Source organism: Buttiauxella sp. A111, from assembly GCF_014189855.1.
GTDB lineage: Bacteria > Pseudomonadota > Gammaproteobacteria > Enterobacterales > Enterobacteriaceae > Buttiauxella > Buttiauxella selenatireducens.
On sequence record NZ_BJFN01000004.1, the window covers coordinates 346,029 to 460,080 of the forward strand.

The 114,052-nt window shown below is 50.5% G+C and carries 122 protein-coding genes, 1 pseudogene and 1 other annotated feature (2 of these 124 only partly in view); of the genes and pseudogenes, 38 read left to right on the plus strand and 85 right to left on the minus strand.

The window, feature by feature from the left end:
- Positions 1–1,437 carry the 5' portion of a phosphoenolpyruvate synthase gene (gene ppsA / locus BSPA111_RS13825; protein WP_183271731.1) on the minus strand. Its footprint begins 981 nt before the window's first position, so 1,437 of the gene's 2,418 nt are visible here — the first part of the coding sequence; it begins with the start codon at positions 1,435–1,437; the stop codon falls past the left edge of the window.
- Between the two features lie 410 nt (positions 1,438–1,847).
- Here ppsA and BSPA111_RS13830 point away from each other — a divergent pair, with 410 nt between their 5' ends.
- The 8 genes from BSPA111_RS13830 to BSPA111_RS13865 all read left to right on the plus strand — a co-directional run bounded on the left by BSPA111_RS13830 (position 1,848) and on the right by BSPA111_RS13865 (position 10,253).
- Positions 1,848–2,681, plus strand: a complete 834-nt coding sequence (locus BSPA111_RS13830) for a pyruvate, water dikinase regulatory protein (protein ID WP_183271732.1) — start codon at positions 1,848–1,850, stop codon at positions 2,679–2,681.
- A gap of 159 nt (positions 2,682–2,840) precedes the next feature.
- Positions 2,841–3,887: a 3-deoxy-7-phosphoheptulonate synthase gene (locus BSPA111_RS13835; RefSeq protein ID WP_183271733.1), complete on the plus strand. Its 1,047-nt coding sequence runs from the start codon at positions 2,841–2,843 to the stop codon at positions 3,885–3,887.
- Positions 3,888–4,258: 371 nt separating this feature from the next.
- Complete coding sequence (gene hemP / locus BSPA111_RS13840) at positions 4,259–4,423, plus strand: hemin uptake protein HemP (protein WP_183271734.1); 165 nt, start codon at positions 4,259–4,261, stop codon at positions 4,421–4,423.
- 212 nt (positions 4,424–4,635) lie between these two features.
- Positions 4,636–6,612: a TonB-dependent hemoglobin/transferrin/lactoferrin family receptor gene (locus BSPA111_RS13845; RefSeq protein ID WP_183271735.1), complete on the plus strand. Its 1,977-nt coding sequence runs from the start codon at positions 4,636–4,638 to the stop codon at positions 6,610–6,612.
- A gap of 9 nt (positions 6,613–6,621) precedes the next feature.
- Complete coding sequence (locus BSPA111_RS13850) at positions 6,622–7,653, plus strand: hemin-degrading factor (protein ID WP_183271736.1); 1,032 nt, start codon at positions 6,622–6,624, stop codon at positions 7,651–7,653.
- Positions 7,650–8,483 carry a hemin ABC transporter substrate-binding protein gene (locus BSPA111_RS13855; protein WP_183271737.1) on the plus strand — a complete coding sequence of 278 codons (834 nt, stop codon included), beginning with the start codon at positions 7,650–7,652 and terminating at the stop codon, positions 8,481–8,483. Before BSPA111_RS13850 ends, BSPA111_RS13855 begins: the two co-directional genes overlap by 4 nt.
- Before the next feature lie 35 nt (positions 8,484–8,518).
- Positions 8,519–9,481, plus strand: coding sequence for an iron ABC transporter permease (locus BSPA111_RS13860; RefSeq protein WP_183271978.1), 963 nt, complete (start codon positions 8,519–8,521; stop codon positions 9,479–9,481).
- Entirely contained in the window at positions 9,474–10,253 is a 780-nt protein-coding gene (locus tag BSPA111_RS13865; RefSeq protein WP_183271738.1) for a heme ABC transporter ATP-binding protein, read from the plus strand. The genes BSPA111_RS13860 and BSPA111_RS13865 overlap by 8 nt, the downstream gene beginning before the upstream one ends.
- A 130-nt stretch (positions 10,254–10,383) precedes the next feature.
- On the opposite strand, the gene selO is transcribed toward BSPA111_RS13865, so the two are convergent.
- From selO to BSPA111_RS13950, 17 genes are all read right to left on the minus strand, one after another.
- Positions 10,384–11,829 carry a protein adenylyltransferase SelO gene (gene selO, locus BSPA111_RS13870; RefSeq protein WP_183271739.1) on the minus strand — a complete coding sequence of 482 codons (1,446 nt, stop codon included), beginning with the start codon at positions 11,827–11,829 and terminating at the stop codon, positions 10,384–10,386.
- Positions 11,830–11,893: 64 nt separating this feature from the next.
- Complete coding sequence (locus tag BSPA111_RS13875) at positions 11,894–12,625, minus strand: EAL domain-containing protein (protein WP_183271740.1); 732 nt, start codon at positions 12,623–12,625, stop codon at positions 11,894–11,896.
- Positions 12,626–12,792: 167 nt separating this feature from the next.
- Positions 12,793–13,767 carry a LacI family DNA-binding transcriptional regulator gene (locus tag BSPA111_RS13880; RefSeq protein WP_183271741.1) on the minus strand — a complete coding sequence of 325 codons (975 nt, stop codon included), beginning with the start codon at positions 13,765–13,767 and terminating at the stop codon, positions 12,793–12,795.
- A 137-nt stretch (positions 13,768–13,904) separates the two neighbouring features.
- Positions 13,905–14,366, minus strand: coding sequence for an NlpC/P60 family protein (locus tag BSPA111_RS13885; protein ID WP_183271742.1), 462 nt, complete (start codon positions 14,364–14,366; stop codon positions 13,905–13,907).
- Positions 14,367–14,446: 80 nt separating this feature from the next.
- Positions 14,447–15,193: a vitamin B12 ABC transporter ATP-binding protein BtuD gene (btuD, locus tag BSPA111_RS13890; protein ID WP_183271743.1), complete on the minus strand. Its 747-nt coding sequence runs from the start codon at positions 15,191–15,193 to the stop codon at positions 14,447–14,449.
- Complete coding sequence (locus tag BSPA111_RS13895) at positions 15,193–15,744, minus strand: glutathione peroxidase (RefSeq protein WP_183271744.1); 552 nt, start codon at positions 15,742–15,744, stop codon at positions 15,193–15,195. Before BSPA111_RS13895 ends, btuD begins: the two co-directional genes overlap by 1 nt.
- 70 nt (positions 15,745–15,814) lie before the next feature.
- Positions 15,815–16,795, minus strand: a complete 981-nt coding sequence (gene btuC / locus BSPA111_RS13900) for a vitamin B12 ABC transporter permease BtuC (RefSeq protein WP_183271745.1) — start codon at positions 16,793–16,795, stop codon at positions 15,815–15,817.
- A 118-nt stretch (positions 16,796–16,913) separates the two neighbouring features.
- Positions 16,914–17,213, minus strand: a complete 300-nt coding sequence (gene ihfA / locus BSPA111_RS13905; protein ID WP_001229265.1) for an integration host factor subunit alpha — start codon at positions 17,211–17,213, stop codon at positions 16,914–16,916.
- Positions 17,214–17,217: 4 nt separating this feature from the next.
- Positions 17,218–19,605 carry a phenylalanine--tRNA ligase subunit beta gene (pheT, locus tag BSPA111_RS13910; protein ID WP_183271746.1) on the minus strand — a complete coding sequence of 796 codons (2,388 nt, stop codon included), beginning with the start codon at positions 19,603–19,605 and terminating at the stop codon, positions 17,218–17,220.
- A 14-nt stretch (positions 19,606–19,619) separates the two neighbouring features.
- On the minus strand, positions 19,620–20,603 hold the full coding sequence (gene pheS / locus BSPA111_RS13915; protein ID WP_183271747.1) for a phenylalanine--tRNA ligase subunit alpha: 984 nt from the start codon (positions 20,601–20,603) through the stop codon (positions 19,620–19,622).
- A gap of 68 nt (positions 20,604–20,671) precedes the next feature.
- Positions 20,672–20,795, minus strand: a sequence feature (Phe leader region).
- Positions 20,746–20,790: a pheST operon leader peptide PheM gene (pheM, locus tag BSPA111_RS13920; protein WP_001386830.1), complete on the minus strand. Its 45-nt coding sequence runs from the start codon at positions 20,788–20,790 to the stop codon at positions 20,746–20,748. It overlaps the preceding feature by 45 nt.
- Before the next feature lie 118 nt (positions 20,796–20,913).
- Positions 20,914–21,270, minus strand: coding sequence for a 50S ribosomal protein L20 (gene rplT, locus BSPA111_RS13925; protein WP_000124850.1), 357 nt, complete (start codon positions 21,268–21,270; stop codon positions 20,914–20,916).
- Positions 21,271–21,314: 44 nt separating this feature from the next.
- Positions 21,315–21,512: a 50S ribosomal protein L35 gene (gene rpmI, locus BSPA111_RS13930; protein ID WP_005968897.1), complete on the minus strand. Its 198-nt coding sequence runs from the start codon at positions 21,510–21,512 to the stop codon at positions 21,315–21,317.
- A 96-nt stretch (positions 21,513–21,608) separates the two neighbouring features.
- A complete protein-coding gene (gene infC / locus BSPA111_RS13935) occupies positions 21,609–22,151 on the minus strand; it encodes a translation initiation factor IF-3 (protein ID WP_074392078.1) in 543 nt (180 codons plus the stop codon).
- Between the two features lie 4 nt (positions 22,152–22,155).
- Positions 22,156–24,084 (minus strand): threonine--tRNA ligase, encoded by a 1,929-nt coding sequence (gene thrS, locus BSPA111_RS13940; protein ID WP_183271748.1) that lies wholly within the window; start codon positions 24,082–24,084, stop codon positions 22,156–22,158.
- A 465-nt stretch (positions 24,085–24,549) separates the two neighbouring features.
- Complete coding sequence (locus tag BSPA111_RS13945; RefSeq protein ID WP_183271749.1) at positions 24,550–24,780, minus strand: hypothetical protein; 231 nt, start codon at positions 24,778–24,780, stop codon at positions 24,550–24,552.
- A 267-nt stretch (positions 24,781–25,047) separates the two neighbouring features.
- Positions 25,048–25,806, minus strand: coding sequence for a YdiY family protein (locus BSPA111_RS13950; RefSeq protein WP_183271750.1), 759 nt, complete (start codon positions 25,804–25,806; stop codon positions 25,048–25,050).
- A gap of 289 nt (positions 25,807–26,095) precedes the next feature.
- Between BSPA111_RS13950 and pfkB the strand changes: the two genes are divergently transcribed.
- The 3 genes from pfkB to BSPA111_RS13965 all read left to right on the plus strand — a co-directional run bounded on the left by pfkB (position 26,096) and on the right by BSPA111_RS13965 (position 28,379).
- Positions 26,096–27,025 (plus strand): 6-phosphofructokinase II, encoded by a 930-nt coding sequence (gene pfkB / locus BSPA111_RS13955; RefSeq protein WP_183271751.1) that lies wholly within the window; start codon positions 26,096–26,098, stop codon positions 27,023–27,025.
- Positions 27,026–27,124: 99 nt separating this feature from the next.
- On the plus strand, positions 27,125–27,415 hold the full coding sequence (gene ghoS, locus BSPA111_RS13960; RefSeq protein ID WP_183271752.1) for a type V toxin-antitoxin system endoribonuclease antitoxin GhoS: 291 nt from the start codon (positions 27,125–27,127) through the stop codon (positions 27,413–27,415).
- 103 nt (positions 27,416–27,518) lie between these two features.
- The gene (locus BSPA111_RS13965; protein WP_183271753.1) at positions 27,519–28,379 is read left to right on the plus strand and encodes a fructosamine kinase family protein; all 861 of its coding nucleotides are present in this window, start codon (positions 27,519–27,521) and stop codon (positions 28,377–28,379) included.
- 36 nt (positions 28,380–28,415) lie between these two features.
- On the opposite strand, the gene BSPA111_RS13970 is transcribed toward BSPA111_RS13965, so the two are convergent.
- Positions 28,416–28,952: a YniB family protein gene (locus tag BSPA111_RS13970; RefSeq protein WP_183271754.1), complete on the minus strand. Its 537-nt coding sequence runs from the start codon at positions 28,950–28,952 to the stop codon at positions 28,416–28,418.
- 201 nt (positions 28,953–29,153) lie between these two features.
- On the opposite strand from BSPA111_RS13970, the gene hxpB reads away from it, so the two are divergent.
- The 5 genes from hxpB to BSPA111_RS13995 all read left to right on the plus strand — a co-directional run bounded on the left by hxpB (position 29,154) and on the right by BSPA111_RS13995 (position 33,844).
- Positions 29,154–29,822, plus strand: a complete 669-nt coding sequence (gene hxpB / locus BSPA111_RS13975; RefSeq protein ID WP_183271755.1) for a hexitol phosphatase HxpB — start codon at positions 29,154–29,156, stop codon at positions 29,820–29,822.
- 156 nt (positions 29,823–29,978) lie between these two features.
- On the plus strand, positions 29,979–30,740 hold the full coding sequence (gene kduD, locus BSPA111_RS13980; protein ID WP_183271756.1) for a 2-dehydro-3-deoxy-D-gluconate 5-dehydrogenase KduD: 762 nt from the start codon (positions 29,979–29,981) through the stop codon (positions 30,738–30,740).
- Positions 30,741–30,854: 114 nt separating this feature from the next.
- Positions 30,855–31,445, plus strand: a complete 591-nt coding sequence (locus tag BSPA111_RS13985; RefSeq protein ID WP_183271757.1) for a metal-dependent hydrolase — start codon at positions 30,855–30,857, stop codon at positions 31,443–31,445.
- A 188-nt stretch (positions 31,446–31,633) separates the two neighbouring features.
- Positions 31,634–33,025 carry an L-cystine transporter gene (locus BSPA111_RS13990; protein ID WP_183271758.1) on the plus strand — a complete coding sequence of 464 codons (1,392 nt, stop codon included), beginning with the start codon at positions 31,634–31,636 and terminating at the stop codon, positions 33,023–33,025.
- Between the two features lie 132 nt (positions 33,026–33,157).
- Positions 33,158–33,844, plus strand: a complete 687-nt coding sequence (locus BSPA111_RS13995) for a tetratricopeptide repeat protein (RefSeq protein WP_183271759.1) — start codon at positions 33,158–33,160, stop codon at positions 33,842–33,844.
- 41 nt (positions 33,845–33,885) lie between these two features.
- On the opposite strand, the gene cedA is transcribed toward BSPA111_RS13995, so the two are convergent.
- Positions 33,886–34,125 carry a cell division activator CedA gene (gene cedA, locus BSPA111_RS14000; RefSeq protein WP_183271760.1) on the minus strand — a complete coding sequence of 80 codons (240 nt, stop codon included), beginning with the start codon at positions 34,123–34,125 and terminating at the stop codon, positions 33,886–33,888.
- A gap of 157 nt (positions 34,126–34,282) precedes the next feature.
- Here cedA and katE point away from each other — a divergent pair, with 157 nt between their 5' ends.
- Positions 34,283–36,541 (plus strand): catalase HPII, encoded by a 2,259-nt coding sequence (gene katE / locus BSPA111_RS14005; protein WP_183271761.1) that lies wholly within the window; start codon positions 34,283–34,285, stop codon positions 36,539–36,541.
- Between the two features lie 52 nt (positions 36,542–36,593).
- Here the strand turns inward: katE and osmE are convergent, their stop codons facing one another.
- The gene (gene osmE / locus BSPA111_RS14010; protein WP_183271762.1) at positions 36,594–36,932 is read right to left on the minus strand and encodes an osmotically-inducible lipoprotein OsmE; all 339 of its coding nucleotides are present in this window, start codon (positions 36,930–36,932) and stop codon (positions 36,594–36,596) included.
- Positions 36,933–37,196: 264 nt separating this feature from the next.
- Here osmE and nadE point away from each other — a divergent pair, with 264 nt between their 5' ends.
- Positions 37,197–38,024, plus strand: a complete 828-nt coding sequence (gene nadE / locus BSPA111_RS14015; RefSeq protein ID WP_183271763.1) for an ammonia-dependent NAD(+) synthetase — start codon at positions 37,197–37,199, stop codon at positions 38,022–38,024.
- Between the two features lie 104 nt (positions 38,025–38,128).
- Entirely contained in the window at positions 38,129–39,019 is an 891-nt protein-coding gene (gene yddG, locus BSPA111_RS14020) for an aromatic amino acid DMT transporter YddG (protein ID WP_183271764.1), read from the plus strand.
- A gap of 178 nt (positions 39,020–39,197) precedes the next feature.
- Here yddG and hutU read toward each other — a convergent pair whose 3' ends face one another.
- Together hutU and hutH are read right to left on the minus strand one after the other, a co-directional pair.
- Positions 39,198–40,898: a urocanate hydratase gene (gene hutU, locus BSPA111_RS14025; RefSeq protein ID WP_183271765.1), complete on the minus strand. Its 1,701-nt coding sequence runs from the start codon at positions 40,896–40,898 to the stop codon at positions 39,198–39,200.
- A 17-nt stretch (positions 40,899–40,915) separates the two neighbouring features.
- Positions 40,916–42,460 carry a histidine ammonia-lyase gene (gene hutH / locus BSPA111_RS14030; protein ID WP_183271766.1) on the minus strand — a complete coding sequence of 515 codons (1,545 nt, stop codon included), beginning with the start codon at positions 42,458–42,460 and terminating at the stop codon, positions 40,916–40,918.
- A gap of 192 nt (positions 42,461–42,652) precedes the next feature.
- On the opposite strand from hutH, the gene hutC reads away from it, so the two are divergent.
- Positions 42,653–43,405 (plus strand): histidine utilization repressor, encoded by a 753-nt coding sequence (hutC, locus tag BSPA111_RS14035; RefSeq protein ID WP_183271767.1) that lies wholly within the window; start codon positions 42,653–42,655, stop codon positions 43,403–43,405.
- On the opposite strand, the gene ves is transcribed toward hutC, so the two are convergent.
- The gene (gene ves, locus BSPA111_RS14040; protein ID WP_183271768.1) at positions 43,406–43,951 is read right to left on the minus strand and encodes an environmental stress-induced protein Ves; all 546 of its coding nucleotides are present in this window, start codon (positions 43,949–43,951) and stop codon (positions 43,406–43,408) included.
- Positions 43,951–45,315 carry a formimidoylglutamate deiminase gene (locus BSPA111_RS14045; RefSeq protein ID WP_183271769.1) on the minus strand — a complete coding sequence of 455 codons (1,365 nt, stop codon included), beginning with the start codon at positions 45,313–45,315 and terminating at the stop codon, positions 43,951–43,953. Before BSPA111_RS14045 ends, ves begins: the two co-directional genes overlap by 1 nt.
- 216 nt (positions 45,316–45,531) lie before the next feature.
- On the opposite strand from BSPA111_RS14045, the gene hutI reads away from it, so the two are divergent.
- Positions 45,532–46,761, plus strand: coding sequence for an imidazolonepropionase (gene hutI / locus BSPA111_RS14050; RefSeq protein ID WP_183271770.1), 1,230 nt, complete (start codon positions 45,532–45,534; stop codon positions 46,759–46,761).
- Positions 46,745–47,542: an N-formylglutamate deformylase gene (gene hutG, locus BSPA111_RS14055; RefSeq protein WP_183271771.1), complete on the plus strand. Its 798-nt coding sequence runs from the start codon at positions 46,745–46,747 to the stop codon at positions 47,540–47,542. Before hutI ends, hutG begins: the two co-directional genes overlap by 17 nt.
- Positions 47,543–47,765: 223 nt before the next feature.
- On the opposite strand, the gene spy is transcribed toward hutG, so the two are convergent.
- The 6 genes from spy to BSPA111_RS14085 all read right to left on the minus strand — a co-directional run bounded on the left by spy (position 47,766) and on the right by BSPA111_RS14085 (position 54,590).
- Positions 47,766–48,254: an ATP-independent periplasmic protein-refolding chaperone Spy gene (spy, locus tag BSPA111_RS14060; protein WP_183271772.1), complete on the minus strand. Its 489-nt coding sequence runs from the start codon at positions 48,252–48,254 to the stop codon at positions 47,766–47,768.
- Between the two features lie 307 nt (positions 48,255–48,561).
- Positions 48,562–49,527 (minus strand): succinylglutamate desuccinylase, encoded by a 966-nt coding sequence (astE, locus tag BSPA111_RS14065; protein ID WP_183271773.1) that lies wholly within the window; start codon positions 49,525–49,527, stop codon positions 48,562–48,564.
- Between the two features lie 11 nt (positions 49,528–49,538).
- Complete coding sequence (astB, locus tag BSPA111_RS14070) at positions 49,539–50,867, minus strand: N-succinylarginine dihydrolase (RefSeq protein ID WP_183271774.1); 1,329 nt, start codon at positions 50,865–50,867, stop codon at positions 49,539–49,541.
- 2 nt (positions 50,868–50,869) lie between these two features.
- Complete coding sequence (gene astD / locus BSPA111_RS14075) at positions 50,870–52,342, minus strand: succinylglutamate-semialdehyde dehydrogenase (protein ID WP_183271775.1); 1,473 nt, start codon at positions 52,340–52,342, stop codon at positions 50,870–50,872.
- A complete protein-coding gene (gene astA / locus BSPA111_RS14080) occupies positions 52,339–53,373 on the minus strand; it encodes an arginine N-succinyltransferase (RefSeq protein WP_183271776.1) in 1,035 nt (344 codons plus the stop codon). The genes astD and astA overlap by 4 nt, the downstream gene beginning before the upstream one ends.
- Entirely contained in the window at positions 53,370–54,590 is a 1,221-nt protein-coding gene (locus BSPA111_RS14085; protein WP_183271777.1) for an aspartate aminotransferase family protein, read from the minus strand. Before BSPA111_RS14085 ends, astA begins: the two co-directional genes overlap by 4 nt.
- A 424-nt stretch (positions 54,591–55,014) precedes the next feature.
- On the opposite strand from BSPA111_RS14085, the gene xthA reads away from it, so the two are divergent.
- The gene (xthA, locus tag BSPA111_RS14090; protein ID WP_183271778.1) at positions 55,015–55,821 is read left to right on the plus strand and encodes an exodeoxyribonuclease III; all 807 of its coding nucleotides are present in this window, start codon (positions 55,015–55,017) and stop codon (positions 55,819–55,821) included.
- A 49-nt stretch (positions 55,822–55,870) separates the two neighbouring features.
- Entirely contained in the window at positions 55,871–56,284 is a 414-nt protein-coding gene (locus BSPA111_RS14095; protein ID WP_183271979.1) for a pyrimidine (deoxy)nucleoside triphosphate diphosphatase, read from the plus strand.
- On the opposite strand, the gene BSPA111_RS14100 is transcribed toward BSPA111_RS14095, so the two are convergent.
- The 4 genes from BSPA111_RS14100 to BSPA111_RS14115 form a co-directional block, all read right to left on the minus strand.
- Entirely contained in the window at positions 56,244–56,525 is a 282-nt protein-coding gene (locus BSPA111_RS14100) for a YnjH family protein (protein ID WP_373925636.1), read from the minus strand. The two genes, BSPA111_RS14095 and BSPA111_RS14100, sit on opposite strands and share 41 nt — an antisense overlap.
- Positions 56,452–58,440, minus strand: coding sequence for a DNA topoisomerase III (locus BSPA111_RS14105; RefSeq protein ID WP_183271780.1), 1,989 nt, complete (start codon positions 58,438–58,440; stop codon positions 56,452–56,454). The genes BSPA111_RS14100 and BSPA111_RS14105 overlap by 74 nt, the downstream gene beginning before the upstream one ends.
- A gap of 4 nt (positions 58,441–58,444) precedes the next feature.
- The gene (selD, locus tag BSPA111_RS14110; protein ID WP_183271781.1) at positions 58,445–59,488 is read right to left on the minus strand and encodes a selenide, water dikinase SelD; all 1,044 of its coding nucleotides are present in this window, start codon (positions 59,486–59,488) and stop codon (positions 58,445–58,447) included.
- Positions 59,489–59,606: 118 nt separating this feature from the next.
- Positions 59,607–60,158, minus strand: a complete 552-nt coding sequence (locus tag BSPA111_RS14115; RefSeq protein ID WP_183271782.1) for an NAD(P)H nitroreductase — start codon at positions 60,156–60,158, stop codon at positions 59,607–59,609.
- Positions 60,159–60,313: 155 nt separating this feature from the next.
- Between BSPA111_RS14115 and sppA the strand changes: the two genes are divergently transcribed.
- From sppA to BSPA111_RS14135, 4 genes are all read left to right on the plus strand, one after another.
- A complete protein-coding gene (gene sppA, locus BSPA111_RS14120; protein WP_183271783.1) occupies positions 60,314–62,164 on the plus strand; it encodes a signal peptide peptidase SppA in 1,851 nt (616 codons plus the stop codon).
- 217 nt (positions 62,165–62,381) lie between these two features.
- On the plus strand, positions 62,382–63,398 hold the full coding sequence (ansA, locus tag BSPA111_RS14125; protein WP_183271784.1) for an asparaginase: 1,017 nt from the start codon (positions 62,382–62,384) through the stop codon (positions 63,396–63,398).
- A 9-nt stretch (positions 63,399–63,407) separates the two neighbouring features.
- A complete protein-coding gene (pncA, locus tag BSPA111_RS14130) occupies positions 63,408–64,037 on the plus strand; it encodes a bifunctional nicotinamidase/pyrazinamidase (protein WP_183271785.1) in 630 nt (209 codons plus the stop codon).
- A 204-nt stretch (positions 64,038–64,241) separates the two neighbouring features.
- Positions 64,242–65,513, plus strand: a complete 1,272-nt coding sequence (locus tag BSPA111_RS14135; protein WP_183271786.1) for a glycoside hydrolase family 18 protein — start codon at positions 64,242–64,244, stop codon at positions 65,511–65,513.
- A gap of 46 nt (positions 65,514–65,559) precedes the next feature.
- On the opposite strand, the gene BSPA111_RS14140 is transcribed toward BSPA111_RS14135, so the two are convergent.
- On the minus strand, positions 65,560–65,835 hold the full coding sequence (locus BSPA111_RS14140; protein WP_183271980.1) for a YeaC family protein: 276 nt from the start codon (positions 65,833–65,835) through the stop codon (positions 65,560–65,562).
- A 42-nt stretch (positions 65,836–65,877) separates the two neighbouring features.
- Entirely contained in the window at positions 65,878–66,291 is a 414-nt protein-coding gene (gene msrB / locus BSPA111_RS14145; RefSeq protein WP_183271787.1) for a peptide-methionine (R)-S-oxide reductase MsrB, read from the minus strand.
- A 346-nt stretch (positions 66,292–66,637) separates the two neighbouring features.
- On the opposite strand from msrB, the gene gapA reads away from it, so the two are divergent.
- Entirely contained in the window at positions 66,638–67,633 is a 996-nt protein-coding gene (gene gapA, locus BSPA111_RS14150) for a glyceraldehyde-3-phosphate dehydrogenase (protein WP_183271788.1), read from the plus strand.
- Positions 67,634–67,712: 79 nt separating this feature from the next.
- Positions 67,713–68,600: a D-hexose-6-phosphate mutarotase gene (locus BSPA111_RS14155; RefSeq protein ID WP_183271789.1), complete on the plus strand. Its 888-nt coding sequence runs from the start codon at positions 67,713–67,715 to the stop codon at positions 68,598–68,600.
- 70 nt (positions 68,601–68,670) lie between these two features.
- On the opposite strand, the gene BSPA111_RS14160 is transcribed toward BSPA111_RS14155, so the two are convergent.
- Together BSPA111_RS14160 and BSPA111_RS14165 are read right to left on the minus strand one after the other, a co-directional pair.
- Positions 68,671–69,630 (minus strand): bifunctional helix-turn-helix transcriptional regulator/GNAT family N-acetyltransferase, encoded by a 960-nt coding sequence (locus BSPA111_RS14160; protein WP_183271790.1) that lies wholly within the window; start codon positions 69,628–69,630, stop codon positions 68,671–68,673.
- Between the two features lie 289 nt (positions 69,631–69,919).
- Positions 69,920–70,669, minus strand: coding sequence for a MipA/OmpV family protein (locus BSPA111_RS14165; protein WP_183271791.1), 750 nt, complete (start codon positions 70,667–70,669; stop codon positions 69,920–69,922).
- A gap of 484 nt (positions 70,670–71,153) precedes the next feature.
- Between BSPA111_RS14165 and yeaG the strand changes: the two genes are divergently transcribed.
- The 7 genes from yeaG to BSPA111_RS14200 all read left to right on the plus strand — a co-directional run bounded on the left by yeaG (position 71,154) and on the right by BSPA111_RS14200 (position 78,100).
- Positions 71,154–73,088, plus strand: coding sequence for a protein kinase YeaG (gene yeaG / locus BSPA111_RS14170; protein WP_183271792.1), 1,935 nt, complete (start codon positions 71,154–71,156; stop codon positions 73,086–73,088).
- 70 nt (positions 73,089–73,158) lie between these two features.
- Positions 73,159–74,442 carry a YeaH/YhbH family protein gene (locus BSPA111_RS14175; protein ID WP_183271793.1) on the plus strand — a complete coding sequence of 428 codons (1,284 nt, stop codon included), beginning with the start codon at positions 73,159–73,161 and terminating at the stop codon, positions 74,440–74,442.
- 415 nt (positions 74,443–74,857) lie between these two features.
- The gene (locus tag BSPA111_RS14180; protein ID WP_183271794.1) at positions 74,858–75,541 is read left to right on the plus strand and encodes an SOS response-associated peptidase family protein; all 684 of its coding nucleotides are present in this window, start codon (positions 74,858–74,860) and stop codon (positions 75,539–75,541) included.
- A 387-nt stretch (positions 75,542–75,928) separates the two neighbouring features.
- Positions 75,929–76,264 carry a cupin domain-containing protein gene (locus BSPA111_RS14185; RefSeq protein WP_183271795.1) on the plus strand — a complete coding sequence of 112 codons (336 nt, stop codon included), beginning with the start codon at positions 75,929–75,931 and terminating at the stop codon, positions 76,262–76,264.
- A gap of 11 nt (positions 76,265–76,275) precedes the next feature.
- The gene (locus tag BSPA111_RS14190; protein ID WP_183271796.1) at positions 76,276–76,659 is read left to right on the plus strand and encodes a tautomerase family protein; all 384 of its coding nucleotides are present in this window, start codon (positions 76,276–76,278) and stop codon (positions 76,657–76,659) included.
- A 41-nt stretch (positions 76,660–76,700) separates the two neighbouring features.
- Positions 76,701–77,165, plus strand: coding sequence for a cupin domain-containing protein (locus BSPA111_RS14195; protein ID WP_183271797.1), 465 nt, complete (start codon positions 76,701–76,703; stop codon positions 77,163–77,165).
- 572 nt (positions 77,166–77,737) lie between these two features.
- Positions 77,738–78,100 carry a hypothetical protein gene (locus BSPA111_RS14200; protein ID WP_183271798.1) on the plus strand — a complete coding sequence of 121 codons (363 nt, stop codon included), beginning with the start codon at positions 77,738–77,740 and terminating at the stop codon, positions 78,098–78,100.
- 223 nt (positions 78,101–78,323) lie between these two features.
- On the opposite strand, the gene BSPA111_RS14205 is transcribed toward BSPA111_RS14200, so the two are convergent.
- The 30 genes and pseudogenes from BSPA111_RS14205 to BSPA111_RS14350 form a co-directional block, all read right to left on the minus strand.
- Positions 78,324–79,091: a contractile injection system protein, VgrG/Pvc8 family gene (locus BSPA111_RS14205; protein WP_183271981.1), complete on the minus strand. Its 768-nt coding sequence runs from the start codon at positions 79,089–79,091 to the stop codon at positions 78,324–78,326.
- A 19-nt stretch (positions 79,092–79,110) separates the two neighbouring features.
- Positions 79,111–79,678, minus strand: a pseudogene (locus BSPA111_RS14210) (IS3 family transposase); the annotation flags it as partial.
- 74 nt (positions 79,679–79,752) lie between these two features.
- Positions 79,753–80,658, minus strand: a complete 906-nt coding sequence (locus BSPA111_RS14215; protein WP_183271799.1) for a LysR family transcriptional regulator — start codon at positions 80,656–80,658, stop codon at positions 79,753–79,755.
- Between the two features lie 478 nt (positions 80,659–81,136).
- Positions 81,137–81,454, minus strand: coding sequence for a hypothetical protein (locus BSPA111_RS14220; RefSeq protein ID WP_183271800.1), 318 nt, complete (start codon positions 81,452–81,454; stop codon positions 81,137–81,139).
- A gap of 147 nt (positions 81,455–81,601) precedes the next feature.
- Positions 81,602–81,883, minus strand: a complete 282-nt coding sequence (locus BSPA111_RS14225; RefSeq protein WP_183271801.1) for a hypothetical protein — start codon at positions 81,881–81,883, stop codon at positions 81,602–81,604.
- 550 nt (positions 81,884–82,433) lie between these two features.
- Positions 82,434–83,465 carry a contractile injection system protein, VgrG/Pvc8 family gene (locus BSPA111_RS14230; protein WP_183271802.1) on the minus strand — a complete coding sequence of 344 codons (1,032 nt, stop codon included), beginning with the start codon at positions 83,463–83,465 and terminating at the stop codon, positions 82,434–82,436.
- Positions 83,456–83,671: a tail protein X gene (locus BSPA111_RS14235; protein ID WP_183271803.1), complete on the minus strand. Its 216-nt coding sequence runs from the start codon at positions 83,669–83,671 to the stop codon at positions 83,456–83,458. The genes BSPA111_RS14230 and BSPA111_RS14235 overlap by 10 nt, the downstream gene beginning before the upstream one ends.
- Positions 83,668–84,135, minus strand: coding sequence for a phage tail protein (locus BSPA111_RS14240; RefSeq protein ID WP_183271804.1), 468 nt, complete (start codon positions 84,133–84,135; stop codon positions 83,668–83,670). The genes BSPA111_RS14235 and BSPA111_RS14240 overlap by 4 nt, the downstream gene beginning before the upstream one ends.
- Positions 84,135–87,173, minus strand: a complete 3,039-nt coding sequence (locus tag BSPA111_RS14245; RefSeq protein ID WP_183271805.1) for a phage tail tape measure protein — start codon at positions 87,171–87,173, stop codon at positions 84,135–84,137. The genes BSPA111_RS14240 and BSPA111_RS14245 overlap by 1 nt, the downstream gene beginning before the upstream one ends.
- Before the next feature lie 111 nt (positions 87,174–87,284).
- On the minus strand, positions 87,285–87,914 hold the full coding sequence (locus BSPA111_RS14250) for a phage tail assembly protein (protein ID WP_183271806.1): 630 nt from the start codon (positions 87,912–87,914) through the stop codon (positions 87,285–87,287).
- Positions 87,915–87,977: 63 nt separating this feature from the next.
- A complete protein-coding gene (locus BSPA111_RS14255) occupies positions 87,978–88,484 on the minus strand; it encodes a phage major tail tube protein (protein ID WP_183271807.1) in 507 nt (168 codons plus the stop codon).
- Positions 88,484–89,926: a phage tail protein gene (locus BSPA111_RS14260; protein ID WP_183271808.1), complete on the minus strand. Its 1,443-nt coding sequence runs from the start codon at positions 89,924–89,926 to the stop codon at positions 88,484–88,486. Before BSPA111_RS14260 ends, BSPA111_RS14255 begins: the two co-directional genes overlap by 1 nt.
- Positions 89,927–89,936: 10 nt before the next feature.
- Positions 89,937–90,122 carry a hypothetical protein gene (locus BSPA111_RS14265; RefSeq protein ID WP_183271809.1) on the minus strand — a complete coding sequence of 62 codons (186 nt, stop codon included), beginning with the start codon at positions 90,120–90,122 and terminating at the stop codon, positions 89,937–89,939.
- 56 nt (positions 90,123–90,178) lie between these two features.
- Positions 90,179–90,781, minus strand: a complete 603-nt coding sequence (locus tag BSPA111_RS14270; protein ID WP_255459277.1) for a tail fiber assembly protein — start codon at positions 90,779–90,781, stop codon at positions 90,179–90,181.
- A complete protein-coding gene (locus tag BSPA111_RS14275) occupies positions 90,778–91,947 on the minus strand; it encodes a phage tail protein (RefSeq protein WP_255459279.1) in 1,170 nt (389 codons plus the stop codon). The genes BSPA111_RS14270 and BSPA111_RS14275 overlap by 4 nt, the downstream gene beginning before the upstream one ends.
- Complete coding sequence (locus tag BSPA111_RS14280; RefSeq protein ID WP_183271810.1) at positions 91,944–92,561, minus strand: phage tail protein I; 618 nt, start codon at positions 92,559–92,561, stop codon at positions 91,944–91,946. Before BSPA111_RS14280 ends, BSPA111_RS14275 begins: the two co-directional genes overlap by 4 nt.
- On the minus strand, positions 92,551–93,558 hold the full coding sequence (locus BSPA111_RS14285) for a baseplate J/gp47 family protein (RefSeq protein ID WP_183271811.1): 1,008 nt from the start codon (positions 93,556–93,558) through the stop codon (positions 92,551–92,553). The genes BSPA111_RS14280 and BSPA111_RS14285 overlap by 11 nt, the downstream gene beginning before the upstream one ends.
- Complete coding sequence (locus BSPA111_RS14290; protein ID WP_183271812.1) at positions 93,551–93,889, minus strand: hypothetical protein; 339 nt, start codon at positions 93,887–93,889, stop codon at positions 93,551–93,553. The genes BSPA111_RS14285 and BSPA111_RS14290 overlap by 8 nt, the downstream gene beginning before the upstream one ends.
- Complete coding sequence (locus BSPA111_RS14295; RefSeq protein ID WP_183271813.1) at positions 93,890–94,477, minus strand: phage baseplate assembly protein V; 588 nt, start codon at positions 94,475–94,477, stop codon at positions 93,890–93,892.
- Positions 94,474–95,019, minus strand: a complete 546-nt coding sequence (locus BSPA111_RS14300; protein WP_183271814.1) for a hypothetical protein — start codon at positions 95,017–95,019, stop codon at positions 94,474–94,476. The genes BSPA111_RS14295 and BSPA111_RS14300 overlap by 4 nt, the downstream gene beginning before the upstream one ends.
- A 3-nt stretch (positions 95,020–95,022) precedes the next feature.
- The gene (locus tag BSPA111_RS14305; protein ID WP_183271815.1) at positions 95,023–95,634 is read right to left on the minus strand and encodes a hypothetical protein; all 612 of its coding nucleotides are present in this window, start codon (positions 95,632–95,634) and stop codon (positions 95,023–95,025) included.
- Positions 95,631–96,026 (minus strand): hypothetical protein, encoded by a 396-nt coding sequence (locus BSPA111_RS14310; protein ID WP_183271816.1) that lies wholly within the window; start codon positions 96,024–96,026, stop codon positions 95,631–95,633. The genes BSPA111_RS14305 and BSPA111_RS14310 overlap by 4 nt, the downstream gene beginning before the upstream one ends.
- A gap of 2 nt (positions 96,027–96,028) precedes the next feature.
- A complete protein-coding gene (gpFI, locus tag BSPA111_RS14315) occupies positions 96,029–96,442 on the minus strand; it encodes a DNA-packaging protein FI (protein WP_183271817.1) in 414 nt (137 codons plus the stop codon).
- Positions 96,443–96,531: 89 nt separating this feature from the next.
- The gene (locus BSPA111_RS14320; protein WP_183271818.1) at positions 96,532–97,557 is read right to left on the minus strand and encodes a major capsid protein; all 1,026 of its coding nucleotides are present in this window, start codon (positions 97,555–97,557) and stop codon (positions 96,532–96,534) included.
- 42 nt (positions 97,558–97,599) lie between these two features.
- On the minus strand, positions 97,600–97,941 hold the full coding sequence (locus tag BSPA111_RS14325) for a head decoration protein (RefSeq protein ID WP_183271819.1): 342 nt from the start codon (positions 97,939–97,941) through the stop codon (positions 97,600–97,602).
- A 9-nt stretch (positions 97,942–97,950) separates the two neighbouring features.
- On the minus strand, positions 97,951–99,249 hold the full coding sequence (locus tag BSPA111_RS14330) for a S49 family peptidase (RefSeq protein WP_183271820.1): 1,299 nt from the start codon (positions 99,247–99,249) through the stop codon (positions 97,951–97,953).
- Positions 99,233–100,813, minus strand: a complete 1,581-nt coding sequence (locus tag BSPA111_RS14335) for a phage portal protein (protein WP_183271821.1) — start codon at positions 100,811–100,813, stop codon at positions 99,233–99,235. The genes BSPA111_RS14330 and BSPA111_RS14335 overlap by 17 nt, the downstream gene beginning before the upstream one ends.
- The gene (locus tag BSPA111_RS14340; RefSeq protein ID WP_183271822.1) at positions 100,810–101,013 is read right to left on the minus strand and encodes a phage head-tail joining protein; all 204 of its coding nucleotides are present in this window, start codon (positions 101,011–101,013) and stop codon (positions 100,810–100,812) included. Before BSPA111_RS14340 ends, BSPA111_RS14335 begins: the two co-directional genes overlap by 4 nt.
- The gene (locus BSPA111_RS14345) at positions 101,013–102,941 is read right to left on the minus strand and encodes a phage terminase large subunit family protein (RefSeq protein ID WP_183271823.1); all 1,929 of its coding nucleotides are present in this window, start codon (positions 102,939–102,941) and stop codon (positions 101,013–101,015) included. The genes BSPA111_RS14340 and BSPA111_RS14345 overlap by 1 nt, the downstream gene beginning before the upstream one ends.
- Positions 102,913–103,557: a terminase small subunit gene (locus BSPA111_RS14350; protein ID WP_304502625.1), complete on the minus strand. Its 645-nt coding sequence runs from the start codon at positions 103,555–103,557 to the stop codon at positions 102,913–102,915. Before BSPA111_RS14350 ends, BSPA111_RS14345 begins: the two co-directional genes overlap by 29 nt.
- A 109-nt stretch (positions 103,558–103,666) precedes the next feature.
- On the opposite strand from BSPA111_RS14350, the gene BSPA111_RS22680 reads away from it, so the two are divergent.
- Positions 103,667–103,792: a hypothetical protein gene (locus tag BSPA111_RS22680; protein ID WP_255459280.1), complete on the plus strand. Its 126-nt coding sequence runs from the start codon at positions 103,667–103,669 to the stop codon at positions 103,790–103,792.
- Between the two features lie 436 nt (positions 103,793–104,228).
- Here BSPA111_RS22680 and BSPA111_RS14355 read toward each other — a convergent pair whose 3' ends face one another.
- From BSPA111_RS14355 to BSPA111_RS14430, 16 genes are all read right to left on the minus strand, one after another.
- On the minus strand, positions 104,229–104,714 hold the full coding sequence (locus tag BSPA111_RS14355; RefSeq protein ID WP_183271824.1) for a lysis protein: 486 nt from the start codon (positions 104,712–104,714) through the stop codon (positions 104,229–104,231).
- Positions 104,711–105,325: a glycoside hydrolase family 19 protein gene (locus BSPA111_RS14360; RefSeq protein ID WP_183271825.1), complete on the minus strand. Its 615-nt coding sequence runs from the start codon at positions 105,323–105,325 to the stop codon at positions 104,711–104,713. The genes BSPA111_RS14355 and BSPA111_RS14360 overlap by 4 nt, the downstream gene beginning before the upstream one ends.
- A 169-nt stretch (positions 105,326–105,494) precedes the next feature.
- Positions 105,495–105,767: a phage holin family protein gene (locus BSPA111_RS14365; protein ID WP_183271826.1), complete on the minus strand. Its 273-nt coding sequence runs from the start codon at positions 105,765–105,767 to the stop codon at positions 105,495–105,497.
- Entirely contained in the window at positions 105,764–106,156 is a 393-nt protein-coding gene (locus BSPA111_RS14370; RefSeq protein ID WP_183271827.1) for a putative holin, read from the minus strand. Before BSPA111_RS14370 ends, BSPA111_RS14365 begins: the two co-directional genes overlap by 4 nt.
- Before the next feature lie 280 nt (positions 106,157–106,436).
- Positions 106,437–107,471, minus strand: a complete 1,035-nt coding sequence (locus tag BSPA111_RS14375) for a site-specific DNA-methyltransferase (protein ID WP_183271828.1) — start codon at positions 107,469–107,471, stop codon at positions 106,437–106,439.
- 150 nt (positions 107,472–107,621) lie between these two features.
- Positions 107,622–107,822, minus strand: coding sequence for a hypothetical protein (locus tag BSPA111_RS14380; protein WP_183271829.1), 201 nt, complete (start codon positions 107,820–107,822; stop codon positions 107,622–107,624).
- Positions 107,823–109,075: 1,253 nt separating this feature from the next.
- On the minus strand, positions 109,076–109,249 hold the full coding sequence (locus BSPA111_RS14385) for a hypothetical protein (protein ID WP_183271830.1): 174 nt from the start codon (positions 109,247–109,249) through the stop codon (positions 109,076–109,078).
- A 185-nt stretch (positions 109,250–109,434) separates the two neighbouring features.
- The gene (locus BSPA111_RS14390; RefSeq protein ID WP_183271831.1) at positions 109,435–109,974 is read right to left on the minus strand and encodes a hypothetical protein; all 540 of its coding nucleotides are present in this window, start codon (positions 109,972–109,974) and stop codon (positions 109,435–109,437) included.
- A 215-nt stretch (positions 109,975–110,189) separates the two neighbouring features.
- Positions 110,190–110,768 carry a DUF1133 family protein gene (locus BSPA111_RS14395; protein ID WP_183271832.1) on the minus strand — a complete coding sequence of 193 codons (579 nt, stop codon included), beginning with the start codon at positions 110,766–110,768 and terminating at the stop codon, positions 110,190–110,192.
- The gene (locus BSPA111_RS14400) at positions 110,765–111,364 is read right to left on the minus strand and encodes a recombination protein NinG (RefSeq protein WP_183271833.1); all 600 of its coding nucleotides are present in this window, start codon (positions 111,362–111,364) and stop codon (positions 110,765–110,767) included. Before BSPA111_RS14400 ends, BSPA111_RS14395 begins: the two co-directional genes overlap by 4 nt.
- A gap of 7 nt (positions 111,365–111,371) precedes the next feature.
- Positions 111,372–111,827 carry a YbcN family protein gene (locus tag BSPA111_RS14405; RefSeq protein ID WP_183271834.1) on the minus strand — a complete coding sequence of 152 codons (456 nt, stop codon included), beginning with the start codon at positions 111,825–111,827 and terminating at the stop codon, positions 111,372–111,374.
- 134 nt (positions 111,828–111,961) lie between these two features.
- The gene (locus BSPA111_RS14410) at positions 111,962–112,207 is read right to left on the minus strand and encodes a hypothetical protein (protein WP_183271835.1); all 246 of its coding nucleotides are present in this window, start codon (positions 112,205–112,207) and stop codon (positions 111,962–111,964) included.
- A 53-nt stretch (positions 112,208–112,260) separates the two neighbouring features.
- The gene (locus tag BSPA111_RS14415; protein ID WP_183271836.1) at positions 112,261–112,500 is read right to left on the minus strand and encodes a DinI-like family protein; all 240 of its coding nucleotides are present in this window, start codon (positions 112,498–112,500) and stop codon (positions 112,261–112,263) included.
- Between the two features lie 112 nt (positions 112,501–112,612).
- On the minus strand, positions 112,613–112,948 hold the full coding sequence (locus tag BSPA111_RS14420) for a hypothetical protein (protein WP_183271837.1): 336 nt from the start codon (positions 112,946–112,948) through the stop codon (positions 112,613–112,615).
- Positions 112,949–113,095: 147 nt separating this feature from the next.
- A complete protein-coding gene (locus BSPA111_RS14425; protein ID WP_183271838.1) occupies positions 113,096–113,980 on the minus strand; it encodes a DUF4435 domain-containing protein in 885 nt (294 codons plus the stop codon).
- Positions 113,981–113,999: 19 nt separating this feature from the next.
- Positions 114,000–114,052: the end of an AAA family ATPase gene (locus BSPA111_RS14430; protein ID WP_183271839.1), read on the minus strand. The gene runs 1,381 nt beyond the window's last position; the window shows 53 of its 1,434 coding nt (coding positions 1,382–1,434); the start codon falls outside the window, past its right edge — the gene reads right to left on this strand; the stop codon is at positions 114,000–114,002.

A 114,052-nucleotide genomic window follows, 5' to 3' on the forward strand; every position in this document is an offset into this window, starting at 1 on the left:
CAGTTCGGCATAAACGTAGCCGGTATCGCCTTCAGCACAGGAAACCGTCACGTTCTGTCCATCACTCATGCGTTCGGTCGCATCGCCACAACCCACAACAGCAGGAATGCCGAGCTCACGGGCAATAATTGCCGCATGACAGGTACGACCGCCACGGTTAGTGACAATCGCGGCCGCCTTTTTCATGATAGGTTCCCAGTCCGGGTCGGTCATGTCAGTCACCAACACATCACCCGGCTGAATACGGTTCATCTCGCTAATGTCGTGAATAACTTTAACCGGACCGGCACCGATGCGATGACCGATAGCACGCCCTTCGGCAATGATTTTGCCGTGGTCATGCAACTGGTAACGCTCCATAACCTGGCCCTGGGAACGCACAGTTTCCGGGCGTGCCTGCACAATAAATAGCTTGCCGGTATGCCCATCTTTTGCCCATTCGATATCCATCGGACGGCCATAGTGTTTCTCGATTTGTACCGCTTGTTTCGCCAGTTCCTGCACTTCTTCAGGCGTAATAGAGAATTTATCGCGATCCACTTGTGGCACGTCTTCGATACGAACCTGCTTGCCATGCTCCTGGCTTGGAGCATAAACCATGCGGATCTTTTTCGAACCCATATTACGGCGCACAATCGACGGTTTACCGGCAGCAAGCGTAGGCTTGTGCACGTAGAACTCGTCCGGGTTAACCGCACCCTGTACAACCATTTCACCAAGCCCGTAAGCGGACGTGATAAACACCACCTGGTCGAAACCAGATTCGGTATCGATGGAGAACAACACGCCGGAGGATGCGAGGTCAGAACGCACCATACGCTGGACGCCAGCAGAGAGCGCAACGCCACGGTGGTCGTAACCCTGATGAACGCGATAAGAGATAGCGCGGTCATTAAACAGAGAAGCAAAGACGTGTTTCACGGCAACCAACACCGCGTCATAACCTTGTACGTTGAGGAAAGTTTCTTGTTGTCCGGCAAACGAGGCATCTGGCATATCTTCTGCGGTCGCGGAGGAGCGTACGGCAAAAGAGGCGTCAGCATCGTCAGAGGAAAGCTGTTCGTAGGCATCGTGGATGGCTTTTTCCAGCTCCGGCTGGAATGGCGTATCGATTATCCATTGACGGATTTGCGCACCGGCTTTTGCAAGCGCAGTCACATCATCAATATCCGTTTTATCCAGCAACTCATAGATACGCTGGTTTACACCACTTTGGTCAAGAAATAAGTTAAACGCTTCGGACGTGGTGGCAAAACCATTCGGTACGGAAACACCCATACCTGAAAGGTTTGTAATCATTTCACCCAGAGAGGCATTTTTGCCCCCGACCTTCTCTACATCATTCATGCCGAGTTGGTTGTACCAAAGCACCAGCGGTGACGAGTTGGACATCGAAACAATCCTTTTGTGATATATGAATGGGTACCAGAAACACATTACATCCCCATTAGATTGGCATAATTGCAGGCAGGAATGAAACCGGTGAATCGTTCAAGCAAAATAAAAATTTGAAATTTTCAGATTTATTTACTTTTCGCTTAAGCTATTGATTCTTCATTTAATCCCTATCTTAATAATGATTTAAGCAGTTAAAAAAATTGAACCGACCATTTCATTAAAAATAAAAACAATGTTTCACTTTTAAAAATCAAATGAGATTGATCCAGGATGGAAGGTTTTAATTTATGCTTCAGCCAGAGTCGTCACTTTCATAGCCAAAATAATTCGAGATGCGTGAAGGCGGCAAGTTTGTGACCCCCCAGAAGCTTACATAAGTAAGTGACTGAGGTGAGCAAACGTAGCCAACGCACATGCAGCTTGAATTATGAAGGGTACAGGATTGAAAAATGGATAACGCAGTAGACAGGCAAGTTTTTTATATTTCCGATGGCACCGCCATCACCGCTGAAGTACTCGGGCACGCGGTGATGTCGCAGTTTCCGGTCGCGATTAACAGCATTACGCTGCCGTTTGTGGAAAACGAAAGTCGCGCTAATGCCGTCAGGGAGCAGATTAATGCGATTTATCAGCAAACGGGTGTGCGACCGTTGGTGTTCTACTCCATCGTATTGCCAGAAATTCGCGACATTATTTTGCAAAGTGAAGGTTTTTGTCAGGATATCGTGCAGGCACTGGTCGCCCCTTTACAGCAAGAATTGAAACTTGATCCGACGCCCATTGCCCATCGTACCCATGGCTTAAATCCTGGTAATTTAATTAAATATGATGCGCGTATTGCGGCAATTGATTACACACTTGCTCACGATGACGGCATTTCGATGCGAAATCTCGATCAGGCGCAGGTTATCTTATTGGGCGTCTCACGCTGTGGAAAAACACCGACCAGTTTGTATCTCGCGATGCAGTTTGGTATTCGGGCTGCAAACTATCCGTTTATCGCCGACGATATGGATAACATTCAACTCCCTGCGGTACTTAAACCGCTGCAGCACAAGTTGTTTGGCCTGACTATTAACCCAGAACGCCTCGCAGCGATCCGTGAAGAGCGTCGGGAAAACAGCCGCTACGCGTCGATGCGCCAGTGCCGCCTTGAAGTGGCTGAAGTTGAAGCACTGTTTCGTAAAAATCAGATCCGCTATCTCAACAGTACCAATTACTCGGTTGAAGAGATGGCAACCAAGATCCTCGATATCATGGGTTTGAATCGCCGCATGTACTAACAAACTAGTGCAAGGGTGCGATTTTGTATGGTAGGCTGTACAGAATTTGGTGGTCACGATTCAGTTTTACGGTTGAATTCAACATAAATTGGTTTATCGTGACTGCCATCACTTCCCGGTACTTTTGCCGAGCTGAAGACAAAATTTCTGAGACATCCAATGAATAAAACAGATGAACTGCGCACCGCGCGCATCGACAGTCTGGTTACGCCTGCGGAACTGGCACAGCGTTTGGCTGTATCTGAACAGGTCGCACAAAACGTAACAGCCTCCCGTCGTCGTATCGAAAAGATCCTCAATGGCGAAGATAGCCGTCTGCTGGTGATTGTCGGTCCTTGCTCTATCCATGACCTGGATGCGGCAATGGATTATGCCCACCGTTTGCAAGCGGCGCGCGAACAACATCAGCATCGCCTTGAAATCGTGATGCGTACGTATTTTGAAAAACCGCGCACCGTTGTGGGCTGGAAAGGCTTAATTTCCGACCCTGATTTGAACGGTAGCTATCGCGTGAACCATGGCATTGAGCAGGCTCGTCGTTTGCTTTTGCAGGTGAACGAATTGGGTGTACCGACTGCCACCGAATTTTTGGATATGGTGATCGGGCAGTATATTGCCGATTTAATTAGCTGGGGCGCGATTGGCGCGCGTACCACGGAAAGCCAAATCCATCGTGAAATGGCCTCCGCGCTGTCTTGCCCGGTAGGTTTCAAAAATGGTACTGATGGCAATACTCGCATTGCCGTTGATGCGATTCGTGCAGCCCGCGCCAGCCATATGTTCCTTTCGCCTGATAAACACGGCCAGATGACTATTTATCAAACCAGTGGCAACCCGTACGGCCATATCATCATGCGCGGTGGCAAACAGCCAAACTACCATGCGGCCGATATTGCTGCGGCGTGCGATAGCCTGCATGAGTTTGATTTACCTGAGCAACTGGTCATCGATTTTAGCCACGGTAACTGCCAGAAACAGCACCGCCGTCAACTGGAAGTGTGTGAAGACGTCTGTAACCAGATCCGTAATGGTTCGCGCGCCATTGCCGGTGTGATGGCTGAGAGCTTCATCCAGGAAGGCACGCAGAAAATTGTTGCAGGGAAACCGCTGGTCTACGGCCAGTCTATTACCGACCCTTGCCTGAACTGGGATGACACGAAAACGCTGCTCGATATGCTGGCAGACGCAACAAACAGTCGTTTTTGATTAATGCTTTACACCTTCTCCGTCAGGGGAAGGTGATCCCCCTCTTCCCCCCCGTTAGCCCAAAATTGATCCATACCCTTCATACTTCAAGCTGCTTATGCGTTGGCTGCACCCGCTCACCCCAGTCACTTACTCAAGTAAGCTCCTGGGGATTGATGAGCCTCATCCATGAGGCTCACCCTACGGGCCAGCGCAAGCGCTGTTCAAATCTGTTCCAGACAGATTTGTCACGTTTTTGCCGCCTTTAAGCAACTCGAATTATTTTGGGTATATTCACAAATTTCTTACAAATAACACTTGATGATGAAACATAGTTTATTGATAATGATTATCATTGTTACATTGATTGTCATTTGTATACCGAGTGAAACATGGAAAAAAACTTCACCACTACGAATCCGCAATCTGCGGCCATTCCCCGTCAGATAGACAGCAAACTGTTACTCGGCCCTGACGGACGCGTGGTGATTGTCCACGAAGGCCAGCAATACCAATTACGTCAGACCCAGGCTGGAAAGCTAATTCTGACCAAATAACCCGTCGCCCTTCAAACTGCAGGGGTGTTGGCTGCTCTCGTTCACCCGAATCACTTACTTGAGTAAGCTCATCGGGATTCTCTCGATTGCCGCCTACCTGCATCTTGAAGTCGCTCGGGTTACATAAACCAAAACCAATATTACGCAAGCCACCCAGGTTAAGTTTCATCCCAGGCAGCCAGCGCTTTTAATTTTCCTATGGAGATTTGCGCATGCCTGCTTTACACACAGTCGGATTCCGTCTGTCATTACTGACTGTCGCGATTTTTACTGCCCTACCTGCCAGTGCGAAAGACGATCAGGTTACCGTGGTGGCTACCGGTAACGAACGCAGCACTTTTGAAGCCCCAATGATGGTCACCGTCATTGATGCCAATACCCCTGAAGCTCAAACCTCCTCTTCCGCCGCCGATATGTTACGTAAAGTTCCGGGAATAACAGTTTCCGGCACCGGGCGTACTAATGGGCAGGATGTCAGCATGCGTGGCTACGATCGCCGTGGTGTTTTAATGCTGGTTGATGGGGTTCGCCAGGGGACAGATACCGGACACCTCAACAGCACGTTTCTTGATCCCGCGTTGATCAAACGTATCGAAGTGGTGCGCGGCCCTGCCGCCCTGTTGTACGGCAGCGGTGCACTGGGCGGGGTGATTTCTTATGAAACGGCTGATGCCAGCGATTTACTCTATGAAGGCCAAAACAGCGGTTACCGCGTGTTTGCCACCGGCGGCACCGGCGACCACAGCGTAGGCATGGGTGCCAGCGCATTTGGCCGCACTGATGATTTCGATGGACTGGTCTCCTGGTCAAGCCGCGATCGTGGTGACATTCGCCAGAGTGACGGTGAAACGGCACCAAACGATGAAAGCATTAACAACTTCTTGACCAAAGGTACCTGGTTCATCGACCCGGCACAGTCTCTGGCTGGCTCTTTGCGTTATTACAATAACGCGGCTCAGGAACCTAAAAATCCTCAGACCACAACGGCTGATCCCAGCAATCCGATGGTTGACCGTTCAACCATTCAGCGCGATGCACAGCTTAACTATCATATTGGGCCTGAGCAAAGCGACTGGCTGAATGCCGATGCCACCGCCTACTGGTCTGAAGCACGCATCAATGCTCAGGGCCAAACCGACGGTGCAGAATTCCGTAAACAAACCACCAGTGGCGCAAAATTAGAAAACCGTAGCCGCCTGTTTAACGACAGCTTTGCGGCGCATTTGCTGACATACGGTGGGGAATACTATCGTCAGGATCAAAAGCCCGGCGGTAATACAACAGGCTTCCCACAGGCCAATATCGATTTTGGCTCTGGCTGGCTACAAGATGAAATCACGCTGCGTGACCTACCGGTATCCATTTTAGCCGGTACCCGTTATGACAATTACAGCGGTAGCAGCGACGGCTATGAAGATGTTAATGCCGACCAATGGTCATCGCGTGGTGCACTTTCCATCACGCCAACCGACTGGCTGATGCTGTTCGGCTCTTACGCTCAGGCATTCCGCGCCCCTACCATGGGCGAGATGTATAACGATGCTAAACACTTTTCTATCGGCACGCGTTACACCAACTATTGGGTGCCAAATCCTAATCTGCGTCCTGAAACCAATGCCACGCAAGAAGCCGGCTTTGGTTTGCGCTTCGACGATTTAATGTTGGCTGACGATGGCATCGAATTTAAAGCGAGCTATTTCGATACCAAGGCAAAAGACTACATCTCCACCACTGTCGACTTCGCCAAAGCAACGACCATGTCTTACAACGTGCCAAACGCCAAAATCTGGGGTTGGGATATGACGGCGAAATATACCAGCGCATGGTTCAGCCTGGACCTGGCTTATAACCGTACCCGTGGTAAAGACGAAGATACCGGCGAGTGGATTTCCAGCCTGAACCCGGACACTGTGACCAGTGTTCTGGACATTCCGGTTGCACAAAGCGGCTTCTCCGTGGGCTGGGTCGGTACTTTTGCTGACAAATCCACGCATATCAGCAGCAGCTACAGCGAACAAGCCGGTTACGGCGTGAACGATTTCTATATCAGCTATCAAGGCCAACAACAGTTGCGCGGGCTGACCACCTCCCTGGTGCTGGGTAATGCCTTTGACAAGGAATACTGGTCGCCACAAGGGATCCCTCAAGATGGCCGTAACGGCAAAATCTTTGTTAGTTATCAATGGTAAGGAACCGAAATGACTCAGCGTTATGAAAACTGGTTACAGCTCAAGCAAGAACACCCAAAAAAGTATGCTCGCGACATCGCAAAACTGATGAACATTAGCGAAGCTGAATTGACTCATGCCCGTGTAGGACATGATGCTTGGCGCTTAAAAGGCGAGGTCCGCGACATTCTGGCCTCTCTTGAAAGCGTGGACGAAATCAAATCCATTTGCCGCAATGAATATGCGGTACATGAACATGTTGGTCGTTTTGAAAACCAGCAACTGCACGGCCACGCAGGCCTGGTTCTGAACCCACGCGCACTGGATTTGCGTCTGTTCCTGAACCAATGGGCTTTCGCGTTCCACGTCCGTGAAGAAACCGCCCGCGGTGAACGCCAGAGCGTGCAATTCTTTGACCATCAGGGTGATGCGCTGTTGAAGGTTTACACCACTGATAACACCGATTTCGCCGCCTGGGGCGATATGCTGGCAAAGTTTATCTATGCCGATAACCCCGCGCTTGAGCTGCAAGCTGCGCTTGAAAACGTGATGGCACCTGCGGTTGATGGCCGTCAGGTTGAAGAAGAGTGGCGCGCTATCCGTGATGTGCACCAGTTCTTTGGGCTACTCAAACGCCACCAGCTCACACGTCAACAAGCTTTCCGTCTGGTTGCTGACGATCTCGCCTGCCAGGTGGATAACGACGCGCTGGCGCAACTGCTGGCGCTTGCAAAGCAAGACAAAAACGAAATCATGGTGTTTGTTGGCAACCAGGGTTGCGTGCAGATTTTCACCGGTGTCGTTGAAAAAGTCGTGCCGATGGATAACTGGATTAACATCTTCAACCCGCAATTCACGCTGCACTTAATGGCCGATACCATTGCGGAAAGCTGGGTGACGCGCAAACCAAGTGGTGATGGCTTCGTGACCAGCCTTGAGTTGTTTGCCGCTGACGGTACACAAATCGCGCAGCTTTACGGCCAACGTACCGAAGGTGAACCGGAGCAACAACAGTGGCGCACTCAGCTTGAAGCACTGGTAAGCAAAGGCATCGCTGCATGAAACGCCGGTTATTTGCCCTTTTTGCCTTAACTGCATTTGCCTTGCCTGGGATTGCCGCCGCCAAAGATCAACGAGTGGTGGCAATTGGAGGTGACGTCACTGAAATCGCCTTTGCATTAGGCGCGAGCGACCAGTTGGTCGCTCGTGACAGCACCAGTCTGCATCCGGAGGCGGCGACAAAACTTCCGGATGTGGGTTACATGCGTCAGCTTAATGCCGAAGGGATCCTGGCGATGCGCCCAACGCTTGTGCTGGCGAGCGCTCAGGCCAAGCCATCGCTGGCACTTGAGCAAGTCGCCAGTAGCCATGTCAAAGTGGTGACTATTCCGGCGAATAATTCGCTGGAAGGCATCAATGAGAAGATTGATGCGGTTGCTCAGGCTATGGGTAAAACGACGCAGGGCGAGGCTTTACGCCAACAAGTGCATAACAAGCTGGCGTCGATTCCTGAAAAACCGTTACCTATAAAAGTCCTGTTCATCATGAGCCATGGTGGCATGACCGCGATGGCAGCGGGGCAAGAAACGGCAGCAGATGCTGCTATTCATGCTGCGGGTTTGCAAAATGCGATGCAAGGATTCAAACGTTATCAGCCTATGTCCCAGGAAGGTGTGATTGCCAGTCAACCGCAGTTGGTGCTGATCACCGCCGATGGCGTGAAAACGTTAGGGGGTGAAGATAATGTCTGGAAACTGCCAGGTCTGACTCAGACACCTGCCGGAAAAGGCCACCAGTTGTTGATCGTCGACGACATGGCGCTGCTGGGTTTTGGTTTGCAAACTCCGGATGCCATCCTTGCATTACGTAAAAAAGCGGAGCAATTGCCTTGATACACCGTCCCCTGCCTCAACGCGCCCTGTTAATCATGTTGCTGGCGCTATTGGCTCTGTCTTTGGTTGCGGCCAATTTAGGTGCCATGCGTCTTTCCATCGCAGTGCTGTGGCAAGCGCAGGATGAAGCGCTGCGCCATATCTGGCTCAATATTCGCCTTCCTCGCGTGTTGCTTGCAACGCTGGTTGGCGGCGCACTGGCACTTTCAGGCTGCGTGATGCAGGGGCTGTTTCGCAATCCGCTTGCCGATCCGGGCTTGCTCGGCATCAGCAGCGGGGCTGCACTGGCGGTAGGATTTTCAGTGGTTCTACCGCTGGCACTTCCGGTTGTGCTGGCATTGTATGTTCCGATGTTGGCGGCGTTTCTGGGCAGTCTTGCCGTCACGCTGGTGATTTTCTTCCTGAGTCGTCAGGGCAACAATAGTCTTTCTCGCCTACTGTTGGTGGGCATTGCCATTAATGCCCTGTGCGGTGCGGCGGTCGGCGTCTTGTCATGGATCAGTAATGATGCTCAATTGCGCCAGCTTTCACTTTGGGGCATGGGCAGCCTTGGGCAAGCGCAATGGTCAACCTTGCTCGCCACCGCCTCGTTCGTTATCCCTGCTTCACTGGTTATCGCGTTTCTGTCCAAACGCCTTAATTTGTTGCAGCTTGGCGACGAAGAAGCGCATTACCTGGGCGTGGACGTTAAAACAACCCAGCGTCAGTTATTGATTTTAAGTGCGCTGTTAGTGGCAGCCGCGGTTGCCGTGAGCGGTGTGATTGGTTTTGTTGGCCTGGTAGTTCCGCACCTGGTGCGAATGTGGCTCGGGGCCGATCACCGCTGGCTTATTCCGGGCTCAATTCTTGCTGGAGCTATGTTGCTTCTGGTTGCTGATACGCTCGCACGCACGTTGGTTGCGCCCGCAGAAATGCCGGTGGGTTTGCTGACCAGTTTGCTCGGCGGCCCGTGGTTCTTAGCCCTGATATTCCGCCAAAAGAGGGAAACTGATGGCTGATTTTTTGCAGACGCGCAATGTCACTTTGCGTCCTGGTGCACGGACGTTACTGGATGACATTAATCTGACGCTTGCGACGGGTGAAGTTGTCGCGCTGATTGGCCCAAACGGTGCTGGAAAATCCACACTACTACGCGTGCTCACGGGTTTTCAGCCGCCGGATAGTGGTGAGATTAGCCTTTCCGGGCGTCCGCTAAACTCATGGTCTAACGATGCGTTATCCCGAAAACGCGCGGTCATGCGTCAGCGCAGCGGTATGGCATTTAGCTGGGCCGTCGAGGATGTCATTGCCATGGGACGCGCACCGTGGCCAGAAAAAGAGACAAAAACGGTCGTGCGGGAGGTTATGGCACTGACTGGATGCGATTCACTTGCCGGGCGCGATTTTTGCCAGCTTTCAGGGGGTGAACAACAGCGAGTACAGCTCGCCCGCGCGCTGGCACAGCTGTGGTTCGACGGGCAACCGCACGGTTGGCTGTTTTTAGATGAACCCACTTCCGCACTGGATTTGTATCATCAGCAACATCTTCTGCGTTTACTTCGTCGTTTATCGCTGATGGGAACACTTTCGGTGTGTGTCGTGTTGCACGATTTGAACCTGGCGGCGCTTTGGGCAGACCGTATTGTATTGTTGCACGAAGGGCGACTGGTGGCGCAAGGGTCGCCGCAACAGGTGATGGATGAATCGACGTTGCAACACTGGTATCAGGCCGATCTACGGGTTTTCCATCATCCGGAGCACCCAGTACCACAGGTTTGGCTGAAGCAGTAGTAGTACCTTAACCCAAAATAATTCGAGTTGCAGGAAGGCGGCAAGTTTGTGAATCCCCAGGAGCTTACACAAGTAAGTGACTGGGGTGAACAAACGCAGCCAACGCATCTGCAACTTGAAGTATGACGGGTTAACTCGAGCAGCTTACCTCTAAACGCCTCCCCCAATCTGGCGGACGTTGCGTCACATCCCCATCATGTTCGGCAAACGGCTGCTTAAGCGTTTCATGCAATTGCGCCAAAACACTCACATCGCCCTGTTCTGCGGCATCAATAGCACGCTGAGCCAGCCAGTTGCGCAAAACCACTGACGGGTTGGCCGCTTTCATCGCCTGCTGACGTTGTTCATCGCTTATCTGCTCGGTTTGCAAACGAGCACGATAACGGGTGAACCAGCTATCAAACCCGGCTCGGTCAATGAATTCATCACGCAGTGGCGAGCTTGCTGAGCCTTGCTCAGTCAGGCTTAACATTCTGAATGTACGGGTGTAATCACTGCCCTCTTTGGCCATCAGTCCGAACAATTCGGTGAGGATTTCGTTATCCGCCGTTTGCTCCGTCAACAACCCCAGTTTACCGCGCATCAACTCCCCGAAGGATTTCATCAATGCAAACTGATAGTGATCGAGCAATTCATTGAGCCATTCAACTGAAATAAACGGTGACAGTGTTTGCGCCAACCGCTGCAGGTTCCAGAGCCCAACAGCAGGCTGATTATCAAAGGCATAACGCCCCTGATGATCGGAATGGTTGCAGATAAAATCAGGCTGATAATCGTCGAGGAAGCCGTACGGGCCGTAATCCATCGTTAAACCAAGAATCGACATATTATCGGTATTCATCACACCATGCGCGAACCCCACCGTTTGCCAGTGCGCAATCATCTGCGCAGTACGCTCGATGACATCACGGAACCAAAGCTGATATTTGTCAGACTCATCGACAAGATGCGGCCAGTGATGGGCTATCACATAATCCGCCAGTTGCTGTACTTTCTGGGGTTCACGGCGATAGTAGAAATGTTCGAAGTGCCCAAAGCGCACATGACTTTGCGCCACCCGGATCAACATCGCACCTTGCTCGGTGGTTTCTCGTTGCACTGGCGTGTCGCTGGTCACAATGCTCAGCGCTCGGGTGGTTGGAATGTTCAGACCATGCATCGCTTCACTGGCAAGAAATTCGCGTATTGTGGAACGTAGCACTGCGCGGCCATCACCCATGCGCGAATAAGGCGTTAAACCCGCCCCTTTCAGGTGCCAGTCAAATTTACGCCCATCTGCCAGCTGTTGTTCACCGAGCAAAATGCCGCGCCCATCGCCAAGCTGACCAGCCCACACACCAAACTGATGCCCGCTGTACACCTGTGCCAATGGCTGCATACCCGGCAACAGCGTTTCACCGCTCCAGATACCGGTATGAGATTCGTCAAACAACGAGGCATCAAGCCCCAGTTCATCGGCAAGAGGACGGTTATAATAAAACAGCCGGGCATTATGCAGCGGCGTGGGCTTTAGAGCCGTATAAAAGCCGGGCAATTCGTCGTGCCAGCTATTGTTAAATTCAGGTTTATTGGTCATGGTGCCTCCTGCCGATAGTGTAGTGCTTGTGAGGAGATTTAAACACGGCACGTTGGCAGGGGTATTAGTTCAATAACGGTGATTCTGGGTGAAACCATTCTTCCAGTTTTTCAGGTGCAATTCCCGGCCAAAGATTTCCCTGCATGGCGAAAGCGGCGAATGAAAGTACTTTCTGGCGGGCCGCTTCATCATCAATTCCGGTAATTGCCAGCGTTTGGCAAAACGGAGAAAGTTGTGCGAGCATGGCTAACATAAATGGCTCAAATGAGCGCTGTTTTATTTGTTTATGAATAAATGTTTTATCCAGAAATACACGTTTAAATATTCCGTCAAAGATCGGTTTACTGGTCGCAATACCCGCACCAAAATTTGCCAGCGCTAATGGATAATGCCTGGTCATTGCCATTAAACATGCATTTTCAATACCGCGATTTAACTCAGGGAAGTTCTCACTGATGGTAAACTCAATGAACGGAAGCTGCGCCAGGCGGGAAGCCAGGTCAGTATCGTTCAAAATTGCGTCGGCAATTACCGCACTTATATTCACCCAAACAACGACACGTTGAGTCTTAAAGAATTCTTGATAGTTATTGAGCAATTCTAATTGTTCTGAGAATAATATTAATTGTTGTTCTGATTTAATAACCTGCGCAACTAACTCCGTTGGAATACGTACCGGTGCATCAACTCCAACAAAATTCACTATTAACTCAACACCTAACACTCCTCCGTCAGGTAAGTAAACAGGCTGAAAATAAAAGTCTGAACGATATTGTGCATCAAGCTCGAGAATCATGTTGCCAACCGTTTAGAAAATGGAGTGGATGGCATCGTGACACGATGAACATCCAGCGTTAACTGGATTGATTTTGTTGTAATTAAAGGCAAGTTCATCCCTGAATGTTTATCAGAATCTTTTTTGAATATAAATATATTATCCTGGATACCCCGATATCGCCAGTTTTAGCGAATTTGACGAACGGAATCACGGTGGATTATCTCCGGAGAGAATGTTTGTTCCACACAATGGCTATCCAATAATTTCCGAATAGCATAACGAGCCATTTCGGTTATAGGGAAATGAACACTGGTGAGCGCCGGGCGAACAAATGGCGCTCGCTCACCGCTGTCATAGCAAATAAGCGAGATATCCTGGGGTATTCGCAGGCCGTGCTCGGTGATAGCAAGCATCGCACCAATTGCCAGTTCTTCGTTACAGCAATAGAGTGCCGTTGGCGTAATGTTTTCAAGAAGTTGAGAAGCAAGTTGGTAGCCTGAGGGCATGTCGTACTCCCCGCCCAATACCGCCGCGGGTTTAAGATTTGCTTGAGACATGGCATCCATAAATCCCTGTTTGCGTAGCAGGCTGGAGGTGCGTCCGCTCGGCCCATGCAAGCAGGCAATTGAGGTATGCCCGGCATCAATAAACACTTGAGTCGCAAGCGCACTTGCCGCACGGTGATCGAATATAACGCATCTATCTTCAAGACCCGGAACATCACGGTCTAAAACAATGAACGTGTGATTCTGATCGGCCAGTTGATGCAATGTGGCATCAGAGATGGCACGCACATGTAAAACCAGACCATCGCAGCGCAAACTGAACAGGCGTTTAATCGCGTTGAGTTCTTTCTCCGCGGTGTCGCGCCCCTGCGTTACCAACAACTGCTTCCCCTGTAACTCGGTTTCGCTTTGTACGGTGTCCATAAGCGCACCAAAAAAGCCGCCGCGATAGGAGGTGGTGACAAGCCCGAGCGTATTGCTTTGGCTGGAGGCTAAGGCTCGTGCCGCCGGGTTCGGCGTATAACCCAGCTCAAGTATTGCAGCTTCCACTTTGATCCGCGTCTGTGCTTTGACTTTGTTGTCACCATTGACCACGCGTGAAACGGTCGCCCGGGACACACCTGCACTTGCGGCAACATCTTCCAGAGTAACCATAAACTGTCCTTTCGAGAGAGCGTAATGCTGCCAAATATTACCTGAAATTATGAATCGGGCTTGGGTTAACCATGGAATTACTGAAGAGTGTCACGTTTAGGGCCAGTGATTGGCCCTAAGATCGGGAGTTAATCGCGTTAGATACGACGGGCTTGCCAAAACTTTTTACGCCAGTAGACATTATCCAGCGATGAGCGCATTACACCACGACTGGTTGAGGCATGAATAAATTGATTATCTGTATCGTAAATACCGACGTGTAATCCACTTTCCCCGGAGCCAGTTTTAAAGAAAACTAGATCGCCGGGCAGGAGATCGTCTTTATCAATTTCAGTACCGATTTTCGCTTGCTGGCGTGTTTCACGCGGCAGTTGGAGCTCGAAGCGGTCACGGAAGGTGATCGAAACAAAGCCAGAGCAGTCGACACCGCGACGGCTCATACCACCATAGCGGTACGGTGTGCCGCGCCAACCGCTGAGTTGATCATTGAGCTTCGCAATAACTGTTATTGAGTCTGACAGCCGAGAGTTTGGTGGGGGCGCATGGTGGCTACACCCTGCGAGTACCAGACATGCCACAACAAGAATCCATACACGCATTTTCAGGCTAATCCTCACCCGTTTATAATTTCCAGTAATTTAGCGCTTACCCATGATTTGGTGCAAGTTTTTACCATCAACTACAATGGGGCTATTAGCATACTGTGCCCTTCAATCTGCAATCTGCGGAAGTGCATGTTATAGGCTGTCGCTAAATGTTGCGGTGTCAGCACTTCATCTCGATTTCCTTGCGTAATCATTTTACCTGAACGCAATAACCAGACAGTATGCGCATGTCGCAAACTGTGGTTTAAATCGTGACTGCTCATGACCACTGCGATACCCGCCTCACACAGTGCCATCAGGATTCTATCCAACGCGGTCTGCTGCGCGACATCAAGGCTGTTCATGGGTTCGTCCAATAACAGCAGACGACCCTGTGGATTGATTTCTGGATGAATCTGTAGCACGACAGCGGCTAACCGGACGCGCTGCCATTCACCACCCGAAAGTTGGTTCACACTGCGTGTAAGTTTATCCGCCAGCCCCAGGTCGCCGACAAGCTTTAGCATGACGGAATCGTCGGGGCTGACCGACTGATGCAGTTGCAGATAATGCCAGACGGGCATCGAAAATGGTGGCATCTGTTGCTGAGAGAGAAAGGCACGGTGGTGTGCCAGTTGCGTTGGCTGCCAGTCACTTAGATGACTCCCGGCAAACATAATTTGCCCGGCTCCTGAACTAAGCCCCGCAGCACGCGTCAGCAGAGTGCTTTTACCCGCGCCATTTGGCCCAACAAGATGCACCAGTTCGCCCGCATGGACAGCGGCAGAAATTGGCCCAAGCCGCTCTGCCACGGCAACATCATTAAGCTGCAACAACGACATTACTTCACCAACGCCGACTTAATCGCTTCAACGATGGTTGAATCATCAGGCGTCATATCCGGTGAAAAACGTTGAATCACCTGGCCATCGCGACCCACAAGGAATTTTTCAAAGTTCCAGAGGATATCGCCCGCTTGAGCGGGAGCGCGACCTTTACTGCTCATACGCTCAAGAAAACCGCTACCTTCTGGTGCTATGGCTGTCGGGGCGGCGGCAACCAGTTTTTTGTACAGCGGGTGACGGTTTTCGCCATTAACGTCCAACTTGCTAAACAGTGGGAATGTCACGCCGTACGTCGTGCTACAGAAGGTTTTGATCTCTTCTTCGCTACCAGGCTCCTGACCGAGGAATTGATTACACGGGAAACCCAGTACCGAGAAGCCTTCATGCTCGAGCTCTTTTTGCAGGTTTTCTAATTGTTCGTATTGCACTGTCAGGCCGCACTTAGAGGCAACATTCACCATCAGCAGCACTTTTCCTTTCCAGTTTTCGAGCGTTGTGGCTTCACCGTCAATGGTGGTTACTTCAGTGTTTAGAATGTTTTGCATCACGACCCCTCAGATTGATTCGTTTACCCTAAATACTTGAAGATACAGCATCAAGTATTTAGAGAATGGTTCATTATTTCCCAGCCTTTAATAATAGCCAGATAAATACAGGAGCGCCTAAAGTTGCCGTCACGACACCTATCGGTAGTTCAGCTGATGCCAGCGCCAAACGCGCAATGATGTCAGCGCCCAGTAGCACGGTGGCACCTGCCAACGCACTTGCGGGCAGCAAAATCCGGTGATCGGTTAACCCTTTGAGCCGCAACATATGTGGGATGACGAGACCGATAAAACCGATGGCTCCCGCCAGCGCAACGCTCACCCCCACAAGCCAGCCTGTCGCAATCACCAGAATATTACGCCAAAGCCAGACTGGTAAGCCTAACTGGCGAGCCGACATTTCACCAAGAGCCATTAAATTCAATGGCGCATAATTGCGGCATAACCACAGCATGACGGGCAACAGAGTGACCATCAGCCACCATTGCCGCCAGTCCACTCCCCCAAAGCCGCCCATCATCCAGTACATTAACTGGCGCAAATCGAGGCTGGTACTGAAGTAGATAGCCCAGGTCATTAAAGCGCTACAGATAATCCCCAGCGCTACCCCTGCAAGCAGCAGGCGGCTGTTAGAAAGGTGACGCTTTGAAAAACGCAGCAAGATAAACGTGATGACCAGTGCTCCAAAAATTGCGCAAATACCTAATGCCCAACCCGGCAGCATGCCCTGCCCAAGCAGTACTGCCGCCACGAGTGCCACCCCGGCGCCATTAGAGACGCCAAGCAGTCCAGGTTCAGCCAGTGGGTTTTCAAAAAGCGCCTGCATAATTGTGCCAGATATCGCGAGTGCCGCTCCGACCAACAGAACGGCTAATGTGCGAGGCATTCGAATATGCCAGATAAACAGCTGCGCATCTTCACGCAACCAATGTTGTGGGGAAAACCAAAGGTCTCCGGCGCACAAACTCAGCACAGCCATTCCCAACATTGTGGCAAACAATGCCAGCAGCCAACGACGTTCGAGGCGGTACTGTCGCGCAACAAAAGTGTGCATCTGGTTGATGAAATCCGTTTAGTAACAATTCATAAATTTGATTTTACGGGGGATTTTCCGTACAGGACAAGAAGAAAAGAAAAAGGCCGCAAATTGCGGCCTTTTTGGTTTATTCAGGTTACTCGTCTTTTGGCGACGCGTTTTCAACCCTACTTTTCAACTTCTGACCAGGTCGGAAGGTCACTACACGGCGTGCCGTAATAGGAATATCTTCACCGGTCTTCGGGTTACGCCCGGGACGTTGGTTTTTATCGCGTAAGTCAAAATTACCAAAGCCTGATAGTTTAACCTGCTCGCCGTTTTCCAGAGCGCGACGGATCTCTTCGAAAAACAGCTCTACCAACTCTTTAGCATCGCGTTTGCTAAGCCCTAGCTTATCAAACAGGTATTCTGACATTTCAGCTTTTGTAAGCGCCATACGTTCAATCCCTCAATGATGCCTGGAATCGCTCTTTTAATGCCTCTACACATTTTGCAACGGTAGCGGCAATCTCCTCTTCTTCGAGTGTACGGCCCGTATCTTGTAGGATAAGGCTTATGGCAAGGCTCTTATAACCTTCGGCTACACCTTTGCCACGGTACACATCAAATAAGTTTACGCCAACTACCTGATTTGCGCCAACTTTCTTACATTCGACCAAAATATCTGCTGCAGGGACGTTTTCGGCGACCACAACAGCGATGTCGCGACGGTTCGCCGGGAATCGAGAAATCTCTTTCGACTCAGGCACGGCGCGGTCTGCAAGCTTGTTCCACAGCACTTCGAACACCAGCGTACGGCCATTCAGAGAAAGCTTACGCTCAAGCTCTGGGTGCACAACGCCAATGAAACCAATGTATTCGCCACGTAAATAAATGGCAGCACTTTGGCCTGGATGCAACGCTGGGTTGCTTGCTGTTCTGAATTCAATGTCAGAAAGCTTGCCTGTAAGATCCAGAACCGCTTCCAGATCGCCCTTCAAATCATAGAAGTCGACGGTGTTTCGCGCCAGATCCCAATGCTCTTCGTAGCGATTACCGCAGATAGCGCCAGCCAGCATAAGATCCTGACGGATACCCAGGTCTGCCTGCGTATCAGGAACAAAGCGCAAGCCTGATTCAAAGATGCGCACACGGCTCTGCTGGCGGTTTTGGTTGTAAACCACCGTATTGAGCAGGCCTGTCAGCAAGGACAGACGCATGGCTGACATTTCGCTGGAAATTGGGCTTGGCAGAATCAGATTTTCTTCACCAGGGTGTAGCAGCTGTTGAACCTTAGGATCAACAAAGCTGTAGGTGATCACTTCCTGATAGCCTTTATCAACCAGCATGGTTTTCACGCGCTTGAGGGAAAGGTCTGCTTCGCGATGGCTACCCATGATAAGACCCGCTTGTACAGGCTCGTCAGGGATGCTGTTGTAGCCATAAACGCGCGCCACTTCTTCAACCAAGTCTTCTTCAATCTGCATATCGAAGCGCCAGCTTGGCGCGACAGCCGTCCACTGGTTGTCACCTTCAGTCACTTCACAACCCAAACGACGCAGGATGTCGCCAACCTGTGCATCTTCAATGTGATGGCCAATCAGGCGGTCCAACTTGCTACGGCGCAGAGTAATTGTGGCAGCTTTTGGTAAATGTGCTTCGCTGGTCACATCGATAACCGGGCCGGCTTCGCCGCCACAGATATCAATCAGCAAGCGAGTCGCACGTTCGATGGCTTTGAATTGCAGCGCAGAATCCACGCCACGCTCATAGCGATGGGAAGCGTCGGTATGCAAGCCATGACGACGGGCACGTCCAGTGATAGACAGAGGACTGAAGAATGCGCATTCCAGCAGTACATTCTGGGTTTCATCATTCACACCAGAATGCTCGCCACCAAAGATACCGCCCATTGCCAGTGCTTTAGTGTGGTCAGAAATAACCAGTGTATCTGCGTTCAACTTCGCTTCATTGCCATCAAGCAGCGTCAGGGTTTCACCCTCTTCTGCCATACGCACCACGATACCACCTTCAATGCGGTTCAAGTCGAACGCATGCATCGGTTGGCCTAGTTCCATCAGCACGTAGTTAGTTACGTCAACAACCGCATCAATAGAACGAATACCGCAACGACGCAGTTTCTCTTTCATCCACAGTGGTGTTGGCGCTTTAACGTTGATGCCTTTAACGACACGGCCCAGGTAACGTGGGCAAGCTTCCGGCGCATCGACACGAATCGGCAGCGTATCGGTAATGGTCGCAGCAACGCAGCTCATTTCTGGCTCGTGTAATGGCAGCTTGTTGACTACAGCAACATCACGAGCCACACCGATGATACCTAAACAGTCAGCACGGTTTGGCGTCACGCTGATTTCAATAGTATTGTCATCAAGCTTCAGGTATTCGCGGATGTCGGTGCCAATAGGTGCATCCTGTGGCAACTCAATAATACCGTCGTGATCGTCGGAAATACCCAGCTCAGAGAAGGAGCACAGCATACCTTCTGATGGTTCGCCACGCAGTTTTGCAGCCTTGATTTTGAAATCACCTGGCAGCACAGCGCCGACAGTGGCAACAGCAACGCGCAGGCCCTGACGGCAATTTGGCGCACCACAAACGATGTCTAACAGTCGTTCGCCGCCGACATTCACTTTTGTGACACGCAATTTGTCGGCATTGGGGTGTTGGCCGCACTCAACCACTTCACCCACAACCACACCATTAAATTCGCCTGCAACCGCATCAACACCGTCAACTTCAAGACCCGCCATAGTGATTTGGCTGGAAAGCTCTTCACTGCTGTTGGCTGGGTTTACCCATTCGCGTAACCAGAGTTCACTGAATTTCATTGGATATCCCGCCCTTATTTGAACTGTTTGAGGAAACGTAAATCATTTTCGAAGAATGCACGCAGATCGGTCACACCGTAGCGCAGCATAGTAAGACGCTCCATGCCCATACCGAACGCAAAGCCTGAGTAAACTTCTGGGTCAATACCCACGTTACGCAAGACATTTGGGTGCACCATGCCACAACCTAACACTTCCAGCCATTTGCCGTTTTTACCCATGACATCAACTTCAGCGGAAGGCTCAGTAAACGGGAAGTAGGACGGACGGAAGCGAATCTGCAAATCTTCTTCAAAGAAGTTGCGCAGGAAATCATGCAATGTGCCTTTCAGGTTGGTGAAGCTGATATTGGTATCAACAATCAAACCTTCCATTTGATGGAACATTGGGGTGTGCGTCTGATCGTAGTCGTTACGATACACGCGGCCCGGCGCGATAATACGAATTGGCGGCTGCTTATCTTTCATAGTGCGAATTTGCACACCAGAAGTCTGTGTACGCAGCAGGCGGGTAGCATCGAACCAGAAAGTATCGTGATCCGCGCGAGCTGGATGGTGACCTGGAATATTCAGCGCGTCGAAGTTATGGTAGTCATCTTCGATTTCAGGGCCAGTCGCCACGGTGAAGCCCAGCTCACCGAAGAAGCTTTCAATACGGTCAATGGTGCGCGTAACTGGGTGCAAACCGCCATTTTCAATACGACGACCAGGCAATGAGACATCTATCGTTTCTTCTGCCAGACGAGCATTCAAAGCCGCACTTTCCAATGCATTTTTGCGAGCATTCAATGCTTCCTGCACTTTCTCTTTCGCTTCGTTGATGACCGCGCCAGCCGCTGGGCGCTCTTCTTGTGGTAATTCACGCAGGGTGGTCATCTGCAGGGTCAGATGCCCTTTTTTCCCTAAATACTCGACGCGTACGTTGTCTAACGCGGCAACATCCTGGGCCTCGTTTATGGCGGCCGTTGCGTTGGCAACCAGCTCTGCGAGATGTGGCATGGTATTCCTCTTGTACCGGTAAAATTACCGGGGTAGTTGATCCGTATAAAATACAAAAATGAGATGCCAAAAAAAAAGCCTCCACAATGGAGGCTTTCGGCGCTATTTTTCGTTTCTTTTCTTACGCGCAAAGCCCCCGGGTTCAGGTGCTAAAGTAAAAAAAGAAACGGAAAATAGCAGCATTCATGCTTGCAGTTACCTTACTTGTCAGTTTTAAACCTCGCCTAATAACAGGGATGGTCTAAGAACATTAACAGATTGATTATGTTAGAAATTAAAAGAGGGAGACAAGCTCCCTCTGATAACCGGCTTACGCCAGAGCTGCTTTCGCTTTCTCAACCAGTGCAGTAAATGCCACTTTGTCGAATACGGCGATATCAGCCAGGATCTTACGGTCGATTTCAACAGAAGCTTTTTTCAAGCCATTGATGAATTTGCTGTAAGAGATCCCGTTCTGACGAGCTGCAGCGTTGATACGTGCAATCCACAGCTGACGGAATTGACGTTTACGTTGACGACGGTCACGGTAAGCGTATTGGCCAGCTTTGATAACAGCCTGGAAAGCAACGCGGTAAACGCGTGAACGCGCACCGTAGTAGCCTTTGGCTTGTTTAAGGATTTTTTTGTGACGAGCACGTGCGATAACACCACGTTTTACGCGAGCCATATTAGCTCTCCTGTTTCTATTCTAAATGAGTTAAAAAGTTCTACTTATGCGTACGGCAGGCAAGCGATGACCAGGCCCAGATCCCCTTTGGAGACCATACCTTTCGGACGCAGGTGACGTTTACGCTTAGTAGACTTTTTAGTCAGAATATGACGCAGGTTAGCGTGCTTACGCTTAAAACCACCACCGGCGGTCTTTTTGAAGCGCTTAGCGGCGCCGCGTACAGTTTTAATCTTTGGCATTTAATAACTTTCCACTTCGCATTGTTAATAAAACGAACCAGAAGGCGAACAAATCTCACGAGGCCGAAACCTCGCGAGAATCGTTACTTGATGGCCTTACTGTTTCTTCTTCGGAGCGAGCACCATGATCATCTGGCGGCCTTCGATCTTCGATGGGAAGGATTCGACCACTGCCAGTTCACTCAGATCGTCACGGACGCGGTTAAGCACTTCCATACCAATCTGTTGGTGAGCCATTTCACGACCGCGGAAACGCAGTGTGATTTTAGCTTTATCACCCTCTTCCAGAAAGCGAACCAGGCTGCGGAGTTTTACCTGATAGTCGCCATCATCGGTACCAGGTCGGAATTTGATTTCCTTGACCTGAATAACTTTTTGCTTTTTCTTCTGTTCCTTAGAAGATTTGCTTTTTTCATAGAGGAATTTGCCGTAATCCATAATTCGACAAACAGGCGGTTCAGCGTTAGGACTGATTTCTACTAAATCAACCCCAGCTTCTTCGGCTTTTTCTAAAGCTTCATTCAGACTGACAATACCAATAGGTTCGCCGTCTAAGCCTGTCAGACGAACTTCTGTGGCACGAATTTCTCTGTTTATGCGATTAGGACGCGCCGGTTGAACTCTTTTTCCGCCTTTAATAACTCTATTCCTCTAGTTGATTAAGATTGCGACTGCGAATTTCTGACTGCAGCTTTTCAATCAATTCGTTTACGTCCATGCTGCCCAAGTCTTTGCCGCGACGAGTACGAACGGCAACTTTGCCTGCTTCGACCTCTTTATCGCCACAAACTAACATATAAGGGACACGACGCAACGTGTGTTCACGGATTTTAAAGCCAATCTTCTCATTTCTCAAGTCTGCTTTTACACGAATGCCTGCATTTTGTAGTTTACGGGTCAATTCGTTAACGTAATCAGACTGTCCATCAGTGATATTCATGACCACTGCTTGTACCGGCGCAAGCCAAGTTGGGAAGAAACCCGCGAATTCTTCGGTCAGGATACCAATGAAACGCTCCATTGACCCGAGAATTGCACGGTGAATCATTACCGGAACCAGGCGTTCGTTACTTTCGCCGATATAAGACGCATTCAGGCGTGATGGTAAAGAGAAGTCTAGCTGTACAGTACCGCACTGCCATGCACGATCCAGGCAGTCATACAGGGTAAATTCAATTTTAGGACCATAGAATGCGCCCTCTCCCGGTTGATAATCAAACGGAATATTATTTTCTTGCAATGCTACGGCCAAATCCGCCTCTGCACGATCCCACATTTCGTCGGTACCGATGCGTTTTTCAGGGCGAGTAGACAGCTTCACAACGATTTTTTCAAATCCGAAGGTGCTGTACATGTCATAGACCATGCGGATGCAGCTATTCACTTCATCACGCACTTGTTCTTCAGTACAGAAGACGTGAGCATCATCTTGAGTAAAGCCACGAACACGCATCAAGCCATGCAACGCACCTGACGGCTCGTTACGGTGGCAGCTACCAAACTCAGCCATACGCAATGGCAGGTCACGGTAGGATTTGAGTCCCTGGTTAAAGATCTGAACATGGCCTGGGCAGTTCATTGGCTTGATGCAATATTCACGGTTCTCGGAAGACGTGGTAAACATCGCTTCTTTGTAGTTTTCCCAGTGCCCGGTCTTTTCCCACAGCACGCGGTCCATCATGAACGGACCTTTTACTTCTTGATACTGGTACTCTTTGAGCTTGGAGCGCACAAACACTTCCAACTCACGGAAAATAGTCCAGCCGTCATTGTGCCAGAACACCATACCTGGCGCTTCTTCCTGCATATGGTACAGGTCGAGTTGCTTGCCGATTTTACGGTGGTCGCGCTTAGAGGCTTCTTCCAGACGTTGCAGATAAGCATTCAACTGCTTTTTATCTGCCCACGCGGTGCCATAAATACGCTGCAACATTTTGTTGTTGCTGTCGCCACGCCAGTAAGCACCAGAAGTTTTCTGCAGTTTGAAATGATGGCAGAAACGCATATTTGGTACGTGCGGGCCACGGCACATATCCACGTATTCTTCATGATGATACAAACCTGGCTTATCATCATGGCTGATATTTTCATCAAGAATCGCAACTTTGTAGCTTTCACCACGGTTCACGAAAGTTTCACGGGCTTCATGCCAGCTCACTTTCTTCTTGATAACGTCGTAATCTTTCTCAGCCAGCTCGTGCATACGCTTTTCGAGCAGCTCAAGATCTTCCTGCGTCAGCGTGTGGTCAATATCGACGTCGTAGTAAAAACCGTTGTCAATAACTGGGCCAATCGCCATTTTAGTATGCGGCCACAGTTGTTTGATGGCATGACCCAATAAGTGGGCGCATGAGTGGCGGAGAATCTCCAGACCAGCTTCATCTTTAACAGTGATAATCGCGAGTTTCGCATCATGCTCAATAACATCAGATGCATCAACCAGTTCGCCATCAACACGGCCAGCGATACACGCTTTTGCAAGGCCAGGACCAATGTCCAGGGCTACATCCAGCGGGCTAACTGCGTGATCGTAATGGCGTTGGCTGCCATCAGGAAGAGTAATAACAGGCATTATAAGTCCTTATTTGCAGTGGTGACCCATACGCAAGATCACATGCAACGTATATTTTCTTTAGTTTCAACCGGTTGCGTCATCATCTCGCCCACAATTGCAAGGCCGACAACGCAATTTATGCGTGAGCGTGGGTTCACTGCTTCACGACGGTTGAGAATAGTATCACTTTAAGGAGGGTATGTCGCGTTTTGCTGCCAGATGTTCTCAGCAAGCAATGATAATAAGCTACTGTTTTATCGTCGCTTTCACATGATTACTTTTACTTTCATTAAAACGTCGCTAACAATAGGAAAGTAATTAATAAGTTTTATTAAAGTTTTGTGTGGGGATATTTATAATGTGGACTGTTATTTTAGAAATAAAAAAACCAAGCATCATGCTCGGTTTTTGATTTCATGTGACTCTCGAATTGAACAAACAATTACTGCTCGACATATAGAGATAATATTAAAGCGGTAATAATTAAGACCAGCCGCCAGCAACCAAAGTGTGGACGTTAAATGCATCATCCATTGACTGACCAGTAGACTGCGCCCCCGGTTGGATATTGGAACCGGCTTCAACGTCGGATACATTCCAGACAGCAGACGGGGCTGTTTGTGTGCTTGTGGCTGCGGTAGGTTGTGCAGCGAAGGCACCAAATGAAAGCATAGAAAGTGCAACGGCTACAGCGGCATATTTGATATTTTTCATATTCGTTATTCTCTTATTTAGTGGGCCAGCAAGCTATTAACTCGCCACAAAACAAGAGTAGATCCAGATCACGTTTTTGACAAGGCTAATTACTTAGCCATTCGTGTCAAATATACAAAATATATGACAGAAAGGCAGATTAAGGAGGGATTATGAAGATTTAGAAATTTAATTCATTTTATATTAAATAAAACTCTGGACCGAAATAATAATAGCACGAACGGATAAAATAAAACAATAAAGCCGGGCATAACCCGGCTTTGCCCATTACATCTTATAACCAAGAGTAATCGCGGTACGTCTATCGGTGTGTTCTGGTGCTGAATCTGGCGGATTTGAGTTCCAGGTGACGTTATAGCCAACCCGTAAACCAAAGTGCTCATTGATCGCGACTTCAAGCGCAGTCTCAGAGTTTACCGTCGTATCTTCACTACCCAGCACAGAAACGCCCTGGATAAATTTAGCGTTATCGGTCAACTGCCAGTTATAGATACCCGATGCGTAGCCTAATGCCTGAGTCTTATGGCCGCCGTCGGCGTATTCGTCATAACGAACACCAGGACCAAATTCCACACGCAGGCTGTGTATCGGGCCACTGAGGAACTGACGACCGTAACCGGCGGTCAGCACATCACGCGCTTGATAACCGTTGTAGCGGTCAGTTAACCAACTCGCCTGGCCAAACAGGTAATCGCTGTCGGTCATGTTGTAACGGCTACGACCACCAGCCGAATAAGTCTCAGAAGAGCGCTCATCGTTAGCGGACGTGTTGTTCGCATTACCCCACAGTGACCATGCAGTCGAGGTGTTGTACCAGGTCATGTTGGTGTTGGCGGTCAACGTGGAACTTGTGGTGTTGCCTGATTGCGCAAGGTAGCCTGCATTCAGATTACCTTCGAACGGTTTCTTTGCTGTGGCTGGGTCATCCATGACAGTGAAAACCGAATTATCTGCAATTGCAAAGTGACTCAATAGCGCACTTCCGGTCAGCAAAATTGCAGCCGGTACTGTCTTAACAAAATTCATTTAATCGTCCGTACAACATAAAAAGAAACCATCAAGGTTCCGGAATCTTTTCTGTGGATCAAATATTTATGAACCAAGAAAGGTTACAAATTATAAAAAAGCTCGAATAACATAGCAATGAATTCTTTTTTCATTTTTAGAATAAGAGAGCTCTTAAAACATCTTTATTTTCATAAACATAGAGCGTAAGGGTATTTTACAAATCATTTTATAAATCATGGTGTTAATTGGCATTCCCCCATCGAAATCAGTGCTACGCTTTATCTCAATGCTAAATTAAGGAGGATATATGACCCGCATTTATACATTGACACTTGCCCCCTCTCTGGATAGCGCAACCCTGACCGCACAAATTTATCCCGAAGGTAAACTTCGGTGCACTGCACCCGTTTTTGAACCCGGCGGTGGAGGTATTAATGTTGCAAGAGCGATTGCCCATCTCGGCGGGCACGCAACCGCTATATTTCCATCCGGCGGCGCAACGGGAGAACACCTTAGCAATTTGCTTTTAGATGAGCATGTCGCCATTGATACCGTCGATGTCCATGACTGGACGCGGCAAAATTTGCACGTTCATGCTGAGTCTACCGGTGAGCAGTATCGTTTTGTCATGCCCGGTGCGGCCCTGACCGATGATGAGTTACGCAAACTTGAAGAAAAAGTCCTCGCCATCGAATCAGGCTCCATTCTGGTTATCAGTGGCAGCCTTCCACCGGGTATTGAAGTTTCGAAACTCTGCGACATAGTCAAATCGGCCCAAAAATCGGGGATACGTTGTATCGTAGACAGTTCGGGAGACGCGCTGAAAGCGACGCTTGAAATCGGTAACATTGAGTTGGTCAAACCCAATCAAAAAGAGCTCAGCGCTTTAGTTAACCGCGACCTGACGCAACCTGATGATGTGCGTAAAGCGGCACAGGAAATCGTTGATAATGGCAAAGCCAAACGAGTGGTCGTTTCGCTAGGTCCGCAAGGAGCTCTGGGCGTCGATGCCAGTGGTTGCGTGCAGGTAGTGCCACCGCCGGTGAAAAGCCAAAGTACGGTAGGTGCCGGTGACAGTATGGTCGGAGCGATGACGCTGAAGCTTGCGGAAAATGCCTCTCTACTCGACATGGTTCGTTTCGGTGTCGCTGCCGGGAGTGCGGCGACTCTCAATCACGGCACTCGGTTATGCTCTATGGAAAACACCCAGAAAATCTACGACTACTTACGTAGTTAACGGGTCGCCCCACCCGGGGCGGCTCGTCGCTTCGGTAAATGTCGCCATTTTACGGAGATCAACTATGCTAAAACCTTCGGGATAACAATGGGGTGAATCATGAGTAGCGGAGACATTGAACGCTATGTCGTCACATTAAAGTTCGAGGAACACAATCTCACGGACCTTAACGAAATGAATAACGCTCTGACTCGTGGAGGTTTTTTGCTCACCCTTACAGACGACGAAGGGAAAATTCACGAATTAGGGATCAACACCTTCGGTTTAATAAGTACTTTAAACCCGACTGAAGTTGAAGAACTTGCCCGCGGCCTCGGTCAGTTGGCACTGGGAAGAGAGCCCGAAGTTTCAATAACAACCTGGGATATCTGGCTACAAGAGAGTAAATAACCAGGTTTTAAAACTCCTGACCGGGGATGTGCGTTAGTTCGAAGTTTGACCCGGTTAACAGCGATAAGCTAATGATCTACCAGACAACCTGGAGAGAAGCATCATGTGGCAAGCCATAAGTCGTCTGTTAAGTGAACAACTCGGTAGCGCTGAAATTGAACAACGTACGGAATTACCCGGTGGCGAAATTCATTCTGCATGGCGAATTCACTATGCCGGTCATGATATTTTTGTCAAAAGCGACACGCGGGAACTCTTACCCATCTTCACCGCTGAGGCCGACCAACTTGAGTTGCTTTCGCGCAGCAATACAGTGAGAGTACCGAAGGTCTGGGGTGTAGGCAGTGACAGAGATTACAGTTTCCTGCTCCTTGAATACAAGCCAGCAAAACCGCTGGATGCACACAACGCCTTTTTGCTTGGTCAACAACTGGCGCGTTTGCATGAATGGAGCGATCAGCCGCAATTTGGGCTCGATTTTGATAATGATCTTTCCACAAACCCACAGCCCAATACTTGGCAACGACGCTGGTCGACGTTCTTTGCAGAGCAACGCATCGGCTGGCAACTTGAGCTTGCCGCAGAAAAAGGCATTCAATTCGGAGATATCGACCTGATTGTCGAATTTGTGCATCAGGCGCTGGCTTCCCATCAGCCTCAGCCTTCTTTACTGCATGGCGATTTGTGGTCAGGAAATTGCGCGATGGACGCTGATGGGCCATTTATCTACGATCCCGCCTGCTACTGGGGTGACAGGGAGTGCGACCTGGCGATGCTGCCATTACACCCGGATCAACCGCCGCAAATCTACGACGGTTACCAGTCAGTTTCCCCACTTCCCGCAGACTTCCTGCAACGCCAACCGATTTATCAGCTCTATACGCTGTTTAACCGGGCGAGTCTGTTTGGCGGTCAGCATTTAGTCATCGCGCAAAAAGCACTGGAACGTGTACTGGCAGCATAATGAATTCTCCACTCCCCGAGCGGGAGTGGCGTTTATCTAGATGAAGCCGAGTAAAGAAAAGAAGAAGTAGCCCAGCACGATAATGATGACGGGTAAAATATAGAGCGGGAAAATTTGCAGGAAAATGGTGTGTCGCGGTACCACAATTTTCGCGTCGATCTGTTCTTTCGTTAACCCTTCAGGGCCTTTTGCCTGCTCAAGAATCAACTGATCTTGTACCCCCTCACGCAGAAACTTCGCCTGGCGGCTCATTCGTGCACCGGATGCCTGCAACGCAAGGCCAATAAAGATCAGCGCGTAGATTATCCAAAACAGAATATTGGCCTGTTGATGGAAGTCGGGTTGCGGTGAGTTGTACCAGAAGAAATTCAAGAATGGCGTATTAAAACGCATCATCTCAATCATGACATGAGCGAAATCCAGCATCACAGCATTAATCCCTGCCTGTTTTTCGCTGTGCTCATACATAAACTTCAGAATTGAAATCAGTGTTGAAATTACCGCTGGGATAAAAATTACCCAGCCAGCCACACGTTTGAGTACGGCAATGCGTCCAGCTTGTTGATACGTCATTCGTTCCCCTTGGTTAGGACGTAACTTGCACGCACAAAGTTTACCTCGTCTGGGGTGATTTCGCCTGAGCTTTACAGGCGATTTTTCACAAACCAGTGGCAACAGCCGTTAATTCCAGCTATTGATAAGAGATCTAATTTTTCAATATACATACCCAACATGGCTTGAAATATGACGGGTATAACTGACAGGAGTCGAAACATGGCTGTGACTCGCCAAATTTTAGCTGCGATTTTTGATATGGACGGTTTACTGATTGATTCTGAACCGTTGTGGGATAAGGCTGAGCTGGATGTTCTGGCCAGCATTGGCGTGGATATTTCCCGCCGTGCTGAACTTCCTGACACGCTTGGTTTGCGCATCGATCTGGTTGTCGACCTGTGGTTTGCTCAGCAACCGTGGAATGGCCCGTCCCGTGAAGAAGTGACAAATCGCATCATCGCTCGCGCTATCTCATTGGTTGAAGAGACGCGTCCCATTCTACCTGGCGTGCGTGAAGCGGTAGCGTTGTGTAAAGCACAAGGGTTGAAAGTGGGGTTAGCCTCCGCCTCACCTCTGCATATGCTTGAGCGTGTGTTGGAAATGTTCGACTTACGTTCTCAGTTTGATGCTATCGCCTCGGCGGAACATCTGCCGTACAGCAAGCCGCATCCGCAGGTTTACTTAGACGCCGCCACTAAACTGGGCATCGATCCTCTGGCTTGCGTCACTCTTGAAGATTCAGTGAATGGCATGATTGCGACCAAAGCCGCACGCATGCGTTCTATTGTGGTTCCTGCTGAAGAAAACCGCGACGACGTACGCTGGTGTCTGGCGAATGCGAAACTGAACTCGCTGACTGAATTGCGCGCCGAACATCTGATTGGCTAGTTGATAAAGATGCGGGGAATCCCCGCATCTGTTTCAAAATCATATCCGCATCAAATTTTTTAAAACGTTATTTCATAAATATTTGAGTTTCCCCTCTCCCGTATCTACTCTATACAGACACGCGCAACGGCGCTTTTCCGGATACCGGGGTAACTTATGATTCTCGATGCTTTTAATCTGCAAGGCAAAGTCGCTATCGTCACGGGTTGTGACACAGGCCTGGGTCAGGGAATGGCAATAGGGCTTGCCGAGGCAGGTTGTGACATCGTCAGTGTAAGTCGCAAAATCCCACATGAAACGGCGCAAAAAGTACAGGATTTGGATCGTCGTTTTCTCGCCATCCAGGCAGATTTAAGCCAACAACACGCTATCCCTGAGATCATCGCGCAGGCAGTCGCAGGGATGGGGAAAATAGATATTCTCGTGAATAACGCGGGAACCATTCGCCGGGAAGATGCGCTGGAATTTAGCGAGAAAAACTGGGACGACGTCATGAACCTGAACATAAAATCGGTGTTCTTTCTCTCTCAGGCTGTCGCAAAGCAATTCATTAAACAAGGCCATGGCGGCAAGATCATCAACATCGCATCCATGCTGTCATTCCAGGGGGGGATCAGAGTCCCTTCTTATACCGCATCCAAAAGCGCTGTGCTCGGCGTGACGCGGTTACTGGCGAATGAATGGGCGCAACATAATATTAATGTGAATGCTATCGCCCCAGGATACATGGCAACCAACAATACTCAACAACTGCGTGACGACGACGTACGCAGCCAGGAAATCCTCGACCGTATTCCTGCTGGTCGATGGGGGCTTCCTGGTGACCTGCAAGGGCCAATTGTGTTTCTCGCCTCTCGCGCTTCCGATTATGTCAATGGCTACACGGTTGCCGTCGACGGAGGCTGGCTAGCCCGCTAAACATCACGCCGTCGGGGAATCCGGCGGTAGTAAAATGTTACGCCGTCACCTCTTCCGTCTACTGTATAAAATCCCTATACTGTATGAATCGACAGTTTTCATCCAGGTAGTATCATGACGGCGGAAGGTCACCTTCTTTTTTCCATTGCCTGTGCAGTATTCGCTAAAAACGCCGAACTCACGCCTGTGCTTGCTCAAGGGGACTGGTGGCATATTGTGCCATCAGCCATCCTGACGTGTTTGCTACCTGATATTGACCACCCAAAGTCATTTCTCGGCCAACGCTTGCCCTGGATTTCCAAACCGATCGCCCGCGCCTGCGGCCATCGGGGGTTTACGCACAGTTTATTTGCCGTATTCGCGAGTCTCGCGCTGTTCTATCTCAAAGTTCCCGAAACCTGGGTTATTCCCGCCGATGCCCTTCAGGGCATGGTGTTGGGCTACTTGAGTCATATTCTTGCGGATATGCTCACCCCTGCTGGTGTGCCGTTACTTTGGCCTTGCCGTTGGCGGTTCCGCTTTCCCATTATCAGGCCGCAAAAAGGCAATCAACTTGAACGCGCCTTGTGCATGGTGTTTTTTGGCCTGGCGGTGTGGATGCCACAAAGCGTGCCCGATAACAGTGCCGTGCGCTGGTCATCGCACATGATAATTTCTCTACAAATGACCTTTAATAGTTTTTTAAGTAACCACCTGGAACAATAATTAGGCGAAATAACTCAAATGGTAATAATCAATTCCTTTTGAATATAAGACTCGTTCTGAGCTTCTGGTACGATTTACAGCATAAAGCCAAAGCAATTCGAGTTGCCGGATAACCGGCGACGAGCAAAGTGATGGATATAAAGGTGGCAATCAGTCCACCTGCTTAAAATACACTCAGGAGATACGGGATGAATTTTCCACTTATAGCGAACGTTATCGTGTTCGTTATTCTGCTGCTGTTGCTGGCGCAAACCCGCCACAAACAGTGGAGTCTGGCGAAGAAAGTACTGCTTGGTCTGGTGATTGGCGTAGTCTTTGGTCTTGCCCTGCACACCATTTATGGCGAAGACAACCCGGTACTGAAACAATCTATTCAGTGGTTTAACGTTGTCGGTAACGGCTATGTTCAACTGCTGCAAATGATTGTAATGCCATTGGTATTTGCCTCTATTCTGAGTGCTGTTGCGCGTCTGCATAATGCCTCGTCTTTGGGCAAAATCAGCGTACTGACCATCGGGACACTGCTTTTCACCACATTGATTTCCGCACTGGTCGGCGTGTTGGTCACTAACATGTTCGGTCTGACCGCAGAAGGCCTGGTTCAAGGGACTGCAGAAACTGCACGTCTGAGCGCGATTGAAACAACCTATGTGGGCAAAGTTGCCGACCTCAGCGTACCGCAGCTGATTTTATCTTTCGTACCGAAAAACCCGTTTGCTGACCTGACTGGCGCCAATCCAACGTCGATCATCAGCGTCGTGATTTTCGCCGCCTTCCTGGGCGTGGCCGCACTGAAATTACTGAAAGACGATGCGCCAAAGGGCGAACGTGTTCTGGTTGCGATTGACACACTTCAAAGCTGGGTCATGAAACTTGTGCGCCTGGTGATGCAACTGACGCCATACGGTGTTCTGGCTCTGATGACCAAAGTCGTTGCCGGTTCAAACCTGCAAGACATCATTAAACTGGGCAGCTTCGTGGTGGCTTCATACCTCGGCCTGGCCATTATGTTCGGTGTGCATGCGGTATTGCTGGCCGTCAATGGTGTCAGCCCGTTGAAATACTTCCGTAAAGTATGGCCGGTACTGACCTTCGCTTTCACCAGCCGTTCCAGCGCTGCCAGCATTCCTTTGAACGTTGAAGCGCAAACTCGCCGCCTGGGTGTGCCTGAGTCTATCGCAAGCTTTGCGGCGTCCTTTGGGGCAACTATCGGTCAGAATGGTTGTGCCGGTCTGTATCCAGCGATGCTGGCCGTGATGGTCGCACCGACTGTCGGTATCAACCCGTTGGATCCAGTCTGGATTGCTACATTAGTCGGGATTGTCACCGTAAGCTCCGCAGGCGTTGCCGGTGTCGGTGGAGGCGCAACATTCGCTGCGCTGATTGTCCTCCCAGCCATGGGCTTGCCCGTCACGCTGGTTGCGCTGTTGATTTCAGTTGAGCCGCTTATCGATATGGGTCGTACCGCGCTGAACGTCAGTGGTTCAATGACAGCAGGTACCATCACGAGTCAGTTGATGAAACAAACTGATAAAGAAGTGCTGAATAGCGACGAAGAAGCTGAGCTGGCGCATCGCTAACCAGTAGCAAAATCACTACAGAATCTGCGACAATAAACGGCTCCTCTCACCGAGGAGCCGTTTTTTTATTTATAATTTAGAGCTCCCGCATAGGGCGCCAAAACTTTAGCTCTCTACGGATCCCTTATCTCTATGAAACGACTCTGTATTCTGTTGTTGTTCTGCGTCTCATCGGCGTGGGCTGAAACACCTGATAGTCCTTATCTGCAACATGCGCAGGAAGGAGACAGTCGTGCCCAGTTTTATCTTGCCGACACGCTGTTTAGTGCGGGTGAATACCAGCAGGCCGAAAGTTGGGCGGCAAAATCAGCGGCCCAAGGAGATGCAGATGCACTGGCACTTCTGGCACAGTTGAAAATTCAGGACCCTAACGCTGCCGATTATCAGCAAGCGAAATCACTCGCCGAACAAGCGGTTGAGCGTGGCAGTAAAATAGGTAATGTGACGCTTGCGCGTATTTTGGTTAACACCCAAGCGGGTACACCTGACTACCCTAAAGCAATGAAGCTGCTGGAAAGTGCCTCACAAGATATCGAAAGTGATTCCGCGGTCGATGCACAGATGTTCTACGGTTTGCTCTACGCCAACGGCGTGGGTATTGCACAGGACGATGAAAAGGCGACATTCTGGTTCAAGCGCAGCTCGGCGATTTCTCGTACGGGTTATGCCGAATACTGGGCCGGCATGCTGTTTTTAAACGGTGAGAAAGGTTTTATTACAGCCAATAAGCAAAGAGCATTGCAGTGGCTAAATGTAAGCTGCACAGAAGGGTTTGATACCGGCTGCGAAATGTTTGATCAAATCAGTAACGGCGGGTAATCCCGCCATCCTGGATACAGTCTGGAAAGATGACAAAAATATCAGAGAATGTCATTTTCATTTCTTACCTGCATCGCCCAACGTTGTGCGGACTCCGGCAACGTAAAGGGCGGTGACTGGCGGAACGCATCCCCCACCAGCACAAAAGCCACATAGCGATTACGTAAAATCCACACATCCTTAAACCCTTCAGCTCGCAAGGCTTGAGCCGGTGGCGCAGGTTCAACACGCGGTTGATACGTAATAACGGGACGAGTATTTGGTTGGCGCAAAGGTTTCATAGGCAATCGAATCAGAACTGAATTGATGAACAACGTCACTATGATAGCGGAGAATCGCCCTCCGCGTCTCGTGTTGAGAAGCTCTTGACCTATAGTTAAAGGTGTTTTGGCTATTCAAAGCATCGTTATCGCAGGACTAAAACAGGAGATGAGCTCAATGTCGACGCACGATAAACATCCGTTAAGTCACAGCGCACCAATACATGACGCCAATGAATCCAGGCCCGGTATGGATTCTCTGGCTCCTGAAGATGGATCTCACCGCCCTTCCACTGTACCTACGCCTCCTGGAGCACAACCCACTGCTGCAGGAAGTTATAAAAGCCCGGATACCTCCAACGAAAAACTAAAATCGCTCGATGTGCACCGCAAGGATGGCGAAAACTTCCCGCTGACGACCAATCAGGGTGTGCGGATTGCCGATGACCAAAATTCACTGCGCGCCGGTACGCGCGGGCCTACGCTTCTGGAAGATTTTATCCTGCGGGAAAAAATCACCCATTTCGACCATGAGCGTATCCCCGAGCGTATCGTACATGCGCGGGGTTCGGCGGCTCACGGTTACTTCCAGCCCTACAAAAATTTGGCGGAAGTCACCAAAGCGGATTTTCTATCGGACCCTGATAAAATCACGCCGGTATTCGTGCGATTTTCGACCGTACAAGGCGGCGCAGGCTCTGCCGACACCGTGCGTGATATCCGTGGATTTGCCACCAAATTCTATACCGAAGAAGGCATTTTCGATTTGGTCGGTAACAACACCCCGGTATTCTTTATTCAGGATGCACATAAATTCCCTGATTTCGTCCACGCCGTTAAACCCGAGCCACACTGGGCCATACCGCAAGGTGGCAGTGCGCACGACACTTTCTGGGATTATGTATCACTGCAACCCGAAACGCTGCACAACGTCATCTGGGCAATGTCTGATCGTGGTCTTCCACGCAGCTATCGCACCATGGAAGGGTTCGGTATTCATACCTTCCGTATGATTAATGCCGACGGCAAAGCCACCTTCGTGCGTTTCCACTGGAAACCCACCGCCGGTAAAGCATCGCTGGTATGGGATGAATCGCAAAAGCTGACGGGGCGCGATCCGGATTTCCACCGCCGCGATCTTTGGGAATCTATTGAAGCGGGCGATTTCCCGGAATACGAATTGGGGCTGCAATTAATCCCTGAAGAAGATGAGTTCAAATACGATTTCGATCTGTTAGACCCGACCAAACTGATCCCGGAAGAGCTGGTCCCCGTCCATCTGGTGGGCAAAATGACGCTCAATCGTAACCCGGATAATTTCTTCGCTGAAAACGAACAAGCAGCCTTCCATCCAGGACATATCGTCCCTGGGCTGGATTTCAGTAATGATCCATTATTACAGGGGCGTTTATTCTCTTATACCGATACGCAAATCAGCCGCCTGGGTGGCCCGAACTTCCATGAAATCCCGATTAACCGCCCTGTCTGCCCCTATCACAACTTCCAGCGTGATGGCATGCACCGAATAGATATCGACAGCAATCCTGCCAACTACGAACCGAACTCCATCAACGATAACTGGCCACGCGAAACGCCGCCGGGGCCAAAACGTGGCGGCTTTGAGAGTTATCAAACACGGGTTGAAGGGCATAAAATTCGCGAACGTAGCCCATCGTTTGGTGAGTATTACTCGCAACCCCGGCTGTTCTGGCAAAGCCAAACGCCTGTCGAGCAGCAACATATTATCAGCGCTTTTAGCTTCGAATTATCCAAAGTGGCGCGGCCCTACATCCGCGAAAGAGTGCTGGATCATCTGACACACATTGATATTTCGCTGGCACAACCCGTTGCAGAAAATCTCGGTATTGAGCTTTCCGATGAGCAGATGCACGTCGCCCCACCGAAAGATGTCAATGGCCTGAAGAAAGACCCGAGTCTAAGCCTGTATGCGGTGCCAAGCGGCTCAGTGAAAGGCAGAGTCGTTGCGATTCTACTCAGTGAAAATGCGAATGCGGCGGATGTGCTGGTGACAATGCAGGCGCTGAAAGCCCAGGGCGTCCACAGCAAACTGTTGTTCTCGCGTCTGGGCGACGTTAGCGCTGACGATAGCTCCTTGCTGCCGATTGGAGCCACGTTCACCGGTTCGCCGTCGGTCAGCGTCGATGCGGTGATAGTCCCCGGAGGCGACATCAGCTCCATTTTAAATAATGGCGATGCCACTTATTATTTAATGGAAGCCTATAAACACTTAAAAGTCATCGGCCTCGCAGGTGATGCCCGACAGTTTAAATCTAAGCTGGGTATTGATAACCAAGGTGAGGAAGGTGTAGTTGAAGGTGACACCGTCACAACTACATTTACCGATGATTTCCTGCAACATCTCGCCGCGCACCGCGTCTGGTCGCGTAGTAACAAAGTTAGCCATATTCCTGCATAGCCACAAAAAAAGCCGCCACGGTTAGGTGGCGGCTTTTTTACTTAAGGCGTTATTATTTTTTCGTTTGTGGATCGGTATCGTATTCGGCACAAGACTGATAACCGGAATTCATCACATGACCGGTTTCATCAAGTGCTACAAAGTAAGTTTCGGTTTTGCCTTCGCGCTGGCCAAGAATATAGGTCTGGCAAGTACCGCGAGCGTGAATCATGGTGATTTCTGAAGAAGGTTTACCCGCAATTTGCTGTACTTGCTCACGGCTCATGCCTTTTTTCACATCTTTGACCACGGGCGTCGCCACCTGATCTTTGGTACGGTCATACGCCGTACAACCCGCAAGCATTGTCATCACCGCTGCTGCACTTAAAAATCCTGCAAAATTCTTGTTCATATTTTATCCTCGTTTTTCAGGGTATTGCTCATGCGTGTTCATTAAGCGTGGAATAGAAAAGCGCTTTTTTCAACTAACCAGACCAAATGAACAAATTTTAGGATTATTATACAAAACACCAAGTTAGCTCCAGAACGCTCTAAATCACACCAAATGATTCCATACATGCGCATGAGTCTTGTCGTTTTACCTACAAACGGGTAGTTTTAACAAATCTGACTTTTGCTGCCTGCGCACGCAGGTACACCGTAACCGGAGGGTTAAATGGCTCTGCAACAAGAGATTATCCAGGCATTAGGGGTTAAACCACAGATCGACCCGCAGCACGAAATCCGTGTCAGCGTCGATTTTCTGAAGTCGTATCTGAAAAGATACTCGTTTATTAAGTCCCTGGTATTGGGTATCAGCGGCGGCCAGGACTCCACCCTGACAGGCAAACTTTGCCAACTGGCTATCAATGAACTGCGCAACGAAACCGGTGACGACAGCTACCAGTTTATCGCAGTACGTTTGCCGTTTGGTGTGCAGGCTGACGAGCAAGACTGCCAGGATGCGATCACCTTTATCCAGCCCGATCGCGTGTTAACCGTAAACATCAAAGGCTCGGTCCTGGCAAGTGAGCACGCGCTGCGTAACGCGGGAATTGAGCTGAGCGATTTCATTCGTGGCAACGAAAAAGCTCGCGAGCGTATGAAAGCCCAGTACAGCATTGCGGGTATGACCAAAGGCGTGGTGGTGGGTACGGACCATGGTGCTGAAGCGGTGACCGGTTTCTTCACCAAATACGGCGATGGCGGGACTGATATCAACCCAATCTTCCGTCTGAACAAACGTCAGGGCAAAGCGCTGCTTAAAATCCTGGGCTGCCCGGAACACCTCTACCAGAAAGCCCCAACGGCGGATCTGGAAGATGATCGCCCTTCTCTGCCGGACGAAGCCGCGCTCGGTGTCACTTACGAACAGATTGACGATTATCTGGAAGGTAAGACTCTGGATGACGCCACCAGCAAAATCATCGAAGGCTGGTATCTGAAAACTGAGCACAAACGTCGCCCACCGATTACGGTGTTTGACGATTTCTGGAAGAAATAACGCCACACCAGGTGGATGTCGCCTACGTTAATCCCCGATAAAAGTATTTTCGTCGGCCAGCTTAACGTAAGCGACATCCGATATTCGCGACATTCTGGAAACACATGGACAGCTCTGCAAAACGCGCCACGGCCTTTGGCTTGCTGGCGATCCTCCTCTGGAGCACCTCGGTTGGTTTATTACGCAGTATCAGCGAACATTTTGGCCCCGTTGGCGGCGCCGCGCTAATTTACACCGTTAGCGCCCTATGCCTGTGCCTTGCCCGTGGTTTACCCAAAATACGCGAAATCCCGACCCGCTATTTATGGAGTGGCGGCGCTTTATTTGTCTCCTATGAAATCTGTCTTGCGTTGGCCATTGGGCTGGCAAACAGCCGCAGCCAATCGCTGGAACTGGGGATGATTAACTATTTGTGGCCGAGCCTGACGATTCTTCTCGCGCTGTTTATTAATCAGCAACGCAGCAACTTATGGCTCTGGCCAGGACTGGCACTTTCCCTTGCGGGCATTGTTCAGGTCATGAAAGGAGATGGCGACTGGTCACCGTTGCAGATGTGGTACAACATTCTCGATAACCCACTGGCATACGGACTGGCCTTTGCCGCCGCGATAATCTGGGCGCTGTATTGCAACATTACACGTCGCTTTAGCGAGGGGAAAAACGGCGTATCACTGTTTTTCTGCGCCACCGCCATTGTGCTGTGGGTGAAGTTTGCCTTCGTGAGCGAAGCTCCGATTCATTTTACGCTACCGTCCACGCTGCAACTGTTGTTTATGGGGATGTCTACGGCAGTGGCCTATTCAGCCTGGAACCACGGAATTCAGCGCGGGAACATGACGCTGCTCGCGACTGCATCCTATTTTACGCCGGTACTTTCGGCGTTGATCGCAAGTCTTTGGCTGGGGTTACATCCGGGTTGGGCGTTCTGGCAGGGTGTTGTCATGGTAGTTGGCGGGTCATTGCTTTGTTGGCTCGCGACCCGCAACTACGGTTAACGCTTCATACTTCGAGCCGCAGCTGTGTTGGCTGCACTCCCAAGCCCCAGTCACTTACTTTAGTAAGCTCCTGGGGACTTGCTCATTTGCCGCGTTACTCGGCCTGTGGCCTCGCCCCTTCGGGGCCAGCGCAAGCGCTGTTCAAAAACGCACTGGCGTTTTAGTGCTGCAACTCGAATTATTTTGCGTTACTTTTTTGGATCATCGGCAGTTTTAAATCATGCTGATGAGCGCACTCAACAGCGCTTTCATAACCCGCGTCGGCATGGCGCATGACACCTGTCGCAGGGTCATTCCACAGCACACGTCCTAAACGCACCTCGGCTTCTGGCGTGCCGTCGGCAACAATCACCACGCCTGCGTGTTGTGAGAAGCCCATCCCCACGCCGCCGCCATGATGCAAACTTACCCATGTGGCACCGCCTGCGGTATTGAGCAACGCGTTCAGCAACGGCCAATCAGAAACCGCATCGGAACCGTCTTTCATCGACTCCGTTTCACGGTTTGGTGAAGCTACCGAACCACAATCGAGATGATCACGGCCAATGACCACTGGCGCTTTCAACTCGCCGTTACGAACCATTTCGTTAAACGCCAGTCCAGCACGATGGCGCTCCCCTAACCCCAGCCAGCAGATACGTGCCGGCAGGCCCTGGAATGCAATGCGCTCTTGCGCCATATCCAGCCAGCGATGCAGGTTGTGGTTATCCGGGAACAGCTCTTTCAGTTTTGCATCAGTTTTGGCGATATCTTCCGGATCACCCGAAAGTGCAACCCAGCGGAACGGTCCTTTGCCCTCGCAGAATAGCGGACGAATATAAGCCGGAACAAAGCCTGGGAAATCAAAGGCATTTTCCACGCCTTCATCGAATGCTACCTGGCGGATATTGTTGCCGTAATCCACCGTCGGCACGCCCATTTCCCAGAAATCGAGCATCGCCTGAACGTGCACCGCCATGGATGCCCGAGCGGCTTTTTCCACTGATTTCGGTTGCGATGTACGTTCATTCTGCCAGCGTTCTACCGTCCAACCTTGCGGTAAATAACCGTTGATGGGATCGTGTGCCGAAGTTTGGTCGGTCACAATATCAGGCTTAATACCGCCTGCTTTCGCACGTTTCACCAGCTCAGGCAGAATTTCAGCCGCGTTACCCAGCAGACCCACGGAGATAGCTTTTTTCTCCGCGTTAGCCTGTTCAATAATTGCCAGCGCTTCATCAAGATTGGTCGCTTTGTAGTCGAGATATCGAGTGCGCAGACGGAAATCAATGCGCGACTCCTGGCATTCGATGGCTAATACTGAAGCGCCAGCCAGCACGCCTGCCAATGGTTGTGCTCCCCCCATCCCACCGAGCCCAGCAGTCAGGATCCATTTACCGCGCAAATCGCCACCGTAATGTTGGCGCCCAGCTTCAGCAAAGGTTTCAAACGTGCCCTGTACGATGCCTTGCGCGCCGATGTAAATCCACGACCCCGCGGTCATCTGGCCGTACATCATCAGCCCGGCTTTATCGAGCTCGTGGAAATGATCCCAGGTTGCCCAGTGCGGCACTAGGTTGGAGTTTGCGATTAAGACACGCGGCGCGTCGGCGTGCGTGCGGAAAATCCCCACCGGTTTACCGGATTGCACCAGAAGCGTTTCTTCGGCTTTCAGGCTGCGCAGCGAAGCGAGGATCTGCTCGAAGCATTCCCAGTTACGCGCCGCTTTGCCGATCCCGCCATACACCACCAGATCTTCCGGGCGTTCAGCGACATCGGGATCGAGATTATTTTGGATCATGCGGTAAGCCGCTTCGATCAACCAGTTTTCGCAGTGCAATGTGCTACCGTGTGGAGCGCGTACCGTGCGGGCTACCGCCTGTTTTACAGATTCAGTCATTGTGGTGGCTCCCGGCATCAGGCCGATGTAGAAGGAAAGAGTTGAGTAATGACAGCAGGTAACTCACCGCTGGCACCCCACTGGCGCATGCTTTCAATATCTGGAGCCAGTAAGCGATCTTTATCAAGGAAGGCGACACGCTGGCGTACGCCGCTGAAAACTTCTTCCATTAGTGGAGAACTGCGAAGCGGGCGAGAAAACTCGATGCCCTGAGCGGCTGCCATGGCTTCTATACCCACCACGGCGGCGGTGTTGAAGCACATGTCACCCAAACGGCGAGCGGCGTAGGTCGCCATGGAAACGTGATCTTCCTGGTTTGCTGACGTCGGGAGGCTGTCCACGCTGCCAGGATGAGCCAGCGATTTGTTTTCGGACGCAAGCGCTGCGGCCGTCACCTGCGCAATCATAAATCCGGAGTTAATCCCACCTTCTTTCACCAGGAACGGCGGCAAGCCAGACAGCCCGGTATCGAGCAGCAATGCCAGACGGCGCTCGGAAATCGCACCAATCTCAGCAACCGCCAGTGCAATAATGTCGGCGGCAAACGCCACCGGCTCAGCGTGGAAATTCCCGCCAGAAATGACTTCACCCGTATCGCTAAACACCAGCGGGTTATCAGATGCCGCGTTGGCTTCAATTTGCAGTACACGTGCCGCGTGACGCAGGTTATCAAGGCATGCGCCCATCACCTGCGGGACACAGCGAATGGAATATGGATCTTGCACACGTCCACAATGCTGATGGGAATCGACAATTTCGCTGTCTTCCAACAGCACTCTGACCGCGGCTGCGACATCAATCTGCCCCGTTTGCCCACGCGCTTCATGAATACGCGCATCAAACGGTTTTACCGAACCTTTAATCGCTTCAAGCGATAACGCCCCCGCTACCAGACCCGCACCGAAGACTTTTTCGCCTTCAAACAGGCCACGCAGCGCGAGTGCTGTAGACACTTGTGTGCCGTTGAGTAACGCCAGCCCCTCTTTTGGCCCAAGCACTAACGGCTCGACGCCCGCCATTTTTAACCCGGCAGTAGCAGGCACTTCTTCGCCATTGATCCGCACATTCCCTTCACCCAGCAGCATCAGCGAAAGATGCGCCAGCGGAGCGAGGTCGCCCGATGCACCAACCGATCCTTTTTCAGGGATAACAGGCATCACACCGGCATTAAACAGGCGCAACAAACTGTCGATAACACGCATACGCACACCAGAATGGCCCCGCGCAAGGCTGATGATTTTACTGGCCATGACGACGCGAACCACATCATCAGGCAGCGGTTTCCCAAGCCCTACGCTGTGTGAAAGCACCAGATTGCGTTGCAGCTCAGCCAAATGGTCATTTGCAATTGTGGTTTGTGCTAATTTGCCAAAACCCGTATTAATGCCGTAAACCACATCGCCATGTTTAACGATAGCTTCGACGGTTTGTTGCGCTTTCTCAACCGCATCAATGGCCTGTGGATCAAGACTTAACGTGACGGTTCCATGGTAGATTTCACGCAATGTGGCGAGCGTGACGCGCCCCGGTGTAAGACAGCAAAGCTTTTTTTGCAGTGACATAGCGACATCCTGATGGCATCAATTCAAGTGAACGTATAGAGTTGTATAGACAACCTAACTAATAAACCCAAATGGCCGCCAGTGGGTCATAGGTAATTTTTATTGAACAGTGAGCGAGATCGCGCTTTCGCCGCAAAATGAAATGTTATATCCCTGCCTCTTGAAAGGCTGCGGGTATCAAAGGAACGACCAATGTCTGAAAACCAACCTCTGACACAACTACGCGCAGCTATCAGTGATTTACCCGCCCCAATTTACTTACGGGTTAAGCAGGGGATTATTAGTCAGATTCGTAGTGGCAACTGGCTTGCCCATCAGCGCGTGCCTTCGGAAACCGAGTTGGTGAATGCGCTGAATGTCAGCAGGATGACCATCAACCGCGCACTTCGGGAGCTCACCGGTGAAGGCTGGCTGGTGCGCATGCAAGGTGTGGGGACATTTGTCGCAGAGCTTAAAGGCCATACCGCATTGTTGGAAGTGGGCAGTATTGCCGAAGAGATTACCGCGCGCGGTCACCATTATCGCAATCAGGTCATCGCACTCGAACAAGTGAAAGCGGATGAACAACTGGCCCACGCCTTTTCGTTCAATGTCGGTGAGCCGCTGTTTTACTCACAGTTGGTGCATTACGATAATGATATGGCGGTACAACTGGAGACGCGGTATGTGAATCCGGCGCTGGCTGCGGATTACCTGCAACAAGATTTCCGCTTGTTCACACCCCACCATTATTTGAGTAAGGTCGCGCCGTTAACCTCAGGCGAACACATTGTTGAAGCGGTGCTGGCGGATGAGTCCCAACAAGGGTTGCTCGAAGTGACATCCAGCCAGCCTTGCCTGCTGATTCAGCGCCGAACCTGGCACCATTCGCAGGTCGTGACGGTGGCCCGGTTGTTATATCCGGGCTCACGTTATCAACTGGTGGGGAGTTTTACTGGCAAGTGATCAGAGATAGGTAATTTCGCTAAACAGCAATTTACCTTCTGATTTCAGCAAGCGCAGGGTGTGGCGGCCATCTTGCCACCACGCACCTTGCTCCGGTGTCAGCAGTTTTTCACCCAGTTGCCACTCGCCACTGAGCACATAAACTATGCCACCACGCGGTGCGAAGGTGGTAAACGTGCGGTCGGCAACCCGTACTTTGGCGCGGCAACGATCCCGATGGGTCATGATATTAAAATCCATCGACATCCCTTGTTTCAGCTCCGCTTTAACCGTGTAATCCCCGGCAAAAGCAAACGGCTGAAAGTGCTTAAGGGTATGACGGAACGCCTTTCCGGCATCCAGAACCACTTCCCCACCTTCGAGCAGCGTAATGACGCGATCGACCTGTGGGAAAGCCGAAAACTCGCCGCTACTGGCAATTGAAGCGATACTGGCTCGCCAGTTGAAATCACGCGTTGCGGGCGGAAAGCAGCAAATTTCTCGGGTTTCTCCGGCCCCGTTGCGCCACAAGCTGACGGGCACTTTCCGTATATCAAAAAATTCCATCACCACTCCTGAAGTGTGCGCATCACCTGCGCAAACTGTGTATTGCTTTGTTCATCGAGCGGGTGCTGTCGGTCACAAATCACCTGTTTTCCTGCAACCCACACGTCTCTAATTTGTTCGCTCTTACCACCAAATAACCAGCGATTAAGCAGCGCGTAGTCTTCAATATTTGCCAACCACGAATCACGCTCGAGCACTAACCAGTCGGCACGTTGCCCCGGTGCAATCATCCCCATCGCCACACCGCATGCTTGCGCCCCACCTACAGCGGCCTGACGCCAGAGCACCTCGCCAACCTGCGGCAATTCGGGTAACACAATTCGGTTACGACGACGGTCACGCAGGCGTTGCGCATATTCAAGCCAGCGTAATTCTTCCAGAGCATTGACTGAAACATGGCTATCCGACCCAATTCCCCAATGGCCGCCTTGCGCGATGAAATTCGTCGCCGGGAAAATGCCATCACCCAGGTTCGCTTCGGTGGTTGGGCACAACCCTGCCACTGCACGGCTTTCCACAATTTGGGTTAACTCTTCAGCCGATAAATGTGTGGCGTGAACCAGGCACCAGCGGTCATCAACCGCAAAGCGATTAAACAACCATTCCACAGGGCGTTCACCGCTCCAGGCCACACAGTCATTCACTTCCTTTTCTTGCTCTGCAATATGGATATGCACCGGAAGGCGATAGTCGCTCGCTTCGAGGACATCTTCCATTTGCTCTTGCGTTACAGCCCGCAATGAGTGGAAGCACAGGCCGTGATTAATGCGCGGATAGCGACGTAATACGGTGCCCAATGCCTGCTGCTGACGCAAATACCGGTCAACATCCTGAATAAATCTTTTCTGCCCAGGCTGTGGTGGTTGCGCACCAAAACCCGCGTGGCTATAGAGCACCGGCAATAGCGTTTGCCCTATTCCGGTATTATCGGCAGCAAGCAGCAATTGCTGTAGCATCAAATCGCCTGATGCATAAGGTTTACCGTTAACATCATGATGTAAATAATGAAATTCAGCGACCTGGGTGTAACCCCCCTTGAGCATATCAATATATAAATGCGTGGCAATCGTGCCGACTTGCTCCGGGGATAATTTCTGCACCATGCGGTACATCATGTCGCGCCACGTCCAGAAACTGTCCTGGGGATCGCCCGCCACTTCCGTCAGTCCTGCCATCACCCGCTGAAAGGCGTGTGAGTGTAAATTCGAAATAGAAGGGACAACGATGCCCGCGAGCAGAGTGGCATTCTCCCCGGACGCGCCAACATCGACATGAGTAATCATCCCTTGTTCATTGACGGTAATACGCACGTTGTGTCCCCAACCTTGTGGGAGCATCACAACTGGAGCAAAAAATGCAGGCATAGTTTTAATTCCTTCTTTTGCGATGCCAATGATTTAGCGATTAATTCGAGCTAACGCAAACCAAATTTTAATGCGATTCATCGTTTGCCAAAAAATTGTGTGGCAGGCGACAAAATGATGTTTTGCCCTGGGCTTTGGATGCAGTGGAGTTGCTCAACGATCAATGCTGCGCTAGGTTGTTGTCAATTGTCTATACAACCTGATGTGGAGAATGTCATGACCTACCCTCGCAGCATAGACAGCCTGTGGAGCGGTGCATCGCTGGTAACAATGAAAGATGGGCAGTACCACACCATTAAAGATGGTGTTATCGCGGTGCACCAGGGGAAAATAGTCTGGCTGGGTACCCGTGACGAACTCCCCGAAATAACCGCTCAGGAACATCATCATTTTGATGGTGGAATCGTGACCCCAGGTTTTATCGATTGCCACACCCACCTGGTGTTTGGTGGCGACCGTAGCGCTGAATTTGAAATGCGTCTTAACGGTGTGAGTTACGCGGATATTGCGGCTCAAGGCGGCGGGATCCTCTCCACGGTTCGCCACACGCGTGAAGCCCATGAAGATGAATTGCTTAACTCGGCTCGCCAACGTTTGGAGCATTTACTGAAAGAAGGCGTGACGACTGTCGAAATCAAGTCCGGTTATGGGCTGGACATCGACAACGAAATCAAAATGCTGCGCGTTATTCGCAGGCTGGGCGAAACGTTACCGGTAGAAGTGTATGCCACCTGTCTGGCGGCGCATGCGATCCCGCCGGAGTTCAGCGGTGATGGCAACAAATGGGTTGAAGTGGTGTGCGAGCAGTTGCTACCGCGCGTCGCAAACGAAAAACTGGCGGATGCGGTCGATGCATTTTGCGAGCATCTGGCGTTTAGTCCCGCGCAAACTGAAACTGTTTTTGCTGCCGCTCGTGCGTTAGGCCTGCCGGTAAAACTCCATGCCGAACAACTTTCCGCCCTCGCAGGTAGCAGCCTGGCGGCGCGTTACCAGGCGTTGTCCGCCGACCATCTGGAATATGCAACCGCTGCTGACGCACAGGCAATGGCCGCAGCAAACACCGTTGCGGTTCTGCTGCCAGGGGCGTTTTATCTGTTGCGTGAAAAGCAACAACCGCCTGTCGCCTCATTCCGCCAATTTGGCGTGCCGATGGCCGTCGCCAGCGACATGAATCCTGGTACGTCTCCGGCTCTGTCATTGCGTCTCATGTTAAATATGGCCTGCACCCTGTTTGGCTTAACGCCTGAAGAAGCGTTAGCTGGTGTGACGCTGCATGCCGCGCAGGCTCTGGGGATCCGTGAAAGCCATGGCAGCCTTGAATGCGGAAAAGTTGCAAACTTTGTGCATTGGCCCGTGGCACGTCCCGCAGAACTGGTCTATTGGTTAGGGGGGCAATTGCCCTGCACCGTGATTTATCAGGGAGAGAAACGTGACAACACCTTTTAATTTCAGCCGAGGGAAACTGCCGATCCTTATCAGCATTCCCCATGCAGGCACGGCTTTAACGCCAGAAGTTGAGTCGGCGTTAAGCGAGGCAGCAATGCCGTTGCCTGATACCGACTGGCATATACCGAAACTTTATGAATTCGCCACGAGCCTGGGTGGCAGCGTGATTATCGGCAATTATTCGCGCATGGTTATCGATTTAAACCGCCCTGCCGACGATAAACCGCTCTATACCACCGCCACCACGGGTCTATATCCCGAAACATTGTTTGATGGGACTCCTGTTTTTATCCCAGGTAAAGAACCGAGCCAGGAGCAACGTAAAGCGGTGCTGGACACTATCTGGCAGCCCTATCATCTGCAATTACAAACCGAACTGGAAAGAATGAAAGCCGAGCATGGCTACGCGTTGTTGTTCGATGCACATTCTATTGCCAGCCAGATCCCTCGTTTATTTGAGGGGAAATTGCCCGATCTTAATTTCGGTACTAACGGTGGCAAGAGCTGCGACGAGCTGATTGAAGAGCATCTGGTGGCGTGTGCCGCCTCGCAAAAGCAATTTAGCTGGGTGGCGAATGGACGCTTTAAAGGCGGATATATTACCCGCGCTTACGGCCAACCCGCGCAAGGGATCCACGCCGTTCAACTGGAACTGGCGCAATGCAATTATATGGATGAGCAAGCGCCATTTACCTGGCGTTCAGATCGTGCAGAAAAACTGCAACCGCTGCTTGAACAGTTGATTCGGTCGATGTTGAGCAGCGCGCAACAGATTGCCTGAAGTATGATGGGTAAAATTACCCTAAATAATTCGAGTTGCAGGTAGGCGGCAATTGAGCAAATTCCCAGGAGCTTACATAAGTAAGTGACAGGGATTTGTGAATGCAGCCAACACCCCTGCGGCTCGAAGTATGACGGGTAAAAGAAAACCGCCGGTCCTGGCCACAGCTCAATAAGCTTATGGACAAAACCGGCGGTCTTAAATCAGTTAATCAGTAAATGAGTTATTCCTGATCTGCTGACATTTTACCTTCATGTTGAGGACGTTCTGTCAGACGCTTCTCAAAATTGGCATTAAACTGTTTTTTCTGCTCAGGTGTCAGAATGTTGTAGATCTTATTCTGCGTTTCCATATGAGCCATCATGCGAGCTTTGTTCTGCTCTGCCATTTTATCTACCTGCGCCTGTGCTTTGGCTTTATCGAAGCTGTCGCTGGCGATAATGTTGTGCGCTGCACGACGTTCTTCGACGGATGGGCGCTCCATTTTAGCGTGCTGTTCCTTCATGATGTCACGCACTTGCTGTTTCTGTGCGTCGGTTAGGTTCAGGTCTTTAAACATCATGTCGTGATGGCCACCACGCATACCTTTATGGTGCATCATCGGTGCATCCGTTTTTGCCGCTGGAGTCGTGGTGGTGTCAGCTGCATGAGCCAGATTCGCCGCGCCCATAGCCAGAGTTGAAGCAACAAAGAGAGCTGTTAATTTACGCATATTATTATCCTTCATCATAATTTGGATTTTTCTGCGACGAGTTTGCCGCGTTGACGAAATTAAGTTTACGGGGTTATGCGTCAAGTAACAGTGCTCATCGGTAAAGCATTGAAAGGGGAAAAAACAAATTTTCAGCAATTATGGAGATAATAAGGATAAAGCGGAGGGGAATTGCAACAAAATATAACAAGACGATGATTTTAAAGAAATTATGAAGAGAGTGTATAGCAATTAATACCCAGGTGAAAGCATATCACTAAGATTTATCTGTATATAATTGGCCTCAAGGTCTGAGGCCAATAAATAATTAAATCTCAGTCAGCATTAATCCAGCTCGCAAGCCAATTGCCACATTAGGATTCGGGAATAAAACGAACTCGCTATCCTCTTTCACCACATAACGCGTATCGCCATCCTCTGCCAGCAATGTGCCTTTCGGGAAAGCGGTAAAGTTTTGCGTCTGTGCGGACATATGCAAGACAAAATCATCGCTGTTGCGCGTTATCTGCTGTGACACTTTATAGCGTAGCGGTTCGCTGTCAGCACACGGTGAAGTTCCACCACTCAGCAGCGCTTGCAGCGCCTGTCGGGTCACTTCAAATTGACTGAGATCGTTTTCACCAAACGGCTGCGCTTTACCCAACTCCAGTGTGCAACTTAGCGCGTTGAAATGCTCGCTGCTGAAATGGGTAAAAGTGCCGCCAGGTGCCTGATGAAATACCAGCGCTTGTAAGCCCGCACAGCCTAACCACGAGAGGAACGCCTCATCGTAAGGCTGCGCACGCGCGGGTAACACGCCAAATCGAGGGTGATACGAGCTGCGAATCGCAGTGTGCATATCCAGATGCCAGCATGTTGTCTCTTCACATTCTGCCAGAAAGAGATCTAAAGCATGTTCAAGACGGCAGGCACGTTGGGTTTCGATGCTTTCCGGGAACTGCTGCCAGCGCCCGCCAAACATGCGATTCATATCGCTATGCTGAAAACGCTGGTTGCTACGCAAGGCCGCAGGATTGCCGAGGATCACCAACACACGCCACTGCAACGCCATCTCTCCCGCCAGAAGGCTATCGACTAACTGTGCGAGTATTTCTACTGGCGCAGTTTCGTTGCCGTGGATCCCCGCTGACAGCACCAGCGTCTTTTCAACAGCCTGATGAGGCGCCAGCGTCAGGATCCCTTCGTCCCACCATTGCCAATGAAGATGAGCATTCTTACCTGCGCTATGGGTTGGCACTTTCCCTGCCAGGGTCTGTGCCAGGAAATCCAGCATTGTGCCTCCAGTTAGAGTTGAAACGGATAAACAGAACCTAAGTCTAGTATACGCGTCAGCTCATCGAGTGCTTCGCGCCCTTCTCGCAGTAATTGCGGGTCGGCTAAATCGGTCTGCGTTAATTGATCACGATACCACTTGTCCACCCAATTATTGAGCGTAACAAACAGGGTATCGTTCATCATTACCGCTGGGTTCAACGCTTGAAGCTCCGTTTCGTTAAGCACCACGCGCAGGCGCAGACACGCAGGCCCACCGCCATTTGCCATACTTTCACGCAGATCAAACACTTTCAGCTCACTGATTGGGTTATCTGCCTCCAGCACCTCATTGAGATAACGCCATACGCCGGCATGCTGGCGTGACTCCTCCGGTAGCACCAGAGTCATGCTGCCATCTTCACGGCTAAGTAACTGACTGTTAAACAGATAAGTGCTTACCGCATCGGCAACGGAAACTTTATTTGCCGGAACTTCAATGGCCGTAAAGCCCGGCACGCGTTCGCGTAACTGCTGATACAGCGCCTGTTGATGCAAAAAAGCCTGCTCGTGGCAGAACAGCACCTGACGATTAGACACAGCAATCACATCATTGTGGAAAACGCCCTGGTCAATCACCGCAGGGTTTTGTTGGGCATAAACCAATAAATCAGGTTTAACCTGGTTAAGCCTTGCCACCGCCTGGCTTGCTTCGAGTGTCTGGCGCGCAGGATAACGAGCCGGAACCTGCCCGGCTTTGGCCTCTTCCCGACCATACACAAACAGTTGGGTTGAGGGTTCACCATACGCCCCACCGAGACGGTTATGGTTTGCTGCCCCTTCGTCACCAAACATTGCCACTTGCGGCAATGCCGCATGAACAGAAAAATGCTGCTCGTTACGGAAGATAGCTCGCAACACATTTTCGGTCGTCGGTGCTTCGCTGGCACGGTGGAATTTATTGTTTAGATTCGCCACCGTGAAATGCACTTTGCCATCGATGCTGTCAGCCGACGGGCAGACTGTCGCTGCGTTCGCAACCCACATAGAAGAAGCGGAGCTCACCGCCGACAGCAATTGCGGCGCTTGTTTTGCTACCCGCTCAACAATTTGTGCGTCGGTGCCGCTAAAACCCAGTTGGCGCAGCAGCGGAATATTGGGTCTTTCTTGCGGCGCAATAACGCCTTGTGCAAAACCCGCATCCGCCAACGCTTTCATCTTCAGCAAGCCTTGTTTAGCGGCAAGCTTAGGATTGGAAACGCGGAATTGATGTTTAGTGGAGGCTTCGTTGCCAAAAGACAGCCCCGCGTAATGGTGGGTTAACCCCACCAGCCCATCGAAATTGACTTCACGCGTTTTCATGTTTATTCCTCACGGCTGAAATCAAGCCCTGGGCTCAGGGTTGCAGGCAGCGGGAATGATGGGCTTTCCAGTGTCGCCATTGGCCACGCACAGTAATCTGCCGCATACCAGGCACTGGCGCGATGGTTGCCAGAAGCACCCACACCACCAAAAGGTGCCGCACTTGATGCGCCGGTGAGAGGCTTATTCCAGTTAACAATCCCGGCGCGAGCCTCCAGTACGAGCTGGTCGAACTGTTCACGATGCGGCGAAATCAGCCCACTTGCCAGGCCGTAACGGGTGTCATTCGCCATCGCTATTGCCTGGTCAAAATCGGCATAACGGTACACGGTCAGTAACGGGCCAAAAATTTCTTCATCCGGCACGTTTGCCACACCGGTTAGCTCCACGATGCCTGGCGTCAGTAATGATGAACCGGCTTTGATAAGTTTTGGCTCAAGCAAAGGTTTTCCACCGCGTGCGATATGTTCCTGCCAGCCCGTCAATACGCGTTCTGCGGCTTGTACCGAAATCAGTCCACCGATAAACGGCTGCGGTGACGCATCCCACGCATCCGGGCGGATCCGCGCAGCCACTTCAACCAGACGATTTAAAAACGCATCGCCCTGAGCACCTTGTTTTACCAACAAGCGACGCGCACAGGTACAACGTTGCCCAGCGGTGACAAACGCTGACTGAATCACCAGATGCACAGCGCCATCAATATCTTCAGGTTCTTCAACGATCAGTGGATTGTTCCCGCCCATTTCGAGAGCAAGGATCTTCTCTGGATGTCCGGCAAACTGGCGGTGGAGTTGATAGCCCGTGTTGGCACTCCCGGTAAACAGCAAGCCATCAAGCCCAGGTTGCTGTGCCAGAGCCTGCCCGGTTTCTCGCCCACCCTGCACCAGATTCAGAACGCCCTCAGGCACGCCAGCCTGCTGCCAGAGTTTCATCACTTTTTCGCCAATCAGCGGTGTCAGTTCGCTGGGTTTGAACACCAACGTATTGCCCGCCAACAGGCCTGGTACAATGTGACCGTTCGGCAAATGCCCGGGGAAGTTGTATGGGCCAAAAACCGCTAACACGCCGTGAGGACGGTGGCGTAATGTTGCCGCACCGTCTGGCATCTCGGTGTGCGTTTCACCTGTGCGGGTGTGATAAGCCTTAATCGAGATGGCGATTTTGTTGATCATTGCCGTGATTTCAGTTGCCGCCTCCCAGCGCGGTTTACCGGTTTCCTGGGAAATAGTGACGGTCAGCGCTTCTTTGTCGGCTTCAAGCAACGTTGCAAACTTTTCAACAATCGCCTGGCGCTGGGCGAAGGGGCGTTTTGCCCATGCAGGAAATGCGGCACGAGCCGCATTACACGCTTGCTCAACCTGCTGCGCATCGGCTGCAACACCTTCCCAAAGCAAATCACCATTGACTGGATTGTGCTTTTGCAGCGCTTCGCCCTGACCGGAAATCCATTGTCCATTAATCCACTGAGTCATACTTTTTTCTCCTCGGGGCACAAACGCACCAAACGAACTTTATCGCCCGTACTGCATTTCAGGGCATCCGCAGTTTTAGCATCAATAATCAGCCGATCACCTTTTGGATTCGCCTTAACCAGCATGGCACGGAATTCATTATATTTTTCATTGGCAACCAGACACATCGGCAACTCTTCGGTCGCCGGTTGTCCAATGACGACTTCAACCAGTCGGCTTTTACGAATCGCACGGACCCGGTCGATGTCGCATTCAAGCGTTGGCCCGCCGTCAAAAATATCCACGTAATTGCGATAACGGAAACCTTCCGCTTCAAGAACCGCTCGCGCAGGCGCGGTTTGCGGATGGACTTTACCAATCACCGCCCGCGCTTCTGCGGAGAGGAAATCGGTATAAATAGGATGCTTTGGCATTAGCTCAGCGATAAACGCTTTCTGTCCGGTACCGCACAAATAATCTGCACGGCTAAATTCCATCGAGAAGAAGCGGTTGCCGAGGCTTTCCCAAAACGGTGAATGGCCGTGCTCATCAATCACGCCGCGCATTTCAGCGACGACTTTGTCGTTAAAGTGATCGCGGAAGGCGGCCATAAACAGAAAGCGGGATTTGGATAACAGATAACCATTGCCCTCTTTGCGCCACTCAGCATCGAGGAATAGCGTGCAAAGCTCGCTGCTCCCGGTGTGATCATGACTGAGAAAAAGCGTCGGTAACGCGTTGTAAATATTCAACTCTTTGGACGCGTGAACATGCGTGCCAACGTGGTAGTTGTACCAGGGATCGTTTAACCCGACCGCAACTTCAATGGCGCAAATACCCACCACGCGCTCGGTTGAGGTGTCTTCCAGGACAAAAACAAAGCCCTGATCGCCTTTTGGCAGGCCACCCTGCCAGGTATGAATTGAGCGTTCGATACGTGCCGACAGCGTTTTTTCATCCGCAGGCAGCGAGGTCAACCCGCCACCTGTTTTACCCGCCAACGCCAGCAGCCCGGATAAATCACCGCGCTCAACCGGACGGATAACCATCATGATTGCTCTCCCGCTAAAAAGCGTTCGACTGCGCGCTCAAACCGATCCAACCCGGTTTGTACTTCGGCTTCGCTGATAATAAGGGCTGGAGCAAAACGAACCACATTTGCGCCAGCGATGAGCATCATCAAGCCTTCCTGAGCGGCCGCCTGTAAGATAAGTTTAGCTTTTCCGCTGTACTCTGGTTGCAGTACGCAGCCAATTAACAGCCCCAGTCCACGCACTTCACTAAACAATTGATGCTTCTGGTTAATCTTGTCCAAACGCTCAATAAACCACTTGTGACGCTGTTTAACGCCATTGAGCACTTCTGGCGTATTAATCATCTCCATCACTCGCCCGGCAACCGCTCCCGCCAACGGGTTACCGCCGTAAGTCGTCCCGTGGGTGCCCACGACCATGACTTTGGAGAATTTGTCCGTTGTCAGCATTGCGCCAATCGGGAAGCCGCCGCCTAACGCCTTCGCAGTCGAAAGCACATCAGGGGTGATGCCGTAGTGCATATAGGCGTAGAGTTCGCCCGTGCGCCCAACGCCGGTTTGCACTTCATCGAAAATCAACACCGCATTGTGGCGGTCGCACAGCTCACGCAGCCCTTGCAGGAAGGTAGGATCAGCAGGAACAACGCCGCCTTCGCCCTGTATCGGTTCAACAATCACCGCACAGGTATTTTCATTAATCAGTTCGCTGGCGGATTGCAGATCGTTATAAATGGCGTGGCTGATTTGCGGCGGTAGCGGCGCAAAATCCTGAGAATAAGCCGGTTGCCCACCCGCCGAAACGGTGAACAGCGTGCGGCCATGAAACGCATTTTTGAAGGCGACGATACCGCTTTTCTGCGGGCCAAAATTATCGTGCGCATATTTACGTGCCAGCTTCAGTGCTGCTTCGTTGGCTTCCGCACCTGAGTTGCAGAAGAAAACTTTATCGGCAAATGTGGCATCTATCAGCTGTTTTGCCAGGCGCAGAATAGGTTCGTTAGTGTAACCGTTGCCGGTATGCCAGAATTTGGCCGCCTGCTGTTCCAGCGCTTTGCGCAATTCAGGATTGGCATGACCCAGGGCGTTAACCGCAATCCCACCCGCAAAATCAATGTAATCTTTGCCTTGCTGATCCCAAAGCGTCGACCCTTCACCACGTACCGGAATAAAAGAAGCTGGGGCATAAACGGGCATCATCCATTCGTCGAAATTCTGGCGGGTAATTGACTGCGACATAGCGACCTCTTCCGGTAAATAAATAGTTGTTTAAATGTTAAATAATTGAGTGTTTGCACTGTGAATGTAGATTGCACGCTTCGTGCCAGCCAGTGATAAAAATGCATATCGGAGGGGTGTGGTTGTTAAATCAATAAGTTACAAACTCACTCTATTCACATAAAATGAATAAATAGTGCATAGTTTTATGGTGGCGTATGGATCGCCGCATGAAAACGAGAAATATTATGCAGTGGTGAAATTTAATACTGGATTTGTGATCGATGCTGGGATTTGCACAGTGTTTACGCACCATTTCGGCGCGAAGCGGCACATTTTGGTGCAGATATTGCTCTGTAACATTCATCTAAACTGTGGAATCAGCACATTGGCGCTTTTTCTGCTACCATCCTGCAACATTGTTAAGTAACTACGGCAGCGACTTATGAAATTCGTCTCTTTTAATATCAACGGCCTGCGCGCCCGTCCGCATCAACTTGAAGCCATTGTTGAACAGCATCAACCTGATGTTATCGGTTTGCAGGAAACTAAAGTCCATGACGACATGTTCCCGCTCGAAGATGTCGCGAAGCTTGGCTACAACGTCTTTTATCATGGTCAAAAAGGTCATTACGGTGTGGCGTTGTTAACCAAAGAGACACCGATTTCTGTACGCCGTGGTTTCCCCGGCGACGATGAAGAAGCACAGCGCCGACTCATCATGGCTGAAATTCCCTCGCCATTAGGCAACCTGACCGTGATTAACGGTTACTTCCCGCAAGGGGAAAGCCGCGACCATCCGACCAAATTCCCGGCGAAAGCGAAGTTTTACCAGGATCTGCAAAACTTCCTCGACAGCGACCTGAAGAAAGACAGTCCGGTGCTGATTATGGGCGATGTGAATATCAGCCCAACGGACCTGGACATTGGCATTGGCGAAGAGAACCGCAAGCGCTGGTTGCGTACCGGTAAGTGTTCGTTCCTTCCGGAAGAACGTGAGTGGATGGAAAGGCTGAAAAGCTGGGGCCTGGTCGATACATTCCGCCACGCTAACCCTGAAACCAACGACAAGTTTTCGTGGTTTGACTACCGCTCGAAAGGCTTTGATGACAACCGTGGCCTGCGTATCGACCTGCTGCTGGCAAGCCATCCATTGGCTGAGCGTTGCGTCGCAACTGGCATTGATTACGATATTCGCAGCATGGAAAAACCGTCTGACCACGCGCCTGTCTGGGCTGAGTTTAAGCTTTAAATTTGGATTAAGGGACATCGATACCACGCTTTAAAAATGGATGGGTATGATGAAAACCATTGATGTGGTTGCTGCAATCATTGAGCGACACGGTAAAATTTTGCTGGCACGCCGCCCGGAAAGCGGCGATCAGGCGGGTTTGTGGGAATTTCCTGGCGGTAAGGTCGATGCCAATGAATCGCAACCTGCCGCCCTTGCGCGGGAACTGGAAGAAGAGTTGGCAATTCAAGCCGTGGTGGGTGATTACGTTGCCAGCCACCAGCGTGAAGTGTCAGGACGTATCATTCATCTTCACGCGTGGAATGTGCGCGAATTTAGCGGGGAGTTAACAGCTCTTTGCCACAGTGAATTGATTTGGTGTTTACCTGCCGAGGCATTGGATTACCCTCTCGCCCCGGCAGATATCCCATTACTAAAAGCATTTATGGCTTCACGCGACGCCAGACTAAAGGATTCGTGCTGAGGGTTTTCTCATCACGTTGGCATTGCAGTAAAACACCGCCATCGGCTTTCACCACTGCCCCTTCAGAATAATTTTGATCCTGATAGATACAGCATTGACTACACGGTGCCGCTCGTTGACCTTGCGAGCTGAAGACTTCTGGCGGCACCGAAATGTCTACCTGGGGATCAAGACGCTGCGCCATCCCCGGCAGGCTCATCATCAGCACTACGGCGCCGGCGAGCAGGTTTTTTATTCGCATCATCACTACCCTCTTTTTTAGCCCATTGCTTGCGCTTTTTTTCCTGCTCAGGAGGGGCTTTCACCCCTTTGAACGCATGATGTACCGGTTTAGTGCGCGCCTGGTGAATCAAGTCATACAGCGTTTGAACCAGCGGCTGCATGAAGTCCTGATAACGACACTGCTTTTCACTGATTTGCGTCAGTGTCGATTCCCACTGCGCCGTCATATCTGGCCGTGCCGCCAGTTCAGGGAGCGAGTGAATCAATGCGCGTCCGGCATCTGTTGAGTGAATATAACGGCCCTTCTTCACCAGGAAGGTACGCTTAAACAGCAGCTCAATGATCCCAGCACGGGTCGCTTCAGTTCCCAGGCCATCCGTCGCACGCAGAATTTTCTTCAGATCTTTATCCTGCACAAAACGGGCAATCCCGGTCATGGCTGAAAGCAATGTCGCATCGGTGAAATGGCGCGGTGGCTGAGTTTGACGTTCATTCACTTCGCCTTTTTCACACAGCAACTCATCACCTTTAGCCACCACCGGCAAAGGCGTGCCATCGTTCTCTTCATCGCGCTCTTTACTGCCCAGTAGCGTGCGCCAACCGGCTTCCGCAAGGAATCTCGCCTTAGCGTTAAATTTGCCACCGGCAATATCGAGATCGATGGTGCATTTACGGAACACCGCATCGGCACAGAACTGCATTAAGTATTGTCGGGCGATCAGGTTGTAAACTTTAGCTTCATTTTCTGAAAGCGAGATCGATGAGCTGCGCGCGGTAGGAATAATCGCGTGGTGGGCATCGACTTTTTTGTCATCCCAGCAGCGGTTACGCAGGTCGGTATTGACCGCAGGTTGTGGCAGCAAATCAGGCTGATGAACGCTAATCGCATTGAGCACCGCATGACGACCAGCAAAATGCTCTTCCGGCAAGTAGCGGCAATCCGAACGCGGGTACGTAATCAGTTTGTGTGTTTCATATAACTTCTGGCAGATATCGAGCACGTTCTGCGCACTTAAACCAAAGCGCTTTGCCGCTTCAATTTGCAGGCTGGAAAGAGAAAACGGCAGCGGAGCAACTTCTGATTCCCGTTTATCATTATAGGCCGTGACGATAGCTGGCTGGCCACCGATGCGGTTCACCACATGCTCCGCTAGCGGCCGGTGTAATAAACGCCCTTCTTCATCCTGATACGGTTCGCAAGATTCGCTCGGCTGCCAGGTGGCAACAAAGCGTTCATCCGCAGGCGTGACGATATGCGCTTTTACTTCAAAGAAATCTTTGGCGACGAAATTCTCGATTTCTTCATCACGACGCACTACCAGACCCAGCACTGGCGTTTGAACGCGCCCGACAGACAGCACCCCCTGATAACCCGCGTTACGCCCAAGAATGGTGTAAGCGCGCGTCATGTTGATGCCGTACAGCCAGTCGGCACGCGCACGCGCAAGTGCCGATACGCACAATGGGATAAATTCACTGTTGGCGCGCAGACGCGTGATCGCTCGTTCAACGGCCTGCGGGTTGAGATCGTTTATCAGACAACGTTGCACCTGCTGGCGCTTTTCCGGCGCCAGTTGCAGGTAGTCCAACACTTCGTCCACCAGCAGTTGCCCTTCGCGATCCGGGTCACCTGCATGAACCACTTCGTCAGCTTGCACGAGCAATTTTTTGATGGCGTTGAGTTGTTTGGTGACCGATGGCCGCGGCTGCAACTGCCATTTTTCCGGCACAATCGGCAGATCAGCCAGATTCCAGCGCGCGTAGCGCCCGTCATAAGCATCCGGCTGAGCCTGTTCCAGCAAGTGACCGATGCACCAGGTCACCACTTGCCCGTTGCCGCACTCAATGAATCCATCACCCCGACGATGGGGCTTGGGTAGCACATCAGCAATAGCGCGAGCGAGGCTGGGTTTTTCGGCAATAAACAGACGCATCCGACTAACGAATCTCAATCATCGGGCGACCGCCACGAGCTGTTTTCAGCTCGCCAATGGCAGTCAGTTTGATGCCATTCTTTTCAGCGACTGCCGCAACCGCGGCTTCTGCGTCGGCTTCAACAGCCAACAGCAAGCCGCCTGACGTTTGCGGATCGCAAAGCAAATCACGCTGCGCCTGGGTCATTTCGCCCATCAGGTAACCGTAGCTGGCGAAGTTGCGCGAGGTGCCGCCCGGCACACAACCCTGGGCGATATAGTCTTCAACATCAGGCAATTTAGGGACTTTATCGAACCATATTTCGGCCTGAACACCTGCGCCCTGGCACATTTCGCTCAGATGTCCCAGCAGACCAAAACCGGTGACATCGGTCATGGCGGTGACGCCTTCGATATCAGCAAACTCAGCGCCCGGCTTGTTGAGCTGGCACATCACTTCTGCCGCGAGGCCGTAATGTTCTGGTTTGAGAAGCGATTTTTTCTCAGCGGTGGTCAACACGCCGATACCCAGTGGTTTGGTGAGGAACAGTTTGCAGCCCGCCGTGGCGGAACTGTTTTTCTTCACGCGGTCGGTGGGAACAATGCCGGTGACGGCAAGGCCAAAGATAGGTTCAGGGGCGTCGATAGAGTGACCACCCGCAAGAGAGATCCCCGCTTGCTGGCAAACAAAACGCCCGCCTTCGATGACTTTACGCGCGATTTCAGGTTTCAGTGTGTTGATTGGCCAGCCCAGAATAGCGATAGCCATAATCGGTTTGCCGCCCATCGCATAAATGTCGCTAATGGCGTTAGTGGCAGCAATGCGCCCAAAGTCGAAGGGATCATCGACGATAGGCATAAAGAAGTCGGTGGTGCTGATGACACAAGTGCCGTTGCCCAGATCGTAAACCGCCGCATCATCACTGGTTTCGTTTCCTACCAGCAAGTTGGGATCGACAAATTTAGCCTGCTCAGATTGCAGAATAGTTTGTAAAACTTTCGGGGAAATTTTGCAGCCGCAACCAGCTCCGTGGCTGTACTGCGTCAAACGAACGGTTTGCTCACTCATGGACATCTCCTGTCATTGGCAATCGCTCTATGGTAGCGCTCAAATGACGAGGAGGTAAGACTACGTGTCTGAATTGCGCCGTTTCTGGTCACAATCCAGACACCTTTTGCGCGTTTGCTTAGAATTTACGCACAAACGGAGTGATGTCCGGCACGCTGACCGTTGTAGAGGCTTTGAGTTGCGGTGTACCCAGATACAAGAAGCCGACCACTTCATCTTGTTCACGGCAATGAAGCGCTTCACGTACCGCTTCGCTTTCTGTCCAGATACCCGTGCGCCAGATACCATTGTAGCCCTGAGCAACTGCCGCCATCTGCATGGCCATTACCGCGCAACCGGCTGAAACCACCTGTTCCCAGACCGGGACTTTATGATTGTCATCGCAATGAGCGACAACCGCGATAATCTGAGGCGCGCGGAATGGCGCAGTACGCGCTTTTTCAATCCCCTTTTCGTCTAACCCTTCAGCAATGGCCGCTGTTTCCAGCACATGGCTAAAACGCTCACGACCTTCGTTTTCGATGACGATGAAGCGCCATGGCTGCAAAGTTCCATGATCAGGGGCACGCATACCCGCACGAATAATATTTTCCAGTGCTTCACCTGCTGGAGCAGGTTCTGCCAGGCGTGACGCGCTGCGACGGTTAAGAAGTAGTTCAAGTGCATCCATTTGATAACTCCTGTAATGATTTTAATCAGCGAAATTAACACAGCAGGTGATTTTGTTACAGCGCAGGGCAGATTTCCTACTGACATTTGCCCTGGGGGTAATTAGGATAGCGATTACTTTAGTTTTCACGACATTTGATTTGGAACGGAGCATAAATGCGCACAATCGGGCGAGTTATTGCCGGTTTTTTTAAGTGGACCTGGCGTCTACTTAACTTTATTCGAGAGTTTATTCTCAATCTATTTTTAGTGCTTCTGGTCCTGGTCGTTGTTGGGATCTGGATGCAGATTAACAGCACCCCAGCAGAACCAGCGCGCGGTGCATTATTGCTTGATATCACCGGCGTGGTGGTCGATAAGCCTTCAGTCAGTAATAAACTGGGTGTTATTGGGCGTCAGTTGCTCGGTGCCAGTTCTGACCGCTTACAGGAAAACTCACTGTTTGATGTCGTCGATACTATTCGCCAGGCGAAAGATGACCGCAACATCACCGGTATTGTGCTGGATTTAAAAGAGTTTGCGGGTGCCGATCAGCCTTCAATGCAATACATCGGTAAAGCGTTACGTGAATTCCGTGACAGCGGCAAACCGGTCTATGCCGTGGGCGACAGCTACAACCAGGGGCAATATTATCTGGCCAGTTTCGCCAATAAAATTTGGCTCTCACCGCAAGGCGTGGTGGATTTACACGGCTTTGCGACCAACTCGATGTATTACAAAACGCTTCTCGATAAGCTGAAAGTGACGACGCATATCTTCCGCGTTGGGACTTATAAGTCTGCCGTCGAGCCGTTTATTCGTGATGATATGTCCCCTGCTGCCCGTGAAGCCGATAGCCGTTGGATCGGTGAGCTTTGGCAAAACTATCTTGGAACGATTGCCGCGAACCGCCAGATTACAGCTCAGCAGGTGTTCCCTGGGGCGCAAGCGTTGCTCGATAATCTGCAAAAGTTAGGTGGCGACACTGCAAAATACGCGCTCGATAACAAACTGGTTGATGAACTGGCAAGCAGCGCTGCCGTTGATAAAGCGATGGTTAAGCAGTTCGGCTGGAATAAAGAAAATAAAGATTTCAGCTACACCAGTATGTATGACTACGTGGTGAAAAAACCTGCTGATAAAGGTGATGCCATTGCTGTCATCCTCGCAGATGGCGCCATCATGGACGGTCAGGAAACACCGGGCCAGGTCGGTGGTGACACCACTGCTCAGCAAATCCGCGAAGCGCGTCTTGATCCTAAAGTGAAGGCGATTGTTCTGCGTGTTAACAGCCCAGGTGGCAGTGTCACCGCGTCAGAAGTGATTCGTGATGAACTGGAAGCCGCGCGCGAAGCAGGTAAACCGATTGTCGTTTCAATGGGGGGGATGGCGGCATCCGGCGGTTACTGGATTTCTACGCCAGCCAATTATATTGTCGCAAGCCCGAATACCCTGACCGGTTCTATCGGTATTTTTGGTGTGATCAATACGGTTGAAAACAGCCTCGATTCGATTGGTGTGCATACGGATGGCGTCGCCACTTCTCCGCTGGCCGATGTTGCGGTGACGAAATCGTTGCCACCGGAAGTCCAGCAGATGATGCAGTTGACCATCGAAAATGGCTATAAGCGCTTTATCACTCTGGTTGCTGATTCCCGTAAGAAAACACCTGAGCAAATTGATGCCATCGCACAAGGGCATGTCTGGACAGGTCAGGATGCAAAAGCTAACGGTCTGGTGGACAGCCTCGGTGATTTCGACGATGCCGTTGCTAAAGCAGCCGAACTTGCGAAGCTGAAAAACTGGCATCTCGATTTCTGGCAGGATGAGCCGAGCTTTATCGATATGGTGTTCGACAGCATGAGCGGTTCCGTACGCGCCATGTTGCCACAAGCGTTGCAAGCCTGGTTGCCCGCACCGTTAGCGGATGCGGCGCTGGCTGTAAAAGCGCAAAACGATAAGTTTGGCACCATGAACGATCCACAAAATCGCTATGCTTTCTGTCTCACCTGCGGTGATGTGCGTTAAAACTCCCTCAGCCCGGCATCTGCCGGGCTGATTTTTTTGCCCCTTCCCTGTTCATACCCTAAATAATTCGAGCTGCATCGCGGCGGCAAGTGAACGCATCCCAATGATGCTTACATAAGTAAGTGATTTCGGTAAGTAAACGCTGCCAACAAAGATGCAGTTTGAAGTATGACGGGTATATACTGCGCCCCATAACGTAAAAGCCCTGAGTTCACTCATGCAAAAGAAATCCATTTATGTTGCCTACACCGGCGGTACTATCGGTATGCAGCGTTCAGACCACGGTTACATTCCTGTCTCCGGTCACCTCCAACGTCAACTGGCTTTGATGCCTGAATTCCATCGCCAGGAAATGCCTGATTTCACCATTCATGAATATCAGCCGCTGATGGACTCCTCCGACATGACGCCGGAAGACTGGCAGCACATTGCCGATGACATCAAAGCGCATTACGACGAGTACGACGGTTTCGTGATTCTTCACGGCACTGACACCATGGCATTCACCGCGTCGGCTCTGTCATTTATGCTTGAAAACCTCGGCAAACCGGTGATCGTGACTGGCTCACAGATCCCTTTGGCTGAGTTGCGTTCTGACGGGCAAATTAACCTGCTCAATTCGTTGTATATCGCGGCCAACTTCCCCATTAACGAAGTGACGCTGTTCTTCAATAATCGTCTTTATCGCGGCAACCGCACCACCAAAGCCCATGCCGATGGGTTTGATGCGTTCGCATCACCGAATCTTGCGCCATTACTTGAAGCCGGGATCCACATTCGACGCCTGAATACCCCAGCCGCTCCCCACGGTGAAGGTGAGCTCATCGTTCACCCGATAACGCCACAGCCAATTGGCGTTGTCACGATTTACCCGGGGATCTCTGCCGATGTGGTTGGCAATTTCTTACGCCAGCCCGTTAAAGCGTTGATCCTGCGCTCTTATGGTGTGGGTAATGCCCCGCAGCATGGTGCGTTCCTCAAAGAGTTACAGGAAGCCTGTTCACGCGGAATTGTGGTGGTAAACCTGACGCAATGTATGTCTGGTAAGGTGAATATGGGTGGTTACGCTACCGGCAATGCGCTGGCACAGGCAGGGGTTGTTAGCGGCTACGATATGACGGTAGAGGCGACACTAACTAAACTGCACTATCTACTCAGCCAAAATCTCGATGCACAGACTATTCGCGAGGCGATGTCACGTAATTTACGCGGCGAACTGACACCTGACGAATAAGGAGAGGCCATGAAACGTGCTTTATTAATGGTAGATTTGCAAAATGACTTTTGTGCCGGTGGAGCGCTTGCTGTGCCGGATGGCGATAGCACGATTGATGTGGCGAACGCATTGATGGGCTATTGCAAAGCACGCGGCGACGCCATTTTAGCGACTCAAGACTGGCATCCTGCAAACCATGGCAGTTTTGCCAGCGTGCAAAAAACTGAGCCGTATACACAGGGGAAACTCGACGGGTTGAACCAAACCTGGTGGCCGGATCACTGCGTACAAAACAGCGCGGGTGCGGAACTCCATCCCCTGCTCAATACGCAGAAAATTGATGCTATTTTCCAAAAGGGCGAAAATCCACTCGTTGATAGCTACAGCGGTTTTTTCGACAACGGACATCGCCAGAAAACGCAGCTCGACGATTGGTTATCCCGCCACGAGATTAAACAGCTGGTTGTGGTGGGCCTGGCAACGGATTATTGCGTTAAGTTTACCGCGCTCGACGCCCTGTCGTTGGGTTATGAGGTCACGGTTATCACCGATGGTTGCCGTGGTGTTAACCTGCATCCGCAAGATAGCCTGCGGGCGTTCCAGGATATGTCCGCAGCAGGTGCAACGTTGATGACGCTGGCTGATTTCACTTACTAAATCTTTTCAGGGCGCAAACGCGCCCTTCCCTCATTTCTCGATTCCGCTCTCATTCTTAACTTTTAAAGCTCGCTCATTTTTGAGAGCGCTCTCATAATCGAGTTGCTTATTAATACAGCATTTTAGCTGTGTTTCTTATTAGCCTTCCGTCCCCCGGGTTTCGGCAGGTTTTGTCGATATTGCTCGTCAAAGAGGAACTACCCTATGGTCTTCACGCGTAAACTGCTGCCGTTGCTGGCGGTAATACAAATCGCCTGTGCCGGTGTGGCTCAGGCAAGCTCATACCTCTCAGTAGGCTATTTCAACGGAGGGGGCGATGTCACTGCCGGGCCTGGCGGCGATATTGATAAACTCGATGTGCGCCAGATAACCCATCTTAACTACTCGTTTGGCCTGATTTACAACGATGAAAAAGATGAGACAAACTCCGCGTTAAAAGACGCGTCTAAACTGCACCAAATCTGGCTTTCGCCAAAAGTGATGTCAGATCTTGAAAAAATCCCCGCGTTACGTAAACAGAATCCGCAACTGAAAGTCCTGCTTTCAGTGGGTGGCTGGGGAGCTCGTGGTTTCTCCGGTGCCGCTGCAACGCCTGAAAACCGTGCGGTGTTTATCCGTTCTGCGCAGGATGTGATTGCACGCTACGGTCTGGATGGTATCGATCTGGACTGGGAATATCCCGTTAATGGGGCATGGGGACTGGTGGCCAGCTCGCCTGAAGATCGCGCTAACTTCACCTCGTTACTTAATGAATTGCGTACTGCGTTGGGCAAACAAAAATTGCTTACCATCGCTGTGGCTGCAAACGTGAAAGGCCCGACAGAGTGGGTCGACATGAAGGCCATCGCACCCGCGCTTGATTACATCAACCTGATGGCCTACGACATGGCGTATGGCACTCAATATTTCAACTCGAATCTTTATGATTCGAAAACCTGGCCGACGGTGGCGAAAGCGGATAAATACAGCGCTGATTATGTAGTGAATAACTACATCGCTGCGGGTATGAAACCTGCTCAGCTCAATCTCGGTATTGGTTTCTATGGTCGTGTTCCTAAGCGTGCAACGGAACCTGGCATCGACTGGGATAAAGCAGATGCGGCTAAAAATCCGGTCACTCAACCCTATTTCGGCGCACCAGAGAAAGCGGTGTTCATGTCATTCGGCGTCGATCTGACGAAAGACAGTTACCTGAAGTACAACGATATTGTTAGCAAGATGCTCAATGATCCCCAAAAACGTTTTACCGAGCATTGGGACAACGACGCTCAAGTTCCGTATCTGACAATGAAATCAGCCGAGGGCAAAGACCTGTTTGCTATCTCTTACGAAAATCCACGTTCAGTGGCAGTCAAAGCGGAATACATCAAAGCGAAAGGCTTGGGCGGTGCGATGTTCTGGGAGTATGGCGCAGATGACAACAATCAATTGGCTAAAGAGTTAGCGAAAGATTTGGGGATTAAGACGGAGCATTAATTTCCAGATAAGACTGGGTGGCATGACACCACCCAGCTTTTCAAATTTACAGCTTCACCGTCACAATCGGTGCGGGCGTAATTCCGAAGTCAGCTTTGAGCTGTTGTTTACTTTTCATCACCATCTGACCATTCGTGTCAATCGTCATGTGCTGAGCGTCGGTGTTGTGACGCGCCTGCCACATCATCACCAATTGCAGACTGTTCTCTTTTTGATCGGGTGTCAGTGCTACACCGTCAGGCCATTTCCCCAGCTCAACGGCAGTCGCCAGACGTTGATAAACTTCCGGTGTCATTGTGTCTAACATTTCATCCAGGTTCATCATTGGACAAGTTCCTGTGGAATAATTTGCTGAATCGATTTTTCAGCCTTCGATCTGCTCACCGTTTTTATCATCGGTGAAGTTTAACGACGCTGAGTTTACGCAGTAACGCTCGCCAGTAGGTTGCGGACCATCCGGGAAAACGTGCCCCAAATGAGCTTCACAGTTACTGCAACGAATTTCAATCCGCTCCATACCGTGTGAGAAGTCCTTGATGTAGCGAATAGCACTGTCACTGACTGGCTCATAGAAGCTAGGCCAGCCGCACCCTGAGTCATATTTTGACTCTGACATAAACAGTGGCGCATCACAGACCAGGCAGTGATAAACACCTTCACGCTTGTTATGCAGAAGACGCCCGGAGAACGGTGGCTCGGTGCCATGTTTCTGGGTGACATAAAACTGCATCTCATTAAGGTTTTTTTTCGATAAATCAGGAGGTAATTGGTTAGCCATATGCGTACATCTCGGGCAGTGGGTACTGTAACTGATAACAGCATGATTCTAACAAAAAATTAACAACGTCGTGCGGTTTTTTGTTCTAAACTTAGCCCTGAATTTCTGGCTCAGCGCCAATTGTGATCGCTGTCACATTCTTGTTGGAATTGATCTTTAAAATTCCTCGCATCGTCCCCATTTGGATAAAGAGCCAAAAGGGAAGCGCGAGGCGGTTCAGTCGTTCAAATGATGTCCACAGGATTGATTTGTCGCAATGATTGACACGATTCCGCTTGACGCTGAGTAAGGTTTTTGTAATTTTACAGGCAACCTTTTATTCACTAACAAATAGCTGGTGGAATATATGACTATCAAAGTAGGTATCAACGGTTTTGGCCGTATCGGCCGTATTGTTTTCCGTGCTGCTCAGGAACGTTCTGACATCGAGATCGTTGCAATCAACGACCTGTTAGACGCTGAATACATGGCTTACATGCTGAAGTACGACTCAACTCACGGTCGTTTTAACGGCACTGTAGAAGTCAAAGACGGCCACCTGGTTGTTAACGGCAAAACTATCCGTGTTACCGCAGAACGTGATCCAGCAAACCTGAAGTGGAACGAAGTCAACGTTGACGTAGTTGCTGAAGCAACTGGTCTGTTCCTGACTGACGAAACTGCTCGTAAGCACATCACTGCTGGCGCTAAAAAGGTTGTTCTGACTGGTCCTTCTAAAGACAGCACTCCTATGTTCGTTAAAGGTGCTAACTTCGAGAAATATGCTGGCCAGGATATCGTTTCTAACGCATCTTGCACCACTAACTGCCTGGCTCCACTGGCTAAAGTCATCAACGACAACTTCGGTATCGTTGAAGGCCTGATGACCACTGTTCACGCAACTACCGCTACTCAGAAAACTGTTGATGGCCCGTCTCACAAAGACTGGCGCGGCGGCCGCGGCGCAGCTCAGAACATCATCCCTTCTTCTACCGGTGCTGCTAAAGCTGTAGGCGTTGTACTGCCAGAGCTGAACGGTAAAATCACTGGTATGGCGTTCCGCGTTCCAACTCCAAACGTGTCTGTAGTTGACCTGACCGTTCGTCTGGAAAAAGCTGCGTCTTACGAAGAAATCAAGAAAGCAATCAAAGCGGCTGCTGAAGGCCCAATGAAAGGCGTTCTGGGTTATACCGAAGACGACGTTGTATCTACTGATTTCAACGGCGAAGTTTGCACTTCTGTGTTCGATGCTAAAGCTGGTATCGCACTGAACGACCACTTTGTGAAACTGGTTTCCTGGTACGACAACGAAACTGGCTACTCAAACAAAGTACTGGACCTGATTGCTCACATCTCCAAATAAGTTGAGATGAGCGATTAAATCCTGAGAGGCGACCCATGCGGTCGCCTTTTTTTTCGCCTTTGATCGATAGGTTGAACAAATGATTAATAAAATTTTTGCCCTTCCGGTTATTGAACAAATCACCCCTTCCCTGTCTCGCCGCCAGATTGACGAGCTGGAAGTTATCGTAGTTGACCATCCGCAAGTTCGTGGCTCTATCACTTTGCAAGGCGCGCACCTGCTGTCCTGGAAACCAGCCGGTGAAGAAGAAGTGCTTTGGCTAAGTAACAATACGCCGTTCCAGAACGGTAAAGCGATTCGTGGTGGTGTACCTATCTGTTGGCCATGGTTTGGCCCGGCAGCTCAGCAAGACCTGCCAGCGCATGGTTTCGCACGTAACCTGCCATGGACTCTGAGTGCGCACAATGAAGATGAAAGCGGTGTCTCTTTGACCTTCGAATTACAGAGCAGCGATGCGACTCGTAAATTCTGGCCACATGACTTTACCCTGTATGCACGTTACAAGCTGGGTAAGACCTGCGAGATGGAACTGGAAGCACACGGCGAATTCGACGTTAACTCTGCACTGCACACCTACTTCAACGTGGGCGATATCGCCGCAGTGAAAGTCAGCGGGTTGGGCAACAAGTATATCGATAAAGTGTTGAATGCGACTGAAGGCCAGTTGACCGACGGCGTGCAGACCTTCCCGGATCGCACTGACCGCGTTTATCTGGAACCAGAAGAGTGCAGCGTTATCCATGATGCGAGCCTGAATCGCACTATCGACGTCATCCATCACCATCACATCAATGTGGTTGGCTGGAACCCAGGCCCGGCACTGTCAGCTTCTATGGCAGATATGCCAGACGATGGTTACAAGACTTTTGTTTGTGTCGAGACTGCTTGCGCCAGCGCATCACAAAAAGCAACAGCGGATAAGCCTGCACGTTTAGCCGCGACGCTGCGTGTAGGCAAAAAAGCTTAAACCAGATCTATAGGCGTTTAGCGGCCCGGTGCCGAAAACGCCTTTTCCATTATCGCAACTTCGGCCAGGCTCAACACCCTGAAGTATTTTTCTGTCTGGTGAACTGTTGTTCAGTCATCACCATTCCCCATTGGTCGCCCTGCCACTCTTTTAGCAGCTTAAATCCAAAGGATTCATACAGACGTCTGGCCGCATTCAGACCACTGAACGTCCAGAGTTGCACGGCAGCAAATTCGCGCGCGTCACTAAACGCCATCGCTTCGTTGAGCAACTTTCTGCCCACTCCCGTTCCACGGCAATTATCGTCAAGAATAAACCAGCGCAAATGGGCTTCATTATTTCCCAAATCCTGACCATCTATCGCGACAGAGCCAACAATCCTGCCATGGCTAACAGCCAACCAGATTTGATTGCACGGTTCATCCAGACGACCAGCAAATTCAGCCAGTCCGCTTGCCACTTTCCCCTCAAAGAAATGACCAAAGTTATGATGCTTCGCGTAATACGTACCGTGCATTTCGGCAATGCGTCCAATCATTCCTGGCATATAACCTGTGATAATTTCTATCGTTTCTGACGACGAAGGCATGTCGACATCCCGACAGTTTTCTAACGCGCGAGCATATGCAGACAACCCATGAGCCACTGTTTTCTGTTGCGTGGCATCCAGATTTTCTAGCGCTTTTATGACACGCATCGAACCGTATTCATTTATCTTCTTGACCGTTTCTGCTCCCTTGTCCGTCAGCTTGAGCAGTTTAACGCGCGCGTCATGGCGGGCCTGGACCTCTTGTAACTCACCTGCGGCGAGTAATCGGGTCAGCATCCGGCTGACGCTGGACTTTTCCAGCCCCAAGATTTGCACTAATTGTGCCGCGGTCAACGCGCCATTGTTCTCAATCTCCAACAAACTATGCACTGCTGAAGGAGAATAGTTTGTTGTGGCAAGGGTGGCGTTCATAAATCCAAGCTCACGGACCATAAGTCGGGAAGCCGCTCGGATTTCTTCAATTAACTGGATTTGGGACATATGTAATCTGCATGCGCTAAATAATGGTTGTACAATACAACCATCATCATCGGGAGATTGTCAACGTTTACCCTATTGACGGTCAGCTTAGGCCGAGAATAAAAAACACCATGTTGGTGCAAATGCACCGGATATGGGCACTATTTTGGATCAACAACAGAAAGGCAATCTGCCAGGATGAGAGCGGATTTAGCAGGAAGGGTATCTGATTATTTTTAAGAAAAGTGTCGATACAAGACGACATCAAAACGGGGCGAAGATGCCCCGTTGAAGTGCACTGAATGCACCATCAGAAACTGTAGGTGATACCTGTCATCAAAATACCCGTCCACTCTTTATCAATCATCGGGCTATTAGTGACTTCATTGGCCAGGTGAACATAGCGCCCCATACCGAAGACATTCCAGCTGTCTGTCAGCTTATAGTTAACAGACAACTCAACGTACGGCGACCAGCTGCTTTCAGGATCGTAGGAATCTAAACCACTGCGCTGTGACTCGCTCTTACTGATGCCATAGTAATATTGGTTTTGGTTCTCGCTACTCCACGTGATCCCAATGCCAGGGGTCATGGTCAATCGATCGCTATTGTAGCGATACAACCATGCGGTATCCCAGGTTACGCCGTTGCTATTGCCTAGCGTGTCACCCGCCAGCACGGTACGCAAGAAACCATATTGCGTGTTATGCACGTAGGAAAGCCCCGCCATCAGAGTCGCATGGCGATTTTCTAACTGGCGCATACTCTTTGAGTCACTGTCTTTCGCACGGAAAAAGATCGGTGAAAAGTAGGTAATAATGGAAAGCTTGTCAGCCTGGTCATTCCACAGGTAGTAACCTGCGGTTAACCCGCGCAGGTAAACACTCTCCCCTTCGTAACCTATCATCGGAACAGGGTACAAACGGTCTTGTTCGCCTTTGTACATGTTAGGTGTCACCAGAGCTGCTGCCCCTAACGACCAGGGACCATCCGCAGCTTGTGCTACAGAAAAAGTTGAAGCAATGAGTCCCCCCAATGCAATAATTTTGAAATTGCTCACAATCCATTAAATCCTTTAATCAAATAATTAGCCAGGAGAGTGTAACCCTCTTGCTTTCTTAGCCAAAATTTTTTACCAATTTGAAACATCAGAGCAACTGAACAACATCTCGCGAACAGATTTCATCTTCTTTTCAGTTTTATGAATCACATGTGATACCAACCACTTCCCTTTACAACAAAAGGAGATTTATTTGGATGAGTTATTGATATGTCATTGAAATTGGCTTGTGGCCGTATGCAAGTTTTGCAAATGCCATCTACGCTTTATTTTAGGAAGATGAAATACGCTGAACGCGGCAATGAAAATGCCACGATACCCTAAGACATTCGAGTGGTAGTCAACGCGCTTAAGACTTGAATGATGAGGGGTAAGAGAAGTTGGCATAAGGGTTGCTCGAGATTCAGGAGACGTCTTCCGGGAGCCTCCATTACTCATACGAACGGCTCTCTAACCTGTGCTAAATACGAAAGGACGGCATGCCATGAATATATTCGATCACTATCGCCAGCGTTATGAAGCTGCCAAGGACGAAGAGTTCACACTGCAGGAGTTTCTTGCAATCTGTAAGCAAGATCGCAGTGCCTATGCCAATGCGGCAGAACGGCTATTGATGGCCATTGGTGAGCCAGTGATGGTGGATACTGCCACAGAGCCACGGCTGTCCCGTCTCTTTTCGAATCGGGTGATTTCCCGTTACCCGGCATTTGAAGAGTTCTATGGCATGGAAGAAGCCATCGAACAAATTGTTGCCTATCTTAAACATGCGGCCCAAGGCCTGGAAGAGAAGAAACAGATTCTCTATTTGTTGGGGCCGGTAGGTGGCGGTAAGTCATCACTCGCTGAACGTCTCAAGGCATTAATGCAGCGCGTGCCCATTTACACACTGAGTGCTAACGGCGAGCGCAGCCCGGTGAATGACCACCCGCTGTGCCTGTTTAATCCACAAGAAGATGCTTCTATTCTTGAGAAAGAGTACGGCGTCCCAACCCGCTATCTCGGCACGATTATGTCGCCGTGGGCGGCAAAACGTCTACATGAGTTTGGCGGCGACATCACCAAATTCCGTGTAGTGAAAGTCTGGCCGTCAATTCTGGCGCAGATTGCGATTGCCAAAACTGAACCGGGTGATGAGAACAACCAGGATATCTCGGCACTGGTCGGTAAAGTGGATATTCGTAAACTGGAAAACCACGCGCAAAACGACCCAGATGCTTACGGCTATTCCGGTGCACTGTGCCGCTCAAACCAAGGCATCATGGAATTCGTTGAGATGTTCAAAGCGCCAATTAAAGTTCTCCACCCGTTGCTGACCGCAACCCAGGAGGGGAACTATAACGGCACCGAAGGCATTTCCGCCCTGCCGTTTAATGGCATTATCCTTGCGCACTCAAACGAATCTGAGTGGGTGACGTTCCGTAACAACAAAAACAACGAAGCGTTCCTTGACCGTGTTTACATTGTCAAAGTGCCTTATTGCCTGCGGATTTCCGAAGAGATCAAAATCTACCAAAAACTGCTCACGCACAGTGAGTTGTTACATGCTCCATGCGCCCCAGGCACGCTGGAAACACTTTCGCGCTTCTCAATCCTTTCGCGTTTGAAAGAGCCGGAAAACTCCAGCATTTACTCCAAAATGCGGGTGTACGATGGCGAAAGTCTGAAAGATACCGATCCGAAAGCGAAATCCTACCAGGAGTACCGCGATTACGCAGGCGTGGACGAAGGCATGAACGGGTTGTCGACACGTTTCGCGTTTAAAATCCTCTCTCGCGTGTTCAACTTTGATCACGCAGAAGTGGCTGCAAACCCGGTGCATTTGTTCTATGTTCTGGAACAACAGATAGAGCGCGAGCAGTTCCCACAGGAGCTTGCCGAGAAATATCTTGAGCACCTGAAAGGCTACCTGATCCCGAAATATGCTGAATTTATCGGTAAAGAGATTCAGACGGCATACCTCGAATCCTACTCAGAGTACGGGCAAAACATTTTCGACCGTTATGTTACCTACGCTGATTTCTGGATTCAGGATCAGGAATACCGTGACCCGGATACCGGCCAGTTGTTTGACCGTGAATCCCTGAATGCAGAGCTGGAAAAAATTGAAAAACCGGCTGGTATCAGCAACCCGAAAGATTTCCGTAACGAAATCGTCAACTTCGTGCTGCGTGCCCGCGCCCACAACAATGGTCGTAATCCTAACTGGACGAGCTACGAGAAGCTGCGCACGGTCATCGAGAAGAAAATGTTCTCAAACACCGAGGAGCTGCTGCCTGTTATTTCGTTCAATGCCAAAACTTCTACAGACGAGCAGAAAAAACACGATGACTTTGTCGACCGTATGATGGAGAAAGGCTATACCCGCAAGCAAGTTCGCCTGCTGTGCGAATGGTATCTACGGGTACGTAAATCTTCATAACGGCTGAGTCAAAGATGGGGCCACGTATTGTGGCCCCCCTGCGCAGTTGGCAAAGAAGTTTGGGGGAATTATGGCCTATTTTATTGACAGGCGACTGAACGGCAAAAATAAAAGTGCGGTGAATCGCCAGCGCTTTTTGCGTCGTTATAAAGCACAGATTAAACAGTCGATTTCCGAGGCCATCAACAAGCGTTCGGTAACCGACGTGGATAGCGGTGAATCGGTCTCGATCCCAAGTGAAGATATTAGCGAGCCGATGTTTCATCAGGGTCGTGGCGGTCTGCGCCACCGTGTTCACCCGGGTAACGATCACTTCGTACAGAATGACCGTATTGAACGCCCGCAGGGGAGTGGCGGGGGCTCCGGTGCTGGCCAGGGTCAGGCAAGCCAGGACGGTGAAGGCCAGGATGAATTCGTCTTTCAAATATCAAAAGACGAATATCTCGACTTATTGTTTGAAGATCTGGCCTTGCCGAATCTGAAGAAGAATCAGCATCGCCAAATTACTGAATTTAAATCTCACCGTGCGGGTTATACCTCGAATGGCGTGCCCGCCAACATCAGCGTTGTTCGTTCGTTACAAAATTCACTGGCCCGTCGCACCGCGATGACCGCGGGTAAACGCCGTCAGTTACATGAACTGGAAGACAGTCTTGAAATGGTGAGCAACAGCGAACCTGCGCAGTTGCTTGAAGAAGAACGCTTGCGCAAAGAGATTGCTGAACTGCGCGAGAAAATTGCCCGCGTACCGTTTATCGACACCTTCGATTTACGCTACAAAAATTACGAAAAACGCCCTGAGCCTTCAAGCCAGGCGGTCATGTTCTGCTTAATGGACGTCTCCGGTTCGATGGACCAGGCGACCAAAGATATGGCTAAACGCTTTTATATTCTGCTCTATTTATTCCTGAGCCGGACCTATAAAAACGTGGAAGTGGTGTATATCCGCCACCACACACAGGCCAAGGAAGTCGATGAGCACGAGTTCTTTTACTCGCAGGAAACGGGGGGTACGATTGTTTCAAGCGCCCTGAAACTGATGGATGAAGTCGTTAAAGAGCGCTACGACCCGGCATTATGGAATATCTATGCCGCGCAGGCTTCTGATGGTGATAACTGGGCAGATGATTCACCGTTATGTCATGAATTGCTGTCGAAAAAATTGCTGCCGATGGTGCGTTACTATAGTTATATCGAAATTACGCGTCGCGCCCACCAGACTCTGTGGCGTGAATATGAGGATTTACAATCAACGTTTGAAAACTTCGCCATGCAGCATATTCGCGACCAGGATGATATCTATCCGGTGTTCCGCGAATTGTTCCAGAAGCAATCCAGTAGCTCTTACAATTAATCTATAAAAATCAGTCAGATAATCTAATTTTTCTGGCTGATTTTTTCTTAAATCAATCTCTAAAAGTTTCTTTTATTTACAGTGGCTTGCAATTAGTTTTGGGGAACTAATTAGGTATGCCACTCTCAATAACTCCGATTTTGCTGGCGGGTTCAACTCCCCACAGCCCACCACTTTGGATTAGACAGTGCAAGGACAATACATTGTTAAACATGATGTTACAGCTCAAGATCGGACACTGTCGAGACACAAACGGGACAAAAAAGGATACGCAAAAGATACGCGGTTCCGAAGTCTCCGAAGATACCCGCCTTGTGCGGTTTTTTTGTTGCCTGAAAATTGAGTGTGGAGTTATTGAGGTGAAAACCCTGCCATTCTGACGTCATCTATACTTTCAGTTTTACTGGAGGTAACCATGTGCGGACGCTTCACTCAAATCAAATCTCGCGACGATTATCTCGATTTTCTTCTGGAAGAAGCCGAGAGCGGTATTCCCTATGACCCCGAACCGATTGGCCGTTACAACGTAGCGCCAGGCACCAAAGTTCTTCTGCTGAATAATCGCGACGAAGCATTTCATCTAGATTCCGTGGTCTGGTCATACGCGCCTAGTTGGTGGGACAAATCACCGCTGATTAATGCCAAAGTAGAAACTGCGGCCACCAGCCGGATGTTTAAGCCGCTGTGGAATCATGGTCGGGCAATTGTGTTTGCTGATGGTTGGTATGAGTGGAAGAAGGAAGGAGACAAAAAGCAGCCGTATTACATCTACCGGAAAGACAGGAAGCCGCTTTATTTTGCAGCGATTGGTAAACAACCGTTTGATGTAGGAGATGAGGCAGAGGGATTTTTGATCGTAACGGCAGCTGCCGATCAAGGCCTTGTAGATATTCACGACCGCAAGCCTTTAGTTTTCTCACCTACTGCGGCACGGGAATGGATGGGTCCGGAAACTACAGAGGCACAGGCCAGCGAACTTGCCCATGATGCTGCGGTGCCAGCCGATGAATTTACCTGGCACCCTGTTTCTCGGGCTGTTGGGAATGTGAAGAACCAAAGCCCGGAACTCATCAGAAAAACCGACACAACAAGTTTGTAGTTAGTCGCATGCCTGAGAAGCTAAACCTGCATGTCAGTTGTGAAATTGGATATTAAGTATGAAAATCTGCAATGAGCGAGGAGCGGACATCACGAACTATAAATAGCCCCGGACTTACAATTTGGGAGGCGTATTTTAATTGATACTCACAGTTTCACTATCGCAGGTGAAAGCCCTGATTCGATTATTTAACATCATGAAGTTAAAAACCGACAAGCCGCCTTGTGTTTATTTTAATTATTAAAATAGACACTTTCACAAACCACTCCCTACAAACGTTTTTAGCCGTCTACAGAGGGGATTTTAAAAAATATGATTTCATTGCATGATGCACGGGTAATCATTTATTTTAAACACTTCCAACTCTTAAAGAGATAAGTAATAAAAATGAAATCAATGAATGGCAATAACACCATCCAACTTGGTGAAATAACCATCAAGATTCTCAGCAACAGTGAGGCACTTACCGTCGCTGAGCTAACCTTCCCCGCAGATACTCTGGCAAAGGAACACCAGCATCCACATGAAGAGGTGAATTATGTCGTAAATGGTTATTTCGACTTTATCCACGATGGTCATGCAACCCGCATTAGTGCAGGTGAATCAATACGTATTGCGCCAGGTGTTTTGCATAATATCAGGAGCCACGATGCTGGCGGGGTTATTTTGACAAGCTGGACTCCTTCCCGACATGATTTGATTGAAAAGCTATATAAAAACTGACGAGATTTTCTATGCCACTCATCAACGTTTATCTCCCGGAAAGCAAGTCCGATGAATTTATTGATAAGCTTAGTCAGTCACTACATGAAGCTCTGATGACTTCCTGGGGTATCCCAGAAAATGATCGCTTTCAGATTTTCAACCGAAAAAAAGCTAACGAGCTGCAAATTGATAAGCGACTGTTTGACATCCAACGTTCTGATGATGTCATCGTTTTTCATATTACGACATCACCAAGACTTGAGTGCGATAAGCTTAAGTTTTACGACACTCTGGCAAATAATCTCTTTCGTCATCTAGGTGTTCGGAAAGAAGACGTATTTATCTCAATTATTGAAAATACATACAGTGACTGGTCTTTTGGTAATGGCTTAGCTCAGCTTATTATTAAATGATGACAATTATAACTTTTCAAACTTTAAAAAGGATTTAAATAATGAAACATCTGACACTTATTATTGCTGCAAGCCTGGCATTTTCTGCTCCCGTTTTCGCCTCAAATGGTGGATGCCCTGTGGGGAAAGAAGGGGCAACTCCTTTTACGCCACAAAACGCACAACAAGGTGAAGTATTCGTGCACACGGCAGCTGAGATGAATCTGGGTGAAGAAACTATCCATGCCGAAGGCTGGAAATTCCGCGCCAGGACGATCACTTTATCCCCGCATGCTGTTGTGCCATTGCATTCTCACAATGACCGCCCTGAAACTGTTACTATGAAGCAAGGCGCAATTACTATTTATGAAACCACCTGCACCGTACCGTACACAATGAAGGAAGGTGAGGTTTATCAATCTGCCCACGGAAAAAGCCATTGGGCCGTTAATGAAAGCGATGACTATGCAACCATGTATGTTGTCGATCTCGTGAATAAAGATACTTTCCCGACATCAAAAAAATAAGTATTGGTAAAACTGTATCTTTGGATGCTTATATAACCTTAAAACTAGCACTTGTGTTTCAATGGTAAATAAGCATCTTTGTGGAACGCAAATGATGCTTAGGCTCTAAATGAACCGAAAGCATGCCCGCGCCTGGTACTGACTGGTAGATATTTTTCAACACAGAGTATGATGTGTATCTGACTAAGTAAGAATCAAAACTATTTTTAAATATTTTAGTAAAAATCTTTATGCCTTACTTTAATAACCGCAAGCAAGCGACCAAAAGTAACGAGATAGTTATACTTCTATAGTAACCAACACGAACTAATTTTATTGTATGCCACCCTCCCCTAGAAGCCAATATCTACAACCAGCCCTATAAGGCATCTGTTTATTTTTAATAGAAAATTACAATGCCATTAACGCGCACCACAAGTCAATCACTCAACCATTGAATTAGAATTTTTAATTTTGAATTTCGAAATTGAATATAGCGCAATCCCAAAAATTCAATATATGGACATTGATCACAACCACACCATTAACAAATGCGTAACATAAAAACATCATTATTGTTACGAGGTCAGGGTATGAAAAATATCAATGAAAAAATAATACTAACCAGTTTAGTGTTATTGATAGCTCCTCAGTTACAAGCGATGAGTTTGGATTCTCCAAAAATCAACCTCCTTCTTACTGCTGGCCCATTGTATTATGGAAAAATCAGCCGTATTAACCATGTATTGTGCAATCCATCGGCATACAATGTCCAAAAGAGGATTGCTGAAGTAAGAAGCCGTTTTCTACGCACCCCTAACTCTCAAGCAATGTGGATTAGTGGTGAAGCTGATGCACAGAAGACTATAGATTTGTATCACACTCTTTGGCTGGCAAATAAAAATGTCGCCGATATATTCCGGAAGCAAACTTGTCTGATATTAAAAGATATATAATATAGTAATCATAAAAATTAGTGCTGCTGATTTTTATGATTACTGGTGGATTTGCCAGATAATACTCTATATCCCAAACTATAATTCCTCCGACGAATGACAATCCCTAGGGCCTCAACAGCTTTGATAAAATTGGTCATGCATTTCCCAAATAGTAAAGGTCGGTATAAAAGCCAGCCAGTGGGAATGAAATTATTATGGAGCTATTCTTAATAGCAGCCAACTATGGCTGCTTTTTATTACTGTTCAAAGGATTACTTGCAGTAATGCTCATCCGGTATCCCTCCCCCCTGCTGCAGCGCACTTCCACACGGTCGATGCTTATCCTTCCCCTCATGCCGTCCGGAAACGTGTTGTCCAGCTCAATTATCCCCTCCGCTGCCACATACGGATTGCCAGGCGTATCCAGCTGAATTTTTGACGCATCACGTTTCGCTCTGCGATGGCCTCCTTTCAGCACCGCTTCGGCATGGGCCTTATTAATATACGTTCCCGGCATTGTGCGGTAGGGCGCCTCACCACTGGTCAGGCTGTGCGTTTCACCCGTTGCCTCGTCGGTGTAGTTTACCCGCACGCCGTTGACGCTTTTCTTGCCCGGCGTATCAATGGCACACTGGATGAAGTGCTGATTACCGGGATGATTTTCTGGCGGGCAGGTCAGTTTCACCACCGGCAGGGTTTTCCCGGTGATGGATTTAGCCTCACCGCGTAATGCCAGGATGTAAGCCCCATTGACCGGTTTGGCCACTGCATCATGCGCTTCTGCCAGCCGGTTGAGAAAGGCGGAGTCCGTCTCGTTTATCTGATCGGTGTGCGGGTAGGTAAAGCTGCTGAGGCGGGCGTCCATCCGTGGTGACAGGTTATGGCGTTGGGCGATAGTCTGGAAGATTTCGCCCAGCGTGGTGTTGTCCCACGAGGCTGAGCGCCGCTGCCGGAAGCCGGTTTTATCTTTCTTTTCAAACGGTGCTGCCGTTGCGGTGATGGTGATGATGCGGGGAAAAAGCTGTGGGGTATCCGACCTGAGCCTTTATCCCGGCACGTTTCATCAGTCGCCAGACTCTGTTCACTCCGCACTGTTGCCCGCTGTCCCGCAGATCCAGATGGATCTTGCGATAACCATAGACGCATCCCGATTCCAGCCAGAACTGTTTAATTTGTCCTGTCAGTCTCAGGACTGCCTGATGGCGTTGTGAATGCGGCTGCTGAAGCCAGGCGTAAAAACCACTGGGATGAACATCCAGCACCCGACAGAGTAGACGAACAGGCCAGCAACGGGTGTTGTCACGGATAAAGGCGTACCTCAGTCGGACAGCTTTGCGAAGTACGCCGCGGCTTTTTTAATATGTCCCGTTCGTCGGTAACTCGTTTCAGCTCTTTCTGGAGACGGCGGATCTCGGCCTGAGCATCTGACTGTTCTTTATTAGTGGAAGAATCCGGACCGTACTTCTTTATCCATGCATACAGGCTGTGGGTAGTGATATCGAGACGTGTTGCAACGCTGGAAACAGAATGGCCACGATCAACAACCTGTTTGACTGCTTCGATTTTAAACTCTTCTGGATAACGCTTACCGCTCATGGGCACCTCTCTTTAAGTCATCTTAAATGACTCTGAGGTGTCTGTTAAACCCGTGGCGATTCACTTGTCCAATATTACGCTTGCTTTAAAACAGAGATAATTTTTTTTAATAATGGATCAGAAGCGTTTTTTTTATTTAAGTGCACAAGATTGGCTACTTTGCCTTCCGGGATAAAATCGCATTTAACTTCCCTTATTGGTAATGTTTCACTGAGCAGTGTGAAGTAAATTCTCGGAATAAACATTAGAAGATCTTGGCTGAGTATATTTAATACCATGGTTGTAGTCGATTCACTCGCTATGCTAGGATCAAGTGGGCGAATCATCCTCAATTGACTGAAATTATTATGTATAATCGTTGAGTTAAACCGGAAATAATACCCAATGTAAGGTTCAGATGAAAACTGTTTACTCGTAATTGTCTCACCTATTGAACTATGGTTATCACGGCAAATCAATATATACTCCCAGTCAAATAAATGGTAAGAGACAATGTTTCTGTCTCCAGGAATAGTGAGCCCAATATCTAAATCAATCTCCTGAGTTCGTATTCGTTGGCTACGTTCTTCTGCACTAATTACCGCATATCTGAATTCAATATTGCACTCAGCAGGCACTATGCCATGACTGATCAAACGATTTGTAATCCATAGCTCAGTTAAGTTATCCGCTCTTATATATATTTTACGTTTGGCATGTATGGATGTGGAATTGATACTCAAAGTGTTAAGTATATCGTCATTGATAATCCTGAACCTTTCATAAAGATTAAGCGCTAGTGCCGTCGGCTTAACCCCATGAAGGCTGCGAATGAATAGAGGATCATTGTAGTGTTCTCGCAACTTTTTGACTGCATAGCTTACAGCTGATGGTGCGACATCCAATATTTCTGCAGCATTTGCCATACTTGTAGTTTCAACAATCGCAACAAGAAAGCGGATTAGATTGAAATCAAATTTATCAGTAGATAGTATGGTCATTCGTAGATACCAGAAGAAAGTGTTGTACTGGCAAGTGTAGCTCAATGGATTATTCATTGAATGAATTTCGTTTCATTTATTTATTCCATGAATATTTATGAGTTTCATTATGCCTGTACTCAGTGACAGTGAATGGGGTGGTAAACGTCAGGTCCTGCCATCGGCGTCGGTGAACAGTATCTGTCTGCTGAAAAGCGCACTGGATATTGGTTTTAATGATGATGGTAAACAGTTACTGCCTGCACCGGCCAGTATTGGGGAGAGGCTCGAGGGTCTGAACGCCCTAGGAGGTTTGAGGTCCATTCGTACGTTAAGAGGAAAACAGACGTCTGAAAAATTAGATTATTAGACATTAGTGTCCGTTAAATGCCATTTTTTGACTACAAAATCACCATTTCGATGGTATTTCTCAATGTCTATTATGTGATTACATATCTACTAGTTACTTCTCTAGCGTACGTTTCCGTTCCATTGTCCCTCAAACCCCTACGCCGCCGATATCGGGATACTGATTAACCCGTTCGCCTCCGGAAAATCGAGGTTTGTACCCTGCCTCGAGCGTGATGACGCCTTTCGATAAAGATGACAGTTGCAGGCCCGCTCGCCTGGCCGTGCTCTCCGCCGACGCAGATAAAATGTCTGTATTATTCAACGGATCATAGGCATCACTGAATGCAATGCTGATGTCGGTGGCTTCGTTGCACTGAATTTGAACGGTAAAGTTTGCTGCGGGGATCGGGCCTGAAGCCGCATTCAGTGTCGAGGCGGAGATGGTTTGCAGTGGAAAGTTCATCATTGACTCCGCCGTGTTATAGGTGTCCTTGTGCGAGCGGATTGTTCCACTGAGCGTCGAACCCCAAGTTGTGCCACTTGGGGATTCAGAACATCTGCCTTGCCAGGAGAAGGCCATTCCATTACAAAGAGCGTGGCCTTCGTTCGATAATTAACTAGGCCATAATCTGGATGATATGGCATTTTTATCACTTCCGCATTTCTGCCAGTCATACACAAACTTATTCTGTTGCGACTGATAAACACCTTTTTTGTAATAATTTCGGGTACAAGAAGAACTAGCTCCTGGAAGATTCGATCTGTGCCACATAGTCCAGCCTGTTTTTCTAAATGTACTGCCACTGTTATCGACTGGCACATTCATTGCCAAAGCTGTCCCAGCCGTACAAAAAAACAATACCACGGCCATTAATGAAATTGATGCTTTTATCATATGCAATGCTCCTTATGTTATAAAAAATAACTGCCATGTCTTTTTCTATATATCTCCACAGAGTTGCCGCGATTTTATCACAATCAACTTATGGCCAGGAATCGAATAAGAGGTCTGAGGTGGCAAGTAAAAACAGCATATTACGTTGCTTCGTTTTATTACGATCATTCCTTTAGATATGTTACCCCAGTCGATATAAATAGCACTGAAAAAGCTTTTTTTAAAAACTGCATATCAGAGACTTGCGCCATCACCACAACCCAGACATCCGAACAGTAGCACTTCATTGTCATGAACGTGACTGCTCTGACATTAAAAGACATATAATATAGTAATCATAAAAATTAGTGCTGCTGATTTTTATGATTACTGGTGGATTTGCCAGATAATACTCTACATCCCAAACTATAATTCCTCCGACGAATGACAATCCCTATGGCCTCAACAGCTTTGATAAAATTGGTCATGCATTTCCCAAATAGTAAAGGTCGGTATAAAAGCCAGCCAGTGAGCATAAAATTATTATGGGGCTATTCTTAATAGCAGCCAACTATGGCTGCTTTTTATTACTGTTCATAGGATTACTTGCAGTAATGCTCATCCGGTATCCCTCCCCCCTGCTGCAGCGCACTTCCACACGGTCGATGCTTATCCTTCCCCTCATGCCGTCCGGAAACGTGTTGTCCAGCTCAATTACCCCCTCCGCTGCCACATACGGATTGCCAGGCGTATCCAGCTGAATTTTTGACGCATCACGTTTCGCTCTCCGATGGCCTCCTTTCAGCACCGCTTCGGCATGGGCCTTATTAATATACGTTCCCGGCATTGTGCGGAAGGGCGCCTCACCACTGGTCAGGCTGTGCGTTTCCCCCGTTGCCTCGTCGGTGTAGTTCACCCGCACGCCGTTGACGCTTTTCTTGCCCGGCGTATCAATGGCGCACTGGATGAAGTGCTGATTACCGGGATGATTTTCTGGCGGGCAGGTCAGTTTCACCACCGGCAGGGTTTTCCCGGTAATGGATTTAGCCTCACCGCGTAACGCCAGGATGTAAGCACCATTGACCGGTTTGGCCACTGCATCATGCGCTTCTGCCAGCCGGTTGAGAAAGGCAGAGTCCGTCTCGTTTATCTGATCGGTGTGCGGATAGGTAAAGCTACTGAGGCGGGCGTCCATCCGTGGTGACAGGTTATGGCGTTGGGCGATAGTCTGGAAGATTTCGCCCAGCGTGGTGTTGTCCCACGAGGCTGAGCGTCGCTGCCGGAAGCCGGTTTTATCTTCCTTTTCAAACGGTGCTGCCGTTGCGGTGATGGTAATGATGCGGGGAAACAGCTGCGGGGTAATCGTCGTGATCTTGAATCTGCCGATGTTCACCACACCGCTTTCTTCATACCCCTCAAACCAGGTCAGCACGCCGCCCTCCTGCGGGATACCCTTCAGTCCCGTCACATCCACGGTCAGTATCAGCCGGTCCGTTTCCTTCCCGCTGCTGGCATCGATGCGCTCAAATGCCGTCATGCGTCCGTTAATAATGTCTGCGCCCGGTCCTTCGCAGTAATGTACCGGCGTAAATCCTAACTCCATACGGTCACCTGTTCATCCGCTTCAGTATGCGTGGTTTTTGTCAGCTCCGGCAGCTCGATAACTACGCCGAGCGGCAACACCCGCCCGTACTGGTGCAGGTGTGGATTAAGATCGTAAATCAGCTGCTCCGTTTCATCGTCATCGCGTCCCAGCTTTATCCAGGCAATCTCCCCCAGGGTGTCACGGTCGCGGCTTCTGACCTTCATTCAGCACTCCCTCCCTGCTTCTTTTGTTCAAGCGGCTTATTGGCGAACTCGCGCAGGTTGATGGTCACTCCCTGCTTCATGGATTTGGCTTCATGGTAGAGCCAGCTTTCGTCGACATCGAACCCGGTCAGCGTCCACTGGCCGAGCAACGTGCCGTCCCCCCGGACCAGCGCCAGAGGCTTTTTGCCGTCACGCAGTTTCACCAGTTTTTCAATGTTGTCCTGCCCCGCCTCCCGGAACCACTCGCATTTGATCACTCGCTCATCGAGCGCGCGTCCGGTCTGTTGCTGGCAGGGCAGCTCATTGAGCAGGTCGATCACCACCCACCCGCCGTCATACTTGCGTGACAGGGACGTCGCCGGAGTGTTTTCCGGCAGACTGAAAACAAAATCGCCCAGCACAAATTGCGTGGGCGACATTTCAGTCTCATGGCTGACGTACTGGTCAGTCAGCATTTCCAGCATTAATCGCTCCTTTGCCCACTCAGAGAGGCATTCAGTCGTGCATCCGGGCCAATCTGTGCCAGGGCTTCGTGCAGGGCTTTGGTCTGTGTCTGCTCCAGAATGGCTTTGATTTTCTGCGCCAGCGCATTGTCCTGCGCCGGATCACCGGAAGCTTTAACATCAAAATGCGGGCTGTTTTCGACCTTAATGTGGTAAACAGGTGGAGGGAGTGGCTGGCTTTTCTTTGCCAGCTCCACGGCGGCATCAATCGCGGGTGTGAGGGTCTGGTCGCTGACTTTTGCCAGGTCCTTCGGTTGTACTTTCGCCACCTTATCGCTGGCCGGCGACGTGCTGTCATCACTGCTGAACCAGCCCTTGATGCCTTCCCACCCCTCCTTGATGTAAGGACCGACCACCTCGCCCATCTTCTGACCCAGTTCGCTGCCTGCCAGCCCCCCAATTGCCCCACCCACCGCCGTGCCGATACCCGGCAGGATTGCCGTGCCAATCGCGGCCCCCACTGCGGCCCCTGCCAGCGCACCGCCCGTGCTCCCGACCGCGCCACCCACCTCTGCCGCACTGCCGCCGTTCATCACCACAGAAGCCGTGTTGATGGCGCCACCAGCAAGGGCGAGCGGTGTAAACATCCGACCTGTACCTTTGATAAACGGCGAGGCCAGTTGCGCGCCGGTCTGCAGATAATTCACATCATCACTGAGCGCAGGCAACATCCCTGCCATGGCGGGTTGTACCCTCGCCGCAGGAGCGTTTGTCACCTCTTTTCCCGTTCCGCTGGCATCCCCCGGCGATGACGGTTCAGACGTGTCATCATCGCTGAATTTTCCCTGCAGATAATCCAGCCCGTAGGTCGCCGCAAACGGAACCGCATAAGACATCACCGCACCGGCAAGTCCTCTCCCGCGCGAACGTACCGGTCTGCGCGTATCGCGTCCGGAGTCGGTATGCACCTCCCCGGCAGAATGAGGTCTGCGGGAGCCGCCTTTTCCTTTTTTGCCTATCTTCCCCTTCCTGCCCCCTGATGGATCTCCACTGCCAGCGGCCTTTCCACCGCCACCCATGCGGTCCATCTGGCGATTCATGCGCTCGAGTGCCGCTGCGGCACGATTGGCGGAAATCGTGGTGTGGTCTGTGGCACCGCCCAGCTTTGCCTTGCCCATGCGGCCCAGTTGCTTCAGGTCGCTGAACATCGATATCAGACCTTTGGCCACGATATGCACGCCTTTCAGGGCCACCAGGCCCGCACCGATTTTCAACGCCCAGCCAAAGGTCGATTTCGCCGTTTCTGAAGTTTCCAGCAGGTTGCTCAGTCCGTCAGCCAGTGCGCTCACCGGCGGCTCAAGTTCATCGATAACCGGCAAAAGCAACGTCCCAAGGGAGATACTCAGGCTTTCCAGCCCCGACTGCATCCGGTCCATTCGGGCTTTGCGGGTAGCGGTTTTTTTCTGATACTCCTGCTCCATTGAGCCTGCATAGGCCGCCTCGTTACCGGCACTGGTCATGGCCTTTTTGAGCAGGTCAACATTTCCGGCAAGTTTTGCCACCGCACCGGATACTTCCTCACCAAAGATCTGGCTGATAATGGCTTTTTGCTTTTCCGGTGACTGTTTCTTCACCGCCTCCAGCACTTTAATTAGCGTGGCCGGGGCGTTTTTCTGCATATCTCTGGCCAGCTGATTTGGCTCAAAACCGAGCATTGATAATCCGTTACGGCCCGATTTTGTTGTGGCAAAGCCAGCGGTCAGACGACCTGAAATATTCTTCATGGCCGTCGCACCGGTTTCTTCTGTTTCACCCGAAGCGACCAGTGTGGCGGCCAGTGCGGCGGACTGATTATTACTGAACCCGGATAGCTTCGTATTCGCGCCCATGCGACGCATGATGGCGGCTACTTCCATCGGTTTTGCTGCCATTTCATTCGAGGTCTGGTTGATATAGTCAGCCAGTTTCATCACCTGGTTCTGATCAAGCTTCATGGAGGTGCGCAGCTTTGCCATGGTGTCACCGGCAGTGGCAGCATCGGTATCAAACGCCACCGCCAGTTTTGCGGCATCAACGGAAAACTTCAGCAGTTGCTTTGAGTCCACCTTGCCGTCAGCACCATTCGCCACACCGGCCTGTCCACCAGCGGCGACAATTTCTGTCATGCCCTGCTGGGAGATCCCCAGATTTTTCGCCTGGTTGCGGACCTGCAGCTGGAAGTTGCGATCCTCATCCGCATCACGGAAATTCACCACTTTTTGCACGTCAGACCACGCATACTCGTAGTCCATAGCTTTTTTCCCCATCGCCACCAGAGGGGCGGCAGCAACGGCGGTCCCCAGTACCTGCCCTTTCAGGCTGGCACGGGTGGCGCGGTTATCCTCCATTTTTGCCCGTGCGCTGTTCATCGTCTGAATGCGCCGTTCCTGCTTTTGCAGTGCTGCACTGGCCTTGCCAGCATCGGCGGTCAGTCGGGTTTGCTCTTTGGCCAGATTGCGGGTGTCCACCCCGGTCTTTTTCAGCGCACTTCCCAGCGACTGTAGCCGGACTTTTTCTTTGTCTGCCGCCGCGGTCAGAGAGTGCATTTCACGGGTTGCGGCGTTGTCTTCACGGCGCTTGCCGGCAACCTCCGCTGACGCCTTTTTGTAGGCCGGACGAAGTTGTTCCAGAGATTGCGTGGCGCGGGTATGTTCCACACGCTGCTCGCGGGTCAGCTTCCCGTTACGGGCCAGCTCCACATCCAGATTGCGCAGTGTTTCTTCCGCACCGGCTATCCCTTTCTGATAACGACGCTGTTCCGCCTGCGCCTCACGCAAAGCCTGACCAGCGGCATCAACACGCTTTTTGTTTTCGCTCAGCTGCCGGTTTGTTTCTTTCAGTGCCTGCTGGGTTTTCAGATGTGCCTGTGCATCACCCTGCTGCTTTTTCAGGTTTCCGAGTGCCGCCCCCACCTCCGCAGCACTTTTACGCATGGTGTTCAGCGACTTATCCGCTGACGTAAAGGCCGGACTCATCGCATCCTTTGCACTGAGCAGGACCGAGACTTTTTTATCCGCCACGTTTCACCCCTAATTTCATCATGGCCAGCTCGTAACGCTTCAGTGCGCGGGGGGCTGACCAGGAAAGAATTTCACTTTCGCTGGCGTGATAAACCAGCGGGAGGATATCGGTCAGTCGGTCAACGTCTCCGTCTGAAAGAAGTCCCCCTGTTGCGTCAAAAAATCGCGCACCCGCTCCATCAGGTGGTTAAAGTCCGGCATATGAAACTGATCGATAACATCCTGGTGCAGACCGGTACAGCTACTGGCCACCATCATCCCGCGCCTGTGTGCGTCTTTTTCAATCCGTAGCTGGCGGGTCAGTCCTACGGTCGGCGGCTGCAGTCGATACTCCGTCATCTCACCGTTGACCGGATCATGGATGGCAACCAGCAGCGTCGGGCTGTCCGGTAAAAAGGTGATAGTGTCTGCTTTTTCCCCGGCCTCACGCTTCGCGGCCGCCTCTTCTTCCAACAGGTCGGCAGTGGTGTAATTGGTCAGGCGATCTACCTGTACGACCAGGCTGTTGTAGTCCGGTTTTTTCAACTGAGCGATGATGTCATCCGTCTGACCGGTCATCGCGACCGCCAGCTCAAACTCCTGGTCGAGGGCATGGAAGCCAGAGGGATCATTGTCGGCATCAAATTTTTTACCGATTTCACGCACCTGCTTAGCCGTCAGGGTGCTGACGGTGAGCGTGCTTAACACACCATTGGCGGTGGTGATCGGAAAGACCAACGGGATTGTTCGGATAAAGGACATAGCGACTCCGGATAAATAAAAAACCCCGCACAATGGCGGGGTCAGGTGTTGTGAATGTGACGGTTAGTTCATACCAATCATTGCGCGGAACGGGGCGAGGAAGTCTTCCTGACCAAGATTGACCACGCTGCCGTCGCTGGCGACTTCCCAGCAGATTTTGCCGTTGATGGTCTTTTTCTTGCGCTTACAGGACAAGCTCAGCACCGTCTGGGACAGCTCACTCATTTTGGTGTTGCTGTCCTCGATGTTATTAATTTCGCCAATCCATTCGGCCTTCACCTTAAATTCTTCCCCGTCCTCATCCCGGTAAGCCTCTTCGATGGTGACCGCGCAGCTTGAACCGGCTTGCAGGCCGTACATCACCAGGATTTCAGAGCGTGCGCCTTTGACGGTGATGCTGCCGGTCATCGCTTCAATGCCAGTCGCCACTTCGCGCTCCACAAACGAGCCACCGCGCGTTTTTTCCATCACTTTTTTCGGTGCCGGATCGGCAACATCTTCCAGCGTCAGATACAGGGGAACGCCCTGAATGGTGACGCGCTGGGCCATGCGGGTTAATACTCCAGCCATTACAGTACGCTCTCCAGGAATGATTCAACGATGCCGGTGTCTTCGTTCAGGTGATACACGACGTGTTCGTTCGGGCTGTAACCGGCATAGTTAATGGCGATATGCCATTCACCGTTGCGGTAGTTGTCCGTGGTGTTCAGTGTCGGGTGCAGATAGACCCGCGCCCCAATTAACGCCTCTTCCATTTGCAGTCCGGATAAGAAGTCATTAATCAGGCTGATGCGCTGATCCATAAAAGTTCGGGTCAGGTTCTCCGCCATCCCCTCCTCAGTGGTGGCCAGCAGCTTACGAATGATGGTGTGCTCAAGCCCCACCTGTGACACAAAACGCCCGGAGACGGTGCGGTTACCAATCAGTGAATACCCGCCGCGTGACGTACGCGCAAAATAGCTCACCCCGTAGCGGTTGAGCAGGTCCCCACTGGTGGTTTTATCCAGCAGGTTGTAGTCAATATGACGCTGCAACGCTTCAACATTGACCCCCATGCGACCTTTACCCGGTGATTCCCACGGCTTCACACGGGCAAAACAGGCCAGCGCCTGCGCTGACGGGGATCCATACACATAATCCGCCTCTGCCTGGCTCCAGACTTTCACCATCGGGTCGACCAGATAGAACTGGTCGTAGCCGGTGCCGGTGACTGCCATCGATTCAGACAAATCAATCGCATCCTGGTCATTGGTGGAGGGACCATCCCCCACCGGAATGGCATAAATTTTCGCCCCGAGAGCCGCCAGCGCATCACTGACCGGTTTCTGACAGAAGCCCGGCGCGCTGATATGCGTCAGGGATTCCTGGGTGTTTTTCAGCGCCTGCATGCCGGTGATACGCCCGGTGGCCGCATCCACACCACCAATGATGTTGGCCACCGTGGTGTTGCTGACCTGCGATTTTCCGCTGATGGTGATGAGCGTTTCAGGCACAACATCAGCTGCACTCAGTCCCGCCGAGCCAGAGAGGACCAGCGTGTCAGTGTCGCTGATGGTATAGCTCACCACATCGGCGGTTTTCCCGCCCACCGTAACGCTCCAGCCGGTCGGATCCGTCACATCGGTGGTCAGCGTAGTGTCTTTGAGCACCACTACCACATTGCCGGTGACAGGCTCATCCGTCGCGGAAACCACGGTACCGGTGTAATCCGCTGGCGCGGGCTCATCGTCCCCTTCTTCAACCACCACCACATAACAAGCCACGGACGCCAGTTGCTGGATAACCGCAATCGCCGGGTACAGCGTACCCGCCTCTGCACCGCTCGGATCGAGTGCGGTAAGCTGGGCCGGATTCGTAATACGGTACGGTTTATTACGCGGGATCAGCGGATCAAGGTTCGGGGCGGTTCCCACCAGGCCAAAAACCGTGGCGCCTGCAGGTCCCATTGGCTGTGGGGCTTTCTTGCTTTCAACGGACGCACCATTATGCACAAAGCTCGTAATTTCTGGCATTACCGCTCCTTTATTTACGTTTTTTAGTGTGGGAGGCCTGAGCAGTGTCCGCCTCATCAGCCGGTTTAATGTGGCCGTTCAGCTGCAGGATTTTGGCCTGTCGCTCAGTCAGTTCAATGGCGGTACCGGCGTCAAGCCAGTGACCGCTGCCGGGATGTTCAATCCCGCGCACCACGATAAATTTTTTGCTCGCCATAGATTCTCCGGACGTAAAAAAAGCGACCGTAGTCGCTGTAATGAATGGGTGAGGTGTTAACAGGTTGGCAGTTCCGGCCAGGTAATATGCTCAGGGGCTGACGTATCCAGCGACTGCAGCTGTTTGATGTAGCCCCGCCAGGCAATCAGCCGGGACTGGTCCTCATCGCTGAGCATTCCCAGCATCAGATCGACTTTCCAGTCGCTGCTCCTTGTTTCAGCCTCGAGGATCAGCTCATCCCTTTTCATCCGGGCATGCTGAACGGCGGCGGCAGACTGCGCATCCGTATCGGTCACCCATTCAGTGCCGGACCATGTATCAAAATCAGTGGCGGGGACCAGCCGCGTGGTGTTATCCGGATACTCACCTGGCGTCGTTACGGGTACGGAGTCACCGGTATGTGTGCAATACACGGTTTCGCCTCGATGATCAGGAACACTGAGCCATGCCGTATTCTCAGCATTGCGTATCACAGCCCAGCCCGTCTTCTCTGCCGGAGGCTTTTCAGTACAGCCATGTGCCGGAATACCCACGCCGACGGGCAGCACCTCCACGGAAGGGTGCGAATATTCACCGGTTAAACCGTCAAAGTTATAGACCGTCACCATCCCTGCCGTGGTGCAAATCTGTTTTTTATTCAGTATCGCGTTGGTCATCATGCTGCCCTCACGATGTAGTTAAATGCCACGTTTCGGGGACGGGTGATCACCGCGTTGTAACCACCTGTTACAGTCCCCACGCCATTCCTCTCGGCTATAATTTCTGTCGTATGGACATCAGGGGCTGCCCCTTCAAAATCGTCCCCGTTAAAAGGATCAGTGTCATTGGTGAGTTTCGGGAAGGGCAGACTTCTGGGGTAACCCGTTGAATACCCATCAAAGGCCAGCAGCGTACCTTTCTGTGCTGAAAGCAGAGCACGCCCCCTATCCACCCGACGCATATCATCCCAGCCACGGATAAATTCGCCTCGTAGATCGGGCAATGTCCCTGAAGGATAGGCCTGCGCAAGCTTTGGATAGAGTGCGGTGCTGAACGCGGCCCCGTTACATTTCAGCCATCCGGCAGGCGGCGTAGCGCCGGGCCACGGCAACGGGAAGCCAACCGGGATATAAACCTGCATATCATCATTTGTCAGATATTGCGTATGCGGATCAGCCTCGCCTTCATGTTCCGCAATGGCTTGCGTAATATCCTGCGGGATAAGCAGGTTTTCTTTGGCTTGTGCAATCGCCTGCTCGCCGGCGGCCTTTATCTCAGCAAGGTTTTGAGCGATCTGGAGATATTTTTCATCCGCCTCCTCTTCTTTAAGGTACTGAGAATGCGGGTCGTCGTCTTCAAGATGCGCCGCCATTTCCTCCGAGACCTTCTGGTCAACATAGTTGCGTGTCGCCAGCACTGTGGAATCATCCACAATCAGCGTGACCTTCGCCCCTTCGGTGAAAATGACATTCATCCGGATGACCATCGTCCCGGATGCCCCCTCCTCCGTTGCCACTTTGTATTGTGGGGGCATCGAACAGACCGCAACCAGGGTGCCGTCCGCCGTTTTGATCCCCATCTCACGTATCCAGAACGGACCAATGGCGGCGGGCAGCACGGCTTCAGCTATCAGGATGGACGGGTTGGTTTTATCCTGTGACAGACTATTCAGTTGCCCGGTAAAAACGGTGTTGACCAGTTCAGTCTGCGTGGCGTCAGGTCTGGGGACGTCGCCATGACCGTCGCCAATGACAAAGGTCGTTATTTTTGCCTCCAGCCCGGTTTCGATGGACTGTGCACACACCGCTGCACCGACCGTGGTCAGAATGCCGTAAAACTCACTCATGCTGTCTCCCTGAATGGAATGGTGATATCAGTTACTGCGTAGATGGCGCAGGCACTAAAGCCACTGGCCGTCAGCGAAATATCATCTGGTTTTTTGGGGCCAATACTTATTTCAGTGCCGGTAGTGATGGCCACACCGATATATGCCCGGGTGATCACTTCGCGAACCAGCTGCAGCGAAGCAATATCACGCTCCGCTTTGTAAGCATTGATGCGCGCCAGCACGCGCCGAGTGGTTGCTTCATCCAGTGGCTGCTCCATCAGGTGAGCAATGACACTCAGCGCATACGGCCCGCTGCGCTCCACCGTGACATTGAAACCGAGTGCGGCCAGCGCATCAGCAATCCCCTGCCGGGTACAGGCGTGCGACTGAATAATCAGGCCGTTTGCCACCGTCCCCCTGACGCTCTGCTCAGCATCATCGGCAGCCCAGTCCAGCACCCCGCGTTCAATGGCCAGCGCCGGCAAATACTGCGCCGGTGTATTCCGTGGAAACAGCAGCGTTCGATATGGTGCTTGCGATTCAATCGTGGCCAGGCACTCATCGAGCAGGTTTTCAAGTGCATGCTGTAGCCCGGAGCGGTTATCGGGCTGAATACTGACATCAGAGGTCATAGACCACCTCCAGCGCAATGCCAGTGCAGTAAGGAGCCTGGGTATGGTCGGTGGTGATGGTCTCTGCCGGTTCGTGAAGTTCAACGCTGGTCACTGACTGCGGTTTTTGCATCAGGTAATACAGCATCGAGAGGTCAATACGCCCTTCCAGGCGCATGGCGTTTCGGGTGTAGGTGTCCAATTCCTGCCGGATAGCCTCCACATTGATCAGCCCATCCGGGGTATTTTTACCGTGCAGGACGGCACGCACTGTGTACTCCAGGGGTTGTCCGGCATACGTGGTGATAATGTCGGTTTCCAGTGCCACATCTTCACGCCGCAGATATGCCTGCGCCTGCGCAAGCAACGCATCACTTGGCACACCGTTTTCTGTTTCGCGGGAAAGCAGCCACACACCAACCTTGCCGGTCCCCGGCTCTTCGACACGCGGGCTGGCATCGCGGATTTTTGCCGTAGCGGAATTATCCGGGAAGCGGTAGGTCACCGTGACCGTTCCGGCCTCCGGAGAGTCAATGGTGACATGCGGTTTTTCACCCAGGGTCATGGCGTGAAATTTATAGGCCGTCCGGCTCCCCGTCGTCGCAAACCCGTAGGCAGCCAGCAGAGAGCGAAAACGCAGATCATCATCACTTTCCATTTCGTCAGGTATTGGCGGAATAGCATCGGGATCGCCCCGGGCTATCACCTGCCGTTTGATACCAAAATCGGCTGCACGCGCATCCAGATTACTGCCCTGAGCCCACAACAGGAGCATCTGCAGCATTTGCCAGTTGGCGCTGCGTTCGCGGGTGGTGACCACCTGCGACATCGCCTGCAGCAGCACCGTCAGCATTTCCGCGTTATTCTCAAGCGTCGCGGTGATCGCGGCGGCATCCGCCGGACGCAGGCGTGTTACCTCGGCAATCAGCGCCTGTTTCAGTTCCGGCAGCCGGGCTGTCGCGCCGGTCACTTTCAGGGCATCGGGGACAGGGAGTCGGTCGGTTAAGGGGTTAAACATTAAGGGTTACACTCACGGTTGCGGTTTTACCGTTGAACAGGCCCACAAACTCCATCGCGCAACCGCCCTCTTTCGGGTGGATGTTGATTTTGCTGCAGCTAAAGTCGAGCACACCGTTAACCGGTTCAAGAAGTGCGGTACTGGCGGCGGATTTCATCAGGAGTGCGGTTGTGGGGGTGAGGTTGGCACTGAGGTATTTCAGTACGTCAGAACCAAAATCGCGATGGCGGTTACGCGCCCCTTTTGGGGTGGTCATGACCTGCCCCAGCCGGGAGACGAGCTGGGTGATATCTTCAATGGCGCGCCCCGTCTGTCGGTCCATGCCTATCATTCAGCCTCCCTGTTTCTGGTTAGTTGCACCCGTCTTACCGCCGCTGTCACCTGGGTGATCGTGCGTATCATAGATGACGCGGTCGAGTGACATCGCCCGAACCTTGTCCGCGATTTCGCCCTCGGTGTTTTTCACCTCTGGCGTGCCCACAAACTCCACTCCCCCAGCCGCATGAATGGTGAGTTTCCCGCTGGGGATATCGACTTTCGTGTACGCTTTCTCCCCGTATGCAGTCATCACTTCATCAGGATTATCAGTCGGAAACGGAAAGCTGTCGGAGCACAGGCCACAGAGAGCCACACAGCTGTCAAAGTTATCGCCGGTACCGAAATTCAGCACGATGGCAATTTCACCCGGCGACGGGCAGCGGTAATGCGATGTCACCCCCGCAGCAGGCACCAGAAACTGGATCGGTGGCGTCGTATTTTCACCAATCCGGACCACCACACGGGTACCACCTGGAGCGGATTTCACAACCCCTTTGCAAATCAGATTATTGCCCTGGCGGCGGTTATCCTCTGCCGCCTCCTGCAATCCCGCCAACGCTTCATGGACGGGTGCAAGCATTCGTTTGAGCAGACCATTCATCCTGTTGCATCCCCCGGGAATATTTTGCTGTATGCGTTTTTGTCATCCGGATCTTTGGGATTCATCGCCAGCCAGACACTGCCGCGCGTTTCTTCATCGGCAAAGTAATCCTGACCGAGATAAAGCGGCTGTATCCACTGCACGCCACGGGCAACCACCCCGTCAAAACCAAACAGGTAACTGGTATCGCCACTCACCTGAATATCCGGTGCACCGACACATTTCGGGTCAATCCCAAAGCGGTTTAAATCAATGATGCGCTCCACCTCGCAGGCAAGATCTGTTGCCGTCAGCGTGGCTTTCGGAACAGAGACCGGAATGAGGCAATGGGCGGTGATAATCTGGCGATGCGTGTAACGACCTGTCGCCTGTCGGGTGCCGGGATGGGCATCCTCAAACTGAATGACTATCGAGGGGCCAGTGATTTCGGTGTTCCAGATCTCGTCGTATTCGACGATGGCCACACTCGCCGTGATGCGGCGGCGCAGCTCAGTGACAACCTGCTCGTAATACTGACCAGGGGATTCGATGGTGATGCGCATGAATTACCATACCTGAATGTTTTTTTCGGCTGCGGCGAGGTTTTTCTCAGACCACCCGGTTTTCCAGGCATCCGATGTCACCCTGCCCCGCAGATCGGTTTCAAAGTGGCGCAGGAAAATATCCGGAATACGCTCAAACAGTTCATCCTCTAGGGCTGTAGTCATTTCATCGGAAATGGGAACAGTGAGACTGACCACCGGATACGCTGCTTTACCCACGCGCTGCATTACCTTCTTTTTACCGTGAAGCACGGCGACAAAAGCGCGCTCGTAATAGGCGCCGCGTATCATGAGCCCCCCTTTTACACGCCGGATGCCCCCACGAAATAACGCAGGATCGAGGTCATTGAGACCAAACCAGTATTTCATTTCGGATGCATCCGCAGCAGAGGGTTTCAGATGCGCCTGGACGCGCTTTCTGAGGCGTTTTTGCGCGCCAGAGGCCAGTTGCAGGCGCTGCTGCATCATTCGCACCGCCTGCTGGCGAACCGAGCCTTCCGTTCGCCGTTGGGCGCGATGAAAAGCCAGCCGGATAATGCGGGGCGATAAATCAGCAAACAACCCGACGATGTGGTTAAGCTGCGCTTCATCCAGTTGCATGTACAGGTCGCTCATGGTCGGGTAAACCTCACACCAGCGCCCTCCGGCAGCTTAGCGCCACCGGGAACGGTTAAAATGATGATGGTCGTAGTGCGATCCTGATAAAACACCGCGCCAACCACTTTTTTCCCCTGGGGTGTCTGCACGTTGGCGCCAGCGATAATTTCCCGATCAAGGCGCTGGTTCAGAACCGTCAACACACCATGTTCGCAGGAAGCATTAACCGGGCGCGGTGCCTGGCTGTCAGGCTTACCACTGGCAAATGCCAGCTCCGTATCGTAAATAGCGTGAATGGCCATTTCGCCGCCGCCACGCAACTGAAGAATAAACGGAGACGACATCCGGTCCATGATGTGCGCATCCGCATCGCGCATAGCGGTATCAAACAGGCTGTCGAATCCGTCCACACTCAGACCTTTTTCACCAGATTTCGGCGTTGCAGCTGTGAAAACAATGCGTCAGGAATGCGCGCACAGCCACCAGCTACCACGACCGGCAGCACTTCATTTGCATCATTCACCGCATTGATATGCAGGGTGGCCAGCGCGGTAAAACGCACCAGTTGACCTGCGCTGACTTTAGCCGCCGTAGGCACGTTATCGTCAGTGTTCGAGCCTGCGGGACCGTCTGAATTTGCACCACCACCTTGCATATCCAGTGTAGTTTCGTCACCACTGCCATCATCTTCCAGGGCATCAGCTTCGGCCTGCCACTCAGTGAGCAGGACTTTCAGTTCGGCGACAGTACCGTCCACTGGGGGCTCACGGTTCAGCGTTTTTGCCAGCACACCCAGTTTCTTCAGTAAGGTATCTTTCTCAGACATATAAACCTCAAACGTTCACCCCGGAGCCTTCGCCCCGGGCGTGTATGGAGACAGGAATTCAGGAAAACGGGAGCGACGTCCCGAAGGGATTAACCCAACTGCACGGAAACGAACTCATCCGGGTCGGGAAGCAACATCAGTGGAGCCGATTGCGTCATGGTGAATTCCACTGCCGGGTCACCCACTTCCAGCCAGTTGCGCGGATAGCGGCTGCCACGGTCAATGCCCTCCTTCTGTGCAACCGCATCACGGATTGCGCCATAGGTACGGATACCACGAGCAAGGGTGTTACCGAGGATCATGGTGTTGTCCGGCAGCGCTTTTTCTTTTACACCGTCAACAATTAGCTGGCCGTTGTACACAACGATAGCCACGTCACCAAAGCTGCCTTTGTAGGAAACAATTTTGCCCAGGTCCTTGCAGGCAGTTTCCAGTTCGGAATTAGAGCCACGGCGAGTATCCAGCTTGTCCTGCACTTTTTTGAACGAACGGAACAACGCCCAGCCCTGCTGATCGAACACAATAAGGTCGATAACACCGGATGCATTCAGTGCATAGGATTCAATGTCATTGGTCGGATCAAAAGTGTCTTTATTCTGCGCACTCCACGCCGCCGGCCCCACCTGAATAATGTTGTTATTCGGACTGCGCTGCATATCCACCTCAACCGGTGAAAACTGTTCGCCTGTCATGGTGTATTTGCCGTGCAGCACCGCATCAATGCACTGTTTTTCTTCAACCTGCTGAATGGCGAGCTCTTCGTCTTTCAGGTTTTGCAAGATAAGGCGTTTACGGCGATATGACGGATCATTCAGCGCAGTCGGATCTTCATCAGGCAAACGGCGCGGAGTCATCCCAGGATTCAGTTCATGCTTGGGTTTTACATATCCCGGCTCAAATTGTTTCATCAGCCCCCCACGCGTGCGCTCAACCTTGCCACTCACCATCGGTGAAACGTACAGCGCCATATTCACATCGCCCGGAATTTCTGCCAGATCGACTTTCTGCGTCGCAAACTCATACGTTTCACGGAAAAACAGAGACAAAAAGACCTGCTGAAATTTGAAGTTTTTGCGCGTCACGGCAAGGAGCTTGCTGGTTGTATAAATACTCATAACTTATCCTGTAAAAAGGGCCGCAATCGCGGCCCTGTGGGATTACTGAACACTCAGTGCCGAACCGGCGAAAGCGTTATATTTCTGAATATCGGTGACACCTTCCGGCCACTGAATATCCTCAATACGCCAGGTGCCACTTTTCCAGACGGTAATACGACTTTCCGTCCCGTCCACATCCATCGCCAGCAGTGCCACCGCAGTACCAGCTTTTTTGCCATCCCATGCCACTGCAGCACCGGTACCAGGGTCAATCAGTGCTGTATCCAGCATAAGCGGCGTCAGTTTTGCGGTCACTTCAGTCAGGCCGCTTGCCAGCACAGCGGTATAGCGCGGGTCACTGTTAGCCCCCGGCTGGTCGTGTTTAAATTCTTCTAAAAGCATGACGGCTCCTTAAACCGGAATATCAAGCAAATCGTTATCAGCATTTGCATTTTCACCACCCATCCCACCCTGTACGGCGTCAGGTGCATTTTCCATCAACGCATCCAGCGCGGTATCGGAACGGCTCTGCGCACTCTGGGCGGATGACGCCATGATGCGCTGAGCATCCTCCACGCTCATGCCCGGTGTGGCAGCCAGTGCCTGCGCCTGCAACTCGCGCCCTGTTGCCTCCTCGCAATTCAGAATGCCCATAATGCGTTGATTCTCAGCCAGCACGGCGGACTGTAATTGTTCACCGGTAATCACCGCACCGGCTTCCGGCTGGGACGTGGTGAGGACTTCATCACCCTGAAGATTGGTCACCAAAGGGGAAGTTGTGGAATTCGACATCGAGCCTCCGTTGTTACGTGTTATTGGTTTACTGCCGATGGCGTCACGCATCACCGCGACAGCATCTGTGTTAAGGACCAGCTCATCAGCCAGGCCGACATCGAGCGCTTCAGCGCCGGAATACACCGCCGCCTCCGTCGCCAGGACTTGTTCAATACTCATGGACCCGTGTTTTGCCACGCTTTCAGCGAACATCAGTCGGGTGGCATCAATTTGAGCCTGAATGCGATCACGCACATCATCGGGAAGCTTTTCTGTGGGGTTGCCGTCCACCTTGTGCGCCCCGCTGTGCAGCAGCGTGACCTCTACCCCCTTCTGCTCAAGCTGACCGGCATAGTTGTAATGTGCCATCAGCACACCAATCGAGCCGGTACGGGCAGTCTGCGTGACCAGACGACGACTTGCCGCACTGGCGATGAGCTGACCGGCACTGCAGTTCATGTCATTAGCCAGCGCCCAAATGGGTTTGATTTCCCGCAAACGGGCAATGTTATCCGCACAGTCAAACGCACCTGCCACCATGCCGCCTGGCGTGTCCATATCCAGCAGAATACCGTCTACATCCGGATCGCTGATGGCCTGGCGCATCGTGGTGATAATGGTGTTATAGCCGGTCATGCCCGAGAGACTACTGAGGTAGCTTCCCTTGCTGACCAGTGTTCCGTTGACCGGGATAACGGCGATGCGATCTGATACCTGATACGTTTTCCGGGCTGTAGGTCGTTCATCTCCATACATCGCCAGCTCACCAGTTATCTGTTCTCCGGTCAGGAGTTCGCCCCCGGTATCACGCACCCCGCCAATGCCCATCTGACTGGCCAGCGCGCAAAAGAAAACCCGCGCGTAGGCGGGTTCAATTAATAACGGCGAGTTAAACGCCATACTGGCAATGTGGGGCAAATTACGTAGCTTTTGCATCTGCGTCCTCCTTGCTGGATTGATTCAGATTCTGACTGAATACCTGGGCCGCCCAGGCAGGTGGTGTCAGGCCTGCATCTTTGCGCGCTTGCATCTCCCGTACCTGTTGGGCGAAAACATCCTCATAATCCAGACCGCGTTTCGCACACTCGATTTCAAAGGTGCTCAGACCGGCTTCAATCAACATGACGGCCTCACTGACTTCTTTCAGGCCGTCGATAGCCATACGACCGGAGCCTATCCATTCGCACTTCGACCAGGAGTTACGCGCCTCCTGAAAAGCAAAACGCGCACGTGATGGCAGGCGGATCACCCCACGTATAATCGCTTCCTCCAGCCAACACAGGAACATCTGGCTGGCCATGCGAGCAGCGATAAATTTTCTGCGGCCCATGAAATACGCCCAGGACTCATTAGCACTGGCGCGCGCGGTGGAATAACTCAGTTGCGAGTAGTTGCGGGACAATTGCTCGTATGACACTCCAGTGCCGGCAGCAATATTGCGCAGCAGTGCCCCTTCAAAAGTCGAAAAACCGTTATCGGCATTTTGCGCCGTCAGCAGATTCAGGGAGTCACCAGGTGCCAGATGCGAGGCTTTTACACCATTCATTTTGACCGGCGAGGCGGCGTAATAGGTATTGAGTACTTTCAGCATATCGGTGAATTTGCTTTTGCTCCCCTCACCGCTGCCCAGCATAAATTCCATCGCGCTTTCACTGTCCAGTTCGCTTTCAATGGTCAGAGCGTACATCGCCTTCACGATGGCACTCTGCAGCTGAGTTTTTTGCAGCGTATCGAGCATTTTCATCTGCTCCATGACGCTGTAAAACTGGTTTGCCCCCCGCGTCTGACCATCCTCCAGTGGTTCAAAAATGTGGATCATCGACGGGCGACCACTGGCTAATTCACGGGGAATGAACGTCCAGTTTTGAGCCGTCCATGAAGGATAGGCATCATTGCTGATGTGATAACCCATCGCAGCACCAACATCATTTATCTGCACACCTGCGCGCAGGTTTTTGTTGTCGGAGCGTCCACCGGGATTACTGATGCGCTTGGGGCTGACCATCTTGAACTGGGTGCGAAAAAGCCGGGCGCTTCGCTTTTCCCAGCAGGATTGCACAAACAACTCTCCATTAAACGCATGCGTGGCCACCCCCTCGCGGATCATCATGGTGAAGGTGCGTTTCCGCTCAACATCGATGTAGCAATGGTCATCCTCGGCATACTCCCACCAGGCATCTTCCACATCGCGAGCAAACGCGCGCGCATCCGCCTCATTCAAACCAAGATAGCGCCAGTTCGGGCGGTAACTGAGACGGAAAAATGCGCCAACAACGTGATCCTGGTGTAACTGAATGGCGTTGGCGGCATAACCGTTATTACGCACAAGATCTTCGGCACGCGCATTTCCCCGTTCAAACGTGGGCAGTAACGCCGCATCAGCACTTTCCAGCGAGGGATTCCAGTCAGCCAGTTGTCCACCAAAACCGCTTCCTCCACCGTGGTAACCGGCATATTCACGCAGTGGTGTAGTACCGTCAGGTCCTAATAATGCACTCACAGGAAAAACCTCGCAGGCGGCCTGCGCCCGGAAAGCCCCAGCGCATCTTCAAGCTCTTTGATGTATTTTTTCAGGTCGATTACGTTGACGCTGGTATATTCCAGCCTGCGCCCGTCTTTTTGAATACTGACAACACGCTTACCCACCATAAGTTGATGGAGTGCCTGTCGGGCTTCATCCAGTTCGGCTCTTGTCGCCATTATCCCCCTCCTAATTGTTTGGCCAGTTCTGCCAGCTCATTCAGGTTGTTATTTTCCCGGCGCTGAGCGGCATCCTCCTGTTGGCTGGCCAGTAGCTCATCGAGATCAACCTGGAAGCGGGCCTTGCTGATACGCCAGGCAGCGAGCGAGTACACAAAACAGTCCAGTGCTTCGTTGCGCCTTTTTTTGTTGTCCCACAGAAGCCGCGTCTTCCCTTTTTCCTCTTTTTCAGTCAGCTCCTCCGCTGTTAACTGCTGCGCTTCATTCAGGTCAAATACATCAGGATTGTCCGGGAAGTGGACAGCGCCTGGACAGGGTTCTCCATTGACAGGTACCAGGGTGTAGCGGTGATAAATCTGCTCTTTCGCGGTGTCGGTTCCGATTTCGGTCAGATAAACACCCTTTTTGTTTTTCTTTCGCGGCATATCCGCAACCGGTCTGCCGTAGGTGGATGCTCCTTTGACCGGGATAACCCGGAACAAACCATGCATTCGTGAGCGCTTGTAAACGATATCCGGATCAATACCGCCACTGTCCCAGCAGATGCGAGCGATCCCTATCTCGGTACCATTCTGGCGGACATAACGCTTGTGAATGGCTTCATCCACTCGCACCAGCGTTTCTTCGCTGTCATGCCGCCCCATAATGATCACGCGGTCAATCAGCCAGGACTCTTCGCCCGGCCCCCATCCCCAGACACGCATTTCGTAACGATCTAGCTGTGAATCAATACCCGCCGTCAGGTACACCGCGCGCTCAGGAACCGCTGCGGCGTAAGTCTCTTTACGTTCCGCAATCAGTTCAGCGTCAGGGCGTTCACCGACTTCTGCAGTCCAGGTCTCACCGAGGGTGGTATTCACAAAAGACTTCATCTTGGCGGTATCGCCAATGGCATCTTCAAACTCAGTCACAATTTTTATCCAGGTGGTGAACGGGCTGTAAACCGTCCAGATATGAAAGGCGATATTTTTCGGAGGGGCGATTTCGTAACCGGCTGAACTCAGCCAACGAATACCATCCTCAGTCCGGATACCGGTGTAATCGCATACGTAACGTGCACCGGTGTAATCCAGCTCATGCTGGCGAATAACGCAGCCGTTATGCTCGCAAAGGTAATAAACGCTTTCCGGCTGACCCCTGTCCCACTTGAAACCAAAGGGAGTGTCTTTTTCGCCGAATTTTAGGTGCTGATACTGCTCGCAGTGCGGGCACCGGATTTGAAAACGCATCATATGTGGCGATTCACTGGCCGCCTTCTCCATCTGGCACTGACCTTTGATTTTCGGCGTGGAGCCACGAATACTTTTTGGCCAGACAGAGCCTTCAACACGTTTATCGCCCAGCGATATTGGGGAACCTTCCCCTTCGATATCATTGTCAAACGATGACAGCTCATCAAACGCCACCACGTCTACAGATTTGGCGCGGTAGTTTTTGGCTGACTTCCCCCCAAGGCAGCGCAGGCTTCTGCCGTTACTGAAACTTTTCAGGGTAATGGTGTTGTCTTTGTGCTTTTTGCCATACCAGGGCGCGAGGGCCAGTAACGGAGGGACGTCGCGGATAGTCGGCGTCACATCCACTTTCATGAAGTCTTTTGCATCATCGTCTGTCGGGAGCCAGGTGATAATGCTTCGCTGTTTGTGGGCGATGAAATAAGCCTGCACGCCGAAGAGCATTTTTGAATAACCAACACGCGCGGACTTAATCAGGTTTACGCGTTGAACATCGTCCGACCCCATCGTATTAATAATGGCTTTCTGGTATGGAAGGGTTTCCCACCGCCCTTCCTGATAGTTATTTTCCTTTGGCAGATAGTAATGCTCATCTACCCATTCGACGGCTGTCAGCTCTTCGGGTTTGAATAATCCGATCAGCCCATCGTTAACAGCGACGCCGATGTTATTTATCAGTGCTGTTGAGGTATTCATTTAATAGAGAGGGAACCAGGTCTCCGGTTTTGGCAGCGATATTACGCGCCTTGATGATTTCATTTTTCAGGTGGTCAATGTGCCGTTTTTCCAGCCCCGGAAATTTCCGCTGATAAGCCAGAGGAATGGTGTCGAGAATGCTGGCCACTTCCCCGGTGATTTTAATCAACACGAAAGTGCAAAATGCCGTATCGACCAGTAATGCCTCTTTCCGGGCGTTTTCTCTTTCCAGTTCGTCAGCCTGCGCTTTGAGTAAACGGTGGCGTTCGAACTTGATGTCCTCGTCAAGTTCTTCCCCGGTACTTTCTTTTTTTTGGGCATCGCCCTGATACAACAACCGGTTATTCAGCACACTTCGGACGTCGTATAACGCTTCTCGCCCCCGCCTTTCTGATGGTTCAACACCCCATTTATCAAAGGCTTGCACTGAAATATGCAGACTGGCAGCCATGTCCTTTTTGTTGAGGTAAATGCTCATGAAAGTGCTCTTTTCAGGGGGCTGGTTGGTGTGTTTTTTTGCGAAAGCCGCGCACCGCAATGGCTGGAGGGAAACAACTAAACAACAACCAGCTTTCTCAGAAATTTTCGTAAATAGCGGGAGCCTGCGGGTATACATCCCCTCAGTGCGCGCAGGCGCCTGGGAGGACCCGCGCCCCATTTCGGACAGCCGCGTATGGTGCAGCGATGTCACTGTGATAAGTTGAGAACAAAAGAAGGAGCATTACATGAAATTATTGAGTCTGGTTTGCCTCATCTTTGTTCTGGCGTCCTGCTCCAGTGGGGTTGGCGTTGGCGCAACAGGTGGTAACAGCGGCATGGCTATTGGAGTTGGTTCAGGCATTAGCTTCTGAAGACATCTGGCTTACTGACATTGTTATGTCGCTGGTTATGCAATCAGTGGATGCAAAATAACCACCTGCATAAATCAGCAGTACAGTTTATCTGTCATTGAGTAAATTTTAGGATGATGGCTGTATCAACAAGAACGTATAAATAATATGGTTTTACCGCAGGTGAAATTAGAAAGTAGTAGAGCTAACTAGAATGCCATTTATCCCCGACCAGTTCGGGGATTTTTTTTGCTCGTTATTCTGACCGTTGGCTTTCGTCATCTAATAATAAATAGCCATTGAATGAATTACGCCACTCCTGACGATGCATTAAATTCAATTGAGTGCGTTTTAAATCAGATGCATAGTGCGCACATTGACTATTTAGCAATATTTCATGCACCCCGGCTACTCAGGATTTCCCCTGTACCGGGGTTATTTTTTATCCATTTCACCGCTATCTTTGGATACCTGGCCTGAAACATTGCAGCCTGATGTAATCCTGCATCCCGGCAATCATTTTGCTACTGGTTTCGATTCGCTCTCTGAGGGTGAAATAATCCCGTTGAGCGGCGTCAGTAAGTCGGGGGCTTGAAGCATCATCCACGCTGGTGGGGCTGGTGGTTGAAGACACACCTGAGCAGGTGGCTGCAAGGTGCAACCGCTTAGTGCCAGCAGCAACATCAAGCTGCAACTGTTCAATCGTCGCTTTGGCATTTTCCAGTTCTCCGGTGTATTTCGCATCAAGTGCAGCGACATCCCGCTGCCGGACGGTCATATCGTCAATAGTCTCCTGCCGACCATCTGCCAGCGTTTGAGCCGCGTCTGCGCGCTTTTCTTCGGTTTGATATTTTCCGCGATAATGCTGAACACCCCAAAGTAAAGAAGCCACCAACGCGATTAACGTCAGTGGCTTCCAGAACGCTTTAATTATTGCGGTCATATTCCCAGCGCCGCCCTCGCCTTGTTATAGCGAGCCTGTCGGTCTGCCAGGCCATTTGTTCCGCCGTTAACGATGAGCGTGACCGCTTTGACGTCACCTGAATGAAGCAAACAGCCTTTACCCGTAAAGAACCACGCAGCCGAGCGTGCCGCCTGCAGATCCTGTTCCAGTTGTTCGGGTGTTGATACCAGATCGAGCTTAAGTGCTGTGCCGCAGGTGCGGTAGTTATCCAGACCTGTGATTTGAATCAAACCACGACCGCGATACTTCCAGCCGTCTCCTGCTGATTTATTTCCGAGGCGGTTAGAGTAAACGAGGTTAGCGATAGCATCCTGGCGAGCTGCGTGTACTTTCGTTCTTCCCAATGCATCCGCTTGCTGTTGCGTGATGCGTTTGCCGAACGTGGCCACCAATGCAGCGGGGGTGTAATTCAGGTTTTCTACCACCGCAGTGAAACCACCTGACTCATGCCCAACCTGAGCAATAAACATTGCCTGGTCAACGGGTGCAGTAATACCGAATTCACGCATTGCCGCAGCTACCGGCTGAAACCAGCGCGCAGCTAATCCGGCGCTTATATCAGCCGCCATCTGGATTTGTTGTTGGTTCAAAATGGCTCCAGCTATCACAAAGTTAAAATAATGTTAATAATGCAAAAGCATTAGATTGTGAGTTTTTGCTTTCTGTATTACATATGAATGGTGTGTCTATAAAAAAGATATTTACTGCTGTGTTTGAATTCATCCCGGTGTTGCGGAGTCGCATCGTCGGGATTTCTTTTTATCTCCGCCCTGTGATATTCCCTCTCGAGTTCAGCATCACCAGCAGAAGGATGAAGTTAACAATGACTTCAGAACGGTCCGCTATATCGTAATTACCAACCCAGACGCGGATAGGTATTGAGATGAGAGCAATCATCGCCAGCCAGGCAATGAAAGAATAAAATGGTTTATGTCGGGAGTTGCGGCGCTGGTATGACGCGATAACAATGACAATCAGCATCGCAATAACAGCATTCGCCTGTAGCCAGATATTTGCCAGATCAATTGTCATTTCCCCTCCTCAGCAGCTGCTCGCTTCTCCAGCCGTGATTTGTACATAAGGACAAAAGTAATCATGACCGCAGCTGCCACCAGCGCGCCGACCGATTCAGGGATGGGAATGGCCTCAGTGCCTGGCGCTAACTTCCCCAGCGTGGAGCTCAGTGTGGCGTTAAGAATGGCGGTCATATACTTCGCGCCAATAAGCCCACATAAGAATGAAGCCAGACCAAATAACAGCTTTTCCCACCAGCGCAGGTTTCTCGATGTCAGCACATACAGCGTCGCACCAGCAAACGCGCCGAGAATAACCCCGGCATCAGTGTTGGCCCATAGTCCTGCGAACGTCACTGTAGTCACTGCAACATGAGCCGCCGCAGTGCCGGAAATAGGTTCGGACACTCGGCCCTCCAGAAATAAAAGGCCGCCACGAGGCAGCCATTGGAACGGATGTTAAATTCGATTTATTAGAATTAACATAACAACTCATAATTAGCGTGCTTTGCATATACTGAGCTTGTCAGTTAACTCGCTGACTTTAGCGTATTAGATTAGTAATGATTGGGTTTCTCCTTTAAGCCAGATATCCGCCCCCCCGGTATCTGGCTTTTTTATTTACCTTTCCTCTTTACCTGTTTTCGATTGTTTCAGACTTACTCTGCTGAATATCAACCAACCAGGCTTACCGCTCGATCTCTTCTTTCGTTTGAGCAAACCTTTCAGCATCCAGCTCGACACCTATTGCACGACGCCCAAGTTCTTTCGCTGCTTTGATTGTTGAACCAGACCCCATAAAGAAGTCGGCAACCACATCGCCGGGTTTGCTGCTGGCGTTGATAATCTGCCTCAGCATGTCAGCTGGTTTTTCACAAGGATGCTTGCCGGGATAAAACTGAACGGGTTTGTGCGTCCATACATCGGTGTACGAAACCGAAACAGAAACAGCGAATGGACGACGAAGCGCTTTGAACTCATCCAGAAGATCAGAATATTTCCGGTTTAACGACTGCCAGGTTTCCACCAGCTGGTGGTGTGGTTTCTCCAGCTCGTTGCTCTGATGTTTGGTTATCGCGATCTGGCTGAAAAGCGCCTGAAGCTTCAGGTAATCAGCCTCATTCGGCAATTGCCACTGGCTGGCACCGAACCAGTGCGAAACCATGTTCTTCTTACCCGTGGCATCCGCCATCTGTTTTGACGTCACCCCCAGAGCTGCGCGTGCATTGCGGAAGTAATCAATCAGCGGAGCCAGAACGTGCTGTTTGGTATGGTTGCATTGCTCGGCGTAACTATCCGGTTTGTATGGTCCAGGGTAATGCTCTGCAAACAGAATGCGTTCAGTTGCCGGGAAGTAAGCGCGAAGGCTTTCCTTATTACACCCATTCCACCGTCCGGAAGGTTTCGCCCAGATGATGTGGTTCAGTACATTGAACCGATGACGCATCAGTAACTCAATATCAGCCGCCAACCGATGGCCACTGAACAGGTAGATGCTTCCGTTGGGTTTCATTACCCGCCAGAACTCAGCCAGGCACGTATCGAGCCACGAAAGATAATCAGCATCCCCCCGCCATTGGTTATCCCAGCCGTCTGGCTTCACCCTGAAATAAGGCGGATCGGTAACGATAAGGTCGACGGAATTATCAGGAAGGGAAGCGAGAACATGAAGGCAATCAGCGTTGAACAACTCAACACTGTTTAAATTTACAGTATTTTTCATAGATCAGTTAGCGGGTCTCTGATAGGCTCACTGTGCTTTAGCGCTAAAGCGGTGGGCCTCGGTTCGCTTGTGACCTTATAGCATGAGCGAATGGCTGGATGAGTGCTACAACACCCACCAGCCGCCCATTTTCACAACAAGAATTGCCATCTAATGGCAGCGTTTAAAGTTCTCTCCGCCAGTATCCTCTACCGCTAACCCAGCCATAACCAACTGAGTCAGTATCAACTGGCAACGTCCCACACTTATGCGCATGAGGTTTGCCAGATACTCAACCGATTTCCAGTTTTGGTTACTTAGGCAGCTGTAAAGAATTCTGGCGGTATATGTCATACCTTGCTGTTTTAGCATGTCTTTTACCCTTAATAATTGGTGTGACACACAGATAACTCTGGTTCGATAAAGCAGCAAGCTGAAAGGTTTGTATACCGGAGTGGAAGCGTATTTATTAAACTTCTGACATAAAAAAACCCGTAAAGACGGGTTGTTTATTGCATTCGGCTGAGCGCTGGCGGGTGCGGCCGACAGGTTCGATAGTGCGATTCTGTGAAATCCACCAGCGCTCATGCGAATGCGCTTTCCAGTCACTCCGGGGAAACCCATCATCGCAGACTGAAAAGCTTTAATATGGACCGCCATCGAGGTCTCGAACCCCGCTCCCTACAACATAAATGGTCGCTTGCTCTTCCTGACGAGCTAATGGCGGATTGTGCTAATCCTTGAGGCGAGTGCCGCAACGGGCGCAGAGAATAAGTGAGACGTGGTGAGCGTGTAAATTAAATAGGGTATGCGAAAAATTGAAATTCGTAGAATTTCTGAAAACTCTAGTTATTCTTACCCTGTCAGTTGGCAAGATACCAGGTTGCCTAACTCGATGGCTGCTCCAGTCGCGCACTTAATACTTCAATATCCGGACTATGGTCAATGTCCCGATCGCCATGCAAGGATACCCAATAACCTGGTAGCATTTTGCCAGTATCCAAATCTTCAACATCTGTTTTTACAAAGTATGCAATTCTGACTTGCCCTGCATACTGTATCCAGTAATAGCCTTCGTTCATCAGCTGTATCTCTAAGCAAGCAATGACTTGAGAATAGCATCTAAGGGATGTTTGTTTGTGCCGATGCTTCGATAATTAACAGATAAGCAGAGATTAAAAAGTCCCGGAGAGTACGAGACTTCAATGTTTAAGCGTTTGAGCTGGCGCCCATTATGTTGGTGGTTGCAATCGGGGACTTAAAACCTCGACCGCACTCGTGTGGATAATGTCACGTAGTACGCCGAATAGCTCCCAACCACCGCTTACCCTCTCACCCGTTTCGAAGTCTTCAGCGTTCTGACTGAAGTAACGAGCTATCTGTACCTGCCCTTCAAATTGAATCCAGTAATAACCCTCTTCCATCATCTGTGTCTCTGTAGCTTTTGATAATGAAAGAATAGCATGTGTAATTTTTCAGGTTGAACCTAACCTGCTTATTACGTTGCTACATATCGCCGTGTACACGCCAGCTTCCGTGACTCCTTTTATGGCTTGTCCACTTTTTCAAAACCCATAAATGCAAAAACCCGCCAAGTGGCGGGTTACAAAAAGCACCAGCTAGGTTCATGCTGCCTTACGACGACGCGGCTTACCCTGCTGTTCTTTACCCGAAACGGTAGCATGGGTAAACGCATTAGGCGCAGCCTTCATCAGTACTTCAACAGCAGCACCCATACCTGCGAATGCTTTCATAGTGTCGAATTTAACTTCTGGCTTGGTTGCTTTTTGAGCTTTCATAAATACCTCGGAGACTATAGACGTTGTCTCTAACCTTCAACTTAAGAGTAGTAGTTACCACTACCCATTACCAATTGAGTATACCAATCAGTATTATCAACTTCAGATTGCCGTCTGTGTTTGACAATTCAGCATTACCTTTAAGGTAAGCGTGCCACATCGTACAACCTGCAACGGGATCCCGTCTAGCTTAATTGAGCGAATTTATTGAACACATCTTCAATATCAGAGGTATTCGCTTCCATAACATACCCACAAGGCAGCAAACGAAATCCAAAACCCTCATAGAAACCATGTAACTCAGGTACGGGCTCAACGATTCGTACCGTTGGGCATTCTACGGCCATACAAAAGAGATACGCACTCATTAAAGTGATTAGGACCATGCGCCCTTTTAATGGGTGTTCCGCATCATCTTTTACGAAGCTTTCTATCATATGGATGCTAAATACATACTCTTCAACCCTGAAGATACATAGCGCAGCACCCGAAGGAACACCTTCCATTACCCCCTGGTTCAGCAATTTTATGCAAAACTCATAGCGATCGGGCGAGTTACCGTGGGTGGAAAGCACGTAGTCCCACTCTAAGTCCCCAAAACCACCAGATAACACTTTGTAGTCATCATCACTTATAGGGCCAACAGCTAACGGAAGTCCGTAATTATCAATAACTAATTGAATATTATTTCGAACAGATTGACCGATCTCATCAAGTGTTAGCATCAATGCCTCAGACGTACAAAGTTCAGATGAACCTATTCTACCCTGGAACCGCACCGTGATAAGTCGTGGAAGTTGTAAAAGATATGTAATACTTGGACTTGAAAAAATAAAACCCGCACTAAGCGGGTTATGTTCTCACTCTTGTTGCTCAACTAATAGCGTTTTCGCTGACAAGGTGTGCTCAGTTCGTTTTTACGTCCCGAGCTTAGCACGATTCAAACAGTTTCCGCGCAATGATGCAAGCTAAATCTGATGCTATTTGTGTCGAATGCATCACACATTGGGGCGTACAGCATCGATTCTGCTAAATTCAACCAGACATCAATACGGGTTTCACAGGTTCTCAGACACCATTCAGGGTGTTTGTAGTGTAGATCCCGCGCCATGGCCTTTTTACTCATGCGGCGCTGATAGCGGTCATTTAAATATCCGACAAAATGGCCATACCCCTGAGACTTCAGAACTGCGCCAATCACACCATCAATCTTCAGCGCTTCCTCGTCAGTACAGAATGCCAGGTTGCTTTTGTTTTTCCCGCTCAGAATATCCTTCAAAAACTCTTCCAGTTCCGGCTTAGTAATGCCCGACTTCTTCATGCGGCGAAGTGCTTCATTGATAGCTGTTTTAGTTAACGTCTTTGTTGCCAGGAGTTGGTTAAACATATTGCCACCACTACCTCCACCAATGAATGACCAGCGCCCCCACATGCGAAGCTTCCCCTGAATCCAGATGCTTTCTAATGTATGCAACCGAGCCACCTCGCCTGGTTTACCAATCTCTGAGGGATTAATCATGCCACCTCCTGCTGTTTAAGTTCTTTCAGTTTGGCCCGGTAGTTACCCCGGATCAGGATGTAATCTTCGCGCTTCCAATTCGGTAGTTCGTGCGGCCCCATGAGTTCGTCAAAACGCGTTTGCCCTATCTTGGCTATGAGTGCCGGGCGATAAGCTGTCAGGTTGCCAGACAAGTGGTTATTGCAAGGGGCGCATTGCCGATGGCAATTGTCCTCGTTGAATCGCAATTCTGGATTTGAACCGGTAGTACGGAAATGTCCCGCATGATACTGGCCGTCATGGAATCGACCGCAACTGATACACGGCAATCCCTTGTCGCGGTATCGGATATATTCATTGAAAGCCTGCTGAGCCTGCCGTTTAAAGTAGTTAAGAGGTTGAACTGCCAGACGACGCTCTGCCCGAAGCCTTCGCCCCTCTTTATCTTTCTTACGCTGCTGCTGTTTGGCCCTCCGTTGAGCCTCAGCCTTTGCTGCATCATTCACCGCCTTGCCATGGCTGCTGGCGCATTCATAAGAGCAGACGATTTGCTCATTACGCGATGGATGAAACCACTCACGGCATACTTTGCATTTGCGACGAGGTTGCTTAGCCATGCTCACCTCACTGATTCGACTGCTCGCGTAGCTGCTGATACTCGCAGCCCCGCGGAATAGTGAGAAGAAGGCCGAACTGCGCACACCACATCTCGATCTGGCGCAGGAATTGATGCATTTCTCCGGTACCTAAATCAGAAGTGTGCCTCGCTTCCCATGTCGTGGTTTTTTCACCAGTGATGAAATCTGTGTAGGTGACTTCAACGCATCCGAGATAGGTTTTTTTGAAATTGCGCTTTACCCACTCAGGAGTCGCATCAGCGCGTCCCGAACGAATCAGGTACTCGCTGATTTCCCCGTACCACATATGACTTAAAGCGTTCTGTGGAAGGCTGCGTTTATCACGCCATGGCTTGAGTATCAGGCGATAGCAATCACCACCAGCTAAAAGCGGTTGAAGTTGCTGACCAATGACATCGAAGTTAGTCTGGTGAAGGCGAATGCCCTCTTTCGGGAAGCTCATGCGTTACCCCCTCGGGCAAACGCTGAATGCAAAAAGTCTCTGGCGTTGGATAACGTCAGGCGAGAGAGTTCTAATTGATAGTATATTTGCGCCATGGTTTTCTCCGTGGCGCAGCAGGCGTAGGTTGTTCAAGCCTACATTTGAAGTGTATCAAAGCAATGAGTAATTCGGTAGCCAGCTTTTTCTAACATTTGAGTAAACAGCGTTGGTGTGCCTACAATGTCATCCGGATGAAGGGGGACAAAGGATATCTCGTCACCACGACGATACATCAGGGCGCGGCCACCATCCGGGAAGCTCCCGAATTTCGCCACCACAGCATAATCGTGGCAGCGTATAACCGCGTAACCTGTCTCTGGTAATTCTTCTTGTACAAACACATCAACCCCCTTGCACCTAACTAATCCCTGAAAAAACTGAATGAAACCGCTAATTAGTAACCGCCAAACCAGTCGTCAGCGCTTTCCCAGGTATCTTGCAGGATTTCCTCAACTATCTTTTTGTCGTCTTTCTCTACACCTGTGACAGACAGGCCATCGGAACCAGCCTGGCGAATTGTGAGGCTGCAATCTTCATAACGGCGGGACAGTCGCTTGCTCAATTCTTCTTGCAGAGCGGGGAGCGCTCCATTGGGCAGTTTTTTTGTTCGGTCGATAGTCACTTCTACTTTCATAGTTCCTCCTGAATTGCACCACTGTATAAATATACAGTCATTATTAACACTATTTTTGAGCAATGCAATTAAAAAGACCATGAAGGGACTTTGGTTTTGTTTTTCACTGTTATCAGGTGGTTATGAACCAAGCGGCATAAACCTTCAGCATGCAGATATTAAAAAGCCGCTGGAATCCCGCGCAGTTATAGCCCAAATAAAAAAGCCCCCACATAGTAGTGAGGGCTTTCGAAGATCCTATACCTGAAGTTATGTCAAAAAATCGACTTGGTGACACATAAGACAAGGCCGAAAACCTGTGCAATTGTGCTTCCAACATAAAGCCGAATTCTATGAGAAAGAAAACAGCATTGGTAATAATGACCTGAAAAACCAGCAATATCAGAAACAAAACCCCATACAGCCTTCTGAGTTTATAACTGAATGTGCCCGTGTTTTCTTGCGCCATGGTGTTCTCTGTGGCGCGAATGTCCTGGTGTCAGTTGTTCAGGCTGACACCTAGCATGATGAATAATCATTTCGACAAGGCCAAAAAAATTAACATACGCCTTATTTAAATTGATGGTTTACAAAACAAAATCTTGATCAAAATAAACTAATATTCTGCTAGCAAAGCAGAATTTACAAGCTGTGCTGGCACTGGTGTAGCACTAGCAAATCTCCGCATCTCCATTTGGGCCGGATCTTTAGTTACTCTCGCTAGATTCATAAAGCCTGTGCCGTTAATTAACCCCCGTAGACTCTCAAGCCATTTTTTAACAAACTCAAAATGATACTTCCCTCTAATACACCTTATATATGGCAAGTTGGAAAAGTACTCTTTCAGTTCATTAGCATTCAATGTATTTTGAATCTCTGGTATTTTTTCAAGGGCATCGTGCGAAAGTCTAACATTTCCATACTCAATAATAATCAAATCAGATATTCTTTTATAAAACAATGCCTTGCCGTCAACATTATGCATAACAAACAACGGCAAACATGCTCCCTTTGCTAATTCATTGAAAACGGACAAATCCTCTCTAAATTGATTTAAGATTTTTTTCCTTTCATGCAACCTACGTGCATCAAGTTGAAACTCATCCTTTAAAACACTCTCAATTGAGAAATCATTTACCAAAAAATTTTCGACAGAGTAACATTCAAGTGTGGCTATGCAATTATCATTATATGAATCAAGGTCATAATCTTGGTCAACAAAAAATTTACACCCATTAATTATATCACTATGACAAATATCTTTTGAATGTTTGTATAATTCTATAAGCTGAGATTTACCTTTGGCGCAAATATGTTCGGATGATTTATATATCTCGTCATGTTTCAACCACTCATCATATACTTGATAATCAGTATGGCCCTCAAAAACAACTACTCTATCGCATGATGATAGTGACATCAATACGGATTGCATAAGTGAATCTTTTGTTGACTGTGCATTTATAAGACTACCCAACAAATCAAAATTAGAATCTGACATTGCTGCTCCAAAATTATTTTTATAGTTTCTTTGTAACTCGCATAGCAGTAGCATTTGCGGAAAGTTGATTAT

Bases quoted from the DNA above. Each gene is read 5' to 3' on its own strand.
- BSPA111_RS14220 (WP_183271800.1), bottom strand. From the start codon at position 81,454: ATGATGAACTTTCCACTGCAAACCATCTCCGCCTCGACACTGAATGCG.
- BSPA111_RS14415 (WP_183271836.1), bottom strand. From the start codon at position 112,500: ATGAAAGTAGAAGTGACTATCGACCGAACAAAAAAACTGCCCAATGGA.
- hemP (WP_183271734.1), top strand. From the start codon at position 4,259: ATGGAAAAAAACTTCACCACTACGAATCCGCAATCTGCGGCCATTCCC.
- yeaG (WP_183271792.1), top strand. From the start codon at position 71,154: ATGAATATATTCGATCACTATCGCCAGCGTTATGAAGCTGCCAAGGAC.
- BSPA111_RS13865 (WP_183271738.1), top strand. From the start codon at position 9,474: ATGGCTGATTTTTTGCAGACGCGCAATGTCACTTTGCGTCCTGGTGCA.
- BSPA111_RS14115 (WP_183271782.1), bottom strand. From the start codon at position 60,158: ATGGATGCACTTGAACTACTTCTTAACCGTCGCAGCGCGTCACGCCTG.
- BSPA111_RS14395 (WP_183271832.1), bottom strand. From the start codon at position 110,768: ATGATTAATCCCTCAGAGATTGGTAAACCAGGCGAGGTGGCTCGGTTG.
- BSPA111_RS14140 (WP_183271980.1), bottom strand. From the start codon at position 65,835: ATGAACCTGGATGAAATGTTAGACACAATGACACCGGAAGTTTATCAA.
- BSPA111_RS14265 (WP_183271809.1), bottom strand. From the start codon at position 90,122: ATGGCGAGCAAAAAATTTATCGTGGTGCGCGGGATTGAACATCCCGGC.
- BSPA111_RS13875 (WP_183271740.1), bottom strand. From the start codon at position 12,625: ATGATTCTCGAGCTTGATGCACAATATCGTTCAGACTTTTATTTTCAG.
- BSPA111_RS14175 (WP_183271793.1), top strand. From the start codon at position 73,159: ATGGCCTATTTTATTGACAGGCGACTGAACGGCAAAAATAAAAGTGCG.
- pheT (WP_183271746.1), bottom strand. From the start codon at position 19,605: ATGAAATTCAGTGAACTCTGGTTACGCGAATGGGTAAACCCAGCCAAC.
- astA (WP_183271776.1), bottom strand. From the start codon at position 53,373: ATGATGGTTATCCGTCCGGTTGAGCGCGGTGATTTATCCGGGCTGCTG.
- BSPA111_RS14160 (WP_183271790.1), bottom strand. From the start codon at position 69,630: ATGTCCCAAATCCAGTTAATTGAAGAAATCCGAGCGGCTTCCCGACTT.
- selD (WP_183271781.1), bottom strand. From the start codon at position 59,488: ATGAGTGAGCAAACCGTTCGTTTGACGCAGTACAGCCACGGAGCTGGT.
- gapA (WP_183271788.1), top strand. From the start codon at position 66,638: ATGACTATCAAAGTAGGTATCAACGGTTTTGGCCGTATCGGCCGTATT.
- osmE (WP_183271762.1), bottom strand. From the start codon at position 36,932: ATGAACAAGAATTTTGCAGGATTTTTAAGTGCAGCAGCGGTGATGACA.
- hxpB (WP_183271755.1), top strand. From the start codon at position 29,154: ATGGCTGTGACTCGCCAAATTTTAGCTGCGATTTTTGATATGGACGGT.
- BSPA111_RS14270 (WP_255459277.1), bottom strand. From the start codon at position 90,781: ATGATGACCAACGCGATACTGAATAAAAAACAGATTTGCACCACGGCA.
- yddG (WP_183271764.1), top strand. From the start codon at position 38,129: ATGGACAGCTCTGCAAAACGCGCCACGGCCTTTGGCTTGCTGGCGATC.
- BSPA111_RS13945 (WP_183271749.1), bottom strand. From the start codon at position 24,780: ATGAAAAATATCAAATATGCCGCTGTAGCCGTTGCACTTTCTATGCTT.
- ansA (WP_183271784.1), top strand. From the start codon at position 62,382: ATGCAAAAGAAATCCATTTATGTTGCCTACACCGGCGGTACTATCGGT.
- BSPA111_RS14105 (WP_183271780.1), bottom strand. From the start codon at position 58,440: ATGCGTCTGTTTATTGCCGAAAAACCCAGCCTCGCTCGCGCTATTGCT.
- BSPA111_RS13990 (WP_183271758.1), top strand. From the start codon at position 31,634: ATGAATTTTCCACTTATAGCGAACGTTATCGTGTTCGTTATTCTGCTG.
- BSPA111_RS14340 (WP_183271822.1), bottom strand. From the start codon at position 101,013: ATGGCGACAAGAGCCGAACTGGATGAAGCCCGACAGGCACTCCATCAA.
- ves (WP_183271768.1), bottom strand. From the start codon at position 43,951: ATGGAATTTTTTGATATACGGAAAGTGCCCGTCAGCTTGTGGCGCAAC.
- BSPA111_RS13835 (WP_183271733.1), top strand. From the start codon at position 2,841: ATGAATAAAACAGATGAACTGCGCACCGCGCGCATCGACAGTCTGGTT.
- BSPA111_RS14420 (WP_183271837.1), bottom strand. From the start codon at position 112,948: ATGGCGCAAGAAAACACGGGCACATTCAGTTATAAACTCAGAAGGCTG.
- BSPA111_RS14135 (WP_183271786.1), top strand. From the start codon at position 64,242: ATGGTCTTCACGCGTAAACTGCTGCCGTTGCTGGCGGTAATACAAATC.
- BSPA111_RS14290 (WP_183271812.1), bottom strand. From the start codon at position 93,889: ATGATAGGCATGGACCGACAGACGGGGCGCGCCATTGAAGATATCACC.
- BSPA111_RS14425 (WP_183271838.1), bottom strand. From the start codon at position 113,980: ATGTCAGATTCTAATTTTGATTTGTTGGGTAGTCTTATAAATGCACAG.
- BSPA111_RS14350 (WP_304502625.1), bottom strand. From the start codon at position 103,557: ATGTATACCCGCAGGCTCCCGCTATTTACGAAAATTTCTGAGAAAGCT.
- BSPA111_RS14225 (WP_183271801.1), bottom strand. From the start codon at position 81,883: ATGATAAAAGCATCAATTTCATTAATGGCCGTGGTATTGTTTTTTTGT.
- btuC (WP_183271745.1), bottom strand. From the start codon at position 16,795: ATGCACACTTTTGTTGCGCGACAGTACCGCCTCGAACGTCGTTGGCTG.
- BSPA111_RS14320 (WP_183271818.1), bottom strand. From the start codon at position 97,557: ATGAGTATTTATACAACCAGCAAGCTCCTTGCCGTGACGCGCAAAAAC.
- BSPA111_RS13885 (WP_183271742.1), bottom strand. From the start codon at position 14,366: ATGCGTGTATGGATTCTTGTTGTGGCATGTCTGGTACTCGCAGGGTGT.
- BSPA111_RS14375 (WP_183271828.1), bottom strand. From the start codon at position 107,471: ATGAAAAATACTGTAAATTTAAACAGTGTTGAGTTGTTCAACGCTGAT.
- msrB (WP_183271787.1), bottom strand. From the start codon at position 66,291: ATGGCTAACCAATTACCTCCTGATTTATCGAAAAAAAACCTTAATGAG.
- BSPA111_RS13860 (WP_183271978.1), top strand. From the start codon at position 8,519: ATGTTGCTGGCGCTATTGGCTCTGTCTTTGGTTGCGGCCAATTTAGGT.
- sppA (WP_183271783.1), top strand. From the start codon at position 60,314: ATGCGCACAATCGGGCGAGTTATTGCCGGTTTTTTTAAGTGGACCTGG.
- spy (WP_183271772.1), bottom strand. From the start codon at position 48,254: ATGCGTAAATTAACAGCTCTCTTTGTTGCTTCAACTCTGGCTATGGGC.
- pfkB (WP_183271751.1), top strand. From the start codon at position 26,096: ATGACCCGCATTTATACATTGACACTTGCCCCCTCTCTGGATAGCGCA.
- BSPA111_RS14405 (WP_183271834.1), bottom strand. From the start codon at position 111,827: ATGAGCTTCCCGAAAGAGGGCATTCGCCTTCACCAGACTAACTTCGAT.
- ihfA (WP_001229265.1), bottom strand. From the start codon at position 17,213: ATGGCGCTTACAAAAGCTGAAATGTCAGAATACCTGTTTGATAAGCTA.
- cedA (WP_183271760.1), bottom strand. From the start codon at position 34,125: ATGAAACCTTTGCGCCAACCAAATACTCGTCCCGTTATTACGTATCAA.
- astD (WP_183271775.1), bottom strand. From the start codon at position 52,342: ATGACTCAGTGGATTAATGGACAATGGATTTCCGGTCAGGGCGAAGCG.
- katE (WP_183271761.1), top strand. From the start codon at position 34,283: ATGTCGACGCACGATAAACATCCGTTAAGTCACAGCGCACCAATACAT.
- BSPA111_RS14155 (WP_183271789.1), top strand. From the start codon at position 67,713: ATGATTAATAAAATTTTTGCCCTTCCGGTTATTGAACAAATCACCCCT.
- BSPA111_RS14255 (WP_183271807.1), bottom strand. From the start codon at position 88,484: ATGGCTGGAGTATTAACCCGCATGGCCCAGCGCGTCACCATTCAGGGC.
- nadE (WP_183271763.1), top strand. From the start codon at position 37,197: ATGGCTCTGCAACAAGAGATTATCCAGGCATTAGGGGTTAAACCACAG.
- BSPA111_RS14305 (WP_183271815.1), bottom strand. From the start codon at position 95,634: ATGAGCGACCTGTACATGCAACTGGATGAAGCGCAGCTTAACCACATC.
- BSPA111_RS14390 (WP_183271831.1), bottom strand. From the start codon at position 109,974: ATGCTAACACTTGATGAGATCGGTCAATCTGTTCGAAATAATATTCAA.
- astE (WP_183271773.1), bottom strand. From the start codon at position 49,527: ATGCTGGATTTCCTGGCACAGACCCTGGCAGGGAAAGTGCCAACCCAT.
- kduD (WP_183271756.1), top strand. From the start codon at position 29,979: ATGATTCTCGATGCTTTTAATCTGCAAGGCAAAGTCGCTATCGTCACG.
- pheS (WP_183271747.1), bottom strand. From the start codon at position 20,603: ATGCCACATCTCGCAGAGCTGGTTGCCAACGCAACGGCCGCCATAAAC.
- BSPA111_RS14285 (WP_183271811.1), bottom strand. From the start codon at position 93,558: ATGTTTAACCCCTTAACCGACCGACTCCCTGTCCCCGATGCCCTGAAA.
- BSPA111_RS13985 (WP_183271757.1), top strand. From the start codon at position 30,855: ATGACGGCGGAAGGTCACCTTCTTTTTTCCATTGCCTGTGCAGTATTC.
- BSPA111_RS14235 (WP_183271803.1), bottom strand. From the start codon at position 83,671: ATGAAGGTCAGAAGCCGCGACCGTGACACCCTGGGGGAGATTGCCTGG.
- hutI (WP_183271770.1), top strand. From the start codon at position 45,532: ATGACCTACCCTCGCAGCATAGACAGCCTGTGGAGCGGTGCATCGCTG.
- hutH (WP_183271766.1), bottom strand. From the start codon at position 42,460: ATGTCACTGCAAAAAAAGCTTTGCTGTCTTACACCGGGGCGCGTCACG.
- pncA (WP_183271785.1), top strand. From the start codon at position 63,408: ATGAAACGTGCTTTATTAATGGTAGATTTGCAAAATGACTTTTGTGCC.
- BSPA111_RS13855 (WP_183271737.1), top strand. From the start codon at position 7,650: ATGAAACGCCGGTTATTTGCCCTTTTTGCCTTAACTGCATTTGCCTTG.
- astB (WP_183271774.1), bottom strand. From the start codon at position 50,867: ATGAAAACGCGTGAAGTCAATTTCGATGGGCTGGTGGGGTTAACCCAC.
- BSPA111_RS14380 (WP_183271829.1), bottom strand. From the start codon at position 107,822: ATGCTAAAACAGCAAGGTATGACATATACCGCCAGAATTCTTTACAGC.
- BSPA111_RS14345 (WP_183271823.1), bottom strand. From the start codon at position 102,941: ATGAATACCTCAACAGCACTGATAAATAACATCGGCGTCGCTGTTAAC.
- BSPA111_RS14045 (WP_183271769.1), bottom strand. From the start codon at position 45,315: ATGCCTGCATTTTTTGCTCCAGTTGTGATGCTCCCACAAGGTTGGGGA.
- BSPA111_RS14275 (WP_255459279.1), bottom strand. From the start codon at position 91,947: ATGAGTGAGTTTTACGGCATTCTGACCACGGTCGGTGCAGCGGTGTGT.
- BSPA111_RS14280 (WP_183271810.1), bottom strand. From the start codon at position 92,561: ATGACCTCTGATGTCAGTATTCAGCCCGATAACCGCTCCGGGCTACAG.
- BSPA111_RS14230 (WP_183271802.1), bottom strand. From the start codon at position 83,465: ATGGAGTTAGGATTTACGCCGGTACATTACTGCGAAGGACCGGGCGCA.
- rpmI (WP_005968897.1), bottom strand. From the start codon at position 21,512: ATGCCAAAGATTAAAACTGTACGCGGCGCCGCTAAGCGCTTCAAAAAG.
- BSPA111_RS14365 (WP_183271826.1), bottom strand. From the start codon at position 105,767: ATGACAATTGATCTGGCAAATATCTGGCTACAGGCGAATGCTGTTATT.
- selO (WP_183271739.1), bottom strand. From the start codon at position 11,829: ATGACCAATAAACCTGAATTTAACAATAGCTGGCACGACGAATTGCCC.
- BSPA111_RS13845 (WP_183271735.1), top strand. From the start codon at position 4,636: ATGCCTGCTTTACACACAGTCGGATTCCGTCTGTCATTACTGACTGTC.
- BSPA111_RS14200 (WP_183271798.1), top strand. From the start codon at position 77,738: ATGAAAAATATCAATGAAAAAATAATACTAACCAGTTTAGTGTTATTG.
- BSPA111_RS14400 (WP_183271833.1), bottom strand. From the start codon at position 111,364: ATGGCTAAGCAACCTCGTCGCAAATGCAAAGTATGCCGTGAGTGGTTT.
- BSPA111_RS14330 (WP_183271820.1), bottom strand. From the start codon at position 99,249: ATGCAAAAGCTACGTAATTTGCCCCACATTGCCAGTATGGCGTTTAAC.
- BSPA111_RS14190 (WP_183271796.1), top strand. From the start codon at position 76,276: ATGCCACTCATCAACGTTTATCTCCCGGAAAGCAAGTCCGATGAATTT.
- BSPA111_RS13970 (WP_183271754.1), bottom strand. From the start codon at position 28,952: ATGACGTATCAACAAGCTGGACGCATTGCCGTACTCAAACGTGTGGCT.
- BSPA111_RS14195 (WP_183271797.1), top strand. From the start codon at position 76,701: ATGAAACATCTGACACTTATTATTGCTGCAAGCCTGGCATTTTCTGCT.
- BSPA111_RS13965 (WP_183271753.1), top strand. From the start codon at position 27,519: ATGTGGCAAGCCATAAGTCGTCTGTTAAGTGAACAACTCGGTAGCGCT.
- BSPA111_RS14180 (WP_183271794.1), top strand. From the start codon at position 74,858: ATGTGCGGACGCTTCACTCAAATCAAATCTCGCGACGATTATCTCGAT.
- rplT (WP_000124850.1), bottom strand. From the start codon at position 21,270: ATGGCTCGCGTAAAACGTGGTGTTATCGCACGTGCTCGTCACAAAAAA.
- gpFI (WP_183271817.1), bottom strand. From the start codon at position 96,442: ATGTCTGAGAAAGATACCTTACTGAAGAAACTGGGTGTGCTGGCAAAA.
- BSPA111_RS14295 (WP_183271813.1), bottom strand. From the start codon at position 94,477: ATGAATGGTCTGCTCAAACGAATGCTTGCACCCGTCCATGAAGCGTTG.
- BSPA111_RS14250 (WP_183271806.1), bottom strand. From the start codon at position 87,914: ATGTCCTTTATCCGAACAATCCCGTTGGTCTTTCCGATCACCACCGCC.
- btuD (WP_183271743.1), bottom strand. From the start codon at position 15,193: ATGTCGTTGTTGCAGCTTAATGATGTTGCCGTGGCAGAGCGGCTTGGG.
- BSPA111_RS14325 (WP_183271819.1), bottom strand. From the start codon at position 97,941: ATGCTTTTAGAAGAATTTAAACACGACCAGCCGGGGGCTAACAGTGAC.
- BSPA111_RS13880 (WP_183271741.1), bottom strand. From the start codon at position 13,767: ATGGTTACTCTGGAAGATGTTGCCGCAAGTGCAGGTGTGTCCCGGGCG.
- xthA (WP_183271778.1), top strand. From the start codon at position 55,015: ATGAAATTCGTCTCTTTTAATATCAACGGCCTGCGCGCCCGTCCGCAT.
- BSPA111_RS13850 (WP_183271736.1), top strand. From the start codon at position 6,622: ATGACTCAGCGTTATGAAAACTGGTTACAGCTCAAGCAAGAACACCCA.
- BSPA111_RS13950 (WP_183271750.1), bottom strand. From the start codon at position 25,806: ATGAATTTTGTTAAGACAGTACCGGCTGCAATTTTGCTGACCGGAAGT.
- BSPA111_RS14260 (WP_183271808.1), bottom strand. From the start codon at position 89,926: ATGCCAGAAATTACGAGCTTTGTGCATAATGGTGCGTCCGTTGAAAGC.
- BSPA111_RS14185 (WP_183271795.1), top strand. From the start codon at position 75,929: ATGAAATCAATGAATGGCAATAACACCATCCAACTTGGTGAAATAACC.
- hutC (WP_183271767.1), top strand. From the start codon at position 42,653: ATGTCTGAAAACCAACCTCTGACACAACTACGCGCAGCTATCAGTGAT.
- BSPA111_RS14085 (WP_183271777.1), bottom strand. From the start codon at position 54,590: ATGTCGCAGTCAATTACCCGCCAGAATTTCGACGAATGGATGATGCCC.
- hutU (WP_183271765.1), bottom strand. From the start codon at position 40,898: ATGACTGAATCTGTAAAACAGGCGGTAGCCCGCACGGTACGCGCTCCA.
- BSPA111_RS13830 (WP_183271732.1), top strand. From the start codon at position 1,848: ATGGATAACGCAGTAGACAGGCAAGTTTTTTATATTTCCGATGGCACC.
- ghoS (WP_183271752.1), top strand. From the start codon at position 27,125: ATGAGTAGCGGAGACATTGAACGCTATGTCGTCACATTAAAGTTCGAG.
- BSPA111_RS14240 (WP_183271804.1), bottom strand. From the start codon at position 84,135: ATGCTGGAAATGCTGACTGACCAGTACGTCAGCCATGAGACTGAAATG.
- BSPA111_RS14095 (WP_183271979.1), top strand. From the start codon at position 55,871: ATGAAAACCATTGATGTGGTTGCTGCAATCATTGAGCGACACGGTAAA.
- BSPA111_RS13995 (WP_183271759.1), top strand. From the start codon at position 33,158: ATGAAACGACTCTGTATTCTGTTGTTGTTCTGCGTCTCATCGGCGTGG.
- thrS (WP_183271748.1), bottom strand. From the start codon at position 24,084: ATGCCTGTTATTACTCTTCCTGATGGCAGCCAACGCCATTACGATCAC.
- BSPA111_RS14355 (WP_183271824.1), bottom strand. From the start codon at position 104,714: ATGACCGCAATAATTAAAGCGTTCTGGAAGCCACTGACGTTAATCGCG.
- BSPA111_RS22680 (WP_255459280.1), top strand. From the start codon at position 103,667: ATGAAATTATTGAGTCTGGTTTGCCTCATCTTTGTTCTGGCGTCCTGC.
- BSPA111_RS14300 (WP_183271814.1), bottom strand. From the start codon at position 95,019: ATGCGCATCACCATCGAATCCCCTGGTCAGTATTACGAGCAGGTTGTC.
- BSPA111_RS14215 (WP_183271799.1), bottom strand. From the start codon at position 80,658: ATGACCATACTATCTACTGATAAATTTGATTTCAATCTAATCCGCTTT.
- BSPA111_RS14100 (WP_373925636.1), bottom strand. From the start codon at position 56,525: ATGCGAATAAAAAACCTGCTCGCCGGCGCCGTAGTGCTGATGATGAGC.
- BSPA111_RS14385 (WP_183271830.1), bottom strand. From the start codon at position 109,249: ATGAAAGCTCAAAAAGCAACCAAGCCAGAAGTTAAATTCGACACTATG.